The sequence below is a fragment of the Marinobacter xestospongiae genome, assembly GCF_023156385.1.
GTDB lineage: Bacteria > Pseudomonadota > Gammaproteobacteria > Pseudomonadales > Oleiphilaceae > Marinobacter > Marinobacter xestospongiae.
The window spans coordinates 1-115,343 of the sequence record NZ_JAKZAK010000012.1; the positions used below are offsets into that span (position 1 = coordinate 1).

Here is a 115,343-nt window from a genome sequence, read left to right on the forward strand (position 1 = left end):
CCGGCGGAGGTGTTCTGGGGAGAATATTCCGGGGCACTACCAACGAGTGGTGCTGCACTTATTGTTTGACTTCAGGACAACAATCAAGTCTTCGCGAATCAAGTGATGGTCAGCACAGCTTTCATCCACCTGATAACTCCAGACCTCTGTTCCGGTTGATCGATCCAGCGCAACAATCTGATTTCTGTATGACCCAGCAACAAAAATGAAAGTATCACCAATGCATTCAAAACCGCTGTAATCTAACCTGTGAGAATTGTGCGTTACATACTTGTAGTCTTCATTCTCCCAAAGAATGTTGAGCTCTAAATTCATGCAGCTCAACGTTATTGGGCCTCTTCTTGCCTTTTTGTTGAATGCAACAATGGAATCGCTTGAAAGATATGCCGCGGAACGTGTTTCAACCTTTTTCCCATTATCTTTTACCAGCTCACTTCGAAATTCATTTCCCTTCACGGGAGAGGGTATTAGTTGAAAATCACCAATATCCTCCGGAGGGTATAAGTCATAGGAGAATAATTTATCCTTTGATATTAAGCTGTAAACATCCCCTCCTTTGATTTTATAGCTATCGTATCCACAGCTGACAGTGCCAGAACCATGAAGAACCCAAGAATGAAAGTTTCTGCCAACATCTGCTGCCATGTGGATGTGGGGTTTTGATTCAGGCAAAGAATAGATGTTTCCTGATTCTACAAGAACACTTCCGTCAAAATACAGAGTTCTAACTCTCTCAAAAAAATGAATTAGTTTCACGTTTTAGAATCCTAAATGATACAGCCATCCACGACATGAGAAACCGGGCAGATCTATTTTTGCCTAGGGTTCGTTATGGCCGCGTATTGGATTAATGCGTCGGGGTTAACCCTGCTCAGCTTCCATCGCCGCCTGAAGATCACCTTGATACTTAAGAAATAGCACCGGCAAATCGTAAATGGATACCGGCAAGATCTCATCACTTTGAGCCAGTAGCCAATCGATCAGGCGGCCATCTTCAAATATGCAAAGTTCTTCCATGCTTCCGTCTTGATACACTGTGAAAGCATCGTTATCACCACTTTCGCGCTGTACCACCTGCGTAACTGCATCCATGTTAGCCAACCAACCACACAGCAGGCGACATAAATGTCGTTTTTCGATGCCATCGTTTCCGCCAATTGAGTAATAGAACATTGTATGTCTATTGCCCTCAAACGTTATGGTTGTAGACATCAGACCATCAGGAAATGCTTCTTCCAGGCGCTCAGCTAATGCCAGAGCTTCTGGCAAGCGATCAGAAAACGCCGTTGATAGCTCACCCAATGATTGTTTACCATCGCGCCACGCTCTGATGAAGTGTTTGCAAGCAACTGCAGACTCCAAATCCATAAAGGTGACGCGAAAGGCTAAGTTCATCTCACTCATTAAAGCATCGCTCCCGTTTTAGTCCAGCCACTCACATTCAGCCCGAACGGCGCGAATGCCGGCATTGAAATAGCTATCTTTAGCTGCACGCTCAACTTGATAAGCTAACCGCTCCAAATCTTTATCATTACGATTATCCACAGGAATACCGGCCAGTTTGATTTTAATCAGGCCATTAAAGTCTTCATTGCGATTGGGGTTTTCATCCGGGCCTTTGCCATATTCACCCACAATATCGAGAGCGGCAACACCTGCGTGCCGATAGAGGAGATCTAAATCATCGCCGCACACCGTCACGTCATAATATTCAGAGTCATCCGGCTCTTTCACACATTGCACGTCTATTGCAGGTTTTTCTTCATATTCCAGAGTCGGCTCCATCTGCCCCAGAAGCTCAGCTTTGCTGACCACTAATAAAGCATCTTTCGGTTTAGACGCACAATTTAATGAGATATAAAATGTCTCATCAAGCAAGGTCGGCACATCCAATGGGTTAAACTGATATGGTTCTGGTACTGCCAATAACTGATGAGCCAGGGTGTCGCCGGTTTTGTTGTATACGCGAATAGTAGGGTCATAGGTGGTAAAGACATATAGGTATTCACCATCAAACACCACATTTGAGGCAAAGCCCTCTTCCGGCAGCGAAATTCGGTTGATCTCTTTGCCGGTCAGAGGATCCAGTAGGCGCAGTGTTTTCTTTCCTATAACAACAATCAAGTCTTCGCGAATCAAGTGATGGTCAGCACAGCTTTCATCCACCTGATAACTCCAGACTTCTATTCCGGTTGATCGATTCAACGCAACAATTTGATTGCTTCGCGTTCCAGCAACAAAGATAAAGGTGTTGCCGATGCATTTAAATCCGCTGTAGTCTAACCTGCTAGGGCTGTGCATTACATACTTGTAGTCTTCGTTCTCCCAAAGAACATTGAATTCTAAGTCCATGCAGCTCAACGTTACTGGGCTTCTCCTTGACTTTTTGTTGAATACTACAATCGAATCGTTTGAAATGTATGCGGAGACATTTGTTTCAACTTTCTCTCCATTATCTTTTACCAACTCCTTTCGAAATTCATTTCCCTTTACGGGAGAGGGTATTAGTCGAAAGTCATCAATATCCCTCGGAGGGTATAAGTCATAGGAGAATAATCTATCCTTTGATTTTAAACTATAAACATCCCCTCCTTTGATTTTATAGCTATCGTATCCGCAGCTGACTGTGCCAGAACCATGGAGAACCCAAGAATGAAAGTTTCTGCCAACATCTGCTGCCATGTAGATGTGGGGTTTTGATTCAGGCAAAGAATAGATATTTCCTGATTCTACAAGAGCGCTTCCGTCAAAACACAGGGTTTCAACCCTCTCAAAAAAAAGTATTAGTTTCACGTTATAAAATCCTAAATGATACAGCCATCCACGACATGAGAAACCGGGCAGATCTATTTTTGCCAAGGGCTAGTTATGGCCGCGTGTTCGCGAAAAGCGTGACAGATCTATTTTTCCAGAGGCTTGTTATGGCTACAAGCCTAAAAGTCCACAATATCGGACGAATTTGAACTATTTGGGGGGTCTGTATAAGGTTTCTGGACGAAGACCGGGACATTTTTTTTGAAAGCGAAAAACTGTCGTCTTGGTGTTGGAGAAAGTGCTCTATCAAAACTGGAGGATGGACAAGTGGTGAGCCCTCAGGCCTTGGAGCCACTACGCATCGTGCAACGCCAGTGACTGGTAGGTAAACTTTCTGGATAATTTTCAGATTCTCGCTGTCGCCTTCATCCAACTGGGAGTGCAAAACGATAATGAAAGATTATTCGGTTCTGGGGTTTTATGACGATTCCGGACAAACCTTCTGTCATCACGTTCAAGCTGAGACTGCACAGGCTGCATTAAAATGTGTTGCTGTTGAGTACCCGGACGCCTGTTTTGTGGCTGTTTTGGATGGTCATGTCAGCGAGGGGCAAGGTATAACGTTTCCGGACTACGAGTTGGTTACGTCTTACAGCGTTCTCGAACAAGCTGAAACCTATAAAGGAAACGGTGTTCTGCTGTAGCGGGGGATTCGTAGTAGGCGATTCAAAGAAAAAGGGGTCAGAACCGTGGTTCTGACCCCTTTTTCTTTTCTGTATTGCTGGCTGGCTTCAAGCCGCCTGCAAGCCCTTATCGCTCCAGGTATTGCAGCTTGTTGGGCTTGCCGTCCCACTCTGCGGCGTCTGGCAGCGGGTCTTTCTTCTCGGTGATGTTGTCCCACTTGGCGGCCAGATCGGCGTTGATTTCCACGAACTGGACCTGATCTTCCGGCAGCTCGTCTTCAGAGAAGATGGCTTCGGCGGGACACTCAGGCTCGCAGAGGGCACAGTCGATGCATTCGTCCGGGTCAATGACCAGGAAGTTCGGACCTTCGTAAAAGCAGTCCACCGGACATACTTCAACGCAGTCAGTGTATTTGCACTTGATGCAGTTATCAGTAACGACAAACGCCATAGTCGGTTCCCTGGTTCGGTGGTCTATCTCATCAGACTGGAGGTCTGCCATCTCCCGGTCAACGTTGGGTAACCGAAGCTGCCACTGGGGCCGGGGAGGGTGACTCCATTATTTGCGAGCCCGTGGTTCGCGCCGGCAGGCCGTTGAGGCTTGGCCGGGTGGAGAAAGCGCAGTGATCACTGCGCCAGGGCTCTTTTAATTGCGCGATATTGTAGGGAGCGTCCCGCGCTGTCGCAAGCGTCGGGACGCTATAAGTATATGCGCAGGTGGCCTAAATCAACTTTTTGAGCTCATAAAGCTGGTTCAGGGCCTCGCGGGGGGTCAGGTTGTCCAGATCCAGTGCGGCCAGGAGTTGTTCGGCCTCGCTGGGTTCCAGGCTGGCGAACATGTCGCCCTGCACGATGCTTTTAGCTGTTTCCACCGGCGCTTTGGGTGCTGCTGCCGGCGCGGGTTCGGCTACGGGCGCTGGGGAGGCGCTGCCCTCCAGTTGTCTGAGCTGGTCCTTGGCGTTGCTGATGACGCCCTGGGGCACGCCGGCCAGCTTGGCCACCTGAAGGCCATAGCTCTGGCTGGCGGGGCCGTCGTGGACGTTGTGCAGGAATACGATGCTGTCGTCGTGCTCCGTGGCGGTGAGGTGGACGTTGACGGCGTGCTCCAGCTGGTCGGCCAACTGTGTCAGCTCGAAATAGTGGGTGGCAAACAGGGTGTAGCAGCGAATGTCCTGGGCCAGGTGGCTGGCGGTCGCCCAGGCCAGTGACAGGCCGTCAAAGGTGCTGGTGCCGCGGCCGACTTCGTCCATCAGCACCAGGCTGTGTTCGGTGGCGTTGTGGAGAATGTTGGCGGTTTCGGTCATTTCCACCATGAAGGTGGAACGGCCGCCGGCAATGTCGTCGGAGGAGCCCATGCGGGTGAAGATGCGATCCACCGGGCCCAGCACCGCCCGGTTGGCGGGTACGAAACTGCCGGTGTAGGCCAGCAGGGCGATCAACGCTGCTTGGCGCATGTAGGTGGACTTACCGCCCATGTTGGGGCCGGTGATCACCAGCATGCGGCGCTTGGTGTCCATCAGCAGGTTATTGGGTACGTAGGGCTCGCTCAGCAGTTGCTCCACCACCGGGTGGCGGCCGTCTTCCACGTCGAAGCCGGGGTCGTTGCGGAACTCCGGTGCGCAGAAGCGCAGGCTGGTGGCCCGCTCGGCGAAGTTGGCCAGTACGTCGAGTTCGGCCAGCGCCTGGGCGGTGTCCTGCAGCTTGGCAAGGTTGTCCGCCAGGGTTTCCAGCAGTTGATCGTACAGTGCCTTTTCCCGGGCCAGGGCACGGCTTTTGGCGCTCAGGGCCTTGTCTTCAAACTCTTTCAGTTCCGGGGTGATGAAGCGCTCGGCGTTCTTCAGGGTCTGGCGGCGGATGTAGTCCACCGGCGCCTGGTCCGACTGCGCCCGGCTGATCTCGATGTAGTAGCCGTGGACCCGGTTATAGCCCACCTTCAGGGTGCTGATGCCGGTGCGTTCGCGTTCCCGGGTTTCCACATCCAGCAGGAACTGGCCGGCGTTCTCGCTGATGTTGCGCAGCTCGTCGAGCTCTTCGTCGAAGCCCTCGCGGATCACCCCACCGTCACGGATCACCACCGGCGGGTTATCGATCACCGCCCGTTCCAGCAGATCGGCCAGTTCCGGGTACTCGCTGATGATGGTGGCCAGCTTGACCACATGGTCGGAGTTGACCGGTTGCAGCGCCTGTTGCAGCGCCGGCAGGGCCTGAAAGGCATCCCGCAGCCGGGCCAGGTCGCGGGGGCGGGCGGAACGCAGGGCCACCCGGGCGAGGATGCGCTCCATATCGCCTACCGCCTTCAGGCTTTCGTGGACCGGCTCGTAATGGAAGCCGTCCAGCAGCGCGGCGACGGCGTGTTGCCGTTGCTCCACGGTGTGTACGTCCCGCAGCGGGCGATTGAGCCAGCGTCGTAGCTGGCGGCCGCCCATGGCGGTAGCGGTGCGGTCCATCACCCAGGCCAGAGTGTGCTGGCTGCCGCCCATCAGGTTGGTGTCGATTTCCAGGTTGCGGCGACTGGTGGCGTCGAGGATGACCGCCTCGTCACGGGTCTCCCGGGTCAGCTTGCGGATGTGGGGCAGGGCGGTGCGCTGGGTTTCGCGGGCGTACTGCAGCAGGCAGCCGGCGGCGCAGATGGCCAGTTGCAGGTCTTCGCAGCCAAACCCGGTGAGGTCTTTTACTTGCAGCTGCTGGGTCAGTACCCGCAGGGCGCTGTCGGCCTCAAACAGCCACGGGCCCTGGCGGCGGATGCCGTTGAAGCCTTCCAGTACTTCATCGTAGGGGAAGTCTTCACTGATCAGGATCTCCGCCGGTTGCAGCCGTTGCAGCTCGCCGCGGAGTTCTTCCAGGTCGTCCAGCTCGGCGATGGCGAAGCGGCCGCTGGAGATGTCCAGGGTGGCAAAGCCGAACCGCTCCTTGTAGCTGTAGATGGCGGTGAGCAGGTTGTCGCGGCGGTCTTCCAGGAAGGCGTCGTCGCTCAGGGTGCCCGGGGTTACCACCCGCACCACCTTGCGCTCGACCGGGCCCTTGCTGGTGGCCGGGTCGCCAATCTGCTCACAGATGGCGATGGACTGGCCGGTACGCACCAGGCGGGCGATGTAGTTCTCGGCCGCGTGGTAGGGAATACCGGCCATGGGAATCGGCTGGCCGCCGGACTGTCCGCGGGCGGTCAGGGTGATGTCGAGGATATCGGCGGCTTTTTTGGCGTCGTCGTAGAACAGCTCATAGAAATCCCCCATGCGATAGAACACCAGCTCATTGGGGTGTTCCCCTTTGATCTTTAGGTATTGCTGCATCATCGGGGTGTGCTTGGGAAGGTCTTTCTGGGCTGCTGACATGGAGGTATCCGGACGCAATGTATGTTGTGGTGCCTGCTCCTGAACCGAGGCGATGGGATGCGACGGTCAAGGCTCCGCGGATTGTAAGAAAATTGCGGCCGGGATGAAACGAGCAGGGGGCTTCACCGTTTTACCCGTCAACCGTTCTCGACGGTTCGAACGCCCTGTCGCCAGCGGGCCGGGGACTGGCCGGTCCAGCGCTTGAAGGCGCGACAGAACGCCGCGGCTTCGGTGAAGCCGGTCTGCAGCGCGATGTCCTGCACGCTGAGATGCTCGTTGGCCAGCAGCTTCTGGGCGAAGTCCCGTCGCAGACCTTCCTTGATCTGCCGCAGGGACGTGCCTTCTTCCCGTAGCCGTCGACGCAGGGTGCGTGGTGCCATCAGTAGCTGGTCGCTGAGGCTCTCCAGACTGGGCAGGTGCTCGAAATCGTAACGCTGAAGCAGGGCCTGGAGCCGGGTGTGGAGGCGATTGTCCCGGTGCGGCCGGTGCAGGATCACCGCCGGGCAATCGACCAGGAACGCCTGCAACTCGGCACTGGTGCGCACGATTGGCAGTTGCAGACAGCGCCGGTGCAGTACGAAGCCGCAGCGGGGCTGATCAAACCTCAGTTCGCCGGGATACATGCTGTGGTATTCCGCGGCGTGGGGTGGCGCCGGGTAGGCGAGCCGAGTGCCGGCGATGGGAATCTGCTGGCCCACCAGCCAGCTGGCGAAACGTTGCCACATCAGCAGGATGAATTCCTGCAGGAAGTGGTGGCGATCTTCGCCGCGATGGCGCAGGTGCAGCCGGTAGAACAGCTGCGAGCCGGTCCCGGGATCGTCCTGGCCGATGTCCAGGTCATCGCCGATGGCGGAATAGAACCGCGCCGACTGGTGCAGCATGCCGCCGAGGGTGCTGGCGCTCTGGGCCAGTTCTGCCATCAGCGAGAAGGCTCCCCGTTTGCAGCGGTTTGACGCCAGCCCCATGAACTCATCCCCGGTGGAGCGCCACACCGCCTTGATCAGATCGCTCAGCTGGCGCTCGGTGACCGGGTGGCCGGGTTGATCAAGCCAGTCTTCCGGAATATGGGCCTGCGTCAGCAGCTCAGAGGCCGAAACACCCTGTGCCAGGGCGCCACTGATACTGGCGCGAAGGTAGTGGTTGGCAATGTGAGCCCTGCTGGATTGGGGGCTGTATGGCAGTGATGTCATGGTTGGTGGTCCTGGTTCTGTGCCTGGCCAGATCCGGCGTTATCTGTCGCCAGTGTGGTCTGGCTGGCCGGTTTGATCAATAAAAACGACCGCCGCTGTCATTCAAACCCTGTTCAACTCCCTCTTTAATGAGTCTATTGCGTTCCTGACGCCAGCTCTCTGGCTGGCGCTTCCGATGACAACAACAAATTGAGGCAAGCAATGAACCAGCCCACGTCCACTGAAGCCCTGATCCAGGGCGCCACCCGCAACACCATTGGCGATGCCCTGGAACGGATCGTCCAGACCTGTCCGGACCGGCCGGCGCTGGCATTCCAGTCCCGCAGCTGGAGCTATCTGGCCCTCAACCGGGCCGTTAACCGTGTCGCCAACCGGCTGTTGGCCGCCGGCCTGGTGAAAGGTGACCGCGTCGCGGCCTATGGCAAGAACTCAGACGCCTATCTGATCCTGTGGCTGGCTTGCACCCGGGCCGGGCTGATTCATGTGCCAGTGAACTTTTCGCTGACCCGGCGTGAGCTGACCTATGTGCTGCAGCAGTCTGGTGCTGCCGCGGTGTTCTTCGATGGTGTGCTGGAAGCGCAGTTGGAGGCGGCCTGTGATCGCCAGTCGCTGCGCGTGCTGGGAAGCCTCCATGGCGACGCCGCCGATCTGGATGTGCTGGCGGTGGCCGGCGCCGGGGTTGATGACGAAGGTAATGACGAGGCGCCGGCAGTGGACCTGAGCGACACCGATGTGGTGCAGATCCTGTACACCTCCGGCACCACATCTGACCCCAAAGGGGCGATGCATACCCATCGCTCGCTGATGGCGGAGTACACCAGTTGCCTTCACCACCTGGACATCGAGGCCGGGGATCGCAGCCTGGCGGCGCTGCCGCTATACCACTCGGCGCAGATGCACGTCTTTGCCATGCCCTCGCTATTGGTGGGAGCGTTCAGCCGTGTACTGGACACGCCAACGCCGGAGATCATCCTGCGCTTGCTCAAGGATGAGCGGCTGAACAGCTTCTTTGCCCCGCCCACGGTGTGGATCTCACTGCTGCGGCACGAGCAGTTTGTGGAGGCGGAGTTGCAGCATCTGCAGAAGCTGTACTATGGCGCCTCAATCATGCCGGAGCCGATTGTGCGGGAGCTGGCGGAACGGTTGCCGGCGTCCGGGCTGTACAACTGTTACGGCCAAAGCGAGATTGCGCCCCTGGCGACGGTATTGCGGCCGGAGGAACACCGCGAGCGTCCGGCGTCCTGTGGCCGTCCGGTAATCCATGTGATGACCCGTATCGTCAATCCGGCCACCGGAGAGGACTGCGGACCGGGCGAGCAGGGGGAACTGGTCCATCGCTCGCCGCAGCTGATGGTGGGGTACTGGGACAAGCCGGAAGAGACCGCGGAGGCCTTTGCCGGCGGCTGGTTCCATTCCGGCGACCTGGGTTACCGGGATGAACAGGGCTTTATCTGGATCGTTGACCGGATCAAGGACATCGTCAATACCGGCGGGGTGCTGGTGGCGAGCCGGGACGTGGAGGAAGTGCTCTACACCCATCCGGATGTCGATGAGGTGGCGGTGATCGGCGTGCCGGACGCTAAGTGGATTGAGGCCATTGCCGCCATTGTGGTGCTCCGGCCCGGTGTGGAATCGGACGCCGACGCCCTGATCGAGCATGCCCGCGGTCATCTGGCGCCGTTCAAGGTGCCCAAGTCGGTCCACTTTGTGACCGGACTGCCCAAGAACACCTCCGGCAAACTGCTCAAGCGCGCCCTTCGCGATCAGTATGCCGGGAGCCAGCAGCCATGACCGCCATTGAATACCATCGGGCCGAGGGTGTGGGGGTGCTGCGGCTGAACCGCCCGGATCGCCGGAATGCCCTGGATGTGGCCAGTTACCGGGCGCTGACGGCGTACCTGCACCAGGCCGCGGACGATGACGACGTGGCGGTGCTGGTACTGACCGGCGTGGGCCAGGGGTTCTGTGCCGGTAACGACCTGGATGATTTTGTTCGCCATCCGATCAGGGATGACCAGCACCCGGCCTATCGCTTTATGTACGCCCTGGCGGCGTTTCCCAAGCCGGTGGTTGCGGCGGTCGAAGGCGCTGCGGTGGGCATCGGCTGCACCCTGTTGCTGCATTGTGACCTGCTCTATGCCGGTGAGGGGGCAAGCTTCCAGATGCCTTTTGTACAGCTCGGTTTGTGTCCCGAATTCGCGGCGACGGCATTGCTGCCAGCTCTGGTTGGCCTGCCGAAAGCCGGCGAGTGGTTGTTGCAGGGGCGCGCGTTTGATGCCAGGGAAGCACTGGCCGCCGGTCTGCTCAACGATGTGGTCGACAAGGGCGACGCTTTTGCGACGGCGATGGCATCGGCGCAGCAACTGGCGGCCTCCCCCCGGGAAGCGCTGCTGGCCACCAAGGCGCTGCTGCGGCGACCGGCGCGGGCGACGTTCGATTCCGCCATGGCAGAGGAGCTGACCGCTCTGGTGCGTTGCCAGCAGAGCCGGGCGTTTCAGGCCCGGTTGGCAGCGCTGGTCGGATAACGCATGATGTGGCCATCCAGGTACTCAGGAGGTGGCTATGACCGCAACCGACCAACAGCTCTGGCTGGCCGGGGAAACCCTCGCCGGTGTGCTGGAACATCAGGGACTCACAATCACCACCGCGGAGAGCTGCACCGGCGGCTGGGTTGCCAAGGTGCTGACGGACCGCCCCGGGTCCTCGGTGTACCTCCACAGTGGTCTGGTCACCTACAGCAATGATGCCAAACAGCGTCTGCTGGGGGTGACCTCGGACAGTCTGGCGGCGCACGGTGCCGTCAGCGAGCCGGTCGTTCGGGAAATGGTGGCCGGCGCCCTGAAGGTCACCGGAACTGATCTGGCGGTGGCCACCAGCGGGGTGGCCGGCCCGGGTGGTGGCTCGGTGCAGAAGCCGGTCGGCACGGTCTGGTTTGCCTGGGGGACCCGGGACGATATCCGTACCGCCCGATGCTGGTTTGATGGCGACCGCGAGGCGGTTCGCCGCCAGTCGGTGTTGTATGTATTGCAGTCAGTGACTGAATTTTTGCAAGGTTAAGGAGCCTCTGATTAACGCCGGATCACCTCTGGCCTTCAGAGCGGTTCACACTCAAGACGCGGCTTTGCAGACAGGCTGGTTGCCTTTCAAAAAGTCGCAACGCCGAGTGTGGATCGCTCTGAAGGCCCCGAAGGGCGCGCTCTGAGGGCTGCATCTGCGGCGTTGCGACCCTTGCCAAGGACGACGGCCATTGGCCGCGAGCCGCGCCTTGCAGCTACAGCCCTCAGATCGCGCAGAGGCGATTCGGCGTTAATCAGAGGCTCCTTGATCAAACACCTCGGGAAAGACAGCTTGCATCGGAAAGTAGCGGGGGTTGGTCTGGATTCCGGGGTGTGTTTTAATACTGTGCAAATATACAGGTTTGGCGCTGGGTCGATGTTCGGTCCGGATCGATGCTCGATCTCGCTCGACGTAGAGAGCACTCAGGGCGCCTGCCGCTGTTATCGTTTGGTCACCAGTTCAAAGAGGGCATGGCAACAATGGAAGACAACCGCAAGAAAGCACTGGGTGCGGCGCTGAGTCAGATTGAGCGCCAGTTCGGCAAGGGCGCTGTAATGAAAATGGGCGACCAGCCGCGGGAAGCGATCCCGGCGGTGTCCACCGGTTCCCTGGGGCTGGACGTGGCGCTGGGCATTGGCGGCCTGCCTTATGGCCGGATTGTGGAAATCTACGGTCCGGAAAGCTCCGGTAAGACCACGCTGACCCTGCAGGTGATTGCCGAGGCCCAGAAGCAGGGCAAGACCTGTGCATTTGTGGATGCCGAGCACGCCCTTGATCCGGTCTACGCCGAGAAACTGGGTGTCAACGTTGACGAGCTGCTGGTGTCCCAGCCTGATACCGGTGAGCAGGCGCTGGAAATCGCCGACATGCTGGTACGCTCCAACGCGGTGGATGTGATCATTGTCGACTCAGTTGCGGCGCTGACGCCGAAAGCGGAGATCGAGGGTGAGATGGGGGATTCCCACGTTGGTCTGCAGGCCCGTCTGATGTCCCAGGCACTGCGTAAGCTTACCGGCAGCGTCAAGAACGCCAACTGTCTGATGGTGTTCATCAACCAGATCCGGATGAAGATTGGCGTCATGTTCGGTTCGCCGGAAACCACCACCGGCGGTAATGCACTCAAGTTCTACTCGTCGGTCCGTCTCGACATTCGTCGTATCGGCTCGGTGAAAGATGGCGACGAAGTGGTCGGCAACGAAACCCGGGTCAAGGTGGTCAAGAACAAGGTGTCACCGCCGTTCCGTCAGGCTGAGTTCCAGATCATGTACGGCAAGGGCATTTACCACATGGCCGAAGTGCTGGACATGGGGGTGAAGGAAGGCTTTGTTGACAAGTCCGGGGCCTGGTACGCCTACAATGGCGACAAGATCGGCCAGGGCAAGGCCAATGCCTGCAAGTTCCTGGAAGAGAACCTGGAGATGGCCCACGAGATCGAAGCCAAGGTTCGTGACAAGCTGATGCCCAAACCGGTCCCGAAAGAGAAAGAGGCTGCCGCCGAGGCACCCACCGAGACTAACGGCGAGCTGCTGTAAATCAGGCCGTGTTGATTTGACGCCGATTTAGCGGATACGACGTACGGGCCAATGCCGGCAAGGGCATCGGCCCGTACGTCGTTTCACGCCACATTCAACCAGCAGGAGTCGCTCATGTCCGAGCGCAAGCGTTTGTTGATTGTTGCCCATGCCCCATCCCCCAACACCCAGGCCCTGCGCGATGCGGCGGCCGACGGCGCCCGTCACCCCGATCTCGAGGCCGTGGAGGTTACGGTCAAACCCCCGCTGGAGGCTGGCCCGGACGACGTGCTGGCCTGCGATGCCATTCTGCTAGGCACCACTGAAAACCTGGGTTACATGAGTGGCGCTCTGAAAGACTTCTTTGACCGCAGCTACTACCCCTGCCTGGAACAGACCCAGGGCCTGCCCTTTGCCTTCTATATCCGCGCTGGCCATGACGGCACCGGTACTCACAGAGCAATAGAGAGCATTACTACCGGCTTGAAATGGCGTCTAGTTCAAGAGCCTCTAATCTGTCGCGGGGAATTTCAGGCGGCGTTTGTTGACCAATGTGAGAAGCTGGGGTTGTCGATGGCGGCCAGTCTGGAGGCGGGAATTATCTGAGGTGACCCGTCCAGTAGAAAGCTAAGCCCACTGGGCTATCGTCCAGGGTCAGTTCGCGGAACAAATCCTGGCTGTGGTCGACGTACTTGGGCTCGGCGATCGGCGTGGGCTCCACAGGAACATAGTGCCACTTGAAAACTGAAAGCCTCGCGTGGCTGGTAATCCTCTCCATCGCTTGTCGCGTCCGGATCGCCGTTGATCGACCGCAGCAGCGAGTAATCCGCCTGGCAACTGCCTTGTTGCGGAAATCCGATAGTCGGCCCTCAGACGTCTCTCCATAATCAGGCCCAAGAACGGGAGCATGCCGTTCGGTAACAAAAACCGAGTTCCTGATATGGATGCCTGAAATGGAAATCGCAGTACTCATCCCGCACTTTAGACCCGATGGCGTTTTTTTGCGTAGCGTTTTACCTGCAGCGGATGTGGGGGCTCTATGAATTGCCGATACCTCCTCCGTTATAACGCTAGCCTTGGCCTGTGGCAGGTTGCCGCTGAAATCTCGAGATTGCGGGGGCGATCAGGTGGTCGCGTTACTCACCCTGGCGGAGCACCGAATCGTCGGTCGGGAGTGGGGCTCCGGCACTTATTAGCGCTGGCCCTGGCAGTATCCCCAATGCCCACATTTGCCCAGAGTGTCGAGTCCACCGGGAATCTGGACAGTGGGGTTTTTAGTGGTGCGTGGACGTACAGCCCAGTTAGCTCCGTATCTCCAATCTGGGACGTCCCTGGGGATTCGTTCCATCTCGGCCGACAGAGCGACGCAACCCTGGACATACTGGATGGGGGAAAGGTTACCAGCGACTATACAACGCTAGGGACTGGGGCTGGCGTTGATGGTTCTGCGACTGTCTCTGGAGCAGGCTCTACCTGGGATGTGTTGAGTTGGATGGTCATCGGAAGTGCCGGAAGCGGAGTGATTCATCTTCGTAATGGTGGTGTCCTTAATAGTGTGGGAACCGTCGCTCTTGGAGAGCGGGCCGGTGGTACTGGCACTGTCAATGTGGAAGGGGCTTCTGCCTGGAATCTAGACGGAAATCTCTATGTGGGCCTCCGGGGCTCGGGTGTCCTGAATATCTCAAACGGTGGGAAAGTCAATATCGGTCGCATCGGCATTGTGGGAGCGGGGCAGAGGGTGCCAGGACCTGATCCTGATCATAGTGGCTCAGGAACTGTTAACCTGTCTGGTCCCTTTTCCGTGTTGACGGCGGGTGGCAGTCCCGGTAGCCCGTCTAATGACGGGCTATATATTGGAAGTGTAGTGGAGGGTACGTCGGGTACTTTTAATGTCCAGGATGGTGCTCAAGTTGTCACTACCAATACTTTCGTTGGGCGTGGCGAAGTGGGTATTGTCAATCTGGACCAAGGGGGCAGTTGGACGAACTCAGCCAATATGTTTATTGGCGATGGAGGCAATGGCACTGTCACCGCTGACGGCGCTTCTGAAATCAGCAATGTCATTGGCCGCGTGGGCGTCCAGACAGGGAGTCAGGGCACGGTTAACCTGCTCAATGGCTCCAGTTGGGTAAACTCGGACGATCTGCACTTGGGGTTGGGAGGAACCGCCACTCTCAATGTCAGTGGCGGCAGTGAAGTCCATAGCCGCCATGGCAGCCTTGGTTACTACGACAGTGGTGAAGGCGTTGCCACCCTGACCGGGGGCAGTCGCTGGGAGCTTGAGGGAAGTCTGCTTGTCGGGAATGCCGGTACGGGTACCCTCAACATTGGCGGCTACGACCGAACGGGAACCGCCGGCGAGCTTGTTGCAACCAGCATCGCGACGGGCAGCGGCAGCGGTACCATTAACTTTAACCAGACAAACACGGCTCAGCTATCCGCTCCCATCGCCGGCAACCTTGAGCTCAACCAGCGCGGCAACGGCACCACGACCCTGATCGGGAACAACAGCTACAACGGTGGCACGACGGTGTCATCGGGTACGCTGCAAATTGGTAATGGGGGTACATCCGGAAGTCTCACGGGCGCTGTGGTCAATAACAGCTCACTGGTATTCAACCGGTCAGATGACTCCAGTTTCGATGGCATGATCAGCGGAACGGGCACACTGACGAAAGAGGGGGGAGGCTCCCTGACGCTCAGTGGCAATAATACTGTTTCCGGGAATACCACGGTCAATGACGGCACCTTGCTCGTTGAAGGGGCGCTTGGTAACTCTAACATCCAGATAAACAGTGGCAGCCGTCTTGGCGGGTCGGGTACCGTTGGCAACACCGAGATTCAGGATGGCGGCACCCTGGTTCCCGGGAGTTCTCTCGGTCAGTTGACGATAGCCGGGAACCTGTTCCTGGCCCCGAATGCGGCATTTAGCGTTGAACTGGGGGACCCTTCAGGAACGGCCGGGGTTGATAGCGACCTGATTGACGTCAGCGGCAACCTGACATTGGATGGCACGCTTGACGTGGCGGATGCGGGCGGTTTTGGTCCGGGCCTTTACCGGCTGATCAATTACGCCGGAGTGCTCACGGATAATGGGCTTGAAGTAGGCGCAAGCCCTCGGGGGTACATCTCCAATGATGTTGAGGTGCAGACCAGCACATCGGGACAGGTAAATGTGTTGGTGTCTTCTCCCTCTGTTTCCGCACTCACCTTCTGGAACGGCTCGGCCTTAAGCGCCACCGGTTCTGTTGAGGGTGGGGATGGTATCTGGGACCTGAACCGCGCCAACTGGACCGACCCTGCGGGGGCGACGGCAGGTGTATACGACCTCGCAGGACTTCTGGTGTTCTCTGGTGACAGTGGCAGGGTGACCGTGGACAACAGTGAGGGTCAGGTGACTCTGGACGCGAGTGCCGGTCTGCAGTTTGCTGCGGATGGGTACCGGCTAGAGGGAGATTCGCTTGAGCTGGTGGCCGCAGACACCACCCTTCGGGTCGGGGATGGAACCTCAGCCGGCGCGAATTATAGTGTGACCCTGGCCAACGATCTGACAGGGTCTGGAGGCTTTGCCAAGACAGACCTGGGGGAGCTGGTGCTGACCGGAGACAGCTCTCTGGGCAGCCTTGCTTCCGTCCGGCAGGGTACCATCAGCATCAGGGATGGTGGTCGCCTGTCCAGCAATGCTGAAGGCCGTGTTGGCTATGCCAGTGACGAGGAGGGGAGTGTCACCGTTACCGGTCTGGGGTCCGCCTGGATCAGCGCGGGGGATCTGCGGTTGGGTTCTGAGGGGGAAGGAAGCCTGCAGGTTCTGGACGGGGCAACCGTCAGTAATCAGACAGGGCTGGTCGGCCACATGGATGGGGCGACTGGCCAAGTGCTTGTGTCCGGAGACGGCAGCCAATGGGAGAACAAAGGCTGGCTTCACATCGGGGTTGAGGGCGATGGTGAGCTCACCATCAGTGACGGTGCCCAGGTGATCAATACCGTTGCGCACGTCGGCCAGGGTAGTCTCGGCACGGGTGTCGTGACCGTGACGGACACCGGCACAACCTGGAATAACTCCGATGACCTCTATGTCGGCAGTTGGGGCGAGGGAACGCTCACCATTGAAAGTGGTGCGACCGTCAGCAGCCGCAATGGCCGTCTCGGCTACTTTTCGACGGGTGATGGAACGGCCACGGTGACCGGTGGTGGCCGCTGGATCAACCAGGGCAACCTGATCCTTGGCAATGACTCCATCGGCACCCTGAACATAGGTAACGCGGACCTGAGCGATACCGCCGGACAAGTGACGGCCAGTGAATTGGTCACTGGTAATAATGGCAGCGGCACGGTTAACTTCAACCAGACCGACGATATCACCTTCAGCATACCCATCGCCGGGAATATCTCGGTCAATCAGCTTGGTGCTGGCACTACCATGCTTTCTGGCACTAGCACCTACTCGGGCGATACCACCATTACCGATGGTACCTTGCTGGTCAATGGTGCAATTGCTAACTCACAGATCATTCTCAATGGGGGAGCGCTTGGCGGTAGCGGTATGATCGGTGGTGTTACCGTAAACGGCGGTACTGTAGCCCCGGGCAATTCCATCGGCACGCTCGCAGTAGCCGGAGACTGGACCCTGGGAGCAGGTGCCACCTATCAGGTGGAATTGATCGGTGGAGGCACCACGGCAGGCACTCATAACGATCTGGTGGACGTAACGGGCATCGCCACCATTGAGGACGGCGCGCTGGTTCATGTGACACCGGAGAACGGTACCGACAATGGCTCGACCAACTATGCCGACGGCGCCCGCTACATCGTGCTTCAGGCTGCTGGTGGCTTGACCGTCAACGGCAACCAGGCCGTGACCGATGACTACGCTTATCTGGAATTCAGTACTGACCATGACGGTGATGCCTACTATCTGGTCAGTAGCCTGCAACCTGTAACTCCGACACCTGATCCAGACCCTGATCCGGTGCCAGATCCGGACCCTGATCCAGAACCAGAACCAGAACCAGAACCAGAGCCAGAGCCGGAACCTGATCCAGAACCCGAGCCCGAACCGGAACCGGAACCGGAGCCCGAGCCTGAACCAGAGCCGGAGCCGGAGCCGGAGCCTGAACCGGAACCCGAGCCCGAAACGCCCATTGAGAGCTTCGCGCTGGCGGGTATGAGCCACAACCAGACGGTAACGGCGGATGCGGCCTTCACCCTGGGCGCCGGGCATGGGGTGTATGACCGGGTGCTGAACATGAGCGAGGCCCAGGCTTTTGCTGCCATGAGCCGGCTGTCCGGAGAAATCCACACCGGCAGCCGCAGCCACCAGATCAGCGGTGCCGAGCAGGTGCGCCATGCCGCCCTGCAGCGGATGAACGGGGCACAGGCCCCGTCCCGGGGCCTGTGGTTCTCGGTCCTGGGGCAGAACCGTGAGCTGGACGGCAACGGCCACGCCGACCTGGACAGCGAGGATTACGGCCTGCTAATCGGCGTGGATGGCCAACTGGGCAATGGCTGGCGCCTGGGCCTGTTCGGTGGTGGCAGCACCGGTGAGGTGAGCCTGGGCGGCCAGGATGCCACCAGCGACAACGAAACCCTCTACCTGGGGGCCTACGCCAGCCAGAACTGGAACGCGCTCCGGCTGAACCTGGGCCTGGGCTATGGCCGGGGCGCGGTTGATACCGAGCGCCGCCAGGTGATGGGCCAGACCCTGCGTGCCGACTACGATGTCAGCAGCCTGCTGGCGTTCTCGGAGCTGGGGTACCGGGTGGGCTTTCAGAGCTACTGGCTGGAACCCTATGGCGGCGTGTCCTGGGTGTCGCTGAGCAACGACAGCGCGCAGGAGCAGGGCGGCAGTGCGGCCTTGCGGATCGACAGCCAGGACAGCGATACCGGTTTCAGCACCCTGGGCCTGCGTGGTGGCACCGACGTTGCCGTGGGCGAGAGCCGGGTCAACCTCCATGGCGCGGCGGGCTGGAAGTACGCCTTTGGCGATCGCCAGCCGGACAGTCGCCAGGCCTTTGTGGACGGCGGCAGCCGCTTCACCATCCAGGGCGCACCCCTGGCTCGCCATACCGCGGAGCTGGAACTGGGGGCATCGGTAGAGGTATCGCCCGCCGCCACCCTGGGAGTGAGCTACCAGGGCGAGTTTGCCGGTGACGTGGACAGCCAGAGCGTGAACCTGGACTGGACGCTGCGGTTCTGAGGCTCGTCTGATGCCTCGCCGTCGACCAAACCTATCGCAGGATTGGCTCGTGTCGGCACCCATTGTCAAATGGTGCTGACACGCCGTTCGGCTTCCATTGCTTTATGTATTTGAGTTGTCGAAGCTCGTGTTTCGGGAACATGTAAGAACGTCCTCGTTTCATGGGCTCTATCCGTTGCACCAAATCCATAGAATTGATCGGAAATCATACAGGCAGCCCGAAAATCATAAAAAGCCCGAAAATCATAAAAAAGCCCGCTTGAGACTCGCAGGGCCCGCCAATAATCTACATAAACTCAATGACAACAACACGCTCTGCTTGATGCGCGCATTACCCGGCGAAGATGTTTCATCATGGCAACAGACAGGCAACCGAGTTCCCACCTTGTGGGCGACGCCTCCGCACAGGCCGACGCCCAGCCCTGGCTGGACCTGGAGGTGCATCAGCTCAGCGCGGGCGACTATCGGGGCCAGTGCACCTCCCTGACCCTGGACGGCATGCACCTGGTGCATGAACAGCAGAACCAGCTGGTCCATAAAAGCGGGGTCACCCGGGGCAACCTGTGCGCCATCTCCATCGCCAGAACCATGACCCCGGGGATGCGTTTTTCCCATTTTTTAAGTCCGCAGGACTCCTGGCTCTATTTCCTTCCCGGCGATGCCGAACTCGATCTCAATGTGGCCGGCGGCAGTGACACTTTTTACCTGTGCCTGGACCAGGATCGACTGCTTGCCGACATGCACACCCTCAGCGGACGGGACTGGTCCGAGGTGACCGGTGCTCCCCAGGCCTTCAGCAGCGCAGACACCGAAAGGGTGGCGCGGGCCTTCAGTCGCGTACTTCACGGCCCGGCTGTGGACGGTCCGGCCCTGTCGGCCAACGGTATTGACATGTTGCGGGACAGTGTCTTGCTGGCACTCAATGGGGCGACAGAGCTTGGTACCGGCGGCAGTCGCCCTCTTCGCTCTGGCTGGCGAACCCAGCGGCTGGTGTCCACCGCGAGGGAATTCATGGATGCCTGCCTTCAGGTCGGCAGGGTGCCAAGTGTTGCCGACCTCTGTGCGGTAACGGGTGTGTCGGAGCGAACGCTCCAGTACGCCTTTCGCAGCGCCATGCAGCTCACCCCAGTGGCCTACCTGCGAACCCTTCGCCTTAACCGGGTCCGGGCAGACCTGCTTTCGGCGACCCCTGCGCAGACCAGCGTCACCCGCAGTGCCATGCACTGGGGCTTTGTACACCTGGGTGAGTTCGCCAGGGACTACCAGCGCCTGTTCGGCGAACGGCCCTCGCACACCCTGGCCCGGCGCGGTACCGGGGCGGCAAGCCGGGCGTTGTTTGCGGAAATCCGATAGTCCCCCCGTCACAGCCCCTTCATACTCGTTGCCAAAAAAGGCTGACGCCGGATTGTCGGCCAACACACCTTGCAGAGAGCAGTAACCATGAATCATGCCTATCGCGTCGTCTGGAACGAAGCACTCAACGTCTGGATGGCGGTTGCCGAGATCAGCCGCCGCAAGGGTAAAAGCAAAGCCTCTGTGCTGCTCAGCGGCCTGCTACTGGGGGCATCGCCCGCCGGCGCGGTGGATGAAACCTTTACCGCGGCGTCCGGGAACTGGTCGGATGGTGGCAACTGGGCGGACGGCTCGGCACCGGTTTCCGCAACGGACCTGCAGCTGAGTTTCGATACTAACTACGGATCAAGCTCGACTCATAATCTCGGCGATCTGACCGTAAACAGACTAAACTTTTCCACCCTTTATACGAGTAGCCCGTTCATTGTTATCCAGGCCGATAGCGGTACAGACACGCTCACCTTCGATGGGACAGACCCGACGGTCTATGTGTCATCGCCTTCGAATGTGTTGGGGTTCCACTTATATATAGATCCCTCGATAGAGCTTAATGAAACCCTGACGATAGCCCCTAGTGATGCGGCATCGAAAAATTCTGTTCAGTTTAAGGGCGGCATATCTGGAACCGGAGGACTTAAGGTTTCAGAGGGCGTGGTGGTTTTTCTGGGTAAGAGTAATGGCGGGCTCTATACCGGAGACACCACCATAGAAGCTGGCGGGGTTTTGGATAATTGGAGTGCAACGAATGCTCTTAGCGCCGCTCGACATGTCGTCCATGGCGAACTCAGATTACAGGAGTCTGACGCCATCGGCAGCCTTGAGGGCAGTGGCCGAGTGGTGATAAGCAACGGTAAAAGCCTGGAAGTTGGCGACCTGAATACCGATACCCTTTTCTCAGGCGCCATCTCAGACTCCGGTGCTCTCACCAAAACCGGCACCGGCACCCTGACCCTGACCGGCACCAACACCTACACCGGCGAGACGCGCATCTCCAACGGCACGCTGTCGGTCCAGGATGGCGGTAGTATCAGCCATGGCGCGGCGCGGCTGTATGTGGGTGATACCGCCAGCCAGACCGGCACCCTGGAGATCGGGGCGGGCAGTTCGGTGACCAGTCTCCGGTCCTATGTCGGCGGCGGCGGTACCGGGGTGGTCAGCGTCGGCGGTAGCGGCGCGCAGTGGCAGCTGTCAGAGCGTCTCTGGGTTGGAGCCACTGGCGAGGGCACCCTTGAGGTCCACGATGGCGGTGAGGTGGATGTTGCCTCAATGCTGGAAGTGGGGAATAGCTCGGGTGTCACTGGTCGGGTAACGGTGGACGGCGCCGGCTCGGAGCTCAAGGTGACGTCTCTGATCCTGGGTTATTTCGGAAACGGCACCCTGACCCTGGCGAACGGAGGGACGGCTTCTATCAATGGTGGCGGTGGAGCGGTTTTTCTCGGGACCAATTCCGGTGCCCAGGGCACCCTGAATTTTGGTGCCTACGACCTTGCGGCCGCGACCACTGCGGGAGTGCTCGCCGCTGGCGATCTCCAAATCGGCTCTTCCACCCCTATGGCTGGTGGAAGTACGGGCACTATCAACTTCAATCAGACCGACACCCTGACCCTGGCGGCCGATATTGTTGAGTCATTCTCTGGGACGGGCAGCGTCAACCAGCGCGGCACCGGCACCACCATCCTCACGGGGGCCAATTCCTATTCCGGTGACACCACCATCTCCGATGGCACCCTGCTGGTCAATGGCTCCATTGCTGATTCAACGGTGATTGTCAGTGGTGGCCGGCTTGGCGGCGGCGGGTCGGTTGAGGGTGTCACGCTCAATGGCGGTACTCTGGCGCCGGGCAACTCCATCGGCATGCTCAGCGCCGACAATGTGACCGCCAACACCGGTTCTACACTGCAATTTGAGGTGGACAGCACCGGGGCTTCCGACACTCTGGCGGTAACAGGTAGTGTGACCCTGGACGATGTGGTCATCGACGTTATCGGTCAGGGTAGCCTGGATGCATTGCCCCTGTACACGGAGCACACCCTGATCACTAATGACGGTGTCGATCCCATCGCCGGCAGCTATACCCCGGGCCCGGGGCAGTTGGGCAGTGATGGTGGGTTGTTCAGCATCACCTCGAAATACGCTGGAGACGGGAACGACCTGTGGGTGGCCAGCTACCGGACAGGCCTGACCCTGACCGACGGCGCTACGGCGGATGAGGATGTTACCTTCCCGGACAGCTATCCCGGCTTTACGTTTACCGTGGACGGTACAGACAGCGCCACCTTTGCCGGTGCCCTGGCCGAGAGCACCACGCCGGTCGACGTCCATAAGGCCGGCACAGGCACCCTGGCCCTGACCGGAACTCACACCTACACCGGCGACACCGTGCTCGCCGATGGCACCCTGCTGGTTAACGGTTCGCTGGCGAACTCCCATATCCTGGTCAATGGCGGCTCCCTGGGTGGCAGCGGGTCGGTGGGGCAGGTGACGGTCAACAGCGGTACCGTCGCCCCGGGCAACTCCATCGGCACGCTCGCGGTGGGCGGTGACTGGACCCTGGGGGCTGGCGCCACCTACCAGGTGGAGCTGACGGGCGGCGGCACCACGGCAGGCACACACAGCGACCTGATAGACGTAACGGGCACCGCCACCCTCGAGGACGGCGCGCTGGTCCATGTAACACCGGAGAACGGCACCGACAATGGCTCGACCAACTATGCCGATGGCGCCCGCTACACCGTGGTACAGGCTGCTGGTGGCCTGACCGTTAACGGCAACCAGACGGTGACCGATGACTACGCCTACCTGGATTTCCGTACCGACGAAGACGGCAATGCCTATTACCTGATCAGTGACCTCACCGTGGTGACGCCGCCACCGGTGCCTGATCCGGAACCGGAGCCCGAACCGGAACCCGAACCGGAACCAGAGCCCGAGCCAGAGCCAGAGCCTGAACCAGAGCCTGAACCAGAGCCTGAACCAGAGCCTGAACCGGAACCCGAAACGCCCATTGAGACCTTCGCCCTGGCGGGCATGAGCCACAACCAGACGGTAACGGCGGATGCGGCCTTCACCCTGGGCGCCGGCCACGGCGTGTACGATCGGGTGCTCAATATGAGCGAGGCCCAGGCCTTTGCGGCCATGAACCGGCTGTCCGGGGAAGTCCACACCGGCAGCCGCACCCAGCAGATCACCCGTGCCGGTCAGGTGCGCCAGGCCACCCTGCAACGGATGAATGCGGCGGGGGACGAGTTCGGCGGGCTGTGGTTCTCTGCCATGGGCCAGAGCTGGGAGCTGGAGGGCGACGGCCATGCCGCCCTGGATAGTGACGATCATGGCCTGCTGATCGGGGCGGATGGCCAGCTGGCCAACGGCTGGCGCCTGGGCCTGTTCGGTGGTGGCAGTACCGGCGAAGTGAGCCTGGACGGCCAGGATGCCACCAGCGACAGCGAGACCCTTTACCTGGGGGCCTACGCCAGCCAGCAGTGGAGCGCGCTCAGGCTGAACCTGGGGCTGGGCTACGGCTGGGGCGAGGCCGAAACCGAACGCCGTCAGGTGCTGGGGCAGACCCTGCGTGCTGACTACGACGTCAGCAGCCTGCTGGCGTTCTCGGAGTTGGGGTACCGGTTGGGCTTTCAGAGCTACTGGCTGGAGCCCTATGGCGGCGTGTCCTGGGTCACAGTGAGCAACGACAGCGCCCGGGAGCAGGGCGGCAGCGCGGCGTTACGGATCGACAGCCAGGACAGCGATACCGGTTTCAGCACCCTGGGCCTGCGTGGTGGTACCGACGTTGCTGTGGGCGAGAGCCGGGTCAACCTCCATGGCGCGGCGGGCTGGAAGTACGCCTTTGGCGATCGCCAGCCAGACAGTCGCCAGGCCTTTGTGGACGGCGGCAGCCGCTTTACCATCCAGGGCGCACCGCTGGCCCGCCATACCGCGGAGCTGGAACTGGGGGCATCGGTAGAGGTATCGCCCGCCGCCACTCTGGGGGTGAGCTACCAGGGCGAGTTTGCCGGTGACGTGGATAGCCAGAGGGTGAACCTGGACTGGACGCTGCGGTTCTGAGGCGCGGCGGGGCTCGACGCCGGCTTGTTTTAGCCCCCCGTCCGTAAGGATTGTCCCGCCCGGTAACATCGCAGCAGAGGCTGCTATGTTTGATGGGAAGACTCTTTGCGGAGGGGGGCATTGCAATGACCAACCAATCCGACCGGGTGGTGCTGGTAACCGGTGGCAGCGCTGGCATTGGCAAGGCGGCAGCCTGGGCCTTTGCGCGGCGCGGAGATACTGTGGTGATCTGCGACAGTGACTGGTCGCGGGGTGAGGCGGTCGCTGATGAGATCTGCCATGAATCGGGACAGGCCACCTTCATTCAGGCCGATGTGTCCAAGGCCGTGGAAGTCGAGCACCTGATCAAAACGATAGCCGACACCTACGGCCGCCTGGATTACGCCTTCAATAACGCGGGCATTGAGGGGGAGCTGGGGGAGACGGCGGACTGTTCCATCGACAACTGGCAACGCACCATCGCCATTAACCTGACCGGCGTTTTTCTGTGTATGAAGTATGAGCTGCCACTGATGCTCAGCACGGGACATGGCGTTGTCGTCAACATGGCCTCTGTGGCCGGTAAGGTGGGCTTTCCCAATCTGCCGGCTTACTGCGCTTCGAAAGGCGGCGTTATCCAGCTCTCAAAAGCGGCGGCGCTGGAATATGCCACGCGGAATATTCGCGTCAATGCGATCTGTCCAGCGGTGATCCAGACGGAAATGATCATGCGGATCACCCATAACGATCCCGATACCTTGTCCAGGTTCCACAATTTCCAGCCAATGGAGCGGGCCGGCCACCCGGATGAGGTGGCGGATCTCGTGTTGTGGTTGTGTTCGAACCAGTCGTCTTTTGTCACAGGGCAGGCGATTGCCATCGACGGTGGCTATCTGGCGCGCTGAGGCCGGGTCTCGGTGGCAGGTTCTTCTGCCCCTGTGATGGCACTGACAGCGACTGAGTGGGCAACTATAGTTTTGGGGTGGATGTCCCCCATTCATGAGTGCGTCTGCCAGGGACTGGAGGAGAGGAACGGTGTCTGATGAGGAGGAGCTTCCGCAGGGAACGGCCACAATCCTGCTGGTGGATGATAACCCAGCCGACCTGTTGGTTGTCTGTAAGCAGTTTAAGCGTGCGGGCTACCGTGTGGTGGTGGCCCGGGAGGCAGAGGAAGCCATTGAACGGGCCGGGTTTGTCCAGCCAGACCTGATCTTGCTGGATGTCGTCATGCCGGAAAGCAGCGGCTTTGAGATTTGCCGGCGACTGAAAGCAACGGCCAGTACCCAGGATATTCCCGTTATTTTTATGACTGCGTTGACTGATGTCTCCGACAAGGTCACCGCATTCGAAGCGGGCGGTGTTGACTATATCACCAAACCTTTCCAGGTCGGAGAGGTGCTGGCCCGCGTTAATACCCAGTTGAGCCTGAGGGCCATGCAGCAGTTGCTCAACGCTCGCAATCAGCAGTTGCAGGAGCAATTGAGTGAACAACGTCTGCAGCGGGAGGAGCTGGAGTACCGGGCAACTCATGACATGCTCACGGAGTTGCCAAACCGAACGCTGTTCATGGATCGCCTGACCCATGCGATTGAACGTGCACGTCGCAACCAGTCCCAGCTGGCGGTACTTTTCATTGATCTGGACAAGTTCAAGATCATTAATGACACCCTGGGGCACGGCGCCGGCGACGAGTTGCTACAGAGTGTGGCCGAGCGCCTGCGCAACTGTGCCCGGAAGAGCGACACCCTCGGGCGTCTTGGGGGCGATGAGTTTGTTGTTCTGGCCGAAAACACCAGCGCCGTAGCTGACATTGAAACCCTTATTGAGCGGCTGTCCAGTAAGCTGGTGGAGCCGGTATTGCTTGCCGGGTTGATGCATTCGGTGACCTGCAGCATCGGGATCAGCCGGTATCCCAGAGATGGCGAGACCGCAGAGACTCTGCTGAAGCATGCGGATTTGGCAATGTTCCAGGCGAAGGACCGGGGACGGAATGCCTACCGGTTCTTTGAAGCCTCCATGCAGGAAACCCTGAATCGCCGCGTCAGCCTGGAACGTCAGCTCCGCGAGGCGTTCAAAAGGGATGAGTTCGTTCTCTATTACCAGCCCCAGATTGATCTCCGGAACGGTCGTATTTGCAGCCTGGAGGCTCTGGTGCGGTGGCAGAGCCCGAACGATGGCTTGGTATTGCCGGGGCATTTCGTACCACTGGCGGAAGAGAGCAGGCTGATTCTGGCGTTGGGGGAATGGGTGTTGCGAAGTGCCTGCATCCAGTTGCGGCGTTGGTTGAATCGGGGCGTCTCCGTTGTTCCCGTGGCGATCAATCTTGCGGCGGCGCAATTTGCCGACCCAACGCTGGATCAGTTGCTTAAAGGGGCCCTGGTGGAGTCGGAGCTGGATGCCCGCTACCTCGAGCTGGAGCTGACCGAGTCGATGTCGATGAGCGATCCGGAGGTTTCCCTGGCGATGATGCATCGGCTGAAAGAGATCGGCGTCTCTCTCGCGATTGACGATTTTGGCACCGGGTTTTCAAACCTCAGTTACGTCCGGCGGTTTCCGGTGGACAAGCTCAAGATTGATCGTACTTTCGTTGAGGGCATGATCAGCAATCCCCAGGACAATTCGATCGTGTTGTCGGTTATTCGCCTGGCCCACAGCCTGGGGCTGAGAGCGGTGGCGGAGGGGGTGGAAACCGAGGGCCAGGTTCGGCTGCTCGCCGAAGGTGGCTGTGACATGTTCCAGGGGCACCAGTTCCGGCCGGCGCTGGCGGCCCCGGACATTGAGGATCTGTTGCAGCGCCAAGTCTGCGTCAGCCCGGAGCTGCTGGCCCGGCCGTTCCAGCTCCGGACCGTGTTGCTGGTGGAGGATGAGCCGCAGGTGGCGAACAGTTTCAGGCGTATGGTGCGCAACCACGACATCCATGTGATTGCCGTGGAGGGCCCCACAGAGGCTTATGAGGTTCTGGCCCAGCAGGATATTGGCGTCGTGGTTTCCGATTACCGTATGCCCCGTGAAGACGGAATCCAGTTTCTGAGTAACGTTAAACGGCTTTACCCGAACAGCATTCGCATTCTTATGACCGGCCATGTTGATCGTGGCACCCTGGAGAATACGATCAACCAGGCAGAGGCCTTCCGGTTTATTGCCAAACCCTGGTACAGCGATCAGGTGATTGCAACGCTCGAACAAGCCTTTCAGCGCTACGATTATCTGAGCCGGGCCGGTGGTGTCCAGCGAATTGTTGGCGATGTGACGATGGGCGGGGGCGGTGTCGATGAACAGCGATGAGAAATCACTCTATGCCGGTCTTCAGGCGCTATCTGATATGGCATTCCCCAAGCAGTGTATGAATTGCGGCCGTCAGTATGGTTCGGCGGAGGCGTTTATTGCTGAATCCAGGGCCCTCAATGGCAGCAGCGGTCTGAAGGTCTCATTGGATGATGACGATCTGCCGGTCGTGGAGCTCTTTCGAAACTGCGTTTGCGGGTCCACCTTGATGGAGTTTTTTAACGACCGGCGTGGGACTTCGCCGGTTGCCGCTAAACGTCGAGCGTTGTTTGCCACCATGCTGGAGACGTTACAGCATCGAGGACTCGAACCTGAGGTGGGGCGCCAGGAACTGCTGAAACTGATGCAGGGGCAACGCAGTGCCAGGCTGGAAGCAATGGGTATCCGCCTGGCTGGTCATTGATCCGGATAGGCCGTGACACCGTTTCTTCAGTTGATGTCGCCGGCTTCATCGCTCAGGTCAATCATGCCCTCGTCGTCCAGCTGGATCTGGGTGATGCCGGGGCTATCCCGCTCCAACCGGTTCAGTTCCGTCTGTTGCCGTTTCAGCTTGTTGCGCTGCGCTCGCACCAGTTCCGCCAGTCTGGCGTTCTCCCGGATCAGTTCGTTGAACCGTAACGCGGTTTTCAGGGTGTGCAGCAGTTCCTCGTCGTCCCAGGGTTTCAGTACGAAGCGGTAGACCTCGGACTGGTTCACCGCTTTCAGCACGCCCTGCATGTCGGCATGGCCACTGAGAATGATCCGTGGGGTGTCCGGATGCTGCCTGCGGAAGTGGTCCAGAAACTCGATGCCATCCATTCCCGGCATCCGGTAGTCACAGATCACCAGGTCGACCGCGCGGTTGGCCACCTCGTCCAGCGCCTTGCGGGGATCGGTAAAGCCCAGCACCTGCCAGGATTGCCTGGTCAGCAGGCGGGTCAGGGATTTGATGATCATCGGTTCGTCATCAACCAGTAAAATGGTTGTCATGGCTATACTCCTTCAGCAGTCTGCCTGGAGACGTAGACCGTTACCTTGTGACTCTCCAGGCTCTCAATCTGCAGCAGCTTGTTGATGATGTGCTTGTTGACGGTGGTGCCGGAGGACAGCAACAGAATGCCGCTGCGATTGACCAGATCCCGGGTCAGAATCATGCCGGGCTGCAGTTGAATGGCGGTGCACACCGCCTCGTTCGCGCCGGGCATGGCCATCACCAGGGAGTCGCTGATGGACTGCAGCTGGGAGGCGATTTCCGGGTCGTACCGCTGGCCGGCGTGGCGCTCGATGTGAGCCAGCGCCTGCTCTTTGGTGAGGGGCTCTTCGGCCATCAGGCCGCTCTGCAGGCCGACGAAGTCGCAGGCGACCCGGAGAATGCGGGCGCCGATGTCAATCGCCTCACCCCGGAGCCCGTCCGGGAAGCCGCTGCCGTTCCAGGCCTCCATGTGGTGCCGAATCAGCCGGCTGGTGGGCGCCAGGGCGGTAATGGCGGTCAGGTACATTTCCCCCATCTCCGGGTACTGGCGATAGATGGGGCGATCCCGGTGAGTGAGATGGACCTCGGCCCGGGACAGCAGGTCGTCGGGCAGGTTGAGTTTGCCGATCTCGTGCAGCAGCCCGGCGTAGTAGATGTAGGCAACCTGAGCGCGATCGAGTCCCTGTTGGCGAGCCAGCGCCCGGGCAACATCCGCAACCTGGCGGGACTGCCCTTTCTGCAACTGGGGGCGGCTATTGATCACGGTGGAGAAAACCCGTACGAAGGCGTCGTAGCTGTTTTCCAGCTGCTGGAAGGCCTTCTTGACCAGGGCCGATTTGTGTTCGATTTCCCGGGTCCGCTCCTGAACCCGCTGCTCCAGCTCCTCGTTGAACTGTTTGAGCTCCCGGTTCTGTCGTCGGGTGGTGTCCAGCAGCCGCTTTTTCTCCCGTTCCAGGCGGATGATGCGAAGACCTTCCTGGATTGCTTCCAGCAAGCCGTCCTCGTCCCAGGGCTTGCTGATGTAACGATGGATGCCGCCATGGTTGAGGGCGTTAATGGTGGCTTGCATGTCGGCAAAACCGGTCATCAGAAAGCGCACGCTGAATGGCCAGCGCTGTTTGACTTCGGTCAGAAAGGCCGCGCCGTCCATGCCCGGCATGCGCATGTCCGAGACAATCAGGTCGATGTGTTCCTGCTCCAGAATGGCGAGTCCTTCCTGGGCATCTTCCGCGAAGTAGCAGTCGTAATCCTGTCGCCGCATCAGTCGCTTGAGGGAAGACAGAATGGCTTTCTCGTCATCGACAAACAGCAGCCGGAACGGCTTGGTCTTGCTGTTCTGGTTGGTTTCGGCGAGAACTTGCGAGTCCATGTACGTTTCCTGGGTTGTGGCTGGTCATCAGGACTGAAGGCCTGTGTTGGTGTCGGATGCCCCGTCAGGTCGGCCATTTCGGGGCTGGCGGTCATAGCGCTGGAATGCCTGGCGGATGGTCTGGCGCAGCTCATCGTCCTGCCAGGGTTTGGTCAGAAACTTGTAGATGGCGCCCTCGTTGATGGCCCGGGTGATGGTGTCCAGATCGGTGTAACCGGACAGCACCATACGGATGGTTTCCGGGTAGATGTCCTTGACCTGGCTCAGGAACTCGGTCCCAGACAGGCTGGGCATGCGCTGATCCGACAGAATCACCTGTACCCGGTTTTCCGCCAGCAGGCTGAAGGCCTCCTGTGGGTCGGTGGTGGACAGAATCCGGTAACCGTCCCGCCGTAAAAGCCGGGTGAGTGTGCGCAGGATGTTGGGTTCATCGTCGATGATCAGCAGAGTCGGTGTGGTGGCCTCCGGGTCCTGCTCCAGTTTTGGCGGGCCTTTTGTCAGCAGCGGCTTCAGTTCATCAAACGGTACCGGGTGAGCGAAAAGCTGGCCCTGGAGAACGTCGCAGTGATTGCGTTTGAGGAACTGGGCGTGGGCCTCGGTCTCGACGCCCACCACCACCAGCGTCAGCCCCAGCTTTTCGACCATGGCGATGATGCCCTGGGTGATGGAGGCATCTTTCCGGTTGCTGATGATGTCACGGATGAACTGCCGATCGATCTTGAGTTTGGTGGCGGGCAAGTGCTTGATGTAGCTCAGGCTGGAGTAGCCGCTCCCAAAATCGTCGATGACGATGCCGACGCCCAGGTCCCGAATCGCCTCCAGGGTGGCGACGATCTGCTCTGCATCGGCTTTCAGCACCGATTCGGTGATCTCCAGGTCCAGCAGCTCTGGCGGATGGCCGGTGCGATCCAGGGCCTGTCGCACGGTGTCGGCAAAGTTGGGCTGGCGGAGTTGCAGGGGCGAGATGTTCACCGCCATGCGGTGGTGGGTGAAGCCCGCATCAATCAGAGAGCGGTTATCGCGACAGGCCTGTTCCAGGACCCACGCGCCCAGTCGGATGATCTGCCCGGTTTCCTCCGCCAGCGGAATGAACTCGCCCGGCAGAATGACGCCCCGATCTGGTTCAACCCACCGAACCAGGGCTTCGGAACCGGAGAAACGCCAGTCCTGGCAATTCACCTGAGGCTGATAGTGCAACTGCAGTTTGTTCAGGATGATGGCCTGCTCGAGGCTGTTGCGCAGGGCTACCCGGTGATTGGCGTCGCGGATCAGGCGGGAGGTGTACCAGCGATAGGTATTTCGGCCCGCTCGCTTGGCCTGGCCCATGGCCAGGTTGGCATGCTGCACCAGGGTCATGGCGTCGCCCACCTGCTCATCTGACAGGGCAATGCCGATACTGGCGGTAATGTAGAGCTGGTGCTGATCGATGGGGTAGGGCTCAGACAGCCGCGCCAGCAGCTTCTCAACAATACCGACGCTGTCTTCCGGCACCGCAAGATCAGGCAGCAGCACCGCGAACTCGTCATTGCCGAGGCGGGCCACGGTATCACCGGGACGCAGGCTCTGGCCCAGGCGCTCAGCAACAGCAACCAGTAACTGGTCACCGGTGCGATGGCCGAGGGAGTCGTTAACAGGCTTGAAGCCGTCCAGGTTGATCACCAGGACCGCCAGCGACAGGCGGTGGCGGACCACCAGTCGCAGGGCCTGTTCCAGCCGGTCCTCCAGCAGGGAGCGGTTGGGCAGGCCGGTGAGTACGTCATGGCTGGCGTTGAAGGCCATCTCCGATTGCGCCGCCCGCTGAACGGAAATGTCGTTGAGAATGCCTACGAAATGGGCGACCTCGCCCTGTTCATCCGGCACCGGGGCAATGTAGAGGTCGTTCCAGAATGGCTCGCCGTCATGGCGGTAGTTGCGCATGACCACGCTGACTTCTCGTTGCGCCTCCAGCGCCTCACGGATTTCCCGGCGCCTCTCCTCCTCGGTGTCCGGCCCCTGCAGGATGCGGCAGTTCTTTCCCAGCACGTCGTCCTGGCTGTAGCCGGTCATGCGGGAGAAGGCGGGGTTGATGTACAGGATCGGGTAGTCGTCCTCGGCGCCACCGGTGATGATGATGCCGTTGGAGGAGGCTTCGATGCTGCGCTGGAGCAGGTGCAGGCGGGCTTCGGACTGGGCCCGGCGGGAGACATCGCGAACCACGGCCAGGCGGTGGGGACGGTCGCGCCACTGGGTGGTAATCGAGCGCAGTTCCAGGGTGCGCGGATCGCCGGACGCGCCCTCGATGTTGAATTCCACGCTGGATTCCGAGGCGGCGTCCTGCAGGGTGTGCACGTTGGTGAGTGCGGACAGGTCCGCGCCCAGCAGGGTGTACGCCGCGGCGTTGGCGTATTGCACCCGGCCTCGTGTATCGGAGACCAGTATCGCGTCCGGCAGCTGATCCAGCAGGGTCCGGGTGTCGTCCGACAGACTGGTGGGGACCAGCTCTGGAGCGTTGGCGTTTTTCTGCCGTAGCTGATGGGCCAGCCAGCCCAGCTCGGGCTGTGGTCCGAGGGCCAGTGTGGCCAGCCCCTGGGTATCGATCAGAGGCACCGAGGCGCCGTTGAACACCAGCAGTTCAACCAGTTGCCGACGCACAGGGGGGCGCTGCGCCAGCAGGGCATCCAGTGCCGGTTCGTCGTCGTGGCTGATCAGCAGGGCTGTGAGCGCCTGATTGTCGTGGTCATCCATGATGCCTGGTTCCTGCTGGCTGATCGTCCTCGTCCTGATGCCGGAAATTCCGGGTGGGTCTGTCCCTGGTTGCCATCGTCACACGCCCTCATCCTGAAGCGGCTACACTGGCAAGTGTAGACCATGGAGCGACCTGCCATGGTCGACCGATAACCGATGGGTGGTGTGCGTTTCAGGATCGACGACTATGGATATCCGCTACGAGGTAGACCCCCAGGATCAGCCATCCTGGCAGCATTGTGTTGATGGCAGCGCCGATGGCCGCATTGATGACCGGGGCGACGGTCCGGCGTGGACCCGGCTGGCGTGCAATCAGTGCGAGCACTGCCCGTTGTCGACCCGTGACTATACCTTTTGCCCCCTGGCCCGGGCGTTGCAACCGGTATTGCGGAACGTGGCGGACTCGTCGTCCTATCAGCCGGTGCGGGTCCGGGTGGTGACGCCGGAGCGGGATGTGGTCAAGGTTACCTCCATGCAGCGGGCGATCGGCTCCCTGTTTGGCGTGGTCAGTGTGTTTTCCGGGTGTCCGCGGCTGGCGCTGCTGCGACCGCTGGGGCGGGTGCACCTGCCGTTCAGTTCCTCCGATGAAACGGTGATGCGGGTGATTGGCAGCTACCTCACCGGCCAGTTTGTGCGGGCACAGCACGGCCTGGACGCTGATTGGCAGTTGCAGGGGTTACGGGACCTGTATCGGGATATCCGCAAGGTAAACCGGGGCATCAGCGCCCGCTTGCGGGAGATTGCGACAGATGATGCCAGTGCCAACAGCATGGTGCTGCTGGATGTGCTGGCAACGGATGTGGAGTATACGCTGGACCGCTATGAGGGCGAGCTGGACAAGCTGTTTGCCGAATTCCTGCCGCCTGCGCCGTAACGGTTTGCCTGGCGACGCGGTAACGAACGTTTGCGTTATCGGTCGTTTTAACGGATACCGCAACGGATACAGCAGCGTACGAAGTGACCAATCAGCTGGCGTAGCGGTTGTAGATCCCTTCGATACGGGAGACGGCGTTGTCGACACCGCGGGAGTAGTCTTTCTGGTCGCGGCAGTAGCTGAACTGGATGCTGAGCCGGTAGCCGGCCTGGTAGGGACGGCAACTGATGACCCGGGCCGCCACTCGGGATTCGGAAATGTAACGGCCTTCGAAATCCAGCAACAGCCGGGTTCCGGCCGCGATGGGGCGGGGCGACAACAGGGCCAGGCCATAGCGGTTCAGGTCCAGGCAGGTGGTGTCCACCGCCGAGCGGGCGCCAAACAGCTTCCGTTCATGAAGCTGGACTTTCAGGCAGGGGGCGGCGAAGCGCTGCTTGATCCTGCGGTCTCCAGAGTCGGACATCATGTCTCGGTAACCGTGTTTTTATTGGTTTTGTCCCGGTATGGTCGAAACCACCGGTCGGGGAACGAAGTCTAGTCCCAGCGTTGCTGGGTTAAAAACAACCAGACTATAGAATGTGATGCTGCTCTCATTCCATAGCGTTGCCTTGTCAGCTCAGGCCTGGGCATCCACCAGCCGCCCTCGGCGGTCTTCCAGAGCGGCGGCCTGCCGTGTTTTCGGGTCCAGCAGATTGGGGCGACGGCGGCTGTTGCGCCGGCGTCGGTCGGGACCGTCAAAGTTTTCCTGGCGCCGTCTGCGGTCTGGTTGCAGCCGTCGATCGGCAATCCGTTGTCCCTCGGGGGCGGGGCTGCCATCGGCAGCGGCCGGTCGTCGCCCGGTATCAACCCGGGGGCGATCCACCGCCCCCAGCTTTGGGTAAGCGTTGCGATAGATGTCCATGACCTGAACCTCGTAAATGTCATCCGGCAGCGATCCGGCAGTCCATGACCGGGACCTCACTGACCAATATATCGGCAATCCCATGCGAAACTTGAGCCAGAGCGAGACATAAGACAAGGCAGATTCTACAATGACTCACTTCAGGCGCGCGTCCACAGCGTTGCCAGACCGAACCAGTGGCCGTCGGGCCAGCCAGAGCAGGCTGGCGGGCGGCACAGGGAACGCGGTCCCGGTGTCCCTACGGATGGGTAGGGTCAGTCTCTGCAACCAATGCCCCAACAGGACGAGAATTTGAAGTCACTGTCCCTGCATCAGCTTTACAAGGCCTGCGTGCTCAAGGAATTTCCGTTTAAAACCACCCGTCAGCTCGAGCCATTGGCGGAGATAGTGGGCCAGAACCGGGCCCAGGAAGCGGTGCGATTTGCATTGGCCATGCCCCACGGTGGTTACAACGTCTACGCGGTGGGCCGCAATGGTCTGGGCAAGCGCACCATGATGTTGCGTTACCTTGAGCATCACGCCGATACCAACCAGCAATGTCATGACTGGTGTTACGTGGCCAATTTTGAGGAGCCGCGGGAACCCAAGGTGCTGAAACTGCCTGCGGGGCGGGGTAGCCAATTGCGTCAGGACATGGACCGGTTGATGGGACGGCTGGTCAAGGTGGTGCCCCAGACCTTTGACAGTGACAGCTTCCTGGAGCGGGCCGAGCAGCTCAAGAACGAGTACGCCGGCAAGCAGGACGAAGCGCTGGAAAAAGTAGCCCGGCAGGCCAAACGCAAGAAGATCAGCCTCACGGTGACCACCCCCGGCGGGTACCGGCTGGTGGCGATGAACGGGGACGATCCCCACACCGCCGAGACCTTTGCGGCGTTGACGCCCGAGCAACGGGACCAGTTTGAGGCGGACATCGACAAACTGGAGAAAAAGCTGCGCCAGACGCTGCGTAAGGTGGCTGACTGGGAGCAGGAGTACGCCGAGCGTCAGCAACTGCTGAATCAGGAAACCCTGGAGAGTGTGACCGGGCATCAGCTCGATGAACTGGTCGCGCGCTACGGCGATCAGCCCGATGTGGTGGCCTACCTGGAGGCGGTGCGGACCGATCTGGCGGACAACCTGGATATTTTCCTGGACGAGAACGAGGAGCAGGCCGCCATTGCCTATGCCTCGCTCGACAAGAAGCTGCCGCGGCGCTATCAGATCAACGTGCTGGTTCACCAGAAAACCGGTGACGTGCCGGTGGTGGTGGAAGACAACCCCACCTATCACAACCTGTTCGGCTACGTGGAAAACGTCACCTACAAGGGCACCGTGTTTACCGACTTCACCCTGGTGCGGCCTGGCAGTCTGCACCGGGCCAACGGCGGCTATCTGTTGATGGACGCGATCAAGGTGCTGGAGCAGCCGTTTGTGTGGGATGGTCTGAAGCGCGCGCTGCGCTCCCGGTCCATGCAGATCAATTCCCTGGAGCGGGAAATGACGCTGTCCGGTACGATCTCCCTGGAGCCGGAAGCGATCCCGCTGGACGTCAAGATTGTGCTGTTTGGCGACCGGGAAACCTGGATGCTGCTGCAGGAGTACGACGCCGAGTTTGCTGAGCTGTTCCGGGTGACCGCTGATTTCGAGAATGAAATGGACCGCACCCCGGAGAGCCAGCTGCAGTACGCCAAGTTCATCGCCAGCCTGGTGAAGGAGAAGGGACTGCTGCACTGCAACCGCAAGGCGGTGGCCCGGGTGATCGAATACAGTGCCCGCATGGCGGAGCATCAGGATCGTCTGTCGCTGCACGCGGCGGACATCGCCAACCTGCTGCGGGAGTCTGACTACTGGGCCCGTCAGGCCGGCGCCAAGCTGATCGACGCCGACCACATCGAACAGGCCCTTGCCAGCGCCCGGTACCGCAGCAGCCGAATCCGTGACCAGTTCTACGAGTCGATCCGTGATGGCTCCACGCTGCTGAGCACCAGCGGTGAGTGCGTGGGCCAGATCAACGGGCTGTCGGTGTTGTCCACCGGCGGTTTTGAGTTTGGCCTGGCGAACCGGATCACCGCGACCACCTACTACGGCGGCGGCGATATTCTCGATATCGAGCGCGACGCCAAGCTCGGTGGCAACCTGCATTCCAAAGGTGTGATGATCCTCAGTGCCTGGCTGGCCAGCCGTTTCGCGGTTACCGACCCCCTGCACCTGTCGGCCAGCATTACCTTTGAACAGAATTACGGTGAGGTGGATGGCGACAGCGCGTCGCTGGCGGAATTGTGCGCCTTGATCTCCTCGCTGTCGGGCATTGCGATCCGTCAGGACCTGGCGATCACCGGCTCGGTGAACCAGTTCGGTGAGGTGCAGCCAATCGGTGGCGTCAACGAGAAGGTGGAAGGCTTCTATCAGGCCTGTCAGTTGACCGGCGCCCGTCCCCACCAGGGGGTGATTGTGCCCACCATCAACGTCCAGAACCTGATGCTGGATGCTGAGGTGCTGGATGCGGTCCGGCGCAGGCAGTTTGCGGTGTATGCGGTGGCGTCGGTGGACGACGCCGTGAGTCTGCTGATGGGGCGGCCCGCTGGTGAACCTGACCGCGATGGCCTGTATCCCCGGGGCAGTGTCTACGGTGCGATTCAGCAACGTCTGGAAAAAATGCGAGAACATGAGCGGCAGGAGCAGCAGGCTGCCCAGCAGGACAACAAGGAACCTTCGGTTCATTAGAATGGGAACGGGAGAACACCATGAGCGATACCCAACAAACCGTCTATCTGGTTGAGGACGATGAAGCGGTCCGGGATTCCCTGGAGCTGTTGTTGAAATCCGAGGGCCGTACCGTGGCCTCGTTCGAAAGCGCCAACGCCTTCCTCAAGGACTATTCCGAAGCGATGGCGGGCTGCATCGTGCTGGATATCCGTATGCCTGGCATGGATGGCCTGGAACTGCAGAAAAAGCTTAACGAGCTGCATTCCATTCTGCCAATCATCTTTGTGACCGGCCATGGCGATGTGCCAATGGCGGTGGATGCGATGAAAGAGGGGGCGGTGGACTTTATCCAGAAGCCCTACCGCGAGGAGGCGCTGCTGGAGAAGATTGAGGCGGCCCTCAAGCAGGATCTGGAGCAGCGCAAGACCCTGGGCGAAAAGCAGGAGATCCTGCGTCGTGTGAACACCCTCACACCCCGTGAATCCGAGATCATGGAGCGGATGATCGCCGGGCAGGCCAACAAGGTGATTGCCATTGAGTTGGAGATCAGTCAGCGCACCGTGGAGATCCACCGTTCGCGGGTGATGCACAAGATGGGCACCCACTCCCTGGCCCATCTGGTGCGGATGGTGCTGTCCGTAAAGGACCGTATCGACGCCCGATAACCGGGGCGTCATGATGCGGTTATGTTTCCTATGGGCAGTAACTCTATGAGCGAACAAGTCTGCGCGAGCGTCGAGCCCACCGTCCTGCTGGTCGATGACAATCCCCAGAACCTGAAGGTGCTGTACGAGACCCTCAAGGACAAGGGCTACCGTCTGCTGATTGCCAATGACGGTGCCAAGGCTTTGACACTGGCCCAGCGAGACCGGCCAGAGGTGATCCTGTTGGACATCATGATGCCGGAGCTTGATGGCTACCAGGTGTGTGAGCGCCTGAAGGCAGACCCGGCCACCGCCGACAGTGCGGTGGTGTTCCTGTCGGCGCTGGACGATGTGGAGGCCAAGGTCAAAGGCTTCTCACTGGGTGGTGCGGACTATATCTCCAAGCCGTTCCAGGCCGCGGAGGTCATTGCCCGGGTCAAGACCCACGCTCGGGTCATCCGTCTCGAGCGCCAGCTGCAGCAGCGTAACCGGCAGCTCGAGAGCGACCAGTCGCGCATTCTCAACGCCATCAGTGAAGGCATCTATGGCCTCGACGCTGACGGCAACATCATTTTTGCCAATCCCGCCGCCGAACGCATTGCCGGTAGTTCTGCCGAAGCGCTGGTAGGGCGCAACTTCTTCCAGCTGCACTTCAATCAGGATTGCGACTGCGATGACAGTCAGGATGCTGAGGACACGCCGGTAAAGGCGACCTGCAACCTGGGGCTGCCTGAGCACCGTCGTGACATCACCATGTTCCGTGCCGATGGTACCGGGTTTCCCGCAGAGTACCGGTCCTCTCCCAAGCTGGAGGGGGACGAGTTGCTGGGCGCGGTGGTGGTGTTCCGCGATATCACCGTTGAGCTGGAGCAGGAGTCCGAGCTGGAAGCCGCACGGGAGCTGGTGCAGGAGCAGCGTGAACAGCTGGCCCACGCCTCAAGGCTGTCCACCATTGGCGAGATGGCAGCCGGTTTTGCCCATGAAGTGAACCAGCCGCTGACCGCCATCAGCAACTACGCCCGCGTTGCTAACCGGCTGATGGGCGCAGACAGTCTGGATCAGGAGTTGCTTGGGGAGACCCTTGGCAAGATTGAGGCCCAGTCGCTGCGGGCCAGTGAGGTCATTCGCCGGATTCGTCAGTTCGTCAAGAAGCCGGCCGCCGGCAAGGAAGTGGTGTCGGTGGAGACCCTGCTGGATGACACCCGCCAGTTTGCGGAAGTGGATGCCCGCAACAACGAGGGTGGTGTGGAAATCACCATCGCAGACGACGTTCCCAATGTGCTGGTGGACCCGGTGCAGGTCCAGCAAGTGGCGCTGAACCTGATCCGTAATGCCCTTGAGGCTACCCGGGCGGCCGGTTCGACGGCGCCGGTGCGGGTGCTGGCGGAACGTTCCGGCGACCGCTGTGTCCGGGTTGAGGTCATTGACCGTGGCGTCGGCCTGCCGGCGGACGCCGAAGAAAAGCTGTTCCTGCCGTTCTTTACCACCAAGCCCGATGGTATGGGCATAGGCCTGCCCATGTGTCAGTCACTGATCCAGGCCCAGGGCGGTGAGATCGGTTTCCAGCGTCCGGAGCAGGGCGGTACCTGCTTCTACTTTACCCTGCCATTGGCTGAGGTCACCCAGCCTGTCGCCTGATCCGCTCTGGACTGGCGTTTCTCCTCTCGAACGTTGTCTCGGCAAACCTGCAGTAATGCGTATCTGACTGCTGACGGCCCCATCCCGGCTTTGTGCCGGGGTGAGGCCCAGACGCGATCAAAAAAAGCTTAGCGATGCCAGCGAATGTCTCCGCTCAGGTGTGGCGCATCGCCGGCCTGATTCAGCAGTTGGTACTGCCAGTGGTGCTCGTTTTCCTGCCAGTTCAGCTGTGCCTCTCCCGGCAGGAACAGGGGCTTCTTGAACGCGCAGGTAATGGTCACCGGTCCCTTGTGCCAGCCCGCTTGCTGCTCCAGCAGCGCCAGGATGTGAGCCTTGCTCCACATACCGTGGGCAATCGCCCGTGGGAAGCCGAAGGCCTTGGCGGTCAGGGCGTGGACATGGATCAGGTTCAGGTCGCCAGACACCTTGCCATACCGTCGGCCCAGGTTTTCGGGTGCCTTGACCGTCAGGCTGTGGGGATAGCGGGGCAGGGCGGGTTTCTCGCCTTTTTTGCCCTGACCGCCACCTTGGCGATACAGATTGGTACTGACTTCTTCCCAGACCAGATGGCCGCCGATCCGGGCTTCGGTCACCAGATCGAACTCCAGGCCGCGCTCACTGTGTTGCTCGCCGTCCAATCGCACGCTCAGGTCCAGCAGTTCGCCGCGGCCGATGGCGCGGTGCTGGGTGATGCGGTTGCGCAGATGGACCAGCCCCAGCAGTGGCAGGGGGAATTGTGGATCGGTCAGCAGTTGCAGGTGTAGCGGGAAGGCCAGGATGTGGGGCCAGGTGATGGGCACCGAGGTTCGGGGCTGGAAGCCGCACACGGCTTCATAACGGGCCAGCTTGGGTCCGGTGGTGCGGGCACCAATGATCTCCGCAGACAGGGGAGGCAGGCCCTGCTCGGTCGACGAGGTGCGGGAACCGCCGGTGAGGGCGCGGCTGTACAGCGGCCAGAGCCCGGGTGGCTGATTGTTGTAGGTATAGTGACTTGCCATGGATGCACTCCTGGGTTGAGAAGTGGTTGAATTCTGGTACAACTGTGCTCACCTGGCCTGATATGCGCTACTATGGTCTTATAGCCAGGATTGATATCCAGTGACGCCGCTATTCCGATAGCGTGCGATGTAATTACAAAAAGTCTGGCAAACTCACAAAGTCACGACAATGACCGGGTCTGCCGCTGATAGAGTCGGTAAGGCCAAACCAATAACTACAAGGAGCTCCAGCGGGAGTGTGCACAGGCTCTCCAGAAGCTCCCTGACAACGACAAGCGGATTGTTATGCAGGAACTTCGCGATGCGGGTGTGATGCTTCGCCTGATCTATCAGGCCATGAAAACACGTGACATAGATACGGACGCGATTTTCGCCCGATTGGGGGTGGATGAGGACTATGTCTTCACCGAGCAGCTCCGAACGCCCCACAATGCCCAGCTGTACTTCTGGCAGGTGGTGGAAGATGTCTCCGGCGACCCGGATGTGGGTCTCAACCTGGGCCAGGTGTTACCCGCCTACCGCGGCCAGGTGCTTGAATACCTGTTTCTCAGCAGTCCCACCTTTGGCGAGGGGCTCCGGCGCGCCCAGAACTACCAGCGCCTGCTCAGCGATGCCGCCAACACCGATTTCTTCGTTGAGGGCGATGAAGCCTGCATGGTGCTGGACACTGCCTCCGAGGAAGTCAGCCGCTTGAAACACTTCAACGAGTGTTTCGTGCAGGGCCTGGTGACCTTCTTCAAGTCCATCACCGACGGTCGCTTCCAGCCTTCCCGTATTGAGTTTGAACACCACCGTGACACTGGTCAGGCGCTGGTGCAGGACACCCTGGGCTGCGAGGTGGTGTTTGGTGCCAAGGAGAACCGACTGTTCTTCCCGGTGCGCCTGCTGGCCCATCCTTCCCCGCATGCTGAACCGGAACTGCTGGCGTTGCACGAGCGCTTCGCTTCGGAGCAGGTGGCGCGGCTGGAGAAGAAAGACATAGTGGGTCAGGTGGAGCGCATTGTCGCGGAGCTGTTGGACAGCGGTGAGGTCACCCTGGATGCGGTTGCCGAGCGTCTGCAGATCAAGCCCAGAACGCTGCGGACCCGGCTGACCGAGGCCGAGACCAGCTTTAACCAGGTGCTGGCGGATTTCCGTTACCGGCTGGCGCGCCAACTGCTGGCCACCACTGACGAGTCGATTGATGAGATTGTCTACCTCACCGGCTTCTCGGAGCCCAGCACCTTCTACCGCGCCTTCAAACGCTGGTCAGGCATGACCCCGATCGAGTACCGCAAGACTGCCCAGGGCAAGGATGCGATGGTAGACGCCATGTAGTCATGGTCCCGGACGCACGTTCCCCATCCCGGTTGTTGCCGGGTGGGGGAGGCGCTCCAGGTCAGCGCCCGTTCGAGGGGCTGAAAAAAAAACTGACATTTTTTTGAGAAAAGCGTTGACAGTTTTCCGGGGGTCTATATAATGCGCCCTCGTTGTCACCGAGAACACCACGCCACACAGGGCGGTTCTCGAAAATATCGCAAGCAACTCAAAGCGATACAATGACAGCCCAACGCGGAGCGGTAGTTCAGTTGGTTAGAATACCGGCCTGTCACGCCGGGGGTCGCGGGTTCGAGTCCCGTCCGCTCCGCCACTTTTTCCTCTTGTCAGAATCGATCTGGCGACGCAGCTGAAAGTCGAAGGTTTTCAGCGCACCCAAGGCGATAAAGAGTCGCCTCCCTTCCGGGTTTCAGAATTCTCCTTGTTAGCATCGAATGTTTGGACCAGCCCTTATGGGATGCGCCGAATTTTTGTCGTTTTTGTCCTGTACTGAATTCAAACTGTCATCTGTCTCTGCGATTCTGGCGCCTATGGGTCTTGCGCTCTATCAGTCGCAGGTGCTTAATGGATCAGGATGGTCGCGGGATCGCGACCGGCATACAGTGGATAGGGAATTCTGTGAGGACGATATGAACGACTATGAAGAAGAAATCATCGAGCAGCAGTTGGAAGACTTCGACGATGATGAAGACTACGGCGACCCCATGGAGCTGTGACGCTCCCTAGATCTCAGTAGCGCCTTTCAGTACCCGACGGTGCTGGCCCGGGCTGATGCCGAACCAGCGGCGGTAGGCTTTGTGGAAGGCTGCAGGGTTGGCAAATCCCAACAGCCAGGAAATTTCCGCAAACGACAGGCTGGTTTCTGCCAGGTAGTCCTGGGCCAGGTCCTTGCGGGTGTCGTCGAGCAGTTCGCGGTAGCCCCGGCCCTCGGCCGCCAGGTGCCGTTGCAGGGTCCAGGGCGTTAGCCCGAACTCGGCCGCCATGGCCGCCAGCTCAGGTGGCCGCTCCGCCAGTTGGGCGGCAAGCTTTTCCTTGATTCTCTCCCCCAGACTCCAGCCCGCCTGGCGCCGTTTCAGGTCCTGGCTGCACTCCTCCACCAGCAGTTGATGTACCGCCGCCTGGGCGTCCTGGCAGCGGGTGTCGGCCATTTGGCTGTTGAGCTGCAAGCGGTTCTCCGGCGCGCCGAAGTGCACCGGACAGCCAAACCAGGCCTCGAATGCCGCCTCCTGTCCCTGGCTCGGGTATTCGATCCACACCTCCTCGGCGACCTGTTGCTGACCACTGACGGTGCGGAGAAACTGCACCCAGGTGGCCAGGACCGAATCCACCACAAAGAAGTTGAAGCGGTTGTAGGGGCGGATCGAATAGAACCGGGCCAGGTCGGGTGTTCGGGTCATGCTGGGTTGGCCCCGGCTGTTGCGACTGGTGAGCAGGGCAAAGCGGATCAGGGTGGCGAGTGCGTCACTCGCGGTGGCTGCGGCCGCGCCAGCGAGACCGGCGCGGCCAGCATCCACCGGCCGGCTGAGCGCCCCCATCACCAGGCCCAGGTTGGGGTTGCCGGTGTGTTCGATGGCGGCGTGACCCAGGCGCATGAAGCGGGGAATGCTGATGCGGGCGTCCGTCGACGCCAGGATGGCCGGCGACAGATTGAACTGGGCGAGCAGCGGCGCCGGGTCGCAGCCCTGGTGCTGGACTGCCCGGGCGAGCACGTCGACGTGTAGGACGCTGATGTCGCCCAGAGTGTTGCGGCGCATCGGGGCGTTGGGTTTGGGCATGATCGACGACTCAGTGTTGTTTGAAGATAATAAAAGGTTATTTCAGGATATTGAGGCTGGCAAGACCAGCGGCTACTTTAGGCTCACTAAAAGAACGTGAACCGATTCACGGAGATGAAGATGAGTGAGAACCAAGCGACACCCGGTCTGACCAAGTACCCCAACCTGCTGGAGCCCCTGGATCTGGGCTTTACCCGGCTGCGTAACCGGACCCTGATGGGGTCCATGCACACGGGGCTGGAAGAGGCCAAGAACGGCTTTGAGCGGCTGGCAACCTTTTACGCCGAACGCGCCCGTGGCGGCGTAGGCCTGATCGTGACCGGTGGTATCGGCCCCAATGCCGAAGGCAGCGTCATGCAGCACGCGGCCAAGATGGATACCGAGGAAGAAGCCGAGCAGCACAAGGTGGTGACGGAGGCAGTACACCGGGAAGGTGGCAAGATCTGCATGCAGATTCTCCACGCCGGTCGCTATGCCTACACCCCGCAGCTGGTTGCGCCGTCCGCGATTCAGGCGCCCATCAACCCCTTCACTCCCAAAGAGCTGGACGGTGATGGCGTTGAGAAGCAGATCCAGGATTACGTCAACTGCGCCGCACTGGCCCAGCAGGCCGGCTACGACGGCGTTGAGATCATGGGCTCGGAAGGCTATCTGATCAACCAGTTCATCGTTAGTCACACCAACCACCGCACTGACGAGTGGGGCGGCAGCTACGAGAACCGGATTCGCTTCCCGCTGGAGATTGTGCGTCGGGTTCGGGAGCGTGTCGGGGCCAACTTCATCATTATCTACCGGCTGTCGATGCTGGACCTGATTGAGGACGGCAGCACCTGGGATGAAGTGGTGCAACTGGCCAAGGCCATTGAGCAGGCCGGTGCCACCATCATCAACACCGGTATCGGCTGGCACGAAGCGCGGGTGCCGACCATCGTCACCTCGGTACCGCGGGCGGCGTTCACGGAAGTGACCAAGCGTCTCAAGGGCGAAGTGAGCATTCCCCTGGTGACCACCAACCGCATCAATATGCCGGACGTGGCGGAATCCGTGCTGGCCGACGGTCACGCCGATATGGTGTCGATGGCGCGGCCATTCCTGGCGGACGCCGACCTGGTGGCCAAGGCGGCAGAGGATCGCGCCGATGAGATCAACACCTGCATCGGCTGTAACCAGGCCTGTCTGGACCACACCTTCAGTGGCAAGCTCACCTCCTGCCTGGTGAACCCGCGGGCCTGTAACGAAACCGAGCTGGCCTACGTCAAGACCGCCAAGCCGAAGCGAATTGCGGTGGTTGGTGCCGGTCCGGCAGGCCTGGCCATGGCGACGGTGGCGGCAGAGCGGGGGCACCAGGTCACCCTGTTTGATGCCGGTAGTGAAGTGGGCGGCCAGTTCAATGTGGCCAAGCGGATTCCGGGCAAGGAAGAATTCTATGAAACCCTGCGCTACTTCCGCGTCATGCTCGACAAGCACGGGGTGGATGTGCGCCTGAACACCCGGGTGGACGTGGATGACCTGATCGCCGGTGAGTACGACGATGTGGTGCTGGCCACCGGCATCGTGCCCCGCACTCCGGAGATCGACGGCATCGACCACCCCAAGGTGATTGGATACCTGGATGCCATCCTGGGTCGCAAACCGGTGGGCCAGAAGGTCGCGGTGATCGGCGCCGGCGGCATCGGTTTCGATGTGTCGGAATTCATCGTCCACGAGGGCGAATCGCCGTCCCTCAACACCGAACACTTCATGCGGGAGTGGGGCGTGGACCTGACTGCCGAACACCGTGGCGGCATCAAGGGGATGACCCCGGAGCTGCCCAAGCCGGCCCGTGAGGTCTACCTGCTGCAACGCAAGGCTTCCAAAGTCGGTAAGAATCTGGGCAAGACCACCGGCTGGATTCATCGTACCTCCCTCAAGAACCGGCAGGTACAGATGGTACCTGGCGTCAGCTATCGCCGAATCGACGACGAGGGACTGCACGTCACCATCACGCCGAAAGGCGCGGAGCAGGGCGAAGACCGGCTGTTGCCGGTGGATACTATCATCGTCTGCGCCGGCCAGGAGCCGCTGCGGGAACTGCAGCAGGGGCTGGAAGCCGCCGGTGTGGCGGTGCACCTGATTGGCGGTGCTGACGTGGCGGCGGAACTGGACGCCAAGCGCGCCATCGACCAGGGCAGCCGGTTGGCCGCGGAACTCTGATCCGCAACGGCGGTCATGCAGACCCGGTCGGGCTATCCCGACCGGGTTTTTTTGTGCCGGTTTGGGCGACAGGTCGGCAAGCTGGCAGGCGACCGACTGCACAATCCCGGGCCACCTGACCCCGATACCCTGCCGGTTGGCGGTTGGCGAGGCTACAATAGGGGCATGACTTGATCAGTGTCGACGGCACGACCGTCGGCCAGGGCAACCAACAGGAGTGGAGAGTGGATTCAGCGCTTCCAGGGAAAGACGGCTACGCAGCGGTGCTGTTCGTCGAGGGGGCACGGGTGGCGCGGCAGATGCGTGCCCAGGAATTTGGCGCGTTTCTGGACGGCTACGTGGGCCTGTCGGATCTGGCGGATACCGATGTCAAAGCCGTCTACGTGCTGCTGGATGGCCAGCTGCAGGTGCGCTCGCTGGTGTTCTTCCGGATCTGGTTCGACGAGGAAGGACGTGCTGACAGCCACTGGAATCTGCCGGTGGAGGAACTGGCGCTGGAGGGAGCGTCCGGGCCGGATCTGGGGGCTGGACCGATCCGGTTGGTGTGTCGCAGTCAGTGCCCGCGCCCGGCGCTGGCAGACGAACTCTGGGACCCGGACATGTCGCCCGGCCAGAACCAGTTCCAGGCCATCCGCAAGGCCATCGAGGCCAATTCCCTCAAGTTTCGTCGTCTTGCCCCGGAGGTGCCGGATGAGCATGTGCCGGTGCTCCGTGCGCAGGCCTCCGGCGGCCAGGAAGACAGCGAGCGTGCCGACCGAACCCGCCTGGCCCGGCTGATTCGGGCCCAACGTTTGCGGATCAAGACCCTGCAGAGTGTCCACCGGGACTCGGTGGCCGAGATCCGCCGTGAGCATCGGCTGGAGATGCAGGGGTTGCGGGCCGAGGTGGCTGAACTGGAGCAGGGCCGGGAGCGGCAGCGTCTGGTCAATGAGCAGCTCAAGGAGCGGCTGGCAGAGCGTAACCAACAGTACCTCAATCTTCAGGAGCAGTTACAGCAGCAGGCCACCGCCACCGAAGCAGGCGCCCAGACCCGGGGGGCGGAACTGGTGCTGCTCAACGAGCAGTTGGAACGCCGGCGACGAGAGCTGGCGCTGCGGGATGAGCGCATTGCCCAGCTGGAGCAGGAACTGGAAGAAATTCAGCAGCAGGAGCCGGCGGAAGACACACTGATGCGGCACCTGAAGGATCAGTCGGTGTTTCTGGTGGCCTATCACGCCGGGCTTGGTCACATGACGTTGCCCTTTGACGACATTGAGCGCTATTTCCTCAACCCTACCGGTTTCGCCGCCGACAAGTGCGGTCTGAACGAGCCGGCTTACCTGGACTGGCTGGATCATTACGAGCAGCCGGTGTGCCGGCACCAGCACCAGGGCCGGCTTTGTGGTCAGCCGGTGATGCGGGTCAGCCAGCCGGCGGAGTTTCGTGCGGGGCTGGATGATCGCTGCGACCAGCATCGTCCGGCGGCCCGGGCCAGTGATCCGGCACCACAAAAAAACGACGGGTCTCGATAAAGCCATCACCCTTAGCGGTCATCAGGGCGAAGGGCCGCGGCCGCGAGTGGACGGCCACACTGGCCAGAGCGGCACGGGTGGACTCCGGCTCGGGGGGCTGCGGTTGCTGGTAGCGGCCGAGCCAGTCGGGTTTGTCCAGGTGCACCCAGTGGTCTGTCTTGAGGCCGGGCAACTGGTGGTGATAGAGCCACTGCCCGCGGTCATGGCCCGGGTTTACCCAATCTGGCAGTGTCGGCTGAGGTTGCCCTGTCAGGGGAGTGAACAGCATGCCCGGCATTACCAGCACCGGGGCCAGCGGACCCTGGATACCCTGACCGGCCAGCCATTCCCGGGTGAGGGGGCGCTGGGCGAGGGTGCACTGGTGGGTCACCATGCGTTCGGTTTTGAGGTCGAGACGATCCTGGGCATTGGGGCCCAGCCATTGGTTAACGCTGCCCTGGGGGTGGCCCAGGTAGAACTTGACGGCAATTTCGTGGTGTTCCAGGCGATTGCTGAGCGGGTTCTCCACCACCAGGTCCAGTTCCCCCAGCGTGCGGCCGTCATGGGCCCGGATGGCGGTATTGCTGAGCAACACCCGCCAGTCCAGAAACTGCTCCAGAAAGAACCGGTACAGGGTTTCGAAATAGTGTCCCAGGCGGCGGCTCTGGCACTGGCCAAGGGCCGCCAGCAGCGGGGCCGGGGCGGCGTCGAGCCGTTGCAGGCGTGATGACGTATCTGTCGGCAACCAGTCCCGGGGACAAGCCACCGGGCCGGTATCCACCAGCGGTGCGGCCTGGCACAGCCAGGCCAGATGGCGAACCGCCGGGGTTTGCCAGGGCTGCTGGAGCAGGTCCAGGGCCTGGTGATCGGGCAAAGCGTTTTCGTTCATCCCGGGTAATTCGTTAAGATGTGAACAGGCGGCTGCAGTGCAGCCATCTCTCCAGGGCACCAGCGACCGCGCCGGGGTGTCCGTGTTTCCCTTGCCAGCCACAGGAATCTACATGGATCAATTCAGGAACATCGGCGTTATCGGACGAATGGGCAGCGTCAAGGTTGTCGAGTCCCTGCGTCAGCTGAAACAGTACCTCATGGCCGAAAACTATCACGTCATCATTGAGGAAGATACCGCCGGCATGCTGCCTGGTCACGGTCTGCAGGTTGCCAGCAAGAAGCTGATCGGCGAGATCTGTGATCTGGTGATTGTGGTGGGAGGCGATGGCAGTCTGCTGGGTGCGGCGCGGGAGCTGGCCAAGTCGAACGTGCCACTGCTCGGGGTCAACCGTGGCCGGCTGGGTTTTCTCACCGATATCTCGCCGTCAGATCTGGAACAGCGCCTTGCCAAGGTGCTGGAAGGTGACTACATCGAGGAGAAGCGCTTTCTGCTGGATGGCAGTGTTGAGCGTAACGGTCAGGCCCTGGGGTTTGGCGCAGCGCTGAATGACGTGGTGCTGCATCCGGGCAAATCCACTCGGATGATCGGCTTTGACCTGTTCATTGACGGTCATTTCGTTTACAGCCAGCGTTCAGACGGCCTGATCGTTTCCACTCCGACCGGGTCCACGGCTTACTCACTGTCAGCGGGTGGCCCGATCATGCACCCCAAACTGGATGCGATTGTGCTGGTGCCGATGTTCCCCCACACCCTCAGCAGCCGCCCCATCGTGGTAGACGGCAAGAGTGAGATCAAACTGGTGATTGGCGAGACCAACGAAGCCTATCCCCAGGTCAGTTTTGATGGCCAGATGAACATTGCCTGTGCCCCCGGCGACATCATCCGCATCACCAAGAAACCCTTCAAGATCCGCCTGATTCATCCGACGGACCACAACTTTTACGCAACATGCCGGGACAAACTGGGATGGGCGAGTGAGATAGCAGCGAGTTGATCATGGCGGTACAACACGACAAGTCCGCAAGCCGCGGTTACGACATCATCGGAGATGTGCACGGTTGTGCGCATACTCTGGTGCGTCTGCTGGAGCAGATGGGATACCGCAAGGTAAACGGCATCTACGAGCATCCCCGCCGGCAGGCGATATTCATTGGCGACATCGTCGACCGGGGCCCCCGCATCCGGGAAGCTCTGCACCTGGTGCGGGACATGGTCGAGCACGGCTCGGCCCGGATGGTGATGGGCAACCACGAATACAACGCTTTGGGCTACTGCACCCGGGCCCGTGCGGGCAGTGGCAAGAAGTGGCTGCGGGAGCACAACCCCCGCCACGACCGGCTGATTCACGAGACCCTGGAACAGTTTGAGCACTACCCCCAGGAGTGGAACGAATTCCTGGAGTGGTTCTACACCGTGCCGCTGTTCATTGAGGAAGACCACTTCCGTGTTGTCCACGCCTGCTGGGACGACCACCTGATCCGCCAGTTCAAGGACAGCCAGCATGGCGCCTGCATTGATGAGGACTTCCTGCACGCCTCCTCGGCACTGGAATCCTTCGCCGGCCAGGTGATGGATACGCTGCTGAGGGGAACCGACCTCAAGTTGCCGGAGGGCATGGCGATCACCGGCAAGGATGGCTACGTGCGGGAATTTTTCCGCACCAAGTTCTGGGCCCAGAACCCGCAGACCTATCAGGATGTGGTGTTCCAGCCCGACCCGCTGCCGCCGGAGGTGGCCAGTCGGCCGCTGTCAGAGCGGGATCGGGGTCAGCTGCTGAGCTACCCCACCAGTGAGCCGCCGGTGTTCGTCGGCCATTACTGGATGGACGGCGACCCGGCTCCGATCACCCCCAATGTGGCCTGCATCGACTACAGCGCGGTCAAGTACGGCAAGCTGGTGGCCTATCGCATGGACGATGAGCGCGAACTGTCGAAGGACAAGTTTGTCTACGTGGAAGTGGAGCGACCGGAACAATCGGAAGACCCTTATACCGAAGACAGCGTGGCGAGGTAGTCTTGTACCGCATCAAGCAGTTGGAAACCGACGTCAACCTGGCGGCCTTCAGCCAGTGGCTGGAGCAGCAGGGGGTTGGTCACCGCATCACTGCGGAAGGCAACCACCAGGTGCTGTGGCTGGAAAACCCAGACCAGGCCGAGCCGGTGCTGGAAGCGTTGCGGCAGTTCCTGGCGTCGCCCCAGAGTCACAGTCGTCCGGATCGCAAGCCGGGATCGCCGTTTCACCCCAGTGGCCGGTGGCAGGCGTCACCGGGCCACGCACCGCTGGTCATGGCGATGATCGGGGTAGCGATCATGGTGGCCTTTGCCACCGATCTGGGGCGCAGCATTCTTTCTGCGGCCCTGATGGTGGTCGATCCGAGGGTCTACCCCTGGGATACCATGGCGGAACGGCTGACGGCGCTGACCTCGACTCTGGCCGGCGGGGAAGTCTGGCGGCTGGTCTCGCCGGATTTTCTGCATTTCAGCTGGCCGCATCTGATCTTCAACTCGGTGATGCTGTGGTTCCTGGGCAGTCAGGTGGAGTGGATTGACGGCCGTGGCCGCCTGCTGGTGCTGTTTGTTGTGGGCAGCCTGCTGTCCAATGGTTTGCAGTATTTCACCACCGGGCCGCTGTTTGGTGGACTCTCCGGGGTGGTGTATGCCCTGGTGAGTTATTGCTGGCTGAGCCAGAGGCGCCAGCCCAGGTTCCAGTTCCCCTCCGCCCTGGCGGTTCTGGCTGTGGCTTGGGTGCTGTTCGGCTTTACGCCGTTGCCGGAGCTGCTGGGTCTGGGCCGTATGGCAAACGCTGCCCATCTCGGTGGTCTGCTGGCCGGGTTGCTGCTGGGCCTGGTGTTGCCAGCACGCAAGCCCCGTCACTGACGGTTATCTGACAGCATCCAGGCAAAAAAAAGCCCCACCAAAGGGTGGGGCGTAAATGAGCGGTTAAGCTCCTGATGAGAGAGACCAAATGCAAACGACCGTTGTCATTTGGTGAGTTAACGATAATCGTTATCATTTAATGGGTCAAGCCGATTCCTCCAGAAATCGGAAAAAAGTTCGAAAAAAACGTTCGCAGAAAACGTATTACGGCAGGGACAGCTTGAGGAGTGTCTGGCGAATTGCCTGAGACAGACGCAAAAAAAAGCCCCACCAAAAGGTGGGGCGTGAATGAGCAGTTAAGCTCCTGATGAGAGAGACCAAATGCTAACGACCGTCGTCATTTGGTGAAGTAATGATAATTGTTATCATTTGTTTTGTTCAACCCCTGACACGGTTTTTTTCCAAATTTTTTCGATGCGAAGCAGGAAACTGTGATGACGTACCAAGAATTGATTGAACGCATGGACCCGACGGTGTACCAGAGCCTGCGTCAGGCGGTGGAACTGGGCAAATGGCCGGACGGTCGGGTTCTGAGCGCCGAACAGCGTGAGCTCTGTATGGAGGCGGTGCTTTACTATGAGAGCAAGAATGTCCCGGAGGAAGAACGGGTTGGTTATATCGATCGCGGCAAGAAGGCAGAGGGGGAGACCTGTGGCAGCTCCGATGACGCGGCTCCGATCCGTATCCTGAGCTGAGGTGCCCCTTGTCGACCGCTATTGATGTCACCGGGCGTCTGCGCAAGATGCCCGTTACCGCCTCCGATCCCGTCGAATACGTGTTGCGGGTAGGGGACGAGAGTCTTGCCCTCAATGCCCTGATAGGGCATCCCATCAGCCTCGAATTCACCGGTACCATCCGCTGTATCCACTGCGACCGCAGTACCCGCAAGAGTTTCGGTCAGGGCCATTGTTACCCCTGCTTCAAACGGCTTGCTGCCTGTGACTCCTGCATTGTTAGTCCTGAGAAGTGCCACTATCACGAAGGTACCTGCCGCGAGCCGGAATGGGGTGAAACCCATTGCATGACCGAACACGTGGTGTACCTGGCCAACTCCTCCGGTGTCAAAGTTGGTATCACCCGGGCGTCCCAGGTTCCTACCCGCTGGGTCGACCAGGGCGCGATTACCGCGGTGCCAATGCTGCGGGTGGCAACCCGGCAACTGGCCGGCCTCGTTGAGGTGGCCTGCAAGCAGCATGTGGCTGATCGCACCAACTGGCGCACCATGCTCAAGGGGGAGGCGCCGCCGATCGATCTGGAGGCGGAAAAGCGCCATCTGCTGGGGTTGATCCAGGAGGAGCTGGCTGCCCTGAGGCAGCAGCATGGTGACGACGCGATCCGCGAGGTGACGGAGGAGTGCGTGAGTTTCAGTTATCCGGTCCAGGTCTGGCCGGACAAGGTGAAAAGCCATAATCTTGACAAAACCCCGCTGGTGACCGGTCGTCTCGAGGGCATCAAGGGCCAGTACCTGATGCTGGATACCGGCGTCATCAATATCCGCAAGTACACCGCCTATGAGGTCCGCGTCCGGGTACAGGACTGAGCGCCGGTGTCGGAAGAATCACATCCCGTGCGGCGGTCGGCCGCACCTGTTGTAGGGAGAACGCAATGCGAACGAATCAGCCACGAACCATCTACCTGAGCGAATACCAGGTCCCGGCGTTCCTGGTCGATCATGTGGACCTTCGGTTTGAGCTGTTCGAAGACGGCGCCCGGGTTCACAGCACCCTGAGCATCCGCCGCAATCCGGAGTTCCCGGATCAGGGCGAGGCGCTGGTGCTGGATGGTGACAGCCTGGTGCTGGAGTCGGTTCAGATGAACGGCGAAGCGGTGCCGGAAAACGACTATCAGCTCAAGGGTGAGCAACTGGTGGTGCCGGGGGTGCCGGACCGCTTTGAGCTGACAGTGGTGACCTGGATTGAGCCCCAGAACAATACCCGCCTGGAGGGACTGTACAAGTCGTCCGGCATGTTCTGCACCCAGTGCGAAGCGGAGGGGTTCCGCTGTATCACCTTCTTCCCCGACCGGCCCGATGTGATGGCCAGATTCCGTACCCGCATTGAGGCGGACCGGGCCGCCTATCCGGTGCTGTTGTCCAACGGCAACGACGTCGATCGTGGTGAGCTGGCGGATGGCCGGCATTTCGTCACCTGGGAAGATCCGTTCCCCAAACCCTGCTACCTGTTCGCGCTGGTCGCCGGTGACCTGGTGGAGAAGCGCGACACCTTCCACACCTGCTCGGGCCGGGACATTGATCTTCGCATCTACGTTGAATCCCGAAATGCCCAGAAGTGCGACCACGCGATGGATTCCCTCAAGCGCTCCATGCGCTGGGATGAGGAGGTCTACGGCCGGGAGTACGATCTGGATATCTTCATGATTGTGGCGGTGGACGACTTCAACATGGGGGCGATGGAGAACAAGGGGCTTAACATCTTCAACTCCTCCTGCGTTCTGGCCAGCCCCGATACCGCGACGGATGCGGCATTCCAGCGCATTGAAGCCATCGTCGCCCATGAGTACTTCCACAACTGGTCCGGCAACCGGGTCACCTGTCGGGACTGGTTCCAGCTCAGCCTCAAGGAAGGCTTTACGGTCTTCCGCGATGCGGAGTTCTCAGCGGACATGGGGTCGCCCACTGTCAAACGGATCGAGGATGCTACCCTGATGCGGACGGCCCAGTTTGCCGAAGATGCCGGCCCCATGGCCCATCCGGTGCGCCCGGCGTCCTACATGGAGATCTCCAACTTTTACACGCTGACCATCTACGAGAAAGGCGCCGAGGTGGTGCGGATGATCCACACCCTGCTGGGGCCGGAGCTGTTCCGCAAGGGCAGTGATCTCTACTTCGAGCGTCACGATGGCCAGGCCGTTACCACCGATGACTTTGTCCGTGCGATGGAGGATGCCAGCGGCCGCGACCTGAGCCAGTTCCGTCGCTGGTACGAGCAAGCCGGTACGCCGGTACTGGATGTCAGCGACGAGTACGATGCCGACAAGGGCGTCTATCGTCTCAAGGTGCAGCAGCGCATCCCGGACACTCCGGGGCAAACCGACAAACAGCCCCAGCACATCCCCTTTGCCCTGGGGCTGCTGGGGGCGGATGGCGCGGACCTGTCGCTAGCGCTGGCGGATAGTGACACCGAAGCACCGGTTTCCCGGGTCCTGGAACTGACCGATACCGAGCATACCTTTGAGTTCCATGGCCTGGCGGAGCGGCCGGTACCGTCTCTGCTGCGGGGGTTCTCCGCGCCGGTGCGGGTGCATTACCCATGGACCCGGGACCAGCTGATGTTCCTGGCCAGCCACGACAGTGATGGCTTCAATCGTTGGGATGCCGGCCAACGCCTGGCGGTTGATGTGATCCAGGCACTCGAGGGGCAGGCGGATGATGGAGAGGTGGATGCCCGCCTGATCGACGCATACCGGCAGCTGCTGAATGACGCCACGCTGGATCAGGCGCTGGTGGCCAAGATGCTGAATCTGCCGTCCCTGGCCTATCTGATCGAACTGGCCGAAGAGGCCGATGTTCAGGCGTTGCACCGCGCCCGGGAAAAGGTCCTGACCACGTTGGCCGAGACCTTGCGGGAAGACCTGCTGGCCTGCTACCACCGCAACGACGACAGTGGCGATTACCAACTCACGCCAGAGGCCATCGCCCGCCGTAGCCTCCGCAATACCGCACTGGCGTGGCTGCTGCACATCGACGATGCCGAGGCCTGTGATCTGGCGCGGGTCCAGTTCGACCGGGCCAGCAACATGACCGACCAGATGGGCGCGCTGCGGGCACTGGTAAATTCCGGTTTCGCTGCAGAACGTGGTGAAGTGCTGGACGGTTTCTACCAGCGCTGGCAGGACGACCCCCAGGTGGTGGAGCAGTGGTTCTCGGTGCAGGCCGCGAGTACTGAAGCGGGGCATCTTGGCAAAATCCGGGCGCTGTTGACCCATCCGGCGTTCGAATGGACCAACCCCAACAAGGTGCGTTCGGTGATCGGTGCCTTTGCCGGCCAGAACCTGTCGGAATTCCACCAGGACGACGCCTCCGGTTATCGCTTCCTGGCGGAACAGGTCCGGCGCCTGGATGATCTGAATCCGCAGATCGCTGCTCGCCTGGTGGCGCCTCTGACCCGCTGGCGCAAGTTTGCGCCGGTTTACCGCGAGGGCATGAAAACCGCGCTGGAGATGATCCGGGACAAGGACGGTCTGTCGCGGGATGTCTATGAAGTTGTCCACAAGAGCCTGGCCGGGTCCTGAGACCCGGTCGGCAAAATCGCACTTTCGGTCGATGCCCCCAGAGGGCTCTTCGGCTAACCTTCGATGCTATGAGTCAGTAGTCCATGATAAAAACCTGAGGAGCCGCTAAAGGCTCCCACCACCTGTTGGTCTTCCAGACGCACCTAAGGTGAAAGACAATGAGAAATAACAAGAACGTTCTTCTGGGCAGTCTTTTAGCGCTTACCGTAGCGGCCGCACCGGCATTCGGCGCGGTCTCTTCCAGCGAGGCCTCGCGGCTTGGCCGCGACCTGACTCCGTTCGGTTCGGAGAAAGCCGGTAACGAAGCCGGCACCATCCCGGCCTGGGATGGCGGCCTGTCAACGCCGCCAGCAGGTTATGAGGGCTCAGGGCAGCATCACATCGATCCTTTCCCCCAGGACAAGCCGCTTTTTACCATCAATGCCAGCAACATGGCGGTGTATGAAGAGCGGTTGCCGGATGGCGTCAAGGCGATGCTGGAAACCTACCCCACCACGTTCCGGCTACCGGTCTACATCAGCCGGCGTACTCACGCGGTACCGGACTGGGTGGCAGACAACATTCGCAAGAATGCCACCAGCGCTCGCATCGTGGGCGAGGGCGCCGGCCTTGAAGGCGCCTTCGGTGGTTATCCGTTCCCCATTCTCCATGGCAACAACGAAGAGAAAGCCTGGCAGGTGATCTGGAACCACCTGACCCGCTGGCGGGGCATCAGTGCGACCCGTCGTTCCAGCGAGGTGGCGGTTCAGAGCGATGGCGACTATTCGTTGGTGACGTCCCAGCAGGAAGTGTTCTTCAATTTCTACAACCCCGAGGGGGGCGAAGATGAGCTGGACAACATCATCTTTTACTACCTCTCGTTTACTCAGTCACCACCACGGTTGGCCGGTGGCGCGGTGCTGGTTCATGAAACCCTGAACCAGATCGTCAATCCCCGCTATGGCTGGGGTTACAACGCCGGTCAGCGGCGTGTCCGGCGGGCTCCGAACCTGGGTTACGATTCCCCCATTGCGGCGTCGGACAACCTGCGTACTGCCGACGATACCGACATCTTCAACGGTGCACTCGATCGCTATAACTGGCGCTACGAGGGCCTGCGGGAAATGTACATTCCCTACAACAACTACCTGGTGAGCAAGGCCGGTACGCCCTACGAGGACATTCTCGGGGTGTCCCACATCAACCCGGATCTGACCCGCTGGGAGTTGCACCGGGTGCATGTGGTTGAAGCGACGCTCAAGGATGACGCCCGGCATATCTATTCCAAGCGACGGTTCTATGTCGATGCCGACAGCTGGAACGTGTTGCTGGTCGACCAGTACGACAGCCGCGGTGAGCTGTGGCGGGTGACCATGGGCCTGGCGAAGAACTACTACGAGCTGCCGGGTGTGTGGACTGTGCTCGATGTCTACCATGACTTGCAGGCCCGCCGTTACCACGTGCTGGGACTGGATACCGAGGAATCGGGAACCCGTGTCTTCACGGACGATGTGCCAAACCGGCGTTATTTCTCTCCCGCCTCACTGCGTCGCCGGAGTGTCCGCTGATCACCAGCGGAGTTGTTGCGGCTGCCCAGCAGTGAGCGTGATCGGCACCAGTCACGGTGCCGACGTGGGTAGCTGAATCGCGATCAAGGGGATCGCAACAGAGACACAGATCATTATTACTAATTATTACTACAAGATAGGCGTATCGAATGGCTACACGTGTAACGTGCAAGGCTCTCGGCGCGGCATGCTTTGGCCTGTCCATGGCACTGTCCGCCCCGGCAGCGTTTGCTCTAGCGGATGTGATTGAAACACCGGCCAGGGAAACCAGCCTGGCTCCCTCCCAGTTGCTCACCGACGCTGCGACAGCGGGCGACCGCATCATTGCGGTGGGGGAGCGGGGGCATATCATCGTTTCCGACGATGAAGGCGCCAACTGGTCCCAGGGGCAGGTGCCGGTGTCGGTCACCCTCACCGGTGTGGACTTCCCAACGGCCAATGAAGGCTGGGTGGTTGGGCACAGCGGCGTGGTGCTGCACAGTGATGACCGTGGCGACACCTGGTCGGTGCAACTGACGGGCATCGGTGCGGCGAAGCTGGCCATCGAGGGCAAAGAAGCGCGGGCTGAAGCCCTGGAAGCGCGGATTGCAGAAGCGCCGGAAGAAGAGAAGGGAGATCTGGAGTGGGCGTTGGACGACCTGCTGTTCTCGCTGGATAACCTCCGCGCAGATCTGGACATCGGGCCGGTTAACCCGCTGCTGGACGTGTGGTTCGAGAACGATCAGCACGGGTTTGTAGTTGGCGCTTACGGCATGATTCTACGCACCCGGGACGGCGGTGAGACCTGGCAGGACTGGTCGGGTCAGCTGGAAAACCCCACCGGTTTTCACCTCAATGCCATTACCCGCATTACCGGCGGGGCCCTGGTGATCGTGGGTGAGGCCGGCCAGATTCATGTCTCCGTGGACAATGGCGAAACCTGGGAGTTGCGCACCAGCCCCTACGAGGGGTCACTGTTTGGCGTGATCAGCACCGGTCAGGTCAATGAAATCCTGGCGTTTGGCCTGCGGGGCAACATCCTGCTGTCAACCGATCTGGGCAAGAGCTGGAAGTTTGTCCCCAACGATGCCAAGGCCACCCTCAACGATGGCGCGGTGGCCGAAGACGGCCGCATTACCCTGGTGGGCAATGGCGGTGCCGTGCTGGTCAGCGGGAACGGTGCCGAGAGCTTCCGTGAACACTTCCGCAGTGAGCGGGCAGGGGTGATGAGCGTGGTGCCGGTATCGGACACCGACATTCTGATCGTGGGCGAGGACGGTGTACACCGGACCGACGCCCGTGGAAGAGATCTGTAACTCGCCCTGCTGCGACATAACTGAACAAAAGGAAGAGGGGCTTTTTGAATGTCCAACCGGATGCATGACAAGGGCGAGCATTACCTGACCACGCCCAAGGCCGAGCCGTTCCTGGAGCGGCTTATTTTCAACAACCGGGCAATTATCCTGTTCGGTTTCCTGATCCTGACCCTGTTTCTGGGCTACAACGCCGTCAAGATCAAGCCGGATGCCAGCTTCGAGCGGATGATTCCGCTGGAGCATCCCTACATCGTCAACATGCTCGAGCACCGGGACGACCTCGGTAATCTGGGCAACTTTGTGCGGGTGGCCGTGGCGGCCAAGGATGGGGACATCTTTGATCCCCAGTACATGGATACTCTGAAGCAGATCACCGACGAGATGTTCTATCTCGATGGCGTGGACCGCTCCGGGCTGAAATCCCTGTGGACTCCCAATGTCCGCTGGGTTGAGGTGACCGAGCAGGGCTTCCAGGGCGGTGAGGTGATTCCCGATGGTTATGACGGCTCGCCGGCCAGCCTGGAGAATCTGCGTCAGAACGTGTTGCGCTCCAATCAGGTGGGCCGGCTGGTGGCGGACAACTTCAAGTCCACCATTGTGTACGCGCCGCTGTATGAGACCAACCCTGAAACCGGTGAACCACTGGACTACGCGGCCTTCTCCCGCCAGCTGGAAGAGAAGATCCGCGCCAAGTACGAAGGTCAGAATCCCAACGTCGAAATCCACATTGTCGGGTTTGCCAAGAAGGTCGGTGACCTGATCGAGGGCATTGGCTCCATAGCCTGGTTTGCCGGCATCACCATCGTATTGACCACGCTGCTGCTCTACGGCTACTCCCGCTGTATCGCCGGCACCCTGGTACCGGTGTTCTCCTCCATTGTGGCGGTGTTCTGGCAACTGGGGGCGCTGCGCCTGCTGGGCTATGGGCTCGACCCCTATTCGGTGCTGGTGCCGTTCCTGGTGTTTGCCATCGGGATCAGTCACGGTGTTCAGGTGGTGAATGCGATGGCGCTGGAAGCCGCCAAGGGCTTTGATCCGATCACGGCGGCCCGGCTGGCGTTCCGCGCTCTGTACATTCCGGGCATGCTGGCGTTGATCTCGGACGCCTTCGGTTTCCTGACCCTGCTGTTCATCCAGATTGATGTGATCAAGGACCTGGCGGTTGCCGCGGGCCTGGGCGTGGCGATTGTGATTGTCACCAACCTGGTTCTGCACCCGTTGATCATGTCCTACATCGGCATTACCAAAGGCGGTGTCCGCCATGTTCAGAACCACGGCGAGAAGCAGGACCGCAAATGGCGGATCATGTCGTACTTCTCCCATCCGGGAGTGGCGCCGATTTCCCTGCTGATTGCCTTGCTGGGTCTGGGGCTGGGTCTGTACTACAAGCAGGACCTGAAAGTGGGCGACCTGGATCAGGGCGCACCGGAACTGCGGCCCGACTCGGTCTATAACAAGGACAACGCCTTTATCATCGACAACTACTCCACCAGTGCCGACATTCTGGTGGTGATGGTGGAGACGCCGGTCGAGCAGTGCACTCAGTACAATGTGCTCAGGGCGATGGACAGTCTGCAGTGGGAGCTGCAGAACACTCCGGGCGTTCAGTCCACGGCGTCGCTGGCGGATGTTTCCAAGACCGTGACCAAGGCTCTCAACGAGGGTAACTGGAAGTGGTACGAGATCTCCCGCAACCAGACCATCATCAATGCGTCCATCCGTGAGGCACCTCCGGGCCTGATCAACACCGATTGCAGTCTGACGCCGGTGCTGGTGTTCCTGGAAGATCACAAAGCCGAAACCCTGCAGACCGTGGTTGCAGAGGTGGAGGACTTTGCCGCTCAGAACAGCAATGAAGAACACAACTTCCTGCTGGCGACTGGTAACGCCGGGGTGGAAGCCGCCACCAACGAGGTGATCTCCAGCGCCAAGAACATGATGCTGCTGTTCGTCTACGGCGTAGTGAGTGTGCTGTGTTTCGTCACCTTCCGGTCGATTCGTGCGGTTCTGTGTATTGTGGTGCCGCTGGGCCTGACCTCCATTCTGTGTGAGGCGATCATGGCGGTGTCCGGAATCGGCATCAAAGTCGCAACCCTGCCGGTTATCGCCCTAGGGGTGGGTATCGGTGTCGACTACGGCATCTATATCTACAGCAAGCTGGAGAAGTTCCTGCTCGAAGGCAAGACCCTGCAGGAGGCTTACTTTGAGACCCTGCGGTCCACCGGTAAGGCGGTTATCTTCACTGGCGTGACCCTGGGACTGGGTGTGGTGACCTGGATCTTCTCACCCATCAAGTTCCAGGCCGACATGGGCTTCCTGCTGTTCTTCATGTTCCTCTGGAACATGGTGGGCGCGATCTGGCTGCTGCCGGCCCTGGCCCGTTTCCTGCTCCGGCCGGAGCGGATGGTTGCCAAAGCGCGGTCTGCCAAGTAAATTTGGCGCCGCTTCCGGAAAAGCCCGTTTTTAACGGGCTTTTTTGTTGCTCGCTCAAAAGGTTAGGGTGGCAATCGTTCCTTTATTTACCCAGGGAACTGGTCTATGTTCTATGCGTAGACGTAGTCTGCCTGCACCAGTGTGTGCGGGCGGTTAATGATAACGATGAAGAAAAAGGATGAGCTCATGGCACTACGAAAGAACTTCTCCGCTTTGGCGATGGCAGCAGCAGTCGGTTTCGGCTCGGCTTCCATGTCTGTTTCCGCCGCTGACCAGCGGTTCGTGACGATTGGTACCGGTGGTGTTACCGGCGTTTACTACCCGGCCGGTGGCGCGATCTGTCGTCTGGTCAACATGGATCGCAAGGAGCACGGCATCCGCTGTTCGGTGGAAAGTACCGGTGGCTCTGTCTACAACCTCAACGCCATTCGCCAGGGTGAGCTGGATCTCGCCGTCGCCCAGTCTGACTGGCAGTACCATGCCTACAATGGCACCAGCGGCTTTGAAGACGATGGCGCCAACAAGAAGCTGCGGGCGGTCTTCTCTCTGCACCCGGAGCCGTTCACCGTGGTAGCCAGCAAGGGCTCCAACATCCGCAGCTTTGAGGATCTGTCTGGCAAGCGCGTCTCCGTTGGCAACCCCGGTTCTGGCCAGCGTGCGACCGCCGAAGTACTGATGGACGCCATGGGCTGGGATCTGGACGAATTCTCCCTGGCCGCCGAGCTGAAAGCTGCCGAGCAGTCCCAGGCGCTGTGTGATGGCAACATCGATGCGTTCTTCTACACCGTGGGCCACCCGTCCGGAGCGATCAAGGAAGCCACCACGTCCTGCGACAGCGTATTGGTTAACGTGGACAACGACGCCACTGCCGAGCTGGTTGAAAACAACCCTTACTACCGTGTAGCCACCATTCCCGGCGGCATGTACCGTGGCAATGAGGCGGATGTCACCACCTTCGGTGTGGCTGCTACGTTCGTGAGCTCTTCCGACGTTGCTGATGATGTGGTCTATGAAGTGGTCAAAGCGGTCTTCGAAAACTTCGACACCTTCAAGCGTCTGCACCCGGCCTTTGCCAACCTGCAGAAGGAAGAAATGGTTGCCGACGCCCTGAGTGCGCCTCTGCACCCGGGTGCCCTCAAATACTACAAGGAAGTCGGCCTGATCGACTGATCCCTTGCCAACCAGACAGCGGGCATTTCAGATGCCCGCTGTTGTTTCCAGCCGTTTGAAACCTCTGACAGGACGTAACTATGGCCAATGGTGAGCCCAGAGCCAATAACCCCCAGGAACAGGCGAACGTCGACGAGTTCCTGCAAACCGAGTCTGGAGGCAGGGCTGCCACCGGACCTGCTGCTGTAATCCTCTTTCTGGTTCCTCTGTGCTGGTCACTGTTCCAGCTTTGGATCGCGTCGCCGCTGCCGTATCTGGTGGAGTTCGGCATCTTCAACTCCACTGAGGCGCGTTCGATCCACCTGGCATTTGCCGCTTTCCTTTCGTTTGCCGCTTTCCCCATGATCAAGGGCAAACACATTGACCGAGTCCCTGTCTATGACTGGGTACTGGCGCTTGCTGCGGCGTTTTCCGCCAGTTACCTCTACGTATTTTACGATCAACTCGCCACCCGCCCGGGCGCCCCGATCCTGCAGGACATGATCGTGGCATTGGGCGGCCTGGTACTGCTGCTGGAAGCCACGCGGCGGTCCCTGGGGTTGCCGCTGACCATCGTTGCGGCTGTGTTCATCACCTACGCCCTGGCCGGCCCCTACATGCCGGATGTGATCTCTCACAAAGGCGCAAGTCTGGAAAAACTGGCGTCGCACCAATGGCTGGGTACTGAAGGCGTGTTTGGTGTAGCCCTTGGGGTTTCCACCAGCTTTGTGTTCCTGTTCGTGCTGTTTGGCGCTTTGCTGGAGCGGGCAGGTGCTGGTAACTACTTCATCCAGGTCGCCTATGCGCTGCTGGGTCATATGCGGGGCGGTCCCGCCAAGGCGGCGGTTGTCTCCAGTGGTCTCAGTGGGGTGATTTCCGGCTCCTCGATTGCCAACGTGGTGACCACCGGTACCTTTACCATTCCGCTGATGAAGCGGGTGGGCTTTCCGGCCACCAAGGCCGGTGCTGTCGAAGTGGCGGCTTCCACCAATGGCCAGCTGACCCCGCCGATCATGGGTGCAGCTGCGTTCCTGATGGTGGAGTACGTGGGTATTTCCTACCTTGAGGTGATCAAGCACGCCATCCTGCCTGCGCTGATTTCCTACGTCGCGTTGATCTACATCGTGCACCTGGAAGCGTGCAAGCTGAAGATGCAGGGCGTCGAGCGCCTCAACCGTCCGACCATGGCCCAGCGCATGCTGAACTGGGTGGTGCTGGCATTGGGACTGTGCGTGCTGACCCTGGCGGTCTACTACGGCGTGGGCTGGACTAAAGACTTACTGGGCGCTGCCGCCGTCTGGGTGCTGGGCCCGCTGTTGCTGGCGGTTTACATCGGCTTGGTGTGGTACGCCACCCGCTTCCCGGAACTGCCGGAAGATGATCCTGAAAGGGCCATGGATGAGTTGCCGCCAGTGGGGCCGACGGTCAAGACCGGTCTCTACTTCCTGCTGCCGGTGGTGGTGCTGGTGTGGTGCCTGACCGTCGAGCGTTTCTCGCCTCAGCTGTCTGCCTTCTGGGCGACGGTGTTCATGGTGTTCATCGTGCTGACCCAGCGCCCGCTCAAGGCCTTCTTCCACAAGCACGGCCAACTGGGGCAGAGCTTCTCCACTGGGGTGGGCGATCTGCTGCACTCCCTGGTTACCGGTGCCCGCAACATGGTGGGTATTGGGGTGGCGACGGCGACCGCGGGTATTGTGGTTGGTACCGTGACGCTGACCGGTATTGGCCTGGTGATGACCCAGTTTGTCGAGTTTATCTCCGGCGGCAACCTGTTGCTGATGCTGATCTTCACCGCGCTGATCAGCCTGATCCTGGGGATGGGCCTGCCGACCACCGCCAACTACATTGTGGTGTCCACGCTGATGGCGCCGGTCATTGTGACCCTGGGTGCCCAGAACGGCCTGATCGTGCCGCTGATTGCGGTCCACCTGTTCGTGTTCTATTTCGGTATCCTGGCGGACGACACGCCGCCCGTGGGGCTGGCGGCATATGCCGCCGCGGCGATATCGGGGGCGGACCCGATCCGCACCGGTGTTCAGGGTTTCACCTACGACATTCGTACCGCGATCCTGCCGTTCATGTTCATCTTCAACACCCAGTTGTTGTTGATCGGGTTGTCAGGCTGGTTTGACCTGCTGGTGACCATTTTCAGCGCGGTGACGGCGATGCTGGTGTTCTCGGCGGCTACCCAGGGGTTCTGGTTCACCCGCAGCCACAAGTGGGAAACCGCGCTGCTGCTGCTGATCACTTTCACCCTGTTCCGGCCCGGCTTCTGGTGGGACATGGTCTATCCGGAGACCGCCGATTATCCCGGTACCGAGATCATGGCGCACGTCGATCAGGTGCCGGACGGTGCGCCTCTGGTGATCAAGGCGTCCGGCATGTCGGTGGATGGGGACGATATCTCCACCTACGTCAAGCTGCCGCTGCCGGCGGGTGAGAGCCCGAGCGACCGGTTGATGCAGGCGGGGCTGGAACTGAGCCAGAACGGCGACCAGATGGTGGTGGATTTCGTTGGCTTTGGCAGTGCTGCGGAAGACGCCGGCATCTACTTTGGCTGGACCGTTGACGCGGTGCAGGTGGAGCTGGAGCGGCCGCCGAAAGAGCTGATGTTTATCCCGGCGCTGTTGCTGCTGGGTGTGGTGGCCTACGGCCAGTTGCGTCGGCGCTCCCGCGAGGAGCTGGCTGAAGCGGCCTGATGCTCGCTTGCCCCCCCTTCCCGTTGCGGGAAGGGGGGGGCAGCGGCGAAATCTGCCAAAGACGCCTTGGCGTCCCCTACATCCCCTACAGTCGCGCTATCCGGCGCATCTCCTGCCACAACAGTCTGTACGCATGCGCCGCCGCTGAACGCGGAGCCATCACCGGTACCGGCTGCCGGGTCTCTCCCATGCGCTCGATGTCGCTGGCGTAGGGAATGTAGGCCCGCATTTTTCGCTTCAGTTCAAAGACGTCTCCCTCCAGTGCCTGACGGTGCAGGTTCTTGCGGCGGTCCACCAGTGACAGGAAGGGGTGGAGTTTCGCCGGCTTCAGCTTCTTCTCTTTCATGAAGTCGTGCAGTTGCTGCCAGCTGTTGGCGGACAGCCAGGTGGGGATGGTGGGGACGAACACCTGATCGGCGGTGGCCAGAACCTGCTCCGCGAGATGGGACAGCGACGGCGGGCAGTCGAGAATCACCAGGCCATAGTCTTCCGACAGCGGATTGAGCCAGGATTTCAGTGCTCCGTCCCCTTCGCCCTGGGCCAGCTTGACGTCCAGGTTGCGAAAGCTGCTGTGGGCGGGGATCAGGTCCAGTTTGTCGTACGGGGTATCATGGATCAGCTTGCCGACCGGGGTCTTGCCCTTGATCAGGCGGGAGACCTTCTCGCCACTGACGTCCGGATCGTCCCCCAGATACCAGCTGGCTGCGCCCTGGGGGTCGAGATCCCAGAGCAGGGTGGGGATGCCCGCCTGAGCGGCCAGATAGGCAATGTTGACGGCTGCAGCGGTTTTGCCCACGCCACCCTTGAGGTTATGGAAAGCCAGAATACGCACCCTGTTCCTCCTTCTGATCCCTGAATCGATGGGCCGCCATGGTTCGCGGCACAAACGAGCTATTGTGCACCACTGCGGCTGTGCATGACATCCCACCGGAGGCGCTGATAGAATGCCCGGTCCCGGACCGCGTCCTGTATCGCGGCATACCGAATAACATGTGGTCTTACGTAGGGATCACCGCTGATGCTGATGGGAGTAAACCATGCCTGTAGTTACCCTGCCTGATGGCAGCCACCGCAGTTTTGCGGAATCTGTAACCGTCCATGATGTTGCCGCCGATATCGGCGCTGGCCTGGCCAAGGCGGCCGTTGCCGGTCGTGTTAACGGCAAACTCGTGGATACCAGCTTTGAAATCGCCGACGACGCCGAGCTTGCGATCATCACCGAGCGTGATGAAGACGGTGTCGACATTATCCGCCATTCCACAGCTCATCTCCTGGCCATGGCCGTCAAGGAGCTGTTCCCGGGTGCCCAGGTCACCATCGGGCCGGTGGTGGACAATGGCTTCTACTACGACTTCAAGTTTGAGCGTCCGTTCACCAACGAGGATCTGGCGCGCATCGAGAAGCGGATGGGCGAGCTGGCAAAGCAGGACATTCCGGTGTCCCGCTCGGTACTGTCCCGCGCCGAAGCGGTCAAGCTGTTTGAAGAGATGGGCGAGGAGTACAAGGTTCGCATCATCGAAGACATTCCCGGTGAGGAAGACCTGTCGTTCTATCGTCAGGGCGACTTTATCGACCTGTGCCGTGGCCCCCATGTGCCCAGCACTGGTAAGCTGAAAGCGTTCAAGCTGACCAAGGTTGCGGGCGCCTACTGGCGTGGCGATACCAGCAACGAACAGCTGCAGCGGGTGTATGGCACCGCCTGGGGCAACAAGAAAGACCTCAAGGCGTACCTCCATCGCCTGGAAGAAGCCGAGAAACGGGACCACCGCAAAATCGGCAAGAAACTGGACCTGTTCCACATGCAGGAAGAGGCGCCGGGCATGGTGTTCTGGCACCCCAATGGCTGGACCGTCTATCAGCAGATCGAGCAGTACATGCGTGACAAGCTGCGTATGCATGGCTACCAGGAAATCAAGACGCCCCAGGTGGTCTCCCGTACCCTGTGGGAAAAATCCGGACACTGGGACAAGTTCGGTGATGACATGTTCACCACCGAATCCGAGAAGCACGACTTTGCCATCAAGCCGATGAACTGTCCGTGTCACATCCAGGTCTTCAACCAGGGACTGAAGAGCTACAAGGACTTGCCGCTGCGCCTGTCCGAGTTTGGCTCCTGTCACCGTAACGAGGCTTCCGGCGCACTTCACGGTATTATGCGGGTGCGCGGCTTTACCCAGGATGATGCCCACATCTTCTGTGAAGAAGACGCCATCCAGGCAGAGGTTTCCCGTTTCATCGAGCTGCTGCACGAGGTGTATGCGGACTTCGGTTTCTCGGAAATTCTCTACAAGCTCTCGACCCGACCGGAGAAACGGGTGGGGTCCGACGAAGTCTGGGACAAGGCCGAGGCCGCACTGGAAGAGGCGCTCAACCGCGAAGGCGTGGATTGGGAACTACTGCCGGGTGAGGGGGCGTTCTACGGACCGAAGATCGAGTTCTCCCTGAAAGACTGTATCGGCCGGGTGTGGCAGTGCGGTACCATCCAGGTGGACTTCTCCATGCCGGGTCGCCTTGGCGCCCAGTACGTGGCGGATAACTCCGAGCGGCGTACGCCGGTGATGTTGCACCGGGCGGTGTTGGGCTCCTTCGAGCGCTTCATCGGCATCCTCATTGAGGAGTACGAAGGCTCATTCCCGACCTGGCTGTCGCCGACCCAGGTGGCGGTGATGAACATCACTGACAGTCAGGCGGAATACTGCCGAAATATTGCGGAAAAATGGCAATCCCTCGGATATCGGGTAAATGCTGACTTGAGAAACGAGAAGATCGGCTTTAAAATCCGCGAGCATACTTTAAACAAGGTGCCTTATCTGGTCGTGGTCGGCGACAAAGAAGTTGAAGCCGGCGCCGTTGCGGTGAGAACCCGCAAAGGCGAGGACCTGGGTACCATGACGCTGGAAGCGTTCGAAGCCATTCTGGCCGAAGCAATTGAACGTAAAGGCAAAATTTAAAACGGAGATCTAACTATTAAACAGCGAGCGAATCGGGGTGGACGCGCTCCACGCGCACCTATCAACGAGAACATTGTGGCGACCGAAGTCCGTCTGATTGATGCGGAAGGCGAACAGGTTGGTATCGTACCTATTGAGGATGCACTCAAGCGGGCCGAAGAAGCTTCTCTTGATCTGGTTCAGGTCACGGATTCCGATCCGATCGTCTGTAAGATAATGGACTACGGGAAGAAGATCTTCGAAGAGAAAAAGGCCAAGGCGGCTGCCAAGAAAAAGCAGAAGCAGACGCAGGTCAAAGAGCTGAAGTTCCGTCCAGGAACCGAAGAAGGGGATTATCAGGTCAAACTACGCAACCTGATACGTTTCCTTGAAGGCGGGGACCGCGGCAAAATCACCATCCGCTTCCGCGGCCGTGAGATGGCACACCAGGAAATCGGTATGCAGCTCATGAACCGGATCGAAGCTGATATTGAAGAGCTGGCCCAGGTAGAACAGCGACCGAAGATGGAAGGTCGCCAGATGACCATGGTGGTGGCGCCCCGTAAGAAGAAGTGATTCTGGACCGTAGGCTGATCCCCTGCTGGCGCGGGGGATTTGTCGTTCAGAAACACATGCGTTTATCGACTATAGAATGCGGAGTTTTAAAAAATGCCTAAGATGAAAACCAAGAGCGGGGCCACCAAACGGTTCAAGAAAACCGCTAACGGCTTCAAGCATAAGCAGTCCTTCACCAGTCATATTCTGACCAAAAAGAGCCCCAAGCGTAAGCGTCAGCTTCGTGGTACCAAGCTGATCGCCAAGTCTGATGTGGCTTCTATCAAGCGTATGATCGCGTAATTAACGCTCACTGGTTAACGAGAAGGATTGAAATATGCCTCGCGTAAAACGTGGCGTGGTTGCACGTCGTCGTCACAAGAAGATTCTGAATCAGGCCAAGGGTTACTACGGTGCTCGTAGCCGTGTATTCCGCGTTGCCAAGCAGGCGGTCATCAAGGCGGGTCAGTACGCCTACCGTGACCGTCGCAACCGCAAGCGTCAGTTCCGTGCATTGTGGATCGCGCGTATCAACGCCGGTGCCCGTGCCAACGGCCTGTCTTACAGCCGTCTGATCGCTGGCCTGAAGAAGGCAAACGTTGAAATCGATCGTAAGGTTCTGGCCGATCTGGCCATGAACGAGCAGCAGGCGTTTGCCGCTGTGGTTGAGAAGGCAAAAGCGTCCCTGTGATCGCTTAGCTCTTTCATCGATTGCAGATCGATTAAGGGTGTCAGTTTGACACCCGATGATAGGGGAAGGGCACGCTCTTCCCCTATTTTTTGTTATGGACTCCGGTATCGCGCTGCCGCGCGCCGAGCGGAGTCGTCAAGAGAATTTCCCATTCTGGTGTGGAGCAGGGGCAATGGAAAACCTGGAGCAACTCGTTCAGGACGGTCTGGCTGCGGTAGAACAGGCCGACAGTCTGCAGGCGCTTGATCAGATTCGTGTCGAATACCTCGGTAAGAAAGGGGTGATTACCCAACAGGCCAAGACGTTGGGCAAGCTGTCCGCCGAGGAGCGTCCCGCCGCCGGCCAGAAGATCAACGAAGCCAAGGGGCAGGTCGAACAGGCCATCAACGCCCGTCGCAGCGGCCTGGAACAGGCTGCCCTGGATGCCCGTCTGGCCAGCGAATCCATTGACGTGACCCTGCCCGGACGCGGCCAGGACCTGGGTGGCCTGCACCCGGTCACCCGTACCCTGCAACGTATCGAGCAGTTCTTCGCCCAGGCCGGCTACAGTGTCGAGCAGGGGCCGGAGATCGAAGACGACTACCACAACTTCGAAGCCCTCAACATTCCGGGCCACCACCCGGCCCGTGCCATGCACGACACCTTCTATTTCAATCCGGGCACCCTGTTGCGCACCCATACTTCGCCGGTGCAGGTGCGGACCATGGAAGCTTCCGAGCCGCCGTATCGGATGATCTGCCCGGGGCGGGTCTATCGCTGTGACTCCGACATGACCCACACCCCGATGTTCCATCAGGTTGAAGGTCTGCTGGTGGAGAAGAACGTCAGCTTTGCCGACCTCAAGAGCACCGTGGAAGAGTTCCTGCGGGTCTTCTTCGAGCGTGACCTGGCGGTTCGTTTCCGGCCTTCTTATTTCCCGTTCACCGAGCCGTCGGCCGAGGTGGACATCGAGTGGGGCCGGGAGGAAGACGGCAGCATCAAGTGGCTGGAGGTTATGGGCTGCGGCATGGTGCACCCGAAAGTATTCAGTTATTGCGGCATTGATCCGGAAGAGTACCGGGGATTTGCGTTTGGTATGGGGGTCGAACGTCTGGCCATGTTGCGTTACGGCGTCAAGGACCTGCGGATGTTCTTCGAGAACGACCTGCGGTTCCTGCGACAGTTCCGTTGATCGACCCTTAACCATTGAATCAATTCCGCTTACCGGCATCAGGACAAGGCATACACCATGAAATTTAGTGAACAGTGGCTGCGCGAATGGGTTAACCCGGCAATCGACACCCAGGCATTGGTGGACCAGATCACCATGGCCGGGTTGGAAGTCGATGGTTTTGAATCGGTGGCAGGCCGGTTTACCGGCGTTGTGATCGGTGAGGTGCGGACCGTCGCTCCCCACCCCGATGCCGACAAGCTGCGGGTATGCCAGGTCGCCGGTGGTGACGAAGTGGTCCAGGTGGTCTGTGGTGCGCCCAACGTTCGCGAAGGTCTGAAAGTACCGTTCGCCATGGTTGGCGCGGTCCTGCCTGGCGACTTCAAGATCAAGAAGGCCAAACTGCGGGGTCAGCCATCCCACGGCATGCTTTGCTCCGAGTCCGAACTGGGGCTGTCCGAGAGCCATGATGGCCTGATGGAGCTGCCGGACGACGCCCCGGTTGGCCAGTCCATCACTGAATATCTGGGGCTGGACGACGTCACCATTGACGTCGATCTGACCCCCAATCGCGCCGATTGTCTGTCAATTCGCGGTATCGCCCGGGAAGTTGGCGTACTGAACAGCCTGTTGGTGGAAGGTCCGGCGATTGAGCCGGTAGCGGCCAGTCACCAGGAGCAGGTGGCTGTCACAGTATCCGCACCGGAAGGTTGCCCGCGATACCTGGCCCGTATCCTGAAGAACGTTGATCTGTCGGTGGATACACCGCTGTGGATGCAGGAAAAACTGCGTCGCTCCGGTATCCGCTCCATCGATCCCGCTGTCGATGTGACCAACTACGTGATGCTGGAGCTGGGGCAGCCGATGCATGCCTTCGATCGCGAGGAGATCATCGGCGGTATCGTGGTACGTATGGCGGAAGCCGGTGAAAAGCTGGTACTGCTGGACGGCCAGGAAGTGGAGCTGACACCCGACACCCTGGTGATTGCCGATCGCCAGAAGCCCATTGCCATTGCCGGTGTGATGGGCGGTGAACATTCCGGTGTCAACGACAAGACCCGTGACCTGGTGCTGGAATCGGCCTTCTTTGAGCCCATCACCCTGGCCGGCAAGGCCCGCCACTATGGCCTTCACACCGACGCCTCCCATCGTTTTGAGCGCGGTGTCGATCACCAGTTGGCCCGTACTGCCATGGAGCGTGCCACGGCCCTGCTGATGGAGATTGTTGGCGGTGAGCCGGGCGAGATCGTTGAGGTCACCCATGACGAGGAGTTGCCTGAGGATCGGGTGATTGATCTCCGTCATCAGCGGGTCACCGATGTGCTGGGGCTGGCTATCGATCGCACTGAAATTGAGGAAATTCTGACCCGACTGGGGCTGCACGTCGACAAGCTGCTGAAAGAAGGCTGGCAGGTGCATGTGCCCAGCTTCCGTCCGGATCTGGCAATCGAAGAGGACCTGATTGAGGAGATCGGTCGCATCTTTGGCTACAACAACCTGCCGGTGACCGAGCCGGTTGCGCCAATGGGGCTGCGTCCGGTGGCAGAGGCGACCCGGCCGTTGTCCGCCATCCAGCGCTACTTTGTTGACCGTGGCTACCAGGAAGCCATCACCTACAGCTTCGTCGATCCCAAAACCCAGGCGTTGGTGGACCCGGATCACGAGGGCATTGAGCTGGCCAACCCGATTTCGGCGGATCTGTCGATCATGCGCACGTCGCTGTGGAGCGGTCTGCTGAAGACCGTGGCCTATAACCAGAATCGCCAGCAGCCCCGGGTAAGGCTGTTCGAGAGTGGTCTGCGGTTTATTCGTCGGGATGGCGAGATTGAGCAGCAGCCGATGCTGAGTGGCGTGATTGCCGGTCCCCAGGTGCCGGAGAACTGGACCAACGGTCGCCGTGAGGCCGATTTCTTCGACGTTAAAGGTGAACTGGAAGGTCTGTTCCAGCTGTTGGGCATTGAGGTCCAGTTCGAGCGTGGAGCTCATCCGGCTTTGCATCCGGGACAGTGCGCCCGCCTTACCCGTGACGGCGCCTTCGTTGGCTGGTTGGGTAGCCTGCACCCGCAAGTTCAGAAAAACCTTGAACTTAATGGCACGATCTTGATGTTTGAGCTATCCTTGAATTCGATCGTGACCGGTTATGTGCCTAATTTCAAAGATGTTTCAAAATTCCCGGAAGTACGACGGGATTTGGCTATCATTATCGGCAACGACACCGCCTTTGCGGATGTTGAGCGTGTGGTGAAGCAGACTGCCGGCGAGCACATGACGGCGCTGCGCGCGTTTGACGTGTATGAAGGCGAGAGCCTGGGTGAGGGCAATCGCAGCCTGGCACTGAGTCTGTTTTGGCAGCACCCGGAAAGGACACTCAACGAAGAAGAAGTGCACACGCTCTTCAACGGTGTGATTGACGCGCTGAAAGAAGAGTTGGGGGCGACACTGAGGAGTTGATGAATGGCAGCATTGACGAAAGCGGAGATGGCTGAGCGTCTTTATGAGGAACTGGGTCTCAATAAGCGTGAAGCCAAGGAAATGGTTGAAGCTTTTTTCGATGAGATTCGGGGTGCGCTGAGCCATAACGAACAGGTCAAGCTGTCCGGGTTCGGGAATTTCGATCTGCGGGACAAGAAGCAGCGTCCCGGCCGGAACCCTAAAACCGGAGAAGAGATTCCGATCAGTGCACGCCGGGTGGTGACGTTTCGTCCGGGTCAGAAACTGAAGCAGAAAGTGGAAGCATATGCTGGAACCCAGTCATAACAACGAACTCCCTGCGATCCCGGGAAAGCGCTACTTCACCATTGGTGAGGTAGCGGATCTGTGTGCCGTCAAGGCCCATGTCCTGCGCTATTGGGAGCAGGAGTTTCCTCAGTTGTCGCCGGTCAAGCGACGGGGCAACCGACGCTATTATCAGCGCTCGGATGTGATCACCATTCGCCAGATCCGCAGCCTGCTGTACGATCAGGGATACACCATTGGCGGCGCCAAGCAGAAGCTGAGCAGCCATGAGATCAAGGATGACACCTCCCAGTACAAACAGTTGATCCGGCAAATGATCACTGAGCTGGAAGACGTGCTGGATGTACTCAATGCGCCCGTGAAGTAGGGTGTGACTCCCGCCAGGGAAGTGAAAAAAACCGAGGCTGGCCCTCGGTTTTTTTGTGGCTGACGGTGACCAGATCTGCTCTGGCCTGCCAGCGCGGCTACAGGTGAGCCATCTGCTCCGGAGAGGTGACAAACCGGTTGGCATTGCCCTGAAGGTCGCGGACGCGGCGGTGACGGGTCAGTTCGGTGTCATCGGGTGGGTCCAGTTCATTCCAGCTCTGGAATGTGACGGCGGTGCCAAGCCAGGGCAAGTGATAGGTATCCACCATATAGGCGACGATCCGGGCCACATCACCCTTGATTCGCCCCGGGGGCTCAATGAACTGGGTGCTTTCCCGAATCTCGCACTCGCCAACCGGCGTGCTTTCCGTCAGTTGTTCGTACTTGGCGTTGCGGCGCCGCATCTCGACCCGGCTTTGTACTGGCACCATATTGTGCAGGTCCGAGGCGATTCGGCGATAGCGCTCGTCCTTCTCGCACTGGCGGGGTGTGCCACAACGCAGCGCGGTGCGGACATGGGACAGGGGGTAGACGTAGCCCTGAGTGATCAGAAATCCCTTGCTGGTAAATGGGGTGTCACAGAAGAACGTTTTGCCGCCTTCGGCGTGGAGCTGGCCCCAGAAACGCTCTTCGATCACCGTCTCCGGCGACGGTGTGGTGACATCCGCCGCCGGAAGCGGGCCGGCCCAGAGCAAGGGGCACAACAGAGCGATCGTTCGGGTCGTCATGACTGAGTTATACCTTGCCATAGGCGCTCCGTCCCTTGCTAAGCAGGCCATTGCGACAACCTATTTCTTCAGCCTGTCCCGCAGGTCCTGATAACGGTCCCGCAGTTTGCGAGTCACCTCGTTGGCTTTCTCGCGGGCTTCCTGGCCGGCATCATTGGCATCGTGAAGCACGTCATCGAGTTTGTGTCGGAACTGCTCCCACTCTTTCTCGAGGTCGTCCCATTCATCACGAATGTCTTCGCGGGCGAGGTGAAGTTGCACACGGGCTTCGTCGCGGTATTGGCGGAGTTTTTCCGCCGCCTGTTTGAGCTCATCCTGAAGGTTCATACGGTCCTCCTGATGGGTGCTGTACAGATGGATGTGTGCAGGCAGACACCCATAAGATGCCGCTAGTGACGAAAATTTGTCAAGTGAAAGCAGGGGTTATGTGATGCAGCGCAATGTTTGGTCGGAATGATTGCTTGCAGGGCCTTTGCCTATTTGGCCATCAGGCTGGCGAGGTCTCGCAGATGGTGCCAGGGCGGCAGTTTGCCAAAACCTTTGGCGGTGCGGTCGACGTCGCTGCACAGCGCCAGCGCCTGGTAGATGGTTGGGCGTGATAGCCGCCGGGCGGCCGCTTCCAACGCTCGGGCGCGTTGGGGTTGGCGAATGCCGCGCTGCTTCAGGAAGCTGCCCGGCGTCTCCCGCTGCTTGACCGCCTGCTGGAGCTCCAGCACCAGGTTCAGGTCACGGCTGAGAATGCTGAGCAATCCCAGCGGGTTCTCACCTTCGTGCTGAATGAAGCCAATGATGCGCTGGGCGGATTGGGCGTTACCCAGCAACAGTTCCGTCACCAGCTCGAAAACATTGAAGCGGGCGCTGTCCTGGACCGCCTTTTCCACCGTCTCTTCGTCAATGGTTTCGCCATTGGCGAGCAGTGCGAGTCGCTCAAGCTCCTGCGCCGCCGCCAGCAGGTTGCCTTCCAGGCGCTCCGCCAGCATGTCCAGCGCGCCGCGGGTCAGGTGCAAGTTCTGGTTGCGGGCCCGCTGCTGCAGCCAGCCGATGAACTTGTCGTTATCCACCGGCCAGACGGTAACGTGAACCCCTTTGTCCTGCAGCAGCTTGTACCATTTTCGGCGTAGCTCTGCGGCATCGAGCCGGGCGCTGATGAGGATCAGGATGATATCGTCCGGTGGTTCCGGCAGTACCTGTTCAAGGACCTTGCGGCCGTCACCCAGCTTGCCATTGGGCAGGTGGATTTCAATCCGCCGCTTTTCGGCAAACAGGGACAGGGCGCCGAACTCCTCACCCACCGTGTTCCAGTCCAGTTGCTGGTCGGCATGGTAGGTGACCCGGTCGCCATAGCCGGCTTTGCGGGCGGCCTGGCGGATCTGGTCGCAGCATTCCTGAACCAGCAGGGGCTCGTCACCGGAGACCAGATACACCGGGGCCAGTCCCTTTTTCAGCAGCTGGGGTAACTGGGCCGGTTGTGCTTTCATTGCGCGGGGGCGTCTTCTGGGATGGCGGTATCTTCCGCAGCGTCGGCGCCGCGCTGTTGCTGCAGCGCCTGAATTCGCGCCTCGGTCAGCGGTGACAGGCGGAACAGGATCTGCTGCGCCAGGCGCTGATAGAGGGTGCTTTCCAGGCTGCGCTGCTCACGTTCCTTGGCCAGCACGTTGTCCTCGTCATAGCGGAAGGTTTCGCTGCTGCGAATTTCGATGCTGGCCAGCAGCGGCCCCTCACTGACGCCAATCACGTCGATCCAGACCCGCTGTCGCAGATCGTACTCGGCCGCTGCGCCCTGCAGGGTAACGGCGCTGGTCCGCTGGCTCTGGTCAAACCGGCCCAGGTTGAGGCGGTAGTGCGCCTCGTCGCGGCTGGCCAGCTCAACGCCGCCCAGCCGAAGGTTGTCCTCTACCGCCTGGCACAGGGCGTCCGGAATGGCGGCCGCACAGCTCACCGCCAATGGCTGCAGGGCGGCGGGCACCGGGGCCGAGCTGCGTAGCTGGAAGCCACAGCCGCTCAGCACCGCCGTTGCCAGCAGGATAGGCAATAGTAGCCGCCAGTGGACCGGTTGACGCATTTAGTTGGCCACCACGTTGACCAGCTTGCCTGGAACTACGATTACCTTACGCACGGTCTTGCCTTCGGTGAAGCGCTGGACGTTCTCGTTCTCCAGGGCCTGCTGTTCCAGGCTGGCCTTGTCGATGTCGGCTGCCACGTCCAGCTTGGCGCGGACCTTGCCATTCACCTGCAGGACCACCTGGATTTCGGTCTTCACCATGGCCTTTTCATCGGCTTCCGGCCAAGGTGCGTCCACCACGGCGGTGTCGTGGCCCAGGGCCTGCCACAGCTTGTGGCAGATGTGGGGCACGATCGGAGACAGCATCAGTACCGCGGCTTCCAGCGCCTCCTGGATGGCGGCCCGGCTCTGGGGCTCGCCGTCGTTGAGCTTGCTGACGTCGTTCAGCAGTTCCATAACCGCCGCGATGGCGGTGTTGAAGGTCAGGCGACGGCTGATGTCGTCGCTGACCTTGGTGATGGTTTCATGGGTCTTGCGACGCAGGGCTTTCTGGTCGCTGTTGAGTGCTTCCGGATCCAGCGCGGGGACATCGCCGCCGGCCTTCTGCTCGCTCACCAGGCGCCACATGCGCTTGAGGAAGCGGTGGGCCCCCTCCACGCCGCTGTCGGACCACTCCAGGGACTGCTCCGGTGGCGCGGCAAACATCATGAACAGGCGCACGGTGTCGGCACCATACTGGTCAATGATGGCCTGGGGATCGATGCCGTTGTTCTTGGACTTCGACATCTTAGTGACGCCACCGGCAATCACCGGCTTGCCATCGTCCTTGTGCACGGCCTGAACGACCTGACCCTTGTCGTCCCGCTCGATGGTGACATCGGCCGGCGAGATCCAGATCTTGCCGCCGTTGTCGTCTTCGCGGTAATAGGTGTCGGCCAGCACCATGCCCTGGCACAGCAGACGGTTAAAGGGCTCGGAACTGGTCACCAGGCCTACGTCCCGCAGCAGTTTGTGGAAGAAGCGGGCGTACAGCAGGTGGAGAATGGCGTGTTCGATGCCGCCAATGTACTGGTCTACCGGCAGCCAGTAGTTGGCTGCGGCCGGGTCCAGCATGCCCTTGTCATAGTTCGGGCTGCAGAAGCGGGCGTAGTACCAGGACGACTCCATGAAGGTGTCGAAGGTGTCGGTTTCCAGGGTCGCCGCCTGGCCGTCCACGGTGGTCTTGGCCCACTCCGGGTCGGCTTTGATGGGGGAGCGGACACCGTCCATTTCCACGTCTTCCGGCAGAGCCACAGGCAGCTGATCGTCCGGTACCGGGCGTTCGGTGCCGTCTTCCAGGGTCATCATCGGAATCGGCGCGCCCCAGTAACGCTGACGGGATACACCCCAGTCCCGCAGCCGGTAATTGATGGTGCGGTTGCCGATACCCGACTGCTCCAGGTCGTCGGCGATGGCGTCAAAGGCTTCCTCACTGGTGAGGCCGCTGTACTTGCCGGAAGACACCAGGGTGCCCTTCTCGGTGAACGCCTTCTCGTGGGTATCGATCTCGCGGTTGTCGCTGGGCGAGATCACCTGCTTGATGGGCAGGCGGTACTTGAGGGCAAACTCGTGGTCACGCTCATCGTGGGCGGGGACCGCCATCAGCGCGCCGGTGCCGTAGTCGGTGAGGACGAAGTTGGCAATCCAGACCGGAATCGCTTCCTGGGTCAACGGATGGATGACCTGGAAGCCGGTGTCGATGCCCTTTTTCTCCATGGTGGCCATATCGGCTTCAGCCACTTTCTGGTTGCGACAGGTCTCGACAAATTCCGCCACTTCGCTGCTGCGCTCGGCCGCTTCCCGCGCCAGCGGGTGCTCGGCGGCCACCGCCATGTAGCAGACGCCCATCAGGGTATCCGGGCGGGTGGTGTAGACGGTCAGGGCCTCGTCGTCACGGCCCTTCAGCGGGAAAGACAGCTCCACACCGACCGACTTGCCGATCCAGTTGCGCTGCATGGTCTTGACCTGCTCCGGCCAGCCTTCCATCTGGTCCAGGTCATTGAGCAGCTCTTCGGCGTAGTCGGTGATGCGAATGAACCACTGGGGAATCTTCTTGCGTTCCACCAGGGCGCCGGAGCGCCAGCCACGGCCGTCGACCACCTGCTCGTTGGCCAGCACGGTCTGGTCAACCGGGTCCCAGTTGACGGTGGCCATCTTCTTGTACACCAGCCCCTTTTCATACAGGCGGGCGAAGAACCACTGCTCCCAGCGGTAGTAGTCCGGGTCACAGGTGGCCAGTTCGCGGCTCCAGTCGTAGCCGAAGCCCAGCTGTTTGAGCTGGTTCTTCATGTACTCGATGTTGGCGCGCGTCCACTTCCCTGGGGCAGTCTTGTTGCTGATGGCGGCGTTCTCCGCCGGCAGACCGAAGGCGTCCCAGCCCATGGGCTGCATCACGTTCTTGCCCTGCATGCGCTGGTAGCGGGAGATCACGTCGCCGATGGTGTAGTTGCGAACGTGCCCCATGTGTAGCTTTCCGCTCGGGTAGGGGAACATGGACAGACAGTAGTACTTCGGCTTGTCTGGTTGTTCCTGCACAGTGAACGTGTTGTTGTCTTCCCAAAATGTGCGCGCCTGCTGTTCGACGTCGCTTGGGCGGTAGTGCTCGTCCATTCCTGCCATTGCGGTGTGTACCCTGTATTTGAAGATTTACTGAGCGGCCGGACATTCTAACGCAGGGGCGCGTCAACAGGTAGTCTGCCATTTACGGCCAGCTGTGCCAGAATCAATACAGGGCACCGGATTGCCATTGGCGCCAGCACCATGGACCGGTGGACAGCTGTACGAGAGGAGTCACCATGACCGACGAAGAACGCAAGCACCTTTCTGGCCAGGCCCTGGCCACTTACGACCGGATGCTCAAGCGGGTCCAGGATAGCCTGGCGGATGCCGAGGAGATCACCCTGGAAGGCCTGCGCAATGAGATTGGCAAGGCCGTGGAGTTCGAGTACGCACTCGAGGACATGACCCGGGAGGAGGTCGACCTGCTGTCGGCGTACCTGGCGCGGGACCTGGAACACCTGATGCACTTCGTCGATGAGACCGGGGAGGGGCTGACCGAGTGGCTTCAGCTGGATCTCTCGCTCATTGAGCACCAGTTGGCGGACATGCTGTTCTCGGTGGCGGACAAGACCCGGCTGGACACTCTGGAGCTGAACCAGAAGCTGGATAACGACGACGCCAGTCATTACATCAGTGGTGAAGTGGCCACCGCCGGCATGTTCAAATGCCTGAACTGTGGCCACATGAGCTGTCTCACCGCAACCAGCCACATTGCCCCCTGCGATGCCTGCGGCTCCCACTACTACGAGCGGGTGACCAGCCGCTGGCCGAAAGAGGCTAGCGAGTAGTTGGCCGGTGCGGGTCAGGCCGGTTTCGGAATGACCCGCTCGCGTACAAACACAATCAGGATCGCCGCCAGCGTCAGCACCGGCCAGGAACCGCTCTGCATGTAAGGCGTGCTGCCCTCGGCCTCGTAGACCTCGCCATGGAGGGTGGCGCGGGTGAACTGGGGAATGGTGTCCTGGATCTGGCCGTGGTCATCGATGATTGCGGTCACACCGTTGTTGGTGCCGCGGATCATGTAGCGGCCGGTCTCCAGCGCCCGCATCCGGGCAATCTGCAGGTGTTGTAACGGGCCAATGGAATCGCCAAACCAGCCGTCGTTGCTGATGGTGATCAGCAGGCCAGCACGGTGAGCGTTCATGGCGACAAAATCCGGATAGGCCACCTCATAACAGATGTAGGGCATAACTCTGGCATCCCCGGCGGTCAACGGTGACTGGTTGGCCGGGCCTCGGGAAAACTCCGACATCGGCAGGTCGAAAAAGCCGATCAACCCCCGCAACCACTGCTGCAGCGGCACATACTCGCCGAAGGGCACCAGTTTCTGTTTGTGGTACATGCCGTTGCCATTGCCCACCGACAGAATGCTGTTGTGGAAAGTGAAGTCTTCGATCCGGTCACTGAACCCGTACCAGGGGATGCCGGTGATCAGGGTGCTGCCGGGCGCCAGCCGCTCGCGGATATGCTCCAGGATCGGTCCTGCCTGGTCCTGGGGCAGGGGAATGGCAGTTTCCGGCCACAGGATCAGATCTTTCTGCCAGTTGTCCTCAGTGAGTTCCAGATAGGTGGCAATCTGATCCTGGAGGAACTTCGGGTCCCACTTGATCAACTGCGGCACATTGCCCTGCATCGCAGCCACCGACAGCGGTTGTTCGGCTTTCTCGGTCCAGGTCACATCCTTCAGCCAGGGGCCTATCAGCCAGGGCAGCAGGAAGGCGGTAACCAGGACGCCGGCACTGGCGCTGCGCTGGCGCAGCAGCAACCAGCCTGCGGCGTAGAGCGCGGCGCCACTGCCAACGATCCACAGGGTGAGACCGTGAACGCCGACCATCGGCGCCAGGCCCGCCAGTGGGCCATCGACCTGGGCGGTACCCAGGTAAAGCCAGGGAAAGCCGGTCAGCAACCAGCCCCGCAGCCAGTCCCCCAGCAGCCACAGGGCGGGGAACAGGATCAGTCGCCGGATCGCGCTGTTTGTGGCGAGTTTGCCCCAGGCCCAGAAGGTCAGACCGTGGAACAGGGCCAGTCCGGCCACGAACAGCAGGGTCAGCAGGATCGATACCGGCACCGAGGTGTTGCCGTACTGGCTGATGCTGATGTACACCCAGGATGCGCCGCTGCCAAACAGCCCGAAGCCGACCAGCCAGCCGGCACGGAACAGTTGCCTGGGTGTCAGTGGCAGGGTGATGAAAACAATCAGCGCAATGGTGAACGGCGCCAGCCACCACCACTGGAAGGGTGAAAACGTCAATGTCTGGGCGGCGCCAGCCACCAACAGCAGGAGCGCGGACAGCCAGCGCCGTCCGCTCAGGGTTGGAAAATCATTCGGCACTGTGGGTTACCTGAAGCAGGCGTATCACTCGGTTGTCGGCGTTGGCGATGGTGAAGGTCAGGCCACCGAAGCTGATGGTCTCACCGCGACGGGGCAGGTGACCGAACTCTTTCAGCACCACGCCGCCGATGGTGTCGAATTCCTGTTCATCCAGTTCAGTCTTGAAGAACTCATTGAAGTCTTCGATCGGGGTGACGGCCTTGACGGCAAAGGTGCCGTTCCCGCGAGCCTTGATGTGGGTCTCTTCATCGAAGTCGTGTTCGTCCTCGATCTCCCCGACAATCTGTTCCAGCACGTCCTCAATGGTGATCAGCCCGGCGGTGCCGCCGTACTCGTCCACCACGATGGCCATGTGGTTGCGGGTTTCCTTGAACTCCTTGAGCAACTGATTGAGGCGCTTGCTCTCCGGCACGAAGGTAGGAGGGCGGAGGATTTCGCGGATTCGGTTCCAGTTCAGCTCGTTGTTGAGGGCGAGGGGAAGCAGATCCTTGGCCAGCAGTACGCCGATGACGTCGTCCTGGTTGTCGCCAATCACCGGGAAGCGGCTGTGGGCGGAGTCGATGATGGCGGGCAGGAACTGTTTGGGGTCCTGGGCGGCCTTGACCGTCACCATCTGCGAGCGCGGAATCATGATTTCCTCGACTCGCATGTCGATCACCTGCATGGCACCCTCGATGATGCTCATGGCGTCGGTGTCGATAATGTCCTGGGACTCGGCGTCCCGTAAGATTTCCAGTATGTCCTCTGCGGACTCAGGCTCACTGGAGAAAGCCTGCGATATGCGTTCCAGCCAGGACTTGTTGCCCTGACTGCGACTCGACTGATCGTCGCTCATGAGTCTTGTTCCGTTTCCTTGTTCTCTGAGGAAAAGTCCTCGTAGGGATTGGCGTACCCGAGCTGGCCAAGCAGCTGGATTTCCAGGCCTTCCATAACCTCGGCGTCCTGGTCGTCGATGTGGTCATAGCCCTGCAGGTGCAGGATGCCGTGCATCACCATGTGGGCCCAGTGGGCGTCGAGGGTCTTGCGTTGCTCTCCGGCTTCCTGCGCCACCACTTCGGCGGAGATCACCAGGTCACCCGCCAATGGCACCGTTATACCGGCTGGCGCCTCAAATGGGAAGGACAGCACATTGGTCGGCCTGGCTTTACCGCGGTAGGTCTCGTTGAGCTCGGCGATCTCGTCCACTCCGACGATGCGGATGGTGACCTCAGAATCGTGGGACTGGCGCCAGGCGGCATTGGCCCAGCGCTTCAGTTGTTGATCGTCCGGCAGATCCGGGGCGTCGAACACCCGCTGGATATCAACGGTTAGCCCGCTCACCGGCGTTCGCCCCCGGCGTCATCAAAGTCGTCGTAGGCTTCCACAATGCGCTGCACCAGCGGGTGGCGCACCACGTCCTTGGATTCGAAACGGGTAAAGCCGATGCCCGCCACCTTGCTGAGCACGTCGGCGGCGTGAATCAGTCCGGAATTCTGGCCCCGGGGCAGGTCCACCTGGGTGGTGTCACCGGTGATAACCGCGGTGGAGCCAAACCCGATACGGGTCAGGAACATTTTCATCTGTTCACGGGTGGTGTTCTGGCTCTCATCGAGGATGATGAACGAGTTGTTGAGGGTGCGGCCGCGCATGAACGCGAGCGGGGCAATCTCAATCACGCTTTTCTCGATCAGCCGGGTGACCTGGTCAAAGCCCAGCATTTCGTATAGCGCGTCGTACAGCGGGCGCAGGTAAGGGTCTACCTTCTGCGCCAGGTCCCCGGGCAGGAAACCGAGTTTTTCACCGGCTTCCACCGCCGGACGCACCAGCAGAATGCGTTTGACCTGCTCATCCTTCAGGGCTTCCACGGCACAGGCCACCGCCAGCCAGGTCTTACCGGTACCGGCCGGGCCGATACCGAAGTTGATGTCGTGGCTGCGGATGTTGTGGACGTACTTCTGCTGGTTGCCGCCACGGGGCTTGGCCTGCAGTTTCGGCGTCTTGATCACGGTGACGCCGCCGGCGTAGGGCACGTCTTCCGGCAGGCGTTCGAGGCCGGATTCGCGAATGAACAGGTGCACGGTGTCCGGCTCGATGTCGTCGTTGGCTTCGGTTTCCCGGTACAGGTGGCGAACCACCTCCACCGCGGCGGCGACGTGACTGCTCTCGCCTTCCACCCGGAAGTGGTGGCCGCGGCGGCCAATGCGCACCTGCAGACGTTTCTCGATCTGCTTCAGGTGTTCGTCAAACTGGCCACACAGGGTTGCCAGGCGACGCTGGTCCACGGGATGGAGGTCGAACTGTTTGCTGTCGGTGGTATTCAATCAGTCCTCTTGCTTTCAGTGTCGCTCCGGACGGCCCGGAGCGGGAGTGATCTCATTGGCTGATGCCAATATGGGGGCGTGACGCCATAACTCAATGCAGTTCGTTGTCGACCGGCATGCCGCGCAGGGAATTGGGCAGTGCTTCGCGGATTTCCACATCAACGAAGTGGCCCACAACCCCAGGGTTGTCATGGCGGAAGTTGACGATGCGGTTGTTCTCGGTACGGCCGGCGTATTCCCCCGGGTCTTTCTTTGACAGGCCGGTCACCAGGATACGCTGGGTGGTGCCCACCATCTTGCGGCTGATGTCCATGGCCTGCTGGTTGATGCGCTGCTGCAGGATGCTCAGGCGCTGTTTCTTGATCTCCATCGGCGTGTCGTCCGGCAGGTCGGACGCCGGCGTGCCGGGACGGGCGCTGTAGACAAAGCTGAACGACACGTCGAAGCCGATGTCGTTGATCAGTTTCATGGTGTCCTCAAAATCCTTCTCGGTCTCGCCCGGGAAGCCGATGATGAAGTCGGAGGAGAAGCTGATGTCCGGCCGGATCTTGCGCAGCCGCCGCAGCTTGGATTTGTACTCCAGGGCGGTGTGGCCCCGTTTCATCTGCGCCAGGATACGGTCGGAGCCGCTCTGAACCGGCAGGTGCAGGTGGCTGACCAGTTCCGGCACCTGGGCGTAGACATCGATCAGCGCGTCGGAGAATTCCACCGGGTGAGAAGTGGTGTAGCGGATACGATCAATGCCATCGATGGTGGCGATCAGGGTGATCAGTTCCGCCAGGTCCATGGTGTCGCCGTCGAAGGTTTCGCCCTGGTAGGCGTTGACGTTCTGGCCCAGCAGATTGATCTCGCGGACGCCCTGGTCAGCCAGGTGGGCCACCTCGGCGATGACATCGTCGACCGGACGGCTGACTTCCTCACCGCGGGTGTAGGGCACCACGCAGAAGGTGCAGTACTTGCTGCAGCCTTCCATGATCGAGACGAAGGCCGAGGGGCCTTCCGCGCCCGGTGACGGCAGGTTGTCGAACTTCTCGATTTCCGGGAAGGTGACGTCGACCACGCCGACGCCGTTCCCCTTGGTCTTGATCTCGGTGATCATGTCCGGCAGGCGGTGCAGGGTCTGGGGGCCGAACACCATGTCCACGTAGGGCGCGCGGTCGATGATGGCCTGGCCCTCCTGGCTGGCGACGCAGCCGCCGACGCCGATGATCAGGTCCGGTTTGCTGTTCTTCAGGCTCTTCCAGCGACCCAGTTGGTGGAAGACTTTCTCCTGGGCTTTTTCCCGGATGGAGCAGGTGTTCAGCAACAGGATATCTGCGTTCTCGGGCGTGTCGGTCATCTCGACGTCTTCGCCGGTGCGCAGCAGGTCCGCCATGCGGGATGAATCGTACTCGTTCATCTGGCAGCCGTGGGTCTTGATATAGAGCTTCTTGGCCATGGTTCTCAACGTGGGTAGGTGAATGGTCGCGTTACCGGTTTAAGCCGGGGGCGATCGCCCCGTTCACAGATCGCCCGGGGCGCCAAAAGTTCCTCTGCGGGAGGTGGCGCGCGCGGGTGTCTAGTCCGGGATCAGAATCGAACTGGCCATTATACCGCCCTGTTCAAAGCGCAACCAGCATTTGCGCTGGCGACTTGCGGCAAACCCCGATTGCCGGTTGTGGTACCATTCGGCGCTGCTTTTTATCCGTATCAGATCCTCCAGCCGTTACAGACATCGAGACACCGCCATGACCCCGGAACGCCTTGCCCGCATCAAGCAGATTCTGGATACCCGCCAGCCCGATATCACGGTGTTGACGGATCAGGTCCACAAGCCCCGGAACCTCTCGGCGATCATACGTTCCTGCGATGCCTTCGGGCTGGCCAGCATGCACGCGGTGTGGCCTTCCGAGGGCTATCGGGCGTTTCGCAAAACCGCCGGTGGCAGTTTCAACTGGGTCAGCACCCAAACCCACGCCACCATGGCGGACGCCGTGGATCACTTCCGTGGTCAGGGCAAGAAGCTCTATGCGGCGCAGCTGTCGGAGCGGGCGCTGGACTACCGGGAGGTGGATTACACCGTGCCCTGTGCGGTGATCATGGGGAACGAGGTGGATGGTGTCAGTGCCGGTGCTGCTGAGCAGGCGGACGAGCACATCGTGATCCCGATGATGGGGATGGTGGAGTCGCTGAACGTGTCAGCGGCCTGCGCCATCATCCTGGCGGAAGCCCAGCGTCAGCGCAAAGCCGCAGGGCTGTTCGACCGGCGCCGGCTGCCCGAGGAAGACTACCTGCGGCTACTTTTCAGCTGGTGCCAGCCGACGGTGAAGCGCTATTGCGATGACCGCAATCTGCCATACCCGCCGTTTGATCCCGAGACCGGAGAGCTGATCGATGGCGTCGGCTGGATGGAAGGGGTGCGCCGTCAGCGACACCCCCACCTGGCTCCCTAACGGTCTGACCAGCTCGGTGCGCGTTTGTCCAGAAACGCGCAGATTCCCTCCCGCGCATCCTCCGCCTGGAGGTTGTCCGCCATCACCTTGGCGGTGTAGTCGTAGGCGTCCGCCAGCGGCAGTTCAAGCTGGCGGTAAAACGTCGCCTTGCCAATGGTCAGGGTGTGGCTGGATTTGCCGGCAATGGTCCGTGCCAGCTGCGTGGTGGCCTGCTCCAGCACCTGCTCGTCCACCACCCGGTTGACCAGACCAATCTGTTCGGCCCGGGGCGCGCTGATCAGCTCGCCGGTCAGCAGCATTTCCATCGCGTGTTTGCGGGAGACATTGCGCGACAGTGCCACCATGGGGGTGGAGCAGAACAGGCCGATGTTGACTCCGGGGGTGGCAAAACGGGCGCTGTCGGCGGCGACCGCCAGGTCACAGGAGGCCACCAGTTGGCAGCCGGCGGCGGTCGCGACGCCGGCGACCCGGGCAATCACCGGTTTGGGCAAGTGCACGATCTGCTGCATCACCTTGCTGCACAGCTGGAACAGCGCCAACTGGGCGGCGTGCTGGTCGAGCTGCCCGCGGATTTCCCGCAGGTCGTGGCCGGCGCAGAACACCGGCCCGCTCGCGGCCAGGATCACCACCCGGGTGGCGTTGTCCGCGGCCACCTGTTCAAGCTGTTTCGACAGTGCTTCCAGCATCGCCATCGACAGGCTGTTGCGGCGTTCTGGCTGGTTGAGGGTCAGCGTGGTTACGCCCTCGTCCCGCTCGAGGGTGATCAATGGGGTTGCCTGGTCAGTCATGGAGCCTCCTGTTGCCCCTGGCGTCGGCCCGACGCGCTTTGGGGTGTTCTTGTTGTCTGCGACCGCCACAGAGCGGCCCCGGACAGTATCGGTGACCGCTGTGAGACTGTCGAAACGACAAAAGTAGGAGGCGAAGCAAGTTGTCGGGAAGCAGCTCTGGAGAGTGTGGCAGGAAGACTACTCCCGCTCTTCCAGATACCGTTGCAGCTGTTCCCGCAGCGCCTTGGGCAGGCGGGTGATGGTGAGGGCATCGCTGTCGCGGTCGTAGTAGATCGCCTGGTTGACCAGGTCGGAGGAGAACGAGACGCTCATGCCTCCGCCGGAGCCGGCGATCCGGACCAGTTTCTTGACTTTGCGGTGGTCGGGGTGGAGGACACCGCTTTCGGGCAACTCGGCGGTCTGGGCGGCGAACTCCTTGAAACGTTCGGGCTGGTTCTCATCCAGGTAACCGGACAGCGCTTCGATTTCCACCGGCTCGCCCAGGGCGTGCTGCTCCTTGCAGAACTCGTAGGCGCGATTGCGCACCGCCCCGGCTTCCTCCGGTGCGCTGGTCTTGGCGAACGCCTCGACCGCATCGAGAAAGGTCAGGGTTTCCTTTTCCACATCCACCTGGTTGGTAAAGCCGCACAGCTTGATGAACAGCTCGCCGGGTTCGCCCGTGCCACGGCCATGCACCAGGGTGAGGTAGTTGTCGCCGGCGTTATCGCCGAGCCAGTCGTCCAGCTCGATACGGACCGCCAGGTTGAGCCGGGACAGGCTCAGGACGTCGGTGGCGTCCAGGGCCTGCTGGCTGTCAAAGCGCATGGCGCTGTCATTCTCGACAATCAGCAGGTAGATCACCTCGGCATCCGCCAGGGCCTCATGGACGATCATCAGATGGCCGTCGAATTCTTCCTGGCAGCCGTTCAGCAGCTCCTGCCACTGGCCGAACAGGCGATCGGTGAGGGCGGCGAAGGTCTGCTTCTCTTCCTGGTAGTCCTTCAGCCAGGCGCTGAAGGGGCACTCCCCCAGATCTTCCGAGAAGCGGCCGTACTTCTTGCCGGGCTTGCTGTTAAACAGCCGTTTCATCTGCTTGTGGAGGGCTTCGTAGTCGCCGCCGGGTTCCTGCAGTGCTGGTCCGGGCCGGACATGCGCCGGCTGGCCGGGCTGGTATTGGCTGGCGAACAGGGTGCGTAGTTGCTTGATGGCCATGCTGGATTCTCTCACTCATGAAACGGAGAAAGCCCCGGGGCTCATGGCCTGCGGGGCTTTCTGCGGTGTCGAACGGTCGGCTGCTGGCCGTGGTCCGGGCGCTGGGGTCAGATGCGCTGATCCCGCACCAGCTCCTGAACCAGGCTGGAGACCGCTGCCGCGATGTCCTGCTCATTGTCGACGGCCAGGGAGGCGGATGCAACGTCCGAGCCCAGATTCACCGCCAGCGCAATCAGGCCGTGGGCCGTCAGCAGCTGGGCAACCCGTCGGCGCTCGTCGGCATCGCCGGCGTTCTCTTCGGAGACCACCACCGCGGTCTTGCCCTGATCGAACAGTGCCCGCTCCAGAGCCACCGCCAGCGCCGGGGCTTGCTTGCCGTTACAGCCAATGATGACCGGCTGCTGGGCCAGACGACGGGCACGCTCCTCGGCAGAGACCGGGGTGAGCAGATCGCTGTCCTCGGCGAGTCCGGCGATCATGCCGGCGCCGATGGTGACGTTGGTCAGCCGGTCGATGACGATGAAACTGCCGCTGGCGTGGTTGCGCTGGTAGGCGTCAAAGGCCACCGGCTGGCTCAGGGTCAGTTCGCACAGGCCGATCTCATTGAGCTGGAGCTGGCTCGGATTGGCCTGCTGCTCGAGGGTGTTGACGTCGGTCTGGTGATGAATCTGCTTGACCGTGCCGGAGGTGAAGGTCGGCCCCAGCTTGATGTCGTACAGCCGGCCGGTTTCCAGCGGGGCGTCGGTCATCCAAACAATGTTGGCGTTGAAGCGGTTGCCCACTTCCGGCTCGTCGTCCGGTTTCACCAGCATGTCGCCGCGGCTGACGTCGATCTCGTCGTTCAGCGTCAGGGTGACCGCCTGGTCGATGTAGGCTTCGTCCTGGCTGCCCTCGAACGTCACCACCTCCTTGACCGTGGAGGTGCGTCGGGACGGCAGTGCCATCACGGTATCGCCCGGGCGGATCACACCGGAGGCGATGGTGCCACAGAAGCCGCGGAAGTCGAGGTTTGGCCGGTTGACGTACTGGACCGGGAAGCGGAAGTGCTCCAGGTTCTTGTCGCGGGCAACTTCGACGGTTTCCAGAATTTCCATCAGCGGCTGCCCGGTAAACCAGGGCGTGTTCTCGCTGCGGTTGACCACGTTGTCGCCTTCCAGGGCCGAGAGCGGCACGAAGCGGATGTCCTGCAGGCCGAGCTGGTTGGCGAACGCCAGATAGTCCTTTTTGATTTCCTCGAAACGCTGTTCGCTGAAATCCACCAGGTCCATCTTGTTGATGGCCACCACGATATGGCGAATGCCCAGCAGCGACGCGATGTAGGAGTGGCGGCGGGTCTGGGTCATGACGCCGTGGCGGGCGTCGATCATCAGGATCGCCAGCTGTGCCGTCGAGGCGCCGGTGGCCATGTTGCGGGTGTACTGCTCATGCCCCGGGGTGTCGGCGATGATGAACTTGCGCTTGTCGGTGGAGAAGTAGCGGTAGGCGACGTCGATGGTGATGCCCTGTTCCCGCTCCGCCTGGAGGCCGTCCACCAGCAGCGCCAGGTCCAGCTTCTCGCCGGTGGTGCCCATCTTGGCGCTGTCGCTCTTGAGGCTGGCCATGTGATCTTCGTAGATCATCTTGGTGTCGTGGAGCAGCCGGCCGATCAGGGTGCTCTTGCCGTCATCCACGCTGCCGCAGGTCAGCAGCCGCAGCAGTTCCTTGTTTTCGTGCTGTTTCAGGTAGGCCTGAATGTCTTCAGCGATTAGGTCTGATTGATGTGACATATCCGGGTTCCTTAGAAATAACCTTCACGCTTTTTCTGTTCCATTGAGCCGGCGGAGTCATGGTCGATGACCCGGCCCTGGCGCTCGGAACTGGTGGCCAGCAGCATTTCCTGGATGATGTCCGGCAGCGTCTTGGCTTCGGACTCGATGGCGCCGGTGAGCGGGTAGCAGCCCAGGGTGCGGAAGCGAACCGATTTCATCATCGGGGTTTCGCCTTCCTTCAGGGGCATGCGGTCGTCGTCCACCATGATCAGGGTGCCGTCGCGCTCCACCACCGGCCGTTCCGCGGCGTAGTAGAGCGGCACAATGTCGATGTTTTCCAGGTAGATGTACTGCCAGATGTCCAGCTCGGTCCAGTTGGACAGCGGAAACACGCGGATGCTCTCGCCCTTGTTGACCTTGCCGTTGTAGATGTTCCAGAGCTCCGGGCGCTGGTTCTTCGGGTCCCAGCGATGGTATTCATCGCGGAAGGAGTACACCCGCTCCTTGGCGCGGGATTTCTCCTCGTCCCGGCGGGCGCCACCGAAGGCGGCGTCGAACTTGTACTTGTCCAGGGCCTGCTTGAGGGACTGGGTCTTCATCACGTCGGTGTGTTTGGCACTGCCGTGGGTGAAGGGACCGATGCCCTGCTTAACCCCGTCCTCATTGATGTGGACAATCAGGTCGAGACCGTACTTGCTCACCTGCTTGTCGCGGAACTCGATCATGTCCTTGAACTTCCAGGTGGTGTCCACGTGCATGAGCGGGAAGGGCGGCGTGCCCGGGTAAAAGGCCTTGCGGGCCAGGTGCAGCATGACCGCGGAATCCTTGCCGATGGAGTAGAGCATGACGGGGTTGTCAAACTCGGCGGCGACTTCGCGGATGATATGGATGCTTTCCGCTTCCAGCTGTTTGAGGTGGGTCAGGTTATAACTGGTCATGGTGAGCGTGTACCGATTGCCGTGGGCGTGTGAATGCCGCAACTATATCAGACTGGGCTGAGGCATAAGAAGGCGAGCAACTAGAGTTTACTGGCATAAGAATATGCCGGCTTAGGGGGCGGGTGAATAAGCTGCCGGCCTTGAAGGGCGGGATCAGTGGCTACCCAGCAGCCTGCTGACGTAGCGGTCGACGTAGTCGTAACCGTTGTTCTCGATGGCCTTGAACTGGATACCCAGGTGGAATTCGTCGCGGGACACCCGACGCAGGTGAACAATGTGGCCCTGGGCTTCCACCGCTACCTTCTGGCTGGCGACTACCGGTACCGAGAAGCGGGTGGTGACTTCAATCCATTCGCCGGGCACCGGGGGGCGCTGGTGGGGGAGCAACTGGCTGACGGTGGCCATGTCGCACTTCAGCAGCAGGCCAGATCGGGACAGGTTGGCGGTGGCGCAGCTGCACTGGTCGCCGCTTGTCGTACACACCTGAACCTCCATATCCACATCGGCGCGTTGATTGTGACGGAGGTTGGGTCGTGCGGAAGCGGTTTTCATGACGGTTCCTGGTGACTGCGTGGTCTCGGTAACTTACTGAAGTGTATTGTTTCGCGGTATGGCCGGCAAGCACTGGAACTGACCTGGGTCAGTTTCTTTGGGATGTGTCTCACCGCTGCGGTAAACTCCGTCGTAATTCCAACGACGATACCCTGATGAGATATGACACAAAAAACCGAAACCCCCGAGGCCGGTAACGGCAAAGTCGGCTTTATCAGCCTGGGTTGTCCCAAGGCGCTGGTGGATTCCGAGCGCATCCTGACCCAGCTGCGGCAGGATGGCTATGACGTGGTGCCCACCTACGAGGATGCCGACGTGGTGGTGGTTAACACCTGCGGCTTCATTGACGCAGCCAAGCAGGAATCCCTGGACGCCATTGGCGAAGCCATCAGTGAGAACGGCAAGGTGATCGTAACCGGTTGCATGGGGGTGGAGGAGGATCGCATTCGTGATTCCCATCCGGGCGTGCTGGCGGTGTCCGGCCCCCATGCCTATGAGGAAGTGGTCGGTGCGGTACACCAGTACGTGCCGCCGAAGAAGGAGCACGATCCGTTTGTCGACCTGGTGCCGCCCCAGGGGGTAAAACTGACACCTCGGCACTACGCCTATCTGAAGATTTCTGAAGGCTGCAATCATCGCTGCACCTTCTGCATCATTCCCTCCATGCGCGGTGACCTGGTCAGCCGGCCAATCGGCGATGTGATGGACGAGGCCAAGCGGCTGGTGGATGCCGGTGTGAAAGAGTTGTTGGTGATTTCCCAGGACACCAGCGCTTACGGCGTCGACATCAAGTACCGCACCGGCTTCTGGCAGGGGCGACCGCTGAAGACACGGATGCTGGCGCTGTGCGAGGCGTTGGGCGAGCTGGGGGTCTGGGTGCGGCTGCACTACGTCTACCCCTATCCCCACGTGGACGACGTCATTCCGCTGATGGCCGAGGGCAAGATCCTGCCGTATCTGGACATCCCCTTCCAGCACGCCAGCCCGCGGGTACTCAAGGCGATGAAGCGGCCGGCTCACGACAGCAAGACGCTGGAGCGGATTCGCAAGTGGCGGGAGATCTGCCCGGAGCTGACCATCCGCTCCACCTTTATCGTCGGATTCCCGGGGGAGACCGAGGAGGACTTCCAGTACCTGCTGGACTGGCTGGATGAGGCCCAGCTCGATCGGGTCGGTGCGTTCAAGTACAGCCCGGTGGACGGCGCGCCGGCCAACGAACTGGACGGTGCGGTGCCGGAAGAGGTGAAAGAGGAACGTCTGGCGCGGTTCATGGCCAAGCAGGCGGAAATCTCCGCAGCCCGGCTTCAGGCCCGTATCGGTACCACCATCGATGTGCTGATTGACGAGGTGGACGAGGAAGGGGCGATTGGCCGTTCCAAGGCCGATGCGCCGGAGATCGACGGCATGGTCTACCTCAATGGCGAAACCGCGCTGCAGCCGGGGCAGGTGGTGCAGGCGGTAGTTGAGCACGCCGACGAGCACGACCTCTGGGCCACGCTGGCGGACTGACGCCACCTCAAGCCTGGCGCTGACTCAACAATGAGAACGCCAGGCCAGGGGCAAGCTGCCTCCTGGCCTGGCGTGCTTTTTTAGTCTTCCTTGACCCTGTCAATCACGTCCGAATAGAAGTCGTCGAACGCCCGGAATTCCAGGCTGTCCTGGCCGCAGCAACGGATTTCGCCGGACTCAATGTCGTACACCCAGCCGTGGATCTGGATTTTCTGGGTGGCCAGCTTGGCGGCCACTGCAGGGTGGGTGCGCAGATGCTGAACCTGCTGCAGCACGTTTTCCTCGATTGCCTCGTTGAGGTAGGCGCTGTCCAGACAGGCGTCGGTGGGGATGCTGTGACGTTCCCGCACAATCTCCATCGCCGAGCGGCAGTGGCCCAGCCACTCCTTGACGTGGGGCAGCCCCTTGAGGGCCGGCACGTCCAGGGCACCCTTGATGGCGCCGCAGTCGGTGTGGCCGCAGACAATGATATGGCGCACCTTCAGCACCGCCACCGCGTACTCGATGGAGGCGGTCATGCCCCCGGTCTCGTTGCTGTGGGGCGGGATGATGTTGCCGGCGTTGCGACAGATGAACAGGTCACCCGGGCTGGACCCCGTCAGCAGGTTGGGGTCGATGCGCGAGTCCGAACAGGTAAAGAACAGCACTTCCGGACTCTGTCCGCCCGCGAGGGCGCCAAACAGGTCCTTGCGTTCGGGGTAGACGTTCTTGCGGAAGTCCAGTACGCCGCGAACAATATGGTCCATTGATGACTCCTTCTGTCAGCCAATCTCAATCAGTACTTCGCCGGGGGTGACCCGGTCGCCCTTGCTCACGTACACCGCTTTGACGGTGCCATCGACGCTGCTGTTCACCTCGGTTTCCATTTTCATGGCTTCGGTGATCAGAACCGCCTGGCCGGCGGAGACGGTGTCGCCCTCGCTCACCAGTACGTCCACCACGTTGCCGGGCATGGCGGTGGTGACGTGGCCCGGCTCGCTGGCCCGCTTGCGGCCGCTGGCGCCTTCGGCGACGTACTCGTTGAGGGATTCGAACACCACTTCTTCCGGCATGCCGTCAAGCGACAGGTACAGCTTGCGCTTGCCCGCCCCGGAATCGCCGACACCGGTGACCGCCACTTCGTAAGTCTCGCCGTGGACGTCGATACGGAACTCGGTGGCTATCGCTGTGCCCATGCGATCCTTGCCCTGCTGCTCCGGTGGCAGCAGCTCCTCCGGTTGCAGGGTGCCGTCGGCACGCTGCTGCAGGAATTCGCGGCCAAGGTCCGGGAACATGGCATAGGTAAGCACATCTTCCTCGCTGCTCGCCAGGCTACCAATGTCTTCTCGCAATTTATTCAGCTCGGGGCTGAGCAGGTCGGCCGGGCGGCCCTCATTGACCGACTCGTTGCCGATGGCCTTCTTCTGGATGTTGGCGTTGACCGCAGCCGGCGGCTGGCCGTAACCCCCTTGCAGGTAGCGTTTCACCTCGTTGGTGATGGTTTTGTAGCGCTGGCCGGCGAGGACGTTGTACACCGCCTGGGTACCGACGATCTGCGAGGTCGGGGTCACCAGGGGCGGGAAACCGAGGTCCTCGCGCACCCGTGGAATCTCATCGAAAACGTCGCGGATCTTGTCGAGGGCGTTCTGCTCCTTGAGCTGGTTGGCCAGGTTGGACATCATGCCGCCGGGTACCTGGTTGATCTGCACCGACACATCCTCGCGGGTGAACTCGCTTTCGAACTGGTGGTACTTCTTGCGCACCTCGCGGAAATAGTCGGCAATTTCGCTCAGCAGCTCCAGGTCCAGGCTGGTGTCGTAGTCGGTGCCTTTCAGTGCCGCGACCTGGGACTCGGTGGCCGGGTGGCTGGTGCCACTGGCAAAGGAGGAGATCGCGGTGTCGATGCGATCGGCCCCGGCCTCAACGGCCTTGAGCTGGCACAGCGGCGCCAGGCCGGAGGTGGAATGGCTGTGGACCACCAGGGGCAGGTCCACTTCCGCCTTGATGGCCCTGACCAGCTCGTAGGTGGCGTACGGGGTCAGCAGGCCGGCCATGTCCTTGATGGCAATGGAATCTGCGCCCATGGCCTGCATGTCCTTGGCCTGCTGGACGAACAGTGCTGGGGTGTGGACCGGGCTGGTGGTGTAGCAGATGGTGCCCTGGGCGTGCTTGCCGGCCTTCTTCACCGCCTTCATGGCGGTCTCGATGTTGCGCAGGTCGTTGAGGGCGTCGAACACCCGGAAGACATCGATGCCGTTGTCGGCGGCCTTCTGCACGAACGCCTCCACCACGTCGTCGGCGTAGTGGCGGTAGCCCAGCAGGTTCTGGCCTCGCAGCAACATCTGCAGGCGGGTGTTGGGCAGTGCCTTGCGGAGCTGCCGCAGTCGCTCCCAGGGATCTTCCTTCAGAAAACGGACACAGGCGTCAAAGGTGGCGCCGCCCCAGACTTCCAGCGACCAGTAGCCGACCTGATCGAGCTTGTCGCAGATCGGCAGCATGTCCTCGGTGCGCATGCGGGTGGCGATCAGCGATTGATGGGCGTCCCGCAGGATGACGTCAGTGACTTCAATCTTTTTGGCGTTGCTCATTTCTCGTTCCTCCTGCGAGTTACCAGCCGGCGTGGGCGGCGATGGTGGCAGCAATGGTCAGCGCAATTTCGGCCGGGTCGCGCTTGGTTGAATAGTTCAGCAGTTCCGGGTGGCTGGGCACGAAGCTGGTGTCGAAGGTGCCGCTGCGGAAATCCTCGTGGTCAAGGATCTGCTGGTAGTAGGTGGCCGTGGTCTTGATGCCGTGCAGGCGCATGTCATCGAGGGCCCGTTTGCCGCGGGCGATCACTTCTTCCCAGGTCAGCGCCCAGACCACCAGCTTCAGGCACATGGAATCGTAATAGGGCGGAATCTCATAGCCGGTGTAGATGGCGGTGTCGACCCGCACACCGGGGCCGCCCGGGGCGTAGTAGTGGGTGATCCGACCGAAGCTGGGCAGAAAGTCGTTCTTTGGGTCCTCGGCGTTGATGCGGAACTGCAGGGCGTAGCCGCGGAACTGGATATCCTCCTGGCGATAGCTCAGCGGCAGACCGGAGGCGATGCGGAGCTGTTCGCGGACCACGTCGACGCCGGTGATCGCCTCGGTGATGGTGTGCTCCACCTGCACCCGGGTGTTCATTTCCATGAAATAGACTTCGTTGCCGGTCAGCAGGAACTCCACGGTGCCGGCGTTCTCGTAGCCCACCGCCTTGGCGGCCTTGACTGCCAGGCCGCCGATGTACTGGCGTTGCTCCGGCGTCAGTTGTGGGCTGGGCGCAATCTCGATCAGCTTCTGGTTGCGACGCTGGATCGAGCAGTCGCGCTCAAACAGGTGAACCGCTTCGCCCTGGCTGTCGGCCAGCACCTGGACCTCAATATGGCGGGGGTTGACGATGCACTTTTCCATGAACACTTCGGCGGAGCCGAAGGCCTTGGTGGCCTCGGAAATGACCCGGGGGTACTGGGCTTTCAGTTCGTCGGGAGTGTCGCAGCGACGGATGCCGCGCCCGCCACCGCCGGAGGTGGCCTTGACCATCACCGGGTAGCCGATGTCGTTGGCCAGGGCGAGAGCGTCTTCCAGGCTGTCCAGGTTGCCTTCGGAGCCAGGAGTGATAGGGACGCCGGCAGCCCGCATGCTGTCCCGGGCCTGGGTCTTGTCCCCCATCTTGTGAATCACGCTGGACTTGGGGCCGATGAAGGTGACGCCCTTCTGCTCGCACAGCCGGGCGAACTCGGCGTTCTCGGACAGGAAGCCGTAACCCGGGTGGATGGCGTCGCAACCGGTCTCCACTGCCAGGTTGACGATGCGCGCCGGGTCCAGGTAGCCGGCCAATGGGTCTTCGCCAAGGGAATAGGATTCGTCTGCGCGTTTGACGTGAAGGCCGTAGCGGTCCGGCTCGGTGTAGATGGCCACCGAGCGAATGCCCATTTCGGCACAGGCCCGCACGATGCGGACGGCAATCTCGCCCCGGTTGGCAATCAAGACTTTCTTTAACATGGGAAATTCCTCTTCAGCATGGGAGGTTCCTCGTTTATTCATCCCCAATGAAGGTCGCCAGGTAAGGTTGCAGAGAGAGTAGCGGGGTAGATCCCTAACGAGAAATTGATATTATTTTGCTTATATATAAGTAATTCCTTATGGATGGAGGCTTTGCCCTTATTTGACGCTTTCAGTCCGTCGTGTGTTGAACCCAGCCCCGGAGGCCGATCATGCCCCTCAGTATCCAGAAACTCGCCAGCCGCCTGACCTTTCGCCAGCTGCAGGTGTTCAAGGCGGTCTACGAGCTGGAAAGCTACAGCCGCGCCGGCGAACTGCTGGGGCTGACCCAGCCGGCGGTGAGCAGCCAGGTGCGGCATCTGGAACAGGCGCTGGGGATGCCACTGTTCGAGTATGTCGGGCGGCGGCTTTACTGCACCGCGGCAGGGGAGGAGATGGCGGCCTGTGTCAGCTCGGTATTTGGAGAGCTGGAGCGGGTGCAGAACAGCCTGGCGGCGCTGCAGGGACGGGTGGCCGGCGAGCTGAAACTGGTAGCGGTGAACAGTGCCCAGTACGTGGTGCCGTACCTGTTGCGGGCGTTCCTGAATCTGAATCCAGAAGTGACGGTGTCGGTGACGGTGGTCAATCGTGCCGCCGCTCTGCAACGACTCAACGAGAACCGTGATGACCTGGTGATCATGGGCATGGTGCCCTCAGAGCGGCCGCTGGCGTCACTGCCGTTTCTCGACAACGAGCTGGTGCCGGTGGCGCCGGAGGGGCACCCGCTGTTGCGGCAGGCCTCGGTGAGCCCGCAGGAGTTCCTGGACAGCCAGCTGTTGGTGCGGGAATCCGGTTCCGGCAGTCGCCTGGCCATGGAGTTGCACTGCCAGCAACAGCGGTTGCGGGTTGATCCCAGCATGGAGCTGGGTTCCAACGATGCCCTCAAGCATGGCGTGATGGCCGGGCTGGGGGTGGCGGTGTTGCCGAAACTGAGCGTGTTGTCGGAGTTGGCGCTGGGGAGTTTGCAGGCGGTGCCGGTGGCGGGGTTTCCGTTACGTCGCAGCTGGTGCGTGGTGTATCCCCAGGCGCGCCACCCGACGCCGGCCATGAGGGCGTTCCTGGAATATATTCAGCAGAACATTCGCCAGTTCGAGCAGATGTTCCTGCGCCGTAGCGGGTAAGCTGCACCGCCTCATGCAGCGGCCCTTGTGGAGCACTGCATGAGGCGGAGAGGGAGGCAGAGGGGGCGATCAGTCCTCGAGTTTCTTTTTCAGAATCTCGGTGAACAGTTTCGGGTTACCCTGGCCCTTGGAAGCTTTCATCAGCGGGCCCATAAAGCCGCCCATCAGCTTCTTGCGCTTCTTGTCGTCGGCTTCGCGGTACTGCTGGATCTGGTCGGCCATGCCGGCCAGTACGTCGTCCACCAGCTTCTCCAGTTCACCGGTGTCGGACACCTGTTTCAGGCCCTTGGCCTCGATGATGGCATCGACGTTGTCACCGTCACCGCTCCACAGAGCCTCGAACACTTTCTTGGCGCCGGCGGAGGAGACCGAGTCATCCGCAATACGCACGATCAGGTTGCCCAGCTGGGCGCCGCTGATGGGGGCGTCATTGATGGCCTTGTCTTCCGCGTTCAGTCGTCCGGAGAATTCGCCCAGGGTCCAGTTGGCGGCCAGTTTGGCGTCTTTGCCATGCTCGGCAACCTCTTCGAAGAAGGCCGCCAGGCGGGCGTCGCCACTGAGCAGGCCGGCGTCGTAGTCGTTCAGGCCATACTGCTCTTTGAAGCGCGCCTTGCGAGCATCTGGCAGTTCCGGCAGGCGGCTGCGGCAGTCGTCGATGAAGCTGTCATCGATTTCCACCGGCAGCAGATCCGGGCAGGGGAAGTAGCGGTAATCATTGGCTTCTTCCTTGCTCCGCATGGAGCGGGATTCGTCCCGGTCGCCGTTGTAGAGGCGGGTCTCCTGGATGATCTCGCCGCCGTCTTCCAGGATGTCCATCTGCCGCTCAACTTCGTGGGCAATGGCTTGCTCCATAAAGCGGAACGAGTTCAGGTTCTTGGTTTCGGTGCGGGTGCCAAACGCTTCCTGGCCCTTGGGCCTGAGGGAAATGTTGACGTCGAACCGCATCGATCCCTGGGACATGTCGCCATCGCAGATGCCCAGCGAGGTGACCAGGCTATGCAGCTTCTTGGCGAAGGCCACTGCTTCCTCCGCACTGCGCATGTCCGGTTCGGTGACCACTTCGATCAGCGGTGTGCCGGCCCGGTTGAGGTCGATGCCGGACATGCCGTGGAAGTCCTCGTGCAGGGACTTGCCGGCGTCCTCTTCCAGGTGGGCGTGGTGGATGCGGATGGTCTTGCTGCTGCCGTCCGGCAGGTCGATTTCGACATGGCCGGGGCCGACAATTGGCTGTTCCAGTTGCGTGGTCTGGTAGCCTTTCGGCAGGTCCGGGTAGAAATAGTTTTTGCGCTCGAATACCGAGCGACGGCCAATCTCGGCGTCAATTGCCAGGCCGAACATCACCGCGTCGCGGAACGCGCCTTCGTTGGGCACCGGCAGGGTGCCCGGCATGGCCAGGTCAACGGCGTTGGCCTGGGTGTTGGGCTCGGCACCGTAGGCGGTGCTGGAGCCGGAAAAGATCTTGCTGTTGGTGGCGAGCTGAACGTGAATCTCCAGCCCGATTACGACATCCCATTGCATGGTGCTTGGTCTCCTGATTCGCCCGCTTATTCCGGTGTCCGCTGGTGCCAGTCGGTCACTTGCTGGTACTGGTGGGCTGCGTTCAGCAGCCGGGCTTCGGCAAAGTAGTCGCCAATGACCTGCAGGCCCACCGGCAGGCCATCGACAAACCCGGCCGGCAGTGACAGGGCGGGCAGACCGGCGAGGTTGACGGCGATGGTGAAAATGTCTTCCAGGTACATCTGGACCGGGTCGTTGGTCTTTTCACCCTTGACGAACGCCGGCGACGGGCAGGTCGGGCTCATCAGCACGTCCACCTCTTTGAGGGCGTTGACGAAATCCTGCTGGATCAGGCGGCGAACCTTCTGGGCCTTAAGGTAGTAGGCATCGAAATAGCCCGCCGACAGGGCGTAGGTGCCCACCATGATGCGGCGTTTGACTTCATCGCCAAAACCTTCCTCCCGGGTGCGGGTGTACAGGTCCATCAGGTCTTTGGGATCGTCGCAGCGGTAGCCGTAACGCACACCGTCGAACCGTGACAGGTTGGCGGAGGCTTCCGCCGGCGCGATCACGTAGTAGGCCGCTATGGCCAGGTTGGCATTGGGCAGTGACACTTCCTTGACGGTGGCGCCCAGCTTCTCGTACTCGGCAATGGCGTTGCGAACGGTCTGTTCCATGGCCGGGCTGAGCTGGTCGCTGAAGTATTCTTTCGGCAGACCGATTTTCAGGCCTTTCAGGGGCTCATTCAGGGTGGCGGTGTAGTCCGGCACCTCCCGGTCGATGGAGGTGGAGTCCTTGGCATCGAAGCCGGCCATGACGTTCAACATCAGCGCGTTGTCTTCCGCAGTGCGGGCCATGGTGCCGCCCTGATCAAGGCTGGAGGCGAAGGCGATCATGCCGTAGCGGGATACCCGGCCGTAGGTCGGTTTCAGCCCGGTAATGCCGCACAGGGCCGCCGGTTGGCGGATCGAGCCGCCGGTGTCGGTGGCGGTGGCAGCCGGCGTCAGTCGGGCCGCTACTGCGGCTGCAGAGCCGCCGGAGGAGCCGCCAGGGACGCGATTGCTGCCCCAGGGGTTGGTGGCCGCACCGAAGTAGCTGGATTCGTTCGACGAGCCCATGGCGAACTCGTCCATATTGGTTTTGCCCAGACACACCGCGCCGGCCTGGCGGAAATTGGCGGTGACGGTGGCATCGTAGGGCGGCACAAAGTTCTCCAGCATCTTGGAGCCGCAGGTGGTGCGAACGCCGTTGGTGCAGAAGATGTCCTTGTGGGCGAAGGGCACCCCGGTCCAGGGTGTGGCTTTGCCCTGGCTGCGCAGCTCGTCGGCCTGACGGGCATCGGCAAGGGCGTTTTCTTCGCAAACGGTAATAAAGCTGTTGTACTGGCTGTCCTGCTGCTGGATGCGGTCGAGGAAGTGTTGGGTCAACTCGACGCTGGAGACTTCGCCGGACGCCAGAGCGCGGGAGAGTTCGGCTACGGATTTGTTATGCATCGCGGATTCCTGCGGATGGTTCCTGGGATGGGATCAAGCGGGGCTCAGTCAATGACCTTGGGCACCAGGTAAAGCCCGGCTTCGGTTGCCGGAGCGATGGCCTGGTAGGCCTCACGCTGGTTGGTTTCGGTCACTTCGTCAGCGCGCAGCCGCTGGACCGCATCCAGCGGGTGGGCCATGGGGGCGGTATTGCTGGTGTCGGCGGCCTGAAGCTGGTCCACCAGGTCAAGGATATTGCCGAGATCCTGTTCCAGTTCGGCGACCTGCTGATCGTTGACCCGAATCCGGGCCAGCAGGGCGACTTTCTCAATATCGTCGCGGGAAATGCTCACAAGGTGTCTCCCAGTATCATGAAATGTCTGTAAGGTCCGGTGATTGGGCGCATTTTTCAGGAACGGCGACCGTCCGGCGACTGGCCTGCGCGCGCCCGCCAAAACAAAGGGGCTATGTTAACAGATTCGCTGTAACGCGCGAGGGTGGATTGGCGTCCACACCGCGCCGCAGGCCTTATCGTGCCTTGCCTGAGTGGGGGGGCGCTGCTAAAGTTGCCGCATCATTTCCGCGACTGCACTTCTCAGGTTGAAATTACACGAATGTTGATCAAAAAAATCCGAGGTCTATTTTCCAGCGATCTGTCCATCGACCTGGGCACCGCCAACACGCTGATTTACGTACGGGATCGCGGCATAGTCCTGGATGAGCCCTCTGTGGTTGCCATACGTATCAATGGCGCCCAGAAGATGGTGGCGGCGGTCGGTACCGAGGCCAAGCGGATGCTGGGGCGTACTCCCGGCAACATCACTGCGATTCGTCCGATGAAAGACGGTGTTATCGCCGACTTCGTAGTCACCGAGAAGATGCTGCAGCACTTTATCCACAAAGTGCACGAGAACAGCTTTATCACCCCGAGCCCGCGGGTACTGGTGTGTGTCCCCAGCAAGTCCACTCAGGTGGAGCGCAAGGCCATCCGTGAGTCGGCACTGGGTGCGGGTGCCCGGGAAGTGTTCCTGATTGAGGAACCCATGGCGGCCGCCATCGGTGCCGGGCTGCCGGTGGAAGAAGCCAGCGGTTCGATGATCGTTGACGTTGGCGGCGGTACCACAGAAATCGCCATCATCTCCCTGAACGGCATTGTCTACGCCGAGTCCGTGCGGGTTGGCGGTGACAAATTCGACGAAGCCATCGTTACCTATGTTCGCCGCAACTATGGCAGCCTCATCGGTGACACCACCGCCGAACGCATCAAGCACGAGATTGGCTGTGCCTATGAGGGCCTGGACATCCGTGAGATCGACGTCCGCGGCCGCAACCTCGCCGAAGGTGTGCCCCGCGCGTTCACCCTCAACAGCGAAGAGATCCTCGACGCCCTGCAGGAATCCCTGGCACAGATCGTCCAGACCGTGAAGAGCGCGCTGGAACAGTCGCCCCCCGAACTGGCCTCGGACATTGCCGAGCGCGGTATCGTTCTCACCGGCGGTGGCGCGCTGCTGCGTGGCCTCGACAAACTGATCAGTGAAGAAACCGGTCTGCCGGTGATTGTGGCGGAAGACCCGCTTACCTGTGTCGCCCGAGGTGGCGGTAAAGCCCTGGAAGTGATTGATCGCAGCGGAATCGGAATGTTCTCCCAGGAGGGCTGATTCGTGCACTGGATCAGCCCCCGCCATGCTGACTGGCTCCATCGACCGCCGCTTGTGCCCTGGCACGGCGGCGGTCGTCGTTTGTGTGTGTTAAGGCCTCGTAGCCTGGCGCACGGGGGGCCGATCCATTAAAACCATCTTCGTTGAAGGGCCGATTCCCGGCTTCCGCCTCCTGCTGGTGGTATTGCTGTCGGTCGGGCTGTTTGTCGCCGAGGCCCGTTTTGAGCGGGTGGAGCAGGTGCGCAGCACCATCGCCACCGGTCTGGCGCCGGTCTATTGGTTGGGCAATGCCCCCTCCCAGTTCCAGGACTGGGTGGCCGGTCTGATGACCACCCGGGAAGACCTGCTGGAAGAGAACGATGCCCTCAAGGCCAGGTTGCTGATCCTGGAGCGCCGGGCACTGAAGTACGCTGCGCTGGCGGCAGAAAACAACGAGCTGCGGCAGTTGATGAACTCCTCTGAGTTGCTGGACGATCGGGTGGTGGTGGCCGAGATTGTCAGCGTTTCCCCCGACCCGTTTTCCCATGAAGTGGTGATCAACAAAGGCAGCCGTGATGGCCTGAGCGCCGGCCAGGCCATTCTGGATGCCCACGGCCTGATGGGGCAGGTGGTGCAGACCAGCAGCTTTACCTCGCGGGTCCTGCTGATTTCTGATAGTAGCCACGCGGTTCCGGTGGAAGTGGTGCGCAATGGCCTGCGGGCGATCCTGCTGGGCAATGGCGATATCGATGCCCTGGAGCTGGTGCATGTGCCGGATACTGCCGATGTACGGGAGGGCGACCTGTTGGTGAGCTCGGGTCTGGGCGGACGTTTCCCCAAGGGCTATCCGGTAGCGGAAGTCAGTGGCATTCACAAGGACCCGGGCGAGCCGTTCGTGCAGATTGATGCCCGCCCCAAAGCCGAACTCAGCCGCAGTGAGATGGTGTTGGTGGTGTTCAGTGAGCGCCAGGACCTGGACCTGCCCGCGTCCGGCATTGCGCCAGTGGATGCGTCGTCCGGAGCGGCTGGAAATGACACCGCAGGAGGGGAAGGCTGATGCTGTCGGTGATCAGTTATCCGGTGTTTGGTATCAGCATTCTGATGGGGCTGGTGCTCAGTATCTCACTGTTCCCGCTGGGATGGTTTGAGTTTCGGCCGGAATGGATTGGTTTGCTGGTGTTCTACTGGACGTTCCGGGCGCCGGCGCAGTTCGGCATCCTGCTGGCGTGGATTCTGGGGCTGCTGCTGGATGTGCTGGAGGCGACGCCGCTGGGGGTGAATGCCCTGGCCATGGCGCTGGTCGCTTTTCTGGTGCTGACCATCCACCAGCGCCTGCGTATGTTCCCCATGCTGCAGCAATGTGTCATGGTATTTCTCTTGTTGGGCATCAATCAGATGCTGGTGCACTTCATCAAGCAGACATTGGGAGCCGAAGACGCCGGGTTCAGTTACCTGTGGCCGGCGCTGACCAGCGCCATTCTCTGGCCTCCTCTGTGTGTACTGCTGGATGGACTCAATCGAAAACTGGGATAGGAAGTTCCCGTGCCGTCACTTGTTCTTGCTTCGGCCTCTCCCCGTCGTGCCGAACTGTTGAGCCAGATGGGGCTGACTTTCACCGTCAGCCCGGCCAACATTGATGAAACCCCCAAACCTGGCGAACAGCCGGATCATTACGTTCTGCGGATGGCCGAAGAGAAGGCCCTGGCCGGCTGGCGGGCCGATGGCCACGACGGCGTGATGGTGCTGGGGTCGGACACCTCGGTGGTGCGGGCAGGCCGCATCCTTGGCAAGCCCGCGTCCGCGGCCGAAGCCGGTGCCATGCTGCGAGGCCTGTCCGGCCAGCATCACCAGGTGATGACGGCGGTGGCACTGGTAAACGGTGGTCGCTGTCAGTCCCGGCTGGTGATGACGGATGTGGCTTTCCGTCCGCTACTGGAGGCGGAGATTGAAGCCTACGTCGCCAGCGGCGAGCCCATGGACAAGGCTGGAGGCTATGGTATCCAGGGTCTGGGCGGCGTGTTTGTCGACCAGATCCGGGGCAGCTACAGCGCGGTGGTTGGCCTGCCGCTGAAGGAAACCGCCGAGCTGCTGGCCGAGGCCGGTCAACCGGTCTGGCAGGCCTGGAGTGGCAGCGGTCGAGACGCATAATAACGAAAACAGCCGGTGCGACGGGCGGTTGCAGAGAACGTCCGGCGTGCCCAGCGTGGAGAGTCCCCATGAGTGAAGAAATCCTGATCAACGTCACGCCAGTGGAAACGCGGGTGGCGCTGGTCGAAAACGGTATGCTGCAGGAAGCCTACATCGAGCGCACCAGTCGCAAGGGGATCGTGGGCAATATCTACCGTGGCAAGGTGGTGCGGGTGCTGCCGGGCATGGAGGCGGCGTTTGTCGACATCGGGCTGGAGCGCGCCGCGTTCATTCATGCATCCGACGTGGTCAACGACCAGTCCAGTGATGATGGCGTCGATTCGCCAAAAACCGTGCCGGACATCCGCTCACTGCTGCGGGAAGGCCAGTCGCTGGTGGTTCAGGTCACCAAGGACCCGATCGGCACCAAAGGTGCCCGTCTGACCACCCAGCTCTCCATCCCCTCCCGCTATCTGGTGTTCATGCCCGGCGTCAGTCACATCGGTATCTCCCAGCGCATCGAGGATGATGCTGAACGGGGGCGATTGAAGGCGATCATCGAAGAAGGCGCCACCGAACAGGGGGAGCTGCAGGGCGGTTACATCATCCGTACAGCGGCGGAGTCCGCGTCCAGTGAAGACCTGCTGGGAGACATGCGCTACCTGCACCGGCTCAACCAGTCGATCCACGAGCGCATCAGCAAGGTTCAGGCGCCGGCGGTGGTGTACCAGGACCTGCCGCTGTTTATCCGCACCATTCGTGATCTGATCCGTCCGCAGACCGAGAAAGTCCGCATCGACAGCCGCGAAAGCTACCAGCGGGTGATCGAGTTCGTCGATGAGTTCGTGACCGAGTTCGCCAACAAGGTGGAGTATTACCCTGGCGAGCGTCCGATCTTCGACCTCTACAGCGTCGAGGATGAGATCCAGAAGGCACTCAGCCGCAAGGTCCAGCTCAAGTCCGGGGGCTACGTCATCATCGACCAGACCGAAGCGATGACCACCATCGACATCAACACCGGGGCGTTCGTTGGTCACCGCAACCTTGAAGAGACCATCTTCAAGACCAACCTGGAAGCGGCGCGCGCCATCAGTCGTCAACTGCGGCTGCGCAACCTTGGTGGCATCATCATTATCGATTTCATCGACATGGAAGACTCGGAGCACCAGCGCCAGGTCCATCGGATGCTCGAGAAGATGCTGGAGCGGGATCACGCCAAGACCAAGATTACCGGAGTGTCCGAACTGGGACTGGTGGAGATGACTCGCAAACGCACCACCGAGAGCCTGGGGCAGGTGCTGTGTGAGCCGTGCCCGATCTGCGACGGCCGTGGCTTTCTCAAGACCCCCGAAACCGTGTGCTACGAGGTGTTTCGGGAGATTCTCCGGGTCAATCGGGCCTATGAGGCCGAAAGCTATCTGGTGATGGCCTCCCAGGCGGTGGTGGATCGACTGCTGGATGAGGAGTCCGACAACGTGGCTGACCTGGAGACGTTTATCAGCAAGAGCATCCGGTTCCAGGTTGAGCCTTTTTACAGCCAGGAACAGTACGATGTGGTGCTGCTGTGATGTTGGCGTCCTGAGGTCTGTCGGTTGTTATGGCCCGGCGAGATGACAGCACCGAATCTGTGAGTTTCCTGTCCCGGCTGTTGCAGCGGCTGAGTAGCCTCGTTGGCTGGCTGTTGGTGGCTGTACTGGTGCTGCTGGCGCTTTATGCCGCCATTGGCCGCCAGCTGGTGCAGAACATCGGCGAGTTCCGCTCCCAATTGGAGGCGGAGTTGTCCGAGGCTGTGGGCTATCCGGTCACCATCGGTGAGCTGGAGGGGCGCTGGCGGCTGCTGGACCCGGTACTGGAAGCCCGTGAGCTGGCCCTGGCTGCGCCGAACGCCGCTGATGCACCTCTGGTTCGACTCGACAGCCTGCGTATCCGCCTCGACACCCTCAGCTCGTTGTGGCGGTTAAGGGTGGTGTTCGAGGAGTTCGAGGCGGATCGGCTGGACCTGACCCTGGCCCAGGCCTCGTCCGGCCGGCTGCACCTGGATGGCCTGCCGGACGCGACCGTGGAGGACGACGTCCGGGTTCCCATTCCCGCTGATGCTCTGACCAGCGGCAGTCAGGACTGGCTGCCAGTGCTGGGGCGCTGGCTGTCGGACCCCGCGATCCGGGTGACCCGTGTCAATCTAGGGCTGCGTACCGCGGATCAGCCGGTTCGCCACATCGAAATACCGCAGCTTGACCTGACCTACCACGCCGGTCTGTTCTCCGCCACTGGCCGTGCCATGCGGCTGGGTACCACCCACCAGCTTGCCAGTTTCAATCTGCTGGGCCGGCATTTCTTTCGCGGGGATTTTACCGGCCAGCTTTACGTTGATGTGAATTCCGGCCGACTGTTCGATTCCCTGGTCAGTCGTTACCGCTGGCGAGGGCTGGGGGTTGAGGGTTTTGACGCGGGCGGCCAGGCCTGGCTGACCTTTCGGGATGGCACGCTGGAGCAGCTGAACGGGCGGTTACAGGTGCCATTTCTGCAGCTGCGGGCCCAGGAAGAGTCGATGGCGCCGGTGGAGAACCTGTCGCTGGCCTTTGGCTGGCGGGGCACTGTGGTTCCCGGCCAGGACAGTCTGCTCAGTGGTGAACTGCATCTGCAGGATGTGCGCTGGGACTGGTTGGGGGAAACCGTCTCCGGGTTCAATCTCCGGCTCAAGCGTCGGGATGGCGAGCTGTCGCTGCAGGGGCAGGGGGTACCGGTGGGTCCGCTGGCCCGATTCAGTGCCGGTATCGGGCTGTTGCCGGTGGAGGCGTCCCATGCGCTGGAGAACTACCGGCCGACCGGGTTCCTGGATGATGTGTCGATGCGCTTGCCGCTGGCGGACGGTGCCGCCGAATTTACGCTCCAGGCGCAGTTGCGGCAGGTTGCCGTGCAGCCGTTTGATGGCGCGCCGGCGCTTGCCGGCGTCAACGGCCAGTTGCAGGTTGGCCGTGACTGGGGCCGGGTAGTGCTGGCGTCGGACGACCTGGAACTGGGGTTTCCGGAGTTGTTCCTTGATCGCTGGTCGTTCACCGATGCCCGGGCGGAGGTTGCCTGGCAGCTGGATGGACCCTTGACCCGGGTCTGGTCCGAGGGGTTGTCGCTGCGCTACGGCGAGCCGACGACGCCGCCCGGGAGGCAGACTGAGCTGGAAGGTGCCTTCGATCTTCGTCTCGACCAGGAGGGCGAAGATAACCTTGGGTTGCGGGTAGCGGTTCGTGAGGGCACGGCGGACATGCTGCCGGAATTCGTTCCCGCCAGGGTGATTGATGCTGAGCTGTATCAATGGCTTGCGACCGCCATTCCCGAAGCGCGGATAGAAGAAGGGGTGTTTTATGGCCATGGCACCGTCAGTTCCGGCGCGCCTGATTACTCTTTTACGTCCTCCATGTACTACCGCTTCAGCGATGCCCGTGTTCGCTATGACAGCCGTTGGCCTGAGGTCACCGGTGTCAGTGGCTGGGTCCAGGTGCACGATGATCGCGCCACGGTGGCGGTCGATCGCGCCCGCAGCGGGGGGCTGGCGCTGGAACCCAGTCGGGTGGAGCTGGTGCCGGACGGCGATGAACTGGTGCTGGAGGTCAGCACCGCAGCCGATGTGACTGCCCCGCATATTCGTCACTGGCTTGCCAACAGCCCCTTGGGAGAGCTGGCCGGAGAGGCGCCAGACGCTATTGAGGTGGCCGGGGACTACCACTTGGATCTGGATTTGACGTTGCCGTTGACCGGGCCAGGTGAGCCGCAGGTGAACGCCCGGGTGCAAACTGGTAACGGTGAGGTAGCCCACCCGGACAGTGGTCTGGTTTGGCAGCAGTTGCGCGGTGATGTCACCTACCGAACCGGAGAAGGCATTGTCGGGGAACCGTTTTTGGCAGACCTCAATGGCATGCCGGTGACGGTCGGCCTGGAGTACCGCGAGGCGGATGACGCGCTGGTGGTGAGTCAGAGTGGTTCCCTCTCGGTCACCGAGCTGTCGGGTTTGCTGGAGCTGCCCGCAAGCCTGGACACCGGCCTGGCCGGCCGTTTCAACTACACGGCGAGATTGAATCTGGCGTCGGACGCCGCGCCCGGCGTGTCGCTCTACTCCAGTCTGATCGGGCTGGCGTCAGACTGGCCCATGCCCCTGGGCAAGACCAGCGATGTCATGGCGCCCCTGCAGGCGATGCTGGACTGGACGCCGGAGGGTCGTCTGCAACTTGCCGGGGTGTGGCAGGACCGGCTGGCGTTCCGGCTGGCCTGGCAGGATGGCGAGTTCGACCGTGGTCAGCTGGCCATGGGGTCGGAACAGGCAGAGCTGCCCCCGGGTGAGGGGATTGAGGTGGTGGGCCGGGTTGAGGAAGTGCCGATAGACGCCTGGGTCGATCGGGTGGAGCGCCTGACCAGCTCACTCTCACCCTCACCCCCACCCTCTGACTTTGACCCGGAGCTGGTTGGGCCACCGAGACCGGAGATGGCGCCGGCAACCGCAGGTACGGCGCCATCGGCCACGGTGCCGGCAGACACCAATGCGTTGATTGAACGCTGGCTTTACGGCATCCAGTTATCCGTGGGGCAACTGAGGGTATTGGGTCAGGCGTTTCCGGAACTGGATGTGGCCGCCACCTTCAGCGATGGCGTGTGGTCTATCGATACCCGCTCTGATCGGGCTGTCGGTGAACTGCGACTGCCCATGGACAAGCAGCAGACCGTCTCGGTGCGCTTTCCCTACCTGCGTCTGGCCAGCCCGGAGGAAGAGACCATTGCCGCCATTCCTGCGCCACTGACGTCGGCCGAACAGGTGGATGCCTTCCGCGCCATGGCCATGGAAGGATGGCCGAACATCAGCGTGGTGATCGATGAGCTGGCGATGGACAATCGCTCGCTGGGGCGCTGGTCGTTCCTGCTGGTGCCCGATGCCAAGGCCGTACATGTGCAGTCGCTGTCGGGCGTGCTGGGATCGCTGTCGTTCGATGGCGATCTCTACTGGGACATTCACGACGGTCGCCAGTTGACCCGGCTGCAGGGGGACCTTCACGGTCAGGATCTGGGGGATCTGGCGCAGATGATGGGCTCGGAAGCACCGCTGAGAAACGAGCAGACCCAGTTGGTGCTGAACCTGGAGTGGCCGGGGCGTCCGGATGAGTTCACCCTGACCCGGCTGGATGGTGAGGTCAGTGTGCGGCTGGATGAAGGGGTGATCCTGGAGCGCAACAACACCGCGTTGCTGTTCCGGCTGTTCAATGTGCTCAATGCCGACACCCTCTGGCGCCGCCTGAAGCTGGATTTTTCCGACCTGTATGAGCGTGGCGTGGCGTTCGATGCAATCTCCGGCACCGCCGAACTGTCCGACGGCACCCTGAGCTGGGCGCCGGAGCTGCAGATTGTCGGGCCGTCGGGTGCCTTCAAACTGTCTGGCTCCACCGACCTGGTCACTGAGACCCTGGACATGCGCATGGTGGTTGTGCTGCCCTTGACCCAGAACCTGCCTCTGGCGGCCCTGCTGCTGGGGGCGGCACCTCCCATCGGTGGGGCCCTGTTTGTCCTCGACAAGGTGTTGGGAGATCCGTTGAGCCGATTGACCAGCGCCACCTACACGGTGCGGGGGCGCTGGGACAATCCGGTGGTGGAACTGCGCAACGTCTTCGATACTGGTGACTGATCAGAGGTTCCCGAAAGGCCTGGTCTGAAGAGAAGAGAGGCACACCGATTCCAACCGCAGGAGAGACTGAAATGACGGAACCACGCGACGTTGAGGGTGTCCGTGTCGCCACGGTGCAAATGGTCAGTGGCGAGCGTCTGGAGGACAACCTGGCCCAGGCCGCGACGCTGCTGGCCGAGGTGGCCGCGGCGGGCGCCTCGGTGGCGGTGCTGCCGGAGAATTTCGCCATCCTCAAGACCGCACAGATGGTGGCGCAGGGACAGCAGGAAATCGGTGGCGGTGAGATTCGCGACTTTCTTGCTGAGCTGGCGCGGTCGTTGGGGTTGTGGATTGTTGGTGGTTCGCTGCCACTGGCGGAGCGGGAGGATGGCAGTACCGTGGCCGATCGCGTCCGTGCCTGCTGTCTGGTGCTGGATGACCAGGGCCGGGAAGTGGCGCGATACGACAAGATTCACCTGTTTGACGCCGAAGTGGCGGATGCCCAGGGCCGTTACCGGGAGTCGGACACCTTCGAGCCCGGCGAACAGGTGGTCACCGTCGACACGCCTGCCGGTCGTCTGGGGCTGGCAATCTGCTACGACCTGAGATTTCCGGAGCTGTTCCGGGCACTGCGTCAGCAACAGGCGGATTGGGTGGCCTTGCCCAGTGCCTTTACCTATACCACCGGGGATGCGCACTGGCATCCGCTGATCCGTGCCCGGGCCATTGAGAACCAGTGCTGGCTGGTGGCTGCCGGGCAGGGGGGGTACAACAGCCCTCGGCGCCGGACCTATGGCCACTCCATGATTGTCGATCCCTGGGGATCGGTGGTGGCAGAGCAGCAGGAGGAGGGCCCGGGTTGGGTCATGGCTGCGCTGGCCCCCCGGAGGTTGCAGGAGGTGCGCCAGCGCATGCCGGTCTGGGATCACCGGCGGCTATAGCGTACCTAGTCGCGTTCGCCCTCGTCGATGCATTCCCGCAGGTAGCGGAACAGTTTCTTGCCCTGGCCGGTGTTCTTTTCCTGCTGGGCTTCACGGCGGGCGTTGCGGGCCAGGTTACGCAGGTGCTGGATGTCGGCCGCGGGGCAGTAATCCAGAAACTCCCCAACGGCGCTGTCGCCCTCCTGAACCATGCGATCCCGCCAGCGCTCCGCCAGGTGCAGACGCCGGGTGTGCTCCTCGCTGCCCGCGTGAAACGCGCCGATAGCGCGACGCAGGGCGTCGATATCGTCTTCCTGACGCATGACCTTGCCAATGTATTGCAGGTGGCGGCGACGGGCCTCGTTCTGACGGATGCGATGGGATTCCTCGATCGCACGGCGCAGGGTGTCGCCGATTGGCAGGGTGGCGAGCTGCTCGCTGGACAGGGCCAGCATCTGCTTGCCCAGATCCTGCAGGTCCTGCATCTCACGTTTAAGCTGGGACTTGCTCTTGCCCCATTCCTGTTCGCTGTCGTCGTATGGCTGTTCGGTCATGCTCGGTTCCTGGTGTGGCCGGGGCGGGCTCAGGCGTAAAACACCGTGGCCAACCCAAGGAAGGACATGAATCCTACCACATCGGTTACGGTGGTGAGTATCACGCCCCCGGCCAGGGCCGGGTCGATGTTCCGTGACTTCAGGAACAGCGGCAGCACGGTGCCGACAAAGGCCGCTCCCAGCAGATTAATGACCAGCGCTGCGGCAATCACCACACCGATCACCGGATCGCGGAACCAGGCGGTGGCGGCGGTAGCGACCACCACGGCCCATAACAGACCGTTGAGCATGCCCACCAGAAACTCCCGGTTCAGCAGCCATTTGACGTTGGCGCCACTGATCTGGCCCACGGCCATGCCGCGGATCACCAGCGTCAGGGTCTGGCTGCCGGCAATTCCGCCCATGCTGGCCACAATGGGCATCAGCACCGCCAGGGCCACCACCTTCTCGATGGTATCCTCAAACAGGCCGATCACGGCGGAGGCGATAAATGCGGTAATCAGGTTGATACCGAGCCACACCGCCCGGCGCCGGGTGGTCTTGAGCACCGGGGCGAAGGTGTCTTCGTCTTCGTCCAGGCCGGCCATACTCATCAGCGAATGATCGGCGTCCTCCCGGATAACGTCGACCACGTCATCGATGGTGATCCGGCCCAGCAGGTTGCCGTCGTCGTCCACCACCGGCGCGGAGATGAGGTCGTAGCGCTCGAACAGAGTGGCGACCTGGGTGTCTGCCAGGGTGACCGGAATCGGCTCAATGTCGGTGTCCATGACTTCCCGCACCGTGGTAGCGGGATTGCTCACCAACATCTTGGTGATGGGCAGCATGCCGATGAACTGGTCTTTCCGGCTGACCACAATCAGGCTGTCGGTCATTGGCGGCAGGTTGCGGTGACGGCGCAGATAACGCAGAACCACGTCGATGCTGATGTCCGGACGCACCGTGATGGTGTCCGTATTCATCAGGCCGCCGGCGGTGTCCTCCGGGTAGGCGAGGACTTCCTCGACCCGTTGCCGGTCCTGTTCGTCCATGGTGTCCAGGACTTCCTGGATCACCGTGTCCGGCAACTGCTGCAGCAGGTCGGCGAGGTCGTCGGACTCGAAGTCCTCAATGATGTTGGCCAGTTCCTGGGCGTTCAGCTGGCTGAGGAAATAACCCCGGATGTCGTCGCTCAGGTACTGGAGGACTTCCCCTTCCAGGTTCTTGTCAACCAGGTTCCACAGCAGGGCGCGCTGGCGGGGCGGGGAGGATTCCAGCAGGTGGGCAATATCACTGGGACTGAGGCCGCCATTGAGGATGCGGGCAACCTGTTTAAGGGCGCCACTGTCCAGAGCTTCTCCGAGGGAGCGGAGACGCTGGCGAGCCTGGCTTTGTTCCAGAATGTCCGTCATTGATCACCCAACTTTCTGCCCAAATGACCATCAGCGCTGCCGACGGTAATCCTGCGCTGGGGACCATCTGCTATGCGGCCAGGGTCTCCAGCAGCCAGGCTACCGGGCGTAGCTGATAAACTTACGTAGTATAGCGGACTTACGTTGCAGTGGTGAGAAAGCGTTGTAGGTGAATGCCGTAGAAACCGGCGTGCTGGCGGGGCGGGGGCGCTATTCGCCCTCGCCGAAGTAGTCGTTAATCAGGGCGACCAGCTGATCGAGCGCCTGCTGCTCGTCGGGGCCTTCGATGTTGAGTTCAAGGTCGGTGCCTTTGCTGGCGGCCAGCATCATGACGGGCATGATGCTCTTGGCATCCACCTGCTGGCTGCCCTTGCAGATCTGGATGCTGCTTTCGAACTCCGAGGCGGTGGCCACCAGTTTGGCGGCAGCGCGGGCGTGCAGGCCCAGCTTGTTGATGATGGTGACTTGCTGGCGAATCATAGGCTGCGTTTCAGGTGTGGCAGTTCGGTATGACGGACCTGGACGTTGTTGTAGCGTTCCGCGAAGTAGGCGCCGACTTTCTCGCAGACGTACACCGAGCGGTGCTGGCCACCGGTACAGCCAATGGAAATGGTCATGTAACTGCGGTTGCTCTGGCCGAAAGATGGCAGCCAGGAATCCAGGAACTGAATGATATCGTCCGTGAGCTTGGTGGTCATGGCCTCGTGCTCGAGGAAGTCGATTACCGGTTGGTCGATGCCGGTAAACTTGCGCAGGCTGGCATCCCAGTAGGGATTGGGCAGGCAGCGGACATCAAAGACGTAATCGGAATCCACCGGCACCCCGTGCTTGAAGCCAAAGGACTGGATCAGCAGCGCCATTTCCTGTTCCCGCCGGCCGATCACCCGTTGTTTAACCATGTCCCGCAGTTCGTAGATCGACAGTTCGGTGGTGTCGACGTAGAGATCCGCCAGGCTGGCGATGGGTTCCAGCAGGTGTTTCTCGCTGGTGATGGCCTCTTTCAGGGAGGTGCGGTCGTTGCTCAGGGGGTGTTTGCGGCGGGTGGCGTGAAAGCGCTGCAGCAGTGCCTGGTCGGTGGCATCAAGGAAGATGGTCTCGATGGTGGCGCCGGTCTGGGTCAGCTGGTGGTGAATGTCCTCGAAGTTGGCGATCTCATCCGACAGGTTACGGGCATCGATGCTGACGGCGATTTTCTTCAGCCGCCCGGTGCTCTCCTGAGCGGTGGCTTCCCGGGTAAGAGGGAACAGCAGTCCGATGGGCAGGTTGTCGATGCAGTAGAAACCAAGGTCTTCAAGTACATGCAGCGCTGTACTCTTACCCGAGCCGGAGCGGCCGCTGACGATGATCAGTTTCATAGTCCATCACCCTTGAGTGATCAGTCTGCTGTTAGGCGCCTATCATTCGATTGTACAGGGTCTCGTTGTCGCTGCACTGTCTCAGTTCGTTACAGAACGACTGTTCATTGAACTTCTCGGCCAGCTGGCTCAGCAGTTCCAGGTGCTCGCTGGTGGCTTCCTTGGGGACGATCAGGGTAAACAGCAGATCCACCGGTTGGTTGTCGATGGCATCGAAACCAACGCCTTCCTCCAGGGTGACCAGCACACCGATGACCTGGCTGCAGCCATCCAGCCGACAGTGGGGGATCGCAATGCCCTGCCCAATACCGGTGCTGCCCAGGCGTTCGCGGGCAACCAGGTTGTTGAAAATCTGCCCGGCATCCAGATCGGGATACTGCTGGTGGATGCTCTCGGAGATGAATTCCAGAACCCGCTTCTTGCTGGTGCCGGCAACACGGCAGCGGGCAAGCTCCGGGGTCAGGATGGTTTCGATGGTGAGTGATGTGTCCGTCATGGATAGACAGTGGTTCCGTAAAAAAAAGGCTGCGATACGTCAGACGTACCGCAGCTCGATCAGTTCAGGTGTGGGCAAGGCTACCTTTTAGCGGGCGCCGTTTCCATGCATACGATCAATATTTTTTTCCTTGTGTTTCAGGATCTGTCGATCCAGCTTGTCCACAAGAGCGTCGATGGCTGCATACATGTCTTCGTTTTCGGCCTTGGCGTGGATCTCACCGCCAATTACATGCAACGTGGCTTCCGCCATCTGGCGGACCTTCTCGACTTCCAGAGTCACCTGACAGTTACTGATGTGATCGAAATGCCGTTCAAGCTTTTCGAACTTGCCAGAGACGTACTCTTTGAGGGGAGCTGTCAGTTCGACGTGATGACCTGAAATATTGAGTTGCATAGGCGTCTCCTATTGTCGGCTTGCCAGCGACTACGATCACTGGCGGGGTTGCCGCGGTGTTTCCCCGCGGCGGTAGATCCCTTCGGGCCAGAGCCGCGCTGGTGAGCGCTCCCTGGCCTACACCAATCTCTTCCGTTCGTTTGACGGGGGAATGTGCATGGCCTCCCGATACTTGGCGACGGTGCGCCGGGCCACTTTGATTCCCTGTTCCCCTAGCATGGCGGCAATTTTGCTGTCGCTCAATGGCTTTTTTGGGGTTTCTGCTGCAATCAGTTTTTTGATCATCGCCCGGATGGCGGTGGACGAGCATTCTCCGCCCTCATCGGTGCTGACGTGGCTGGAGAAAAAGTACTTCAGCTCGAAGATGCCCCGGGGGGTATGCATGTACTTCTGGGTGGTGACCCGGGAAATCGTGGATTCATGCATTTCCACCGCCTGGGCGATGTCGGAGAGGATCAGTGGCTTCATCGCCTCCTCGCCGTGATCGAGGAAGCCCTGCTGGTGCTCGACAATGCGGGTGGCCACCTTGAGCAGGGTTTCGTTGCGGCTCTGCAGGCTCTTGATGAACCACTTGGCTTCCTGCAGCTGGTCCCGCATGTAGGTGTTGTCGGCGCTGCTGTCGGCCCGGCGGATCAACGACGCGTAGCTGGCGTTGACGCGAATGCGCGGCGCAATCTCCGGGTTCAGTTCCACCCGCCAGCGTCCCTGGTGCTTGCGCACGATGACATCGGGAATGACGTAATCCGGCTCAGCCTGATCAATGGCGCTGCCCGGGCGCGGGTTGAGCTGGGTGATCAAGGCCAGAACGTCCCGCAGCTGGTCTTCTTTCAGCCGGCTGCGCCGCAGCAGTTGGGCGTAGTCGCGGTTGCCCAGCAGGTTGATGTAGTGAGTGATCACCAGGCGAGCCTGGGGCAGCCAGGGGGTGTCCGGTGGCAGCTGGTTGAGCTGGATCAGTAGGCATTCCTGCAGGTCGCGGGCAAACACACCGGCGGGGTCGAAATGCTGCAGCCGACGCAGTACCGCTTCGATCTCGTCGAGCTCCACCGGG

The 115,343-nt window shown here is 60.8% G+C and carries 92 protein-coding genes, 1 tRNA gene and 2 pseudogenes (1 of these 95 running past the window's edge); 52 read left to right on the top strand and 43 right to left on the bottom strand.

Translation table 11 applies throughout. From position 1 onward, the window contains the following. Nucleotides 1-36: 36 nt before the first annotated feature. From MLD24_RS21665 to MLD24_RS21670, 3 genes are all read right to left on the bottom strand, one after another. On the bottom strand, nt 37-756 hold the full coding sequence (locus MLD24_RS21665; protein WP_248166491.1) for a PQQ-binding-like beta-propeller repeat protein: 720 nt from the start codon (nt 754-756) through the stop codon (nt 37-39). A 105-nt stretch (nt 757-861) separates the two neighbouring features. Next, nucleotides 862-1,404 (bottom strand): hypothetical protein, encoded by a 543-nt coding sequence (locus MLD24_RS09785; protein WP_248166492.1) that lies wholly within the window; start codon nt 1,402-1,404, stop codon nt 862-864. An 18-nt stretch (nt 1,405-1,422) separates the two neighbouring features. Next, complete coding sequence (locus MLD24_RS21670) at nt 1,423-2,793, bottom strand: outer membrane protein assembly factor BamB family protein (protein ID WP_248166493.1); 1,371 nt, start codon at nt 2,791-2,793, stop codon at nt 1,423-1,425. A 413-nt stretch (nt 2,794-3,206) separates the two neighbouring features. On the opposite strand from MLD24_RS21670, the gene MLD24_RS09795 reads away from it, so the two are divergent. Beyond that, nucleotides 3,207-3,458, top strand: coding sequence for a hypothetical protein (locus MLD24_RS09795; RefSeq protein ID WP_248166494.1), 252 nt, complete (start codon nt 3,207-3,209; stop codon nt 3,456-3,458). Nucleotides 3,459-3,564: 106 nt separating this feature from the next. On the opposite strand, the gene fdxA is transcribed toward MLD24_RS09795, so the two are convergent. From fdxA to MLD24_RS09810, 3 genes are all read right to left on the bottom strand, one after another. Beyond that, nucleotides 3,565-3,888 (bottom strand): ferredoxin FdxA, encoded by a 324-nt coding sequence (gene fdxA, locus MLD24_RS09800; RefSeq protein ID WP_227171925.1) that lies wholly within the window; start codon nt 3,886-3,888, stop codon nt 3,565-3,567. 271 nt (nt 3,889-4,159) lie between these two features. Further along, entirely contained in the window at nt 4,160-6,769 is a 2,610-nt protein-coding gene (gene mutS, locus MLD24_RS09805) for a DNA mismatch repair protein MutS (RefSeq protein WP_248166495.1), read from the bottom strand. A 137-nt stretch (nt 6,770-6,906) separates the two neighbouring features. Then, entirely contained in the window at nt 6,907-7,959 is a 1,053-nt protein-coding gene (locus MLD24_RS09810) for an AraC family transcriptional regulator (protein WP_248166496.1), read from the bottom strand. A gap of 201 nt (nt 7,960-8,160) precedes the next feature. Here MLD24_RS09810 and MLD24_RS09815 point away from each other — a divergent pair, with 201 nt between their 5' ends. From MLD24_RS09815 to MLD24_RS09865, 13 genes and pseudogenes are all read left to right on the top strand, one after another. Next, nucleotides 8,161-9,750 (top strand): fatty acyl-CoA synthetase, encoded by a 1,590-nt coding sequence (locus MLD24_RS09815; protein WP_248166497.1) that lies wholly within the window; start codon nt 8,161-8,163, stop codon nt 9,748-9,750. Next, a complete protein-coding gene (locus tag MLD24_RS09820) occupies nt 9,747-10,484 on the top strand; it encodes an enoyl-CoA hydratase-related protein (protein ID WP_248166498.1) in 738 nt (245 codons plus the stop codon). Before MLD24_RS09815 ends, MLD24_RS09820 begins: the two co-directional genes overlap by 4 nt. A gap of 37 nt (nt 10,485-10,521) precedes the next feature. Next, a complete protein-coding gene (locus MLD24_RS09825) occupies nt 10,522-11,016 on the top strand; it encodes a CinA family protein (RefSeq protein ID WP_248166499.1) in 495 nt (164 codons plus the stop codon). 479 nt (nt 11,017-11,495) lie between these two features. After that, entirely contained in the window at nt 11,496-12,548 is a 1,053-nt protein-coding gene (gene recA, locus MLD24_RS09830) for a recombinase RecA (protein WP_248166563.1), read from the top strand. A gap of 114 nt (nt 12,549-12,662) precedes the next feature. Then, nucleotides 12,663-13,133, top strand: a complete 471-nt coding sequence (locus MLD24_RS09835) for a flavodoxin family protein (RefSeq protein ID WP_248166500.1) — start codon at nt 12,663-12,665, stop codon at nt 13,131-13,133. 613 nt (nt 13,134-13,746) lie between these two features. After that, nucleotides 13,747-14,217 (top strand): annotated as a pseudogene (locus tag MLD24_RS21725) (hypothetical protein); the annotation flags it as partial. Nucleotides 14,218-14,523: 306 nt separating this feature from the next. After that, nucleotides 14,524-18,723, top strand: a complete 4,200-nt coding sequence (locus tag MLD24_RS09840) for an autotransporter domain-containing protein (protein ID WP_248166501.1) — start codon at nt 14,524-14,526, stop codon at nt 18,721-18,723. A gap of 354 nt (nt 18,724-19,077) precedes the next feature. Beyond that, on the top strand, nt 19,078-20,076 hold the full coding sequence (locus MLD24_RS09845; RefSeq protein ID WP_248166502.1) for a helix-turn-helix domain-containing protein: 999 nt from the start codon (nt 19,078-19,080) through the stop codon (nt 20,074-20,076). A gap of 87 nt (nt 20,077-20,163) precedes the next feature. Further along, nucleotides 20,164-20,283 (top strand): annotated as a pseudogene (locus MLD24_RS21730) (ESPR domain-containing protein); the annotation flags it as partial. A 627-nt stretch (nt 20,284-20,910) separates the two neighbouring features. Beyond that, on the top strand, nt 20,911-24,135 hold the full coding sequence (locus MLD24_RS09850) for an autotransporter domain-containing protein (RefSeq protein WP_248166503.1): 3,225 nt from the start codon (nt 20,911-20,913) through the stop codon (nt 24,133-24,135). 125 nt (nt 24,136-24,260) lie between these two features. Beyond that, on the top strand, nt 24,261-25,019 hold the full coding sequence (locus MLD24_RS09855; protein WP_248166504.1) for a glucose 1-dehydrogenase: 759 nt from the start codon (nt 24,261-24,263) through the stop codon (nt 25,017-25,019). A 130-nt stretch (nt 25,020-25,149) separates the two neighbouring features. Beyond that, nucleotides 25,150-27,399 (top strand): EAL domain-containing protein, encoded by a 2,250-nt coding sequence (locus MLD24_RS09860; RefSeq protein WP_248166505.1) that lies wholly within the window; start codon nt 25,150-25,152, stop codon nt 27,397-27,399. Then, complete coding sequence (locus MLD24_RS09865) at nt 27,386-27,802, top strand: hypothetical protein (RefSeq protein ID WP_248166506.1); 417 nt, start codon at nt 27,386-27,388, stop codon at nt 27,800-27,802. The genes MLD24_RS09860 and MLD24_RS09865 overlap by 14 nt, the downstream gene beginning before the upstream one ends. 26 nt (nt 27,803-27,828) lie before the next feature. Here MLD24_RS09865 and MLD24_RS09870 read toward each other — a convergent pair whose 3' ends face one another. The 3 genes from MLD24_RS09870 to MLD24_RS09880 are packed head-to-tail and all read right to left on the bottom strand — an operon-like array spanning nt 27,829 to nt 32,444. Beyond that, nucleotides 27,829-28,368, bottom strand: a complete 540-nt coding sequence (locus tag MLD24_RS09870; protein WP_248166507.1) for a response regulator — start codon at nt 28,366-28,368, stop codon at nt 27,829-27,831. Nucleotides 28,369-28,370: 2 nt separating this feature from the next. After that, nucleotides 28,371-29,720, bottom strand: a complete 1,350-nt coding sequence (gene nosR, locus MLD24_RS09875) for a response regulator c-di-GMP phosphodiesterase, NosR family (RefSeq protein WP_248166508.1) — start codon at nt 29,718-29,720, stop codon at nt 28,371-28,373. Nucleotides 29,721-29,747: 27 nt separating this feature from the next. After that, on the bottom strand, nt 29,748-32,444 hold the full coding sequence (locus tag MLD24_RS09880) for an EAL domain-containing protein (RefSeq protein WP_248166509.1): 2,697 nt from the start codon (nt 32,442-32,444) through the stop codon (nt 29,748-29,750). A 187-nt stretch (nt 32,445-32,631) separates the two neighbouring features. Between MLD24_RS09880 and MLD24_RS09885 the strand changes: the two genes are divergently transcribed. Then, nucleotides 32,632-33,318: a DUF6901 family protein gene (locus tag MLD24_RS09885; protein ID WP_248166510.1), complete on the top strand. Its 687-nt coding sequence runs from the start codon at nt 32,632-32,634 to the stop codon at nt 33,316-33,318. A 91-nt stretch (nt 33,319-33,409) separates the two neighbouring features. Here MLD24_RS09885 and MLD24_RS09890 read toward each other — a convergent pair whose 3' ends face one another. Both MLD24_RS09890 and MLD24_RS09895 read right to left on the bottom strand, forming a co-directional pair. Then, the gene (locus tag MLD24_RS09890; RefSeq protein WP_248166511.1) at nt 33,410-33,781 is read right to left on the bottom strand and encodes a PilZ domain-containing protein; all 372 of its coding nucleotides are present in this window, start codon (nt 33,779-33,781) and stop codon (nt 33,410-33,412) included. Nucleotides 33,782-33,934: 153 nt separating this feature from the next. After that, entirely contained in the window at nt 33,935-34,219 is a 285-nt protein-coding gene (locus MLD24_RS09895; protein WP_248166512.1) for a hypothetical protein, read from the bottom strand. 291 nt (nt 34,220-34,510) lie between these two features. Here MLD24_RS09895 and MLD24_RS09900 point away from each other — a divergent pair, with 291 nt between their 5' ends. Genes MLD24_RS09900 through MLD24_RS09910 form a run of 3 tightly spaced genes read left to right on the top strand, consistent with a single transcriptional unit; the run spans nt 34,511 to nt 39,186 of the window. Next, on the top strand, nt 34,511-36,922 hold the full coding sequence (locus MLD24_RS09900; RefSeq protein WP_248166513.1) for a Lon protease family protein: 2,412 nt from the start codon (nt 34,511-34,513) through the stop codon (nt 36,920-36,922). Nucleotides 36,923-36,942: 20 nt separating this feature from the next. Beyond that, nucleotides 36,943-37,569, top strand: coding sequence for a response regulator FixJ (fixJ, locus tag MLD24_RS09905; protein WP_227171850.1), 627 nt, complete (start codon nt 36,943-36,945; stop codon nt 37,567-37,569). A 45-nt stretch (nt 37,570-37,614) separates the two neighbouring features. Continuing rightward, entirely contained in the window at nt 37,615-39,186 is a 1,572-nt protein-coding gene (locus tag MLD24_RS09910) for an ATP-binding response regulator (protein ID WP_227171849.1), read from the top strand. A 128-nt stretch (nt 39,187-39,314) separates the two neighbouring features. Here MLD24_RS09910 and MLD24_RS09915 read toward each other — a convergent pair whose 3' ends face one another. Beyond that, a complete protein-coding gene (locus MLD24_RS09915; RefSeq protein ID WP_248166514.1) occupies nt 39,315-40,184 on the bottom strand; it encodes a MaoC/PaaZ C-terminal domain-containing protein in 870 nt (289 codons plus the stop codon). Between the two features lie 285 nt (nt 40,185-40,469). Between MLD24_RS09915 and MLD24_RS09920 the strand changes: the two genes are divergently transcribed. Next, nucleotides 40,470-41,501 (top strand): AraC family transcriptional regulator, encoded by a 1,032-nt coding sequence (locus tag MLD24_RS09920; RefSeq protein ID WP_227171847.1) that lies wholly within the window; start codon nt 40,470-40,472, stop codon nt 41,499-41,501. Between the two features lie 236 nt (nt 41,502-41,737). After that, nucleotides 41,738-41,814 (top strand) — tRNA-Asp (locus MLD24_RS09925). A 409-nt stretch (nt 41,815-42,223) separates the two neighbouring features. On the opposite strand, the gene MLD24_RS09930 is transcribed toward MLD24_RS09925, so the two are convergent. Continuing rightward, on the bottom strand, nt 42,224-43,276 hold the full coding sequence (locus MLD24_RS09930; RefSeq protein ID WP_248166515.1) for an AraC family transcriptional regulator: 1,053 nt from the start codon (nt 43,274-43,276) through the stop codon (nt 42,224-42,226). Between the two features lie 120 nt (nt 43,277-43,396). Between MLD24_RS09930 and MLD24_RS09935 the strand changes: the two genes are divergently transcribed. Both MLD24_RS09935 and MLD24_RS09940 read left to right on the top strand, forming a co-directional pair. After that, nucleotides 43,397-45,469, top strand: a complete 2,073-nt coding sequence (locus tag MLD24_RS09935) for an oxidoreductase (protein WP_227171845.1) — start codon at nt 43,397-43,399, stop codon at nt 45,467-45,469. 224 nt (nt 45,470-45,693) lie between these two features. Further along, nucleotides 45,694-46,980, top strand: a complete 1,287-nt coding sequence (locus tag MLD24_RS09940) for a DNA repair protein (RefSeq protein WP_248166516.1) — start codon at nt 45,694-45,696, stop codon at nt 46,978-46,980. Here MLD24_RS09940 and MLD24_RS09945 read toward each other — a convergent pair. Beyond that, nucleotides 46,871-47,848, bottom strand: coding sequence for a DUF1853 family protein (locus MLD24_RS09945; RefSeq protein WP_248166517.1), 978 nt, complete (start codon nt 47,846-47,848; stop codon nt 46,871-46,873). The genes MLD24_RS09940 and MLD24_RS09945 overlap by 110 nt on opposite strands. 112 nt (nt 47,849-47,960) lie before the next feature. Here MLD24_RS09945 and MLD24_RS09950 point away from each other — a divergent pair, with 112 nt between their 5' ends. The 11 genes from MLD24_RS09950 to MLD24_RS10000 all read left to right on the top strand — a co-directional run bounded on the left by MLD24_RS09950 (nt 47,961) and on the right by MLD24_RS10000 (nt 64,101). Next, a complete protein-coding gene (locus tag MLD24_RS09950) occupies nt 47,961-48,845 on the top strand; it encodes an NAD(+) kinase (protein ID WP_227171842.1) in 885 nt (294 codons plus the stop codon). A gap of 2 nt (nt 48,846-48,847) precedes the next feature. Then, complete coding sequence (locus MLD24_RS09955) at nt 48,848-49,864, top strand: metallophosphoesterase (RefSeq protein ID WP_227171841.1); 1,017 nt, start codon at nt 48,848-48,850, stop codon at nt 49,862-49,864. Nucleotides 49,865-49,866: 2 nt separating this feature from the next. Continuing rightward, nucleotides 49,867-50,727, top strand: a complete 861-nt coding sequence (locus MLD24_RS09960; RefSeq protein WP_248166518.1) for a rhomboid family intramembrane serine protease — start codon at nt 49,867-49,869, stop codon at nt 50,725-50,727. Nucleotides 50,728-51,161: 434 nt separating this feature from the next. After that, nucleotides 51,162-51,422 (top strand): YeaC family protein, encoded by a 261-nt coding sequence (locus tag MLD24_RS09965; protein WP_248166519.1) that lies wholly within the window; start codon nt 51,162-51,164, stop codon nt 51,420-51,422. A gap of 47 nt (nt 51,423-51,469) precedes the next feature. Next, on the top strand, nt 51,470-52,267 hold the full coding sequence (locus tag MLD24_RS09970) for a DUF2797 domain-containing protein (RefSeq protein WP_248166564.1): 798 nt from the start codon (nt 51,470-51,472) through the stop codon (nt 52,265-52,267). Nucleotides 52,268-52,332: 65 nt separating this feature from the next. Beyond that, the gene (gene pepN / locus MLD24_RS09975) at nt 52,333-54,978 is read left to right on the top strand and encodes an aminopeptidase N (RefSeq protein ID WP_248166520.1); all 2,646 of its coding nucleotides are present in this window, start codon (nt 52,333-52,335) and stop codon (nt 54,976-54,978) included. 158 nt (nt 54,979-55,136) lie between these two features. Further along, the gene (locus MLD24_RS09980; protein WP_248166521.1) at nt 55,137-56,525 is read left to right on the top strand and encodes a DUF1329 domain-containing protein; all 1,389 of its coding nucleotides are present in this window, start codon (nt 55,137-55,139) and stop codon (nt 56,523-56,525) included. Between the two features lie 149 nt (nt 56,526-56,674). Beyond that, complete coding sequence (locus MLD24_RS09985; protein WP_248166522.1) at nt 56,675-57,820, top strand: WD40/YVTN/BNR-like repeat-containing protein; 1,146 nt, start codon at nt 56,675-56,677, stop codon at nt 57,818-57,820. Nucleotides 57,821-57,868: 48 nt separating this feature from the next. Further along, nucleotides 57,869-60,253 carry an efflux RND transporter permease subunit gene (locus MLD24_RS09990; RefSeq protein ID WP_248166523.1) on the top strand — a complete coding sequence of 795 codons (2,385 nt, stop codon included), beginning with the start codon at nt 57,869-57,871 and terminating at the stop codon, nt 60,251-60,253. Nucleotides 60,254-60,439: 186 nt separating this feature from the next. Continuing rightward, nucleotides 60,440-61,423: a TAXI family TRAP transporter solute-binding subunit gene (locus MLD24_RS09995; RefSeq protein WP_227171833.1), complete on the top strand. Its 984-nt coding sequence runs from the start codon at nt 60,440-60,442 to the stop codon at nt 61,421-61,423. An 80-nt stretch (nt 61,424-61,503) separates the two neighbouring features. Further along, on the top strand, nt 61,504-64,101 hold the full coding sequence (locus tag MLD24_RS10000; protein WP_248166524.1) for a TRAP transporter permease: 2,598 nt from the start codon (nt 61,504-61,506) through the stop codon (nt 64,099-64,101). A gap of 85 nt (nt 64,102-64,186) precedes the next feature. Here MLD24_RS10000 and MLD24_RS10005 read toward each other — a convergent pair whose 3' ends face one another. Next, nucleotides 64,187-64,933: a ParA family protein gene (locus MLD24_RS10005; RefSeq protein WP_248166525.1), complete on the bottom strand. Its 747-nt coding sequence runs from the start codon at nt 64,931-64,933 to the stop codon at nt 64,187-64,189. Between the two features lie 205 nt (nt 64,934-65,138). Between MLD24_RS10005 and thrS the strand changes: the two genes are divergently transcribed. From thrS to MLD24_RS10045, 8 genes are all read left to right on the top strand, one after another. Then, complete coding sequence (thrS, locus tag MLD24_RS10010) at nt 65,139-67,052, top strand: threonine--tRNA ligase (RefSeq protein WP_227171830.1); 1,914 nt, start codon at nt 65,139-65,141, stop codon at nt 67,050-67,052. 15 nt (nt 67,053-67,067) lie between these two features. Further along, on the top strand, nt 67,068-67,607 hold the full coding sequence (infC, locus tag MLD24_RS10015) for a translation initiation factor IF-3 (RefSeq protein ID WP_227176141.1): 540 nt from the start codon (nt 67,068-67,070) through the stop codon (nt 67,605-67,607). Nucleotides 67,608-67,700: 93 nt separating this feature from the next. Beyond that, entirely contained in the window at nt 67,701-67,889 is a 189-nt protein-coding gene (gene rpmI / locus MLD24_RS10020; RefSeq protein ID WP_227171829.1) for a 50S ribosomal protein L35, read from the top strand. A gap of 34 nt (nt 67,890-67,923) precedes the next feature. Beyond that, entirely contained in the window at nt 67,924-68,277 is a 354-nt protein-coding gene (gene rplT / locus MLD24_RS10025) for a 50S ribosomal protein L20 (protein WP_091814168.1), read from the top strand. Nucleotides 68,278-68,449: 172 nt separating this feature from the next. Then, nucleotides 68,450-69,448 carry a phenylalanine--tRNA ligase subunit alpha gene (gene pheS, locus MLD24_RS10030; RefSeq protein WP_227171828.1) on the top strand — a complete coding sequence of 333 codons (999 nt, stop codon included), beginning with the start codon at nt 68,450-68,452 and terminating at the stop codon, nt 69,446-69,448. 57 nt (nt 69,449-69,505) lie between these two features. Next, nucleotides 69,506-71,878 (top strand): phenylalanine--tRNA ligase subunit beta, encoded by a 2,373-nt coding sequence (pheT, locus tag MLD24_RS10035; protein WP_227171827.1) that lies wholly within the window; start codon nt 69,506-69,508, stop codon nt 71,876-71,878. Nucleotides 71,879-71,881: 3 nt separating this feature from the next. After that, nucleotides 71,882-72,184 (top strand): integration host factor subunit alpha, encoded by a 303-nt coding sequence (ihfA, locus tag MLD24_RS10040; RefSeq protein WP_007151838.1) that lies wholly within the window; start codon nt 71,882-71,884, stop codon nt 72,182-72,184. Beyond that, nucleotides 72,165-72,530: a MerR family transcriptional regulator gene (locus MLD24_RS10045; RefSeq protein ID WP_227171826.1), complete on the top strand. Its 366-nt coding sequence runs from the start codon at nt 72,165-72,167 to the stop codon at nt 72,528-72,530. Before ihfA ends, MLD24_RS10045 begins: the two co-directional genes overlap by 20 nt. Nucleotides 72,531-72,627: 97 nt before the next feature. On the opposite strand, the gene MLD24_RS10050 is transcribed toward MLD24_RS10045, so the two are convergent. The 5 genes from MLD24_RS10050 to leuS all read right to left on the bottom strand — a co-directional run bounded on the left by MLD24_RS10050 (nt 72,628) and on the right by leuS (nt 77,908). After that, nucleotides 72,628-73,257 carry an endonuclease gene (locus tag MLD24_RS10050; RefSeq protein ID WP_227171825.1) on the bottom strand — a complete coding sequence of 210 codons (630 nt, stop codon included), beginning with the start codon at nt 73,255-73,257 and terminating at the stop codon, nt 72,628-72,630. A 60-nt stretch (nt 73,258-73,317) separates the two neighbouring features. After that, on the bottom strand, nt 73,318-73,584 hold the full coding sequence (locus tag MLD24_RS10055; protein ID WP_248166526.1) for a hypothetical protein: 267 nt from the start codon (nt 73,582-73,584) through the stop codon (nt 73,318-73,320). 149 nt (nt 73,585-73,733) lie between these two features. Next, nucleotides 73,734-74,735 (bottom strand): DNA polymerase III subunit delta, encoded by a 1,002-nt coding sequence (gene holA, locus MLD24_RS10060; protein ID WP_248166527.1) that lies wholly within the window; start codon nt 74,733-74,735, stop codon nt 73,734-73,736. Next, a complete protein-coding gene (locus tag MLD24_RS10065; protein WP_248166528.1) occupies nt 74,732-75,319 on the bottom strand; it encodes an LPS-assembly lipoprotein LptE in 588 nt (195 codons plus the stop codon). Before MLD24_RS10065 ends, holA begins: the two co-directional genes overlap by 4 nt. Further along, nucleotides 75,320-77,908 carry a leucine--tRNA ligase gene (gene leuS / locus MLD24_RS10070; RefSeq protein WP_248166565.1) on the bottom strand — a complete coding sequence of 863 codons (2,589 nt, stop codon included), beginning with the start codon at nt 77,906-77,908 and terminating at the stop codon, nt 75,320-75,322. It abuts the gene before it with no gap. Between the two features lie 185 nt (nt 77,909-78,093). On the opposite strand from leuS, the gene MLD24_RS10075 reads away from it, so the two are divergent. After that, nucleotides 78,094-78,645 carry a zinc ribbon-containing protein gene (locus MLD24_RS10075; RefSeq protein ID WP_227171821.1) on the top strand — a complete coding sequence of 184 codons (552 nt, stop codon included), beginning with the start codon at nt 78,094-78,096 and terminating at the stop codon, nt 78,643-78,645. Nucleotides 78,646-78,659: 14 nt separating this feature from the next. On the opposite strand, the gene lnt is transcribed toward MLD24_RS10075, so the two are convergent. From lnt to miaB, 5 genes are all read right to left on the bottom strand, one after another. Next, on the bottom strand, nt 78,660-80,189 hold the full coding sequence (lnt, locus tag MLD24_RS10080; RefSeq protein ID WP_248166529.1) for an apolipoprotein N-acyltransferase: 1,530 nt from the start codon (nt 80,187-80,189) through the stop codon (nt 78,660-78,662). Then, nucleotides 80,179-81,024, bottom strand: coding sequence for a CorC family transporter (locus MLD24_RS10085; RefSeq protein ID WP_227171819.1), 846 nt, complete (start codon nt 81,022-81,024; stop codon nt 80,179-80,181). The genes lnt and MLD24_RS10085 overlap by 11 nt, the downstream gene beginning before the upstream one ends. After that, the gene (gene ybeY / locus MLD24_RS10090; protein WP_248166530.1) at nt 81,021-81,509 is read right to left on the bottom strand and encodes an rRNA maturation RNase YbeY; all 489 of its coding nucleotides are present in this window, start codon (nt 81,507-81,509) and stop codon (nt 81,021-81,023) included. The genes MLD24_RS10085 and ybeY overlap by 4 nt, the downstream gene beginning before the upstream one ends. Further along, entirely contained in the window at nt 81,506-82,489 is a 984-nt protein-coding gene (locus MLD24_RS10095) for a PhoH family protein (protein ID WP_227171818.1), read from the bottom strand. Before MLD24_RS10095 ends, ybeY begins: the two co-directional genes overlap by 4 nt. A gap of 91 nt (nt 82,490-82,580) precedes the next feature. Then, complete coding sequence (miaB, locus tag MLD24_RS10100; protein ID WP_248166531.1) at nt 82,581-83,927, bottom strand: tRNA (N6-isopentenyl adenosine(37)-C2)-methylthiotransferase MiaB; 1,347 nt, start codon at nt 83,925-83,927, stop codon at nt 82,581-82,583. A gap of 289 nt (nt 83,928-84,216) precedes the next feature. Here miaB and trmH point away from each other — a divergent pair, with 289 nt between their 5' ends. After that, on the top strand, nt 84,217-84,921 hold the full coding sequence (gene trmH, locus MLD24_RS10105) for a tRNA (guanosine(18)-2'-O)-methyltransferase TrmH (RefSeq protein ID WP_227171816.1): 705 nt from the start codon (nt 84,217-84,219) through the stop codon (nt 84,919-84,921). On the opposite strand, the gene MLD24_RS10110 is transcribed toward trmH, so the two are convergent. The 5 genes from MLD24_RS10110 to MLD24_RS10130 all read right to left on the bottom strand — a co-directional run bounded on the left by MLD24_RS10110 (nt 84,918) and on the right by MLD24_RS10130 (nt 90,138). Next, entirely contained in the window at nt 84,918-85,709 is a 792-nt protein-coding gene (locus tag MLD24_RS10110) for an enoyl-CoA hydratase (RefSeq protein WP_248166532.1), read from the bottom strand. The two genes, trmH and MLD24_RS10110, sit on opposite strands and share 4 nt — an antisense overlap. Nucleotides 85,710-85,886: 177 nt before the next feature. Continuing rightward, nucleotides 85,887-86,900, bottom strand: coding sequence for a nucleoid-associated protein (locus MLD24_RS10115; RefSeq protein WP_227171814.1), 1,014 nt, complete (start codon nt 86,898-86,900; stop codon nt 85,887-85,889). A gap of 107 nt (nt 86,901-87,007) precedes the next feature. Next, on the bottom strand, nt 87,008-88,666 hold the full coding sequence (gene cysN / locus MLD24_RS10120; RefSeq protein WP_248166533.1) for a sulfate adenylyltransferase subunit CysN: 1,659 nt from the start codon (nt 88,664-88,666) through the stop codon (nt 87,008-87,010). An 11-nt stretch (nt 88,667-88,677) separates the two neighbouring features. Further along, nucleotides 88,678-89,586 carry a sulfate adenylyltransferase subunit CysD gene (gene cysD, locus MLD24_RS10125; protein ID WP_248166534.1) on the bottom strand — a complete coding sequence of 303 codons (909 nt, stop codon included), beginning with the start codon at nt 89,584-89,586 and terminating at the stop codon, nt 88,678-88,680. Between the two features lie 153 nt (nt 89,587-89,739). Beyond that, nucleotides 89,740-90,138: a PilZ domain-containing protein gene (locus MLD24_RS10130; protein ID WP_227171811.1), complete on the bottom strand. Its 399-nt coding sequence runs from the start codon at nt 90,136-90,138 to the stop codon at nt 89,740-89,742. Between the two features lie 162 nt (nt 90,139-90,300). Here MLD24_RS10130 and rimO point away from each other — a divergent pair, with 162 nt between their 5' ends. After that, a complete protein-coding gene (gene rimO / locus MLD24_RS10135) occupies nt 90,301-91,647 on the top strand; it encodes a 30S ribosomal protein S12 methylthiotransferase RimO (RefSeq protein ID WP_227171810.1) in 1,347 nt (448 codons plus the stop codon). A gap of 80 nt (nt 91,648-91,727) precedes the next feature. Here the strand turns inward: rimO and MLD24_RS10140 are convergent, their stop codons facing one another. Genes MLD24_RS10140 through MLD24_RS10150 form a run of 3 tightly spaced genes read right to left on the bottom strand, consistent with a single transcriptional unit; the run spans nt 91,728 to nt 95,649 of the window. After that, a complete protein-coding gene (locus MLD24_RS10140; protein WP_248166535.1) occupies nt 91,728-92,393 on the bottom strand; it encodes a carbonic anhydrase in 666 nt (221 codons plus the stop codon). 15 nt (nt 92,394-92,408) lie between these two features. After that, on the bottom strand, nt 92,409-94,214 hold the full coding sequence (gene oadA / locus MLD24_RS10145) for a sodium-extruding oxaloacetate decarboxylase subunit alpha (RefSeq protein ID WP_248166536.1): 1,806 nt from the start codon (nt 94,212-94,214) through the stop codon (nt 92,409-92,411). A gap of 19 nt (nt 94,215-94,233) precedes the next feature. Continuing rightward, nucleotides 94,234-95,649: an acetyl-CoA carboxylase biotin carboxylase subunit gene (locus MLD24_RS10150; RefSeq protein WP_227171807.1), complete on the bottom strand. Its 1,416-nt coding sequence runs from the start codon at nt 95,647-95,649 to the stop codon at nt 94,234-94,236. Between the two features lie 212 nt (nt 95,650-95,861). On the opposite strand from MLD24_RS10150, the gene MLD24_RS10155 reads away from it, so the two are divergent. Then, on the top strand, nt 95,862-96,809 hold the full coding sequence (locus MLD24_RS10155; protein WP_227171806.1) for a LysR family transcriptional regulator: 948 nt from the start codon (nt 95,862-95,864) through the stop codon (nt 96,807-96,809). A gap of 69 nt (nt 96,810-96,878) precedes the next feature. Here the strand turns inward: MLD24_RS10155 and gatB are convergent, their stop codons facing one another. The 3 genes from gatB to gatC are packed head-to-tail and all read right to left on the bottom strand — an operon-like array spanning nt 96,879 to nt 100,131. Then, nucleotides 96,879-98,327: an Asp-tRNA(Asn)/Glu-tRNA(Gln) amidotransferase subunit GatB gene (gene gatB / locus MLD24_RS10160; RefSeq protein ID WP_248166537.1), complete on the bottom strand. Its 1,449-nt coding sequence runs from the start codon at nt 98,325-98,327 to the stop codon at nt 96,879-96,881. Between the two features lie 26 nt (nt 98,328-98,353). After that, the gene (gene gatA, locus MLD24_RS10165; protein ID WP_248166538.1) at nt 98,354-99,799 is read right to left on the bottom strand and encodes an Asp-tRNA(Asn)/Glu-tRNA(Gln) amidotransferase subunit GatA; all 1,446 of its coding nucleotides are present in this window, start codon (nt 99,797-99,799) and stop codon (nt 98,354-98,356) included. Nucleotides 99,800-99,843: 44 nt separating this feature from the next. Beyond that, the gene (gene gatC, locus MLD24_RS10170; protein WP_227171803.1) at nt 99,844-100,131 is read right to left on the bottom strand and encodes an Asp-tRNA(Asn)/Glu-tRNA(Gln) amidotransferase subunit GatC; all 288 of its coding nucleotides are present in this window, start codon (nt 100,129-100,131) and stop codon (nt 99,844-99,846) included. Nucleotides 100,132-100,395: 264 nt separating this feature from the next. On the opposite strand from gatC, the gene MLD24_RS10175 reads away from it, so the two are divergent. From MLD24_RS10175 to MLD24_RS10205, 7 genes are all read left to right on the top strand, one after another. Further along, entirely contained in the window at nt 100,396-101,436 is a 1,041-nt protein-coding gene (locus MLD24_RS10175; RefSeq protein WP_227176138.1) for a rod shape-determining protein, read from the top strand. Nucleotides 101,437-101,590: 154 nt separating this feature from the next. Continuing rightward, nucleotides 101,591-102,472 (top strand): rod shape-determining protein MreC, encoded by an 882-nt coding sequence (gene mreC / locus MLD24_RS10180; protein WP_227176137.1) that lies wholly within the window; start codon nt 101,591-101,593, stop codon nt 102,470-102,472. Next, the gene (mreD, locus tag MLD24_RS10185) at nt 102,472-102,948 is read left to right on the top strand and encodes a rod shape-determining protein MreD (protein WP_227171802.1); all 477 of its coding nucleotides are present in this window, start codon (nt 102,472-102,474) and stop codon (nt 102,946-102,948) included. The genes mreC and mreD overlap by 1 nt, the downstream gene beginning before the upstream one ends. Before the next feature lie 9 nt (nt 102,949-102,957). Further along, nucleotides 102,958-103,563, top strand: coding sequence for a Maf family protein (locus tag MLD24_RS10190; protein ID WP_248166540.1), 606 nt, complete (start codon nt 102,958-102,960; stop codon nt 103,561-103,563). A gap of 68 nt (nt 103,564-103,631) precedes the next feature. Beyond that, complete coding sequence (gene rng / locus MLD24_RS10195; RefSeq protein ID WP_227171800.1) at nt 103,632-105,110, top strand: ribonuclease G; 1,479 nt, start codon at nt 103,632-103,634, stop codon at nt 105,108-105,110. A gap of 29 nt (nt 105,111-105,139) precedes the next feature. Next, nucleotides 105,140-109,204, top strand: a complete 4,065-nt coding sequence (locus tag MLD24_RS10200) for a YhdP family protein (RefSeq protein ID WP_248166541.1) — start codon at nt 105,140-105,142, stop codon at nt 109,202-109,204. A gap of 71 nt (nt 109,205-109,275) precedes the next feature. After that, nucleotides 109,276-110,124, top strand: a complete 849-nt coding sequence (locus MLD24_RS10205; RefSeq protein WP_248166542.1) for a carbon-nitrogen hydrolase family protein — start codon at nt 109,276-109,278, stop codon at nt 110,122-110,124. Nucleotides 110,125-110,129: 5 nt separating this feature from the next. Here MLD24_RS10205 and yjgA read toward each other — a convergent pair whose 3' ends face one another. From yjgA to MLD24_RS10240, 7 genes are all read right to left on the bottom strand, one after another. Next, on the bottom strand, nt 110,130-110,657 hold the full coding sequence (gene yjgA / locus MLD24_RS10210; RefSeq protein ID WP_248166543.1) for a ribosome biogenesis factor YjgA: 528 nt from the start codon (nt 110,655-110,657) through the stop codon (nt 110,130-110,132). Nucleotides 110,658-110,686: 29 nt separating this feature from the next. Further along, on the bottom strand, nt 110,687-112,048 hold the full coding sequence (mgtE, locus tag MLD24_RS10215) for a magnesium transporter (protein ID WP_227171796.1): 1,362 nt from the start codon (nt 112,046-112,048) through the stop codon (nt 110,687-110,689). A 210-nt stretch (nt 112,049-112,258) separates the two neighbouring features. After that, a complete protein-coding gene (locus tag MLD24_RS10220) occupies nt 112,259-112,528 on the bottom strand; it encodes an HPr family phosphocarrier protein (RefSeq protein WP_227171795.1) in 270 nt (89 codons plus the stop codon). Continuing rightward, nucleotides 112,525-113,403 (bottom strand): RNase adapter RapZ, encoded by an 879-nt coding sequence (rapZ, locus tag MLD24_RS10225; protein ID WP_227171794.1) that lies wholly within the window; start codon nt 113,401-113,403, stop codon nt 112,525-112,527. The genes MLD24_RS10220 and rapZ overlap by 4 nt, the downstream gene beginning before the upstream one ends. Nucleotides 113,404-113,434: 31 nt before the next feature. Continuing rightward, nucleotides 113,435-113,899 (bottom strand): PTS IIA-like nitrogen regulatory protein PtsN, encoded by a 465-nt coding sequence (gene ptsN / locus MLD24_RS10230; protein WP_227171793.1) that lies wholly within the window; start codon nt 113,897-113,899, stop codon nt 113,435-113,437. 87 nt (nt 113,900-113,986) lie between these two features. Further along, the gene (gene hpf, locus MLD24_RS10235) at nt 113,987-114,295 is read right to left on the bottom strand and encodes a ribosome hibernation promoting factor (protein ID WP_227171792.1); all 309 of its coding nucleotides are present in this window, start codon (nt 114,293-114,295) and stop codon (nt 113,987-113,989) included. 117 nt (nt 114,296-114,412) lie between these two features. Then, nucleotides 114,413-115,343, bottom strand: the 3' portion of a protein-coding gene (locus tag MLD24_RS10240; protein WP_248166544.1) for an RNA polymerase factor sigma-54. It continues 590 nt past the right edge of the window; only the last 931 of its 1,521 coding nucleotides appear in the window; the start codon falls outside the window, past its right edge; the stop codon is at nt 114,413-114,415.

What these genes read in the sequence shown, in the direction of transcription:
- MLD24_RS09785 (WP_248166492.1), bottom strand. Translation starts at nt 1,404, where the DNA reads ATGAGTGAGATGAACTTAGCCTTTCGCGTCACCTTTATGGATTTGGAG.
- MLD24_RS09795 (WP_248166494.1), top strand. Translation starts at nt 3,207, where the DNA reads ATGAAAGATTATTCGGTTCTGGGGTTTTATGACGATTCCGGACAAACC.
- fdxA (WP_227171925.1), bottom strand. Translation starts at nt 3,888, where the DNA reads ATGGCGTTTGTCGTTACTGATAACTGCATCAAGTGCAAATACACTGAC.
- mutS (WP_248166495.1), bottom strand. Translation starts at nt 6,769, where the DNA reads ATGTCAGCAGCCCAGAAAGACCTTCCCAAGCACACCCCGATGATGCAG.
- MLD24_RS09810 (WP_248166496.1), bottom strand. Translation starts at nt 7,959, where the DNA reads ATGACATCACTGCCATACAGCCCCCAATCCAGCAGGGCTCACATTGCC.
- MLD24_RS09815 (WP_248166497.1), top strand. Translation starts at nt 8,161, where the DNA reads ATGAACCAGCCCACGTCCACTGAAGCCCTGATCCAGGGCGCCACCCGC.
- MLD24_RS09820 (WP_248166498.1), top strand. Translation starts at nt 9,747, where the DNA reads ATGACCGCCATTGAATACCATCGGGCCGAGGGTGTGGGGGTGCTGCGG.
- MLD24_RS09825 (WP_248166499.1), top strand. Translation starts at nt 10,522, where the DNA reads ATGACCGCAACCGACCAACAGCTCTGGCTGGCCGGGGAAACCCTCGCC.
- recA (WP_248166563.1), top strand. Translation starts at nt 11,496, where the DNA reads ATGGAAGACAACCGCAAGAAAGCACTGGGTGCGGCGCTGAGTCAGATT.
- MLD24_RS09835 (WP_248166500.1), top strand. Translation starts at nt 12,663, where the DNA reads ATGTCCGAGCGCAAGCGTTTGTTGATTGTTGCCCATGCCCCATCCCCC.
- MLD24_RS09840 (WP_248166501.1), top strand. Translation starts at nt 14,524, where the DNA reads ATGTTTATTGGCGATGGAGGCAATGGCACTGTCACCGCTGACGGCGCT.
- MLD24_RS09845 (WP_248166502.1), top strand. Translation starts at nt 19,078, where the DNA reads ATGGCAACAGACAGGCAACCGAGTTCCCACCTTGTGGGCGACGCCTCC.
- MLD24_RS09855 (WP_248166504.1), top strand. Translation starts at nt 24,261, where the DNA reads ATGACCAACCAATCCGACCGGGTGGTGCTGGTAACCGGTGGCAGCGCT.
- MLD24_RS09865 (WP_248166506.1), top strand. Translation starts at nt 27,386, where the DNA reads ATGAACAGCGATGAGAAATCACTCTATGCCGGTCTTCAGGCGCTATCT.
- MLD24_RS09870 (WP_248166507.1), bottom strand. Translation starts at nt 28,368, where the DNA reads ATGACAACCATTTTACTGGTTGATGACGAACCGATGATCATCAAATCC.
- nosR (WP_248166508.1), bottom strand. Translation starts at nt 29,720, where the DNA reads ATGGACTCGCAAGTTCTCGCCGAAACCAACCAGAACAGCAAGACCAAG.
- MLD24_RS09880 (WP_248166509.1), bottom strand. Translation starts at nt 32,444, where the DNA reads ATGGATGACCACGACAATCAGGCGCTCACAGCCCTGCTGATCAGCCAC.
- MLD24_RS09885 (WP_248166510.1), top strand. Translation starts at nt 32,632, where the DNA reads ATGGATATCCGCTACGAGGTAGACCCCCAGGATCAGCCATCCTGGCAG.
- MLD24_RS09890 (WP_248166511.1), bottom strand. Translation starts at nt 33,781, where the DNA reads ATGTCCGACTCTGGAGACCGCAGGATCAAGCAGCGCTTCGCCGCCCCC.
- MLD24_RS09895 (WP_248166512.1), bottom strand. Translation starts at nt 34,219, where the DNA reads ATGGACATCTATCGCAACGCTTACCCAAAGCTGGGGGCGGTGGATCGC.
- fixJ (WP_227171850.1), top strand. Translation starts at nt 36,943, where the DNA reads ATGAGCGATACCCAACAAACCGTCTATCTGGTTGAGGACGATGAAGCG.
- MLD24_RS09910 (WP_227171849.1), top strand. Translation starts at nt 37,615, where the DNA reads ATGAGCGAACAAGTCTGCGCGAGCGTCGAGCCCACCGTCCTGCTGGTC.
- MLD24_RS09915 (WP_248166514.1), bottom strand. Translation starts at nt 40,184, where the DNA reads ATGGCAAGTCACTATACCTACAACAATCAGCCACCCGGGCTCTGGCCG.
- MLD24_RS09920 (WP_227171847.1), top strand. Translation starts at nt 40,470, where the DNA reads ATGCAGGAACTTCGCGATGCGGGTGTGATGCTTCGCCTGATCTATCAG.
- MLD24_RS09930 (WP_248166515.1), bottom strand. Translation starts at nt 43,276, where the DNA reads ATGCCCAAACCCAACGCCCCGATGCGCCGCAACACTCTGGGCGACATC.
- MLD24_RS09935 (WP_227171845.1), top strand. Translation starts at nt 43,397, where the DNA reads ATGAGTGAGAACCAAGCGACACCCGGTCTGACCAAGTACCCCAACCTG.
- MLD24_RS09945 (WP_248166517.1), bottom strand. Translation starts at nt 47,848, where the DNA reads ATGAACGAAAACGCTTTGCCCGATCACCAGGCCCTGGACCTGCTCCAG.
- MLD24_RS09950 (WP_227171842.1), top strand. Translation starts at nt 47,961, where the DNA reads ATGGATCAATTCAGGAACATCGGCGTTATCGGACGAATGGGCAGCGTC.
- MLD24_RS09955 (WP_227171841.1), top strand. Translation starts at nt 48,848, where the DNA reads ATGGCGGTACAACACGACAAGTCCGCAAGCCGCGGTTACGACATCATC.
- MLD24_RS09965 (WP_248166519.1), top strand. Translation starts at nt 51,162, where the DNA reads ATGACGTACCAAGAATTGATTGAACGCATGGACCCGACGGTGTACCAG.
- MLD24_RS09970 (WP_248166564.1), top strand. Translation starts at nt 51,470, where the DNA reads ATGCCCGTTACCGCCTCCGATCCCGTCGAATACGTGTTGCGGGTAGGG.
- pepN (WP_248166520.1), top strand. Translation starts at nt 52,333, where the DNA reads ATGCGAACGAATCAGCCACGAACCATCTACCTGAGCGAATACCAGGTC.
- MLD24_RS09980 (WP_248166521.1), top strand. Translation starts at nt 55,137, where the DNA reads ATGAGAAATAACAAGAACGTTCTTCTGGGCAGTCTTTTAGCGCTTACC.
- MLD24_RS09985 (WP_248166522.1), top strand. Translation starts at nt 56,675, where the DNA reads ATGGCTACACGTGTAACGTGCAAGGCTCTCGGCGCGGCATGCTTTGGC.
- MLD24_RS09990 (WP_248166523.1), top strand. Translation starts at nt 57,869, where the DNA reads ATGTCCAACCGGATGCATGACAAGGGCGAGCATTACCTGACCACGCCC.
- MLD24_RS09995 (WP_227171833.1), top strand. Translation starts at nt 60,440, where the DNA reads ATGGCACTACGAAAGAACTTCTCCGCTTTGGCGATGGCAGCAGCAGTC.
- MLD24_RS10000 (WP_248166524.1), top strand. Translation starts at nt 61,504, where the DNA reads ATGGCCAATGGTGAGCCCAGAGCCAATAACCCCCAGGAACAGGCGAAC.
- thrS (WP_227171830.1), top strand. Translation starts at nt 65,139, where the DNA reads ATGCCTGTAGTTACCCTGCCTGATGGCAGCCACCGCAGTTTTGCGGAA.
- rpmI (WP_227171829.1), top strand. Translation starts at nt 67,701, where the DNA reads ATGCCTAAGATGAAAACCAAGAGCGGGGCCACCAAACGGTTCAAGAAA.
- rplT (WP_091814168.1), top strand. Translation starts at nt 67,924, where the DNA reads ATGCCTCGCGTAAAACGTGGCGTGGTTGCACGTCGTCGTCACAAGAAG.
- pheS (WP_227171828.1), top strand. Translation starts at nt 68,450, where the DNA reads ATGGAAAACCTGGAGCAACTCGTTCAGGACGGTCTGGCTGCGGTAGAA.
- pheT (WP_227171827.1), top strand. Translation starts at nt 69,506, where the DNA reads ATGAAATTTAGTGAACAGTGGCTGCGCGAATGGGTTAACCCGGCAATC.
- ihfA (WP_007151838.1), top strand. Translation starts at nt 71,882, where the DNA reads ATGGCAGCATTGACGAAAGCGGAGATGGCTGAGCGTCTTTATGAGGAA.
- MLD24_RS10045 (WP_227171826.1), top strand. Translation starts at nt 72,165, where the DNA reads ATGCTGGAACCCAGTCATAACAACGAACTCCCTGCGATCCCGGGAAAG.
- MLD24_RS10050 (WP_227171825.1), bottom strand. Translation starts at nt 73,257, where the DNA reads ATGACGACCCGAACGATCGCTCTGTTGTGCCCCTTGCTCTGGGCCGGC.
- MLD24_RS10055 (WP_248166526.1), bottom strand. Translation starts at nt 73,584, where the DNA reads ATGAACCTTCAGGATGAGCTCAAACAGGCGGCGGAAAAACTCCGCCAA.
- holA (WP_248166527.1), bottom strand. Translation starts at nt 74,735, where the DNA reads ATGAAAGCACAACCGGCCCAGTTACCCCAGCTGCTGAAAAAGGGACTG.
- MLD24_RS10065 (WP_248166528.1), bottom strand. Translation starts at nt 75,319, where the DNA reads ATGCGTCAACCGGTCCACTGGCGGCTACTATTGCCTATCCTGCTGGCA.
- leuS (WP_248166565.1), bottom strand. Translation starts at nt 77,908, where the DNA reads ATGGACGAGCACTACCGCCCAAGCGACGTCGAACAGCAGGCGCGCACA.
- MLD24_RS10075 (WP_227171821.1), top strand. Translation starts at nt 78,094, where the DNA reads ATGACCGACGAAGAACGCAAGCACCTTTCTGGCCAGGCCCTGGCCACT.
- MLD24_RS10085 (WP_227171819.1), bottom strand. Translation starts at nt 81,024, where the DNA reads ATGAGCGACGATCAGTCGAGTCGCAGTCAGGGCAACAAGTCCTGGCTG.
- miaB (WP_248166531.1), bottom strand. Translation starts at nt 83,927, where the DNA reads ATGGCCAAGAAGCTCTATATCAAGACCCACGGCTGCCAGATGAACGAG.
- trmH (WP_227171816.1), top strand. Translation starts at nt 84,217, where the DNA reads ATGACCCCGGAACGCCTTGCCCGCATCAAGCAGATTCTGGATACCCGC.
- MLD24_RS10110 (WP_248166532.1), bottom strand. Translation starts at nt 85,709, where the DNA reads ATGACTGACCAGGCAACCCCATTGATCACCCTCGAGCGGGACGAGGGC.
- MLD24_RS10115 (WP_227171814.1), bottom strand. Translation starts at nt 86,900, where the DNA reads ATGGCCATCAAGCAACTACGCACCCTGTTCGCCAGCCAATACCAGCCC.
- cysN (WP_248166533.1), bottom strand. Translation starts at nt 88,666, where the DNA reads ATGTCACATCAATCAGACCTAATCGCTGAAGACATTCAGGCCTACCTG.
- cysD (WP_248166534.1), bottom strand. Translation starts at nt 89,586, where the DNA reads ATGACCAGTTATAACCTGACCCACCTCAAACAGCTGGAAGCGGAAAGC.
- MLD24_RS10130 (WP_227171811.1), bottom strand. Translation starts at nt 90,138, where the DNA reads ATGAAAACCGCTTCCGCACGACCCAACCTCCGTCACAATCAACGCGCC.
- rimO (WP_227171810.1), top strand. Translation starts at nt 90,301, where the DNA reads ATGACACAAAAAACCGAAACCCCCGAGGCCGGTAACGGCAAAGTCGGC.
- MLD24_RS10140 (WP_248166535.1), bottom strand. Translation starts at nt 92,393, where the DNA reads ATGGACCATATTGTTCGCGGCGTACTGGACTTCCGCAAGAACGTCTAC.
- oadA (WP_248166536.1), bottom strand. Translation starts at nt 94,214, where the DNA reads ATGAGCAACGCCAAAAAGATTGAAGTCACTGACGTCATCCTGCGGGAC.
- MLD24_RS10150 (WP_227171807.1), bottom strand. Translation starts at nt 95,649, where the DNA reads ATGTTAAAGAAAGTCTTGATTGCCAACCGGGGCGAGATTGCCGTCCGC.
- MLD24_RS10155 (WP_227171806.1), top strand. Translation starts at nt 95,862, where the DNA reads ATGCCCCTCAGTATCCAGAAACTCGCCAGCCGCCTGACCTTTCGCCAG.
- gatB (WP_248166537.1), bottom strand. Translation starts at nt 98,327, where the DNA reads ATGCAATGGGATGTCGTAATCGGGCTGGAGATTCACGTTCAGCTCGCC.
- gatA (WP_248166538.1), bottom strand. Translation starts at nt 99,799, where the DNA reads ATGCATAACAAATCCGTAGCCGAACTCTCCCGCGCTCTGGCGTCCGGC.
- mreD (WP_227171802.1), top strand. Translation starts at nt 102,472, where the DNA reads ATGCTGTCGGTGATCAGTTATCCGGTGTTTGGTATCAGCATTCTGATG.
- rng (WP_227171800.1), top strand. Translation starts at nt 103,632, where the DNA reads ATGAGTGAAGAAATCCTGATCAACGTCACGCCAGTGGAAACGCGGGTG.
- MLD24_RS10200 (WP_248166541.1), top strand. Translation starts at nt 105,140, where the DNA reads ATGGCCCGGCGAGATGACAGCACCGAATCTGTGAGTTTCCTGTCCCGG.
- MLD24_RS10205 (WP_248166542.1), top strand. Translation starts at nt 109,276, where the DNA reads ATGACGGAACCACGCGACGTTGAGGGTGTCCGTGTCGCCACGGTGCAA.
- yjgA (WP_248166543.1), bottom strand. Translation starts at nt 110,657, where the DNA reads ATGACCGAACAGCCATACGACGACAGCGAACAGGAATGGGGCAAGAGC.
- mgtE (WP_227171796.1), bottom strand. Translation starts at nt 112,048, where the DNA reads ATGACGGACATTCTGGAACAAAGCCAGGCTCGCCAGCGTCTCCGCTCC.
- MLD24_RS10220 (WP_227171795.1), bottom strand. Translation starts at nt 112,528, where the DNA reads ATGATTCGCCAGCAAGTCACCATCATCAACAAGCTGGGCCTGCACGCC.
- rapZ (WP_227171794.1), bottom strand. Translation starts at nt 113,403, where the DNA reads ATGAAACTGATCATCGTCAGCGGCCGCTCCGGCTCGGGTAAGAGTACA.
- ptsN (WP_227171793.1), bottom strand. Translation starts at nt 113,899, where the DNA reads ATGACGGACACATCACTCACCATCGAAACCATCCTGACCCCGGAGCTT.
- hpf (WP_227171792.1), bottom strand. Translation starts at nt 114,295, where the DNA reads ATGCAACTCAATATTTCAGGTCATCACGTCGAACTGACAGCTCCCCTC.